Origin of the sequence: Pseudomonas oryzagri (genome assembly GCF_020831405.1) — a bacterium.
GTDB classification, from domain to species: domain Bacteria; phylum Pseudomonadota; class Gammaproteobacteria; order Pseudomonadales; family Pseudomonadaceae; genus Geopseudomonas; species Geopseudomonas oryzagri.
Genome location: NZ_JAJHPU010000019.1, coordinates 1 through 113,718 on the forward strand (window position 1 = coordinate 1; position 113,718 = coordinate 113,718).

The window sequence follows — 113,718 nt, forward strand, 5'->3', positions numbered from 1 at the left end:
CTCTTCTGTCGCCCAGCTCATTACTACCTCTCGAGTTCACGCGACTTATGTATAACGCCGAGCGCGGAGCGTGGGAGCCATCAAAAGCGTGGAGCTAGCGCCCCATCAACATGAGCGGAATTCATGCCCATCCCCTCCCCGCTCCAGAACCATGCAGCTTTGTTATCATTCCCGTCTTTACGATCCAGCCTTCCCAGGTAGTCCCCATGACCGACCGCGCCGCCCGCCTCCAGGCCCTCCAGCAAGCCCTCAAGGAACGCATCCTGATCCTCGACGGCGGCATGGGCACCATGATCCAGAGCTACAAGCTGGAGGAGTCCGACTACCGCGGCGAGCGCTTCGCCGACTGGCCGCAGGACGTCAAGGGCAACAATGACCTGCTGCTGCTGACCCAGCCGCAGGTCATCGCCGAGATCGAGCGCGCCTACCTGGACGCCGGCGCCGACATCCTGGAGACCAACACCTTCAACGCCACGCGCATCTCGATGGCCGACTACGGCATGGAGAAGCTGGTCTACGAGATCAACGTGGCCGGCGCGCGCCTGGCCCGCCAGGTGGCCGACGCCAAGACCGCCGAGAACCCGGCCAAGCCGCGCTTCGTCGCCGGCGTGGTCGGCCCGACCAGCCGCACCTGCTCGATCTCCCCGGACGTCAACAACCCCGGCTACCGCAACGTCACCTTCGACGAACTGGTGGAGAACTACACCGAAGCCACCCGCGGCCTGATCGAGGGCGGCGCGGACCTGATCCTGATCGAGACCATCTTCGACACCCTGAACGCCAAGGCGGCGATCTTCGCCGTGCAGCAGGTGTTCGAGGAGGACGGCGTAACGCTTCCGATCATGATCTCCGGCACCATCACCGACGCCTCCGGCCGCACCCTGTCGGGGCAGACCACCGAGGCGTTCTGGAACTCGGTGCGCCACGCCAACCCCATTTCCGTGGGCCTCAACTGCGCCCTCGGCGCCAAGGACTTGCGCCCGTACCTGGAAGAGCTGGCCAACAAGGCCGACACCCATGTGTCCGCCCACCCCAACGCCGGCCTGCCCAACGCCTTCGGCGAATACGACGAAACCCCGGCGCAGATGGCCGCGGTGGTCGAGGAGTTCGCCGCGTCGGGCTTCCTGAACATCATCGGCGGCTGCTGCGGCACCACCCCGCCGCACATCCAGGCCATCGCCGAGGCGGTGGCCAAGTACCCGCCGCGCGTCATCCCGGACATCCCCAAGGCCTGCCGCCTGTCCGGCCTCGAACCGTTCACCATCGACCGCAACTCGCTGTTCGTGAACGTCGGCGAGCGCACCAACATCACCGGCAGCGCCAAGTTCGCCCGCCTGATCCGCGAGGAGAACTACACCGAGGCCCTCGAAGTCGCCCTGCAGCAGGTGGAAGCCGGCGCCCAGGTGATCGACATCAACATGGACGAGGGCATGCTGGATTCGAAGGCGGCCATGGTCACCTTCCTCAATCTGATCGCCGGCGAGCCGGACATCTCGCGCGTGCCGATCATGATCGACTCATCCAAGTGGGACGTGATCGAGGCCGGCCTCAAGTGCATCCAGGGCAAGGGCATCGTCAACTCGATCTCCATGAAGGAAGGCGTCGAGGCCTTCAAGCACCACGCCCGCCTGTGCAAGCGCTACGGCGCCGCCGTGGTGGTGATGGCCTTCGACGAAGCCGGCCAGGCCGACACCGCCGCGCGCAAGAAGGAAATCTGCCAGCGCAGCTACGACATCCTGGTCAACGAAGTGGGCTTCCCGCCGGAAGACATCATCTTCGACCCGAACATCTTCGCCGTGGCCACCGGCATCGAGGAGCACAACAACTACGCGGTCGACTTCATCGAGGCCTGCGCCTATATCCGCGACCAGCTGCCCTACGCGCTGTCGAGCGGCGGCGTGTCCAACGTGTCCTTCTCGTTCCGCGGCAACAACCCGGTGCGCGAGGCGATCCACTCGGTATTCCTCTACCACGCCATCCAGAACGGCCTGACCATGGGCATCGTCAACGCCGGCCAGCTGGAGATCTACGACGAGATCCCCAAGGAGCTGCGCGAGAAGGTCGAGGACGTGGTGCTCAACCGCCACGAAGGCAGCACCGAGGCGCTGCTGGCCATCGCCGATCAGTACAAGGGCGACGGCAGCGTCAAGGAAGCCGAAACCGAGGAATGGCGCAGCCTGCCAGTCGCCAAGCGCCTCGAGCACGCGCTGGTCAAGGGCATCACCGCCTTCATCGTCGAGGACACCGAGGAGTGCCGCCAGCAGTGCGCGCGGCCCATCGAGGTCATCGAAGGCCCGCTGATGGCCGGCATGAACGTGGTCGGCGACCTGTTCGGCGCCGGCAAGATGTTCCTGCCCCAGGTGGTGAAATCCGCCCGCGTGATGAAGCAGGCGGTGGCCCACCTGATCCCCTTCATCGAGGCGGAAAAGGGCGACAAGCCGGAAGCCAAGGGCAAGATCCTCATGGCCACAGTCAAGGGCGACGTCCACGACATCGGCAAGAACATCGTCGGCGTGGTGCTCGGCTGCAACGGCTACGACATCGTCGATCTCGGCGTGATGGTGCCGGCGGAGAAGATCCTCCAGGTCGCCCGCGAGGAGAAGTGCGACATCATCGGCCTGTCCGGGCTGATCACCCCGTCGCTGGACGAGATGGTCCACGTCGCCAAGGAAATGCAGCGCCAGGGCTTCTCGCTGCCGCTGCTGATCGGCGGCGCCACCACCTCCAAGGCGCACACCGCGGTGAAGATCGAACCGCAGTACAGCAACGACGCGGTGGTCTACGTCACCGATGCCTCGCGCGCCGTCGGCGTGGCCACCACCCTGCTGTCGAAGGAGCTCAAGCCCGACTACGTGGCCAAGCTGAAGACCGAGTACGCTGAAGTGCGCGAGCGCACCGCCGCGCGCAGCTCGCGTACCGAACGCCTGAGCTACGAGCAGGCGCTGGCCAACAAGCCGCAATTCGACTGGGCCGGCTACCAGGCCCCGGTGCCCTCCTTCACCGGCGTCAAGGAGCTGGACGACATCGACCTGGCCACCCTGGCCGAGTACATCGACTGGACGCCGTTCTTCATCTCCTGGGACCTGGCCGGCAAGTTCCCGCGCATCCTCAGCGACGAGGTGGTCGGCGAAGCGGCCACCAGCCTGTACAACGACGCCCAGGCGATGCTGAAGAAACTGATCGACGAGAAGCTGATCAAGGCCAAGGCCGTGTTCGGCTTCTGGCCGGCCAACCAGGTGCAGGACGACGATCTGGAAGTCTACGGCGCGAACGGCGAGACGCTGGCCACCCTGCACCACCTCCGTCAGCAGACCGTCAAGCCGGACGGCAAGCCCAACCTGTCGCTGGCCGACTTCGTCGCGCCGAAGGACTCGGGCGTGACCGACTACGTGGGCGGCTTTATCGTCACCGCCGGCATCGGCGCCGAGGAGCTGGCCAAGGCCTACGAGGCCAAGGGCGACGACTACAACTCAATCATGGTCAAGGCGCTGGCCGACCGCCTCGCCGAGGCCTGCGCCGAGTGGCTGCACGAGCGCGTGCGTAAGGACTATTGGGGCTACGCCAAGGACGAGCAGCTTTCCAACGAGGAACTGATCAAGGAGCAGTACAAGGGCATCCGCCCGGCGCCCGGCTACCCGGCCTGCCCGGACCACACCGAGAAGGGCACCCTGTTCGCCCTGCTCGACCCCGAGTCCCAGAGCGGCAAGCCGGGCCGCAGCGGCGTGTTTCTCACCGAGCACTACGCCATGTTCCCCGCCGCCGCCGTCAGCGGCTGGTACTTCGCCCACCCGCAGGCGCAGTACTTCGCCGTCGGCAAGGTCGACAAGGATCAGGTGGAAAGCTACAACCAGCGCAAGAATCAGGAGCTGGCCGTGACCGAACGCTGGCTGGCGCCGAACCTGGGTTACGACGCCTGATCGGCAACCGATGAGTGAAAGGTGGGCAAGAGCGATCTTGCCCACTGCGCATTGGGAGACATGGATGTCCCTTCCTCCCTCTGAACGATTCATCGAAGCGCTCCTGCGCTTGGCGTGACTTCGCGCCTGATCGGCTACCAAACTGGATAGCGACCATTTCGACGAAGAGGCCGGCTGGCTCGACCAGCCAGCCGAGAGAGGAAAACATGTCCCCCATCGTCTACCTCATTCGCTATCCCTCGGCCGGACTGTTGCTGGTCCAGTTGTTGGGGCTGTTGCTGTATCCGTGGATGGAGGACACCCAGACCGGCCGGGCGCTGTTCGGCGCCTTCGGCTTGCTGGTGCTGGTGCTGGCGTTGCACGTGGTCAAGCGCAGTCCGGCGCACACCTGGATTGCCGGGTTGCTGGCCTTCCTGGTGCTGGTGCTCACGTTGGTCGATGCGCTGCTGCCCGGCACGCTGCTGAAATGGCTGACCGCCACGCTGGAGGCCGCCTTCTACCTGTACGCAGCGGCCAGTCTCATCAGCTACATGAACGCCGACGAGCGCGCCACCACCGACGAGATCTATGCGGTCGGCGCGACCTTCACCCTGCTGGCCTGGGCCTTCGCCTACCTGTACACGGTCTGCCAGCTGCTGATTCCCGGCAGCTTCGGCGCGCAGATCGAACCGCAGGCTGCGCGGACCTGGATGGAGTTGCTGTTCCTGAGCTTCACCATCCTCTCCGGGGTGGGACTGGGCGACATCGTGCCGTTGACGCCGATGGCCCGCGCGTTGGTGATGCTCGAGGAGTTCGCCGGGGTGATGTACCTCGCCCTGGTGGTATCGCGCCTGATCGCCATGACGGTGGGCAGGCGCTGAACGCCGCACGCTGCCAGCCCCCTCGGCCGCGCGGCAGCGAACCCGGGCGGCGGACGATCTTGATCGAAGCGTTGTGGAGCTTACCGTGCTGATCCGCCTCTACCGTCCCGGCGAAGAACTGCAACTGCGCGCCCTGTTCCATGATTCGGTGCATCGGCTGGCCAATGCCCATTACACGGCGAACCAGCTGGAGGCCTGGGCCCCGGCGGACTTCGACCCGCAGGCCTGGTGCGCGCGCATCCGTGGCAATCGGCCTTTCGTCGCCGAGGATGAGGCAGGCGTCCTGCTCGGCTACGCCGACCTGCAGCCCGATGGTCATATCGACCAGTTCTTCGTTGCCAGCCACGCTGCCCGGCGCGGCGTCGGCCGGGCCATGCTGGCCTACCTGGAGCGGCGCGCACGCCGCCTCGGCATCGCCCGACTGAGCGCCGACGTCAGCCTGTGCGCGGAGACCTTCTTCCTGCACCACGGCTTTCGGGTGCTACAGCGGCAACTGCCGATGGTGCGCGGGGTCGTGCTGGCCAATGCGCGGATGGGCAAGGATCTCGACCTGGTAGAAGCGCCCTCTTCGCCATCCCGGTAATCTGCGCGGACCTGGCGGCTTGTCCGCCCACAGCGGCCGCGACGCCTTGCGGCCACCACAATGGCTGCCACAACCGCCGCAAATACGGAATTCCTGCCCGCAACGCCTTCCTCACGCATTGCCCCGAAACGCGCGCAAAAAAAAGACCATTACCAGCCTAAGGGCGGCCCGGTAATGGTCTGTAAGTCTCTCAGCAGGCCTCGCTGGCCTTGATGGATAAGTTACCGGCGGGACGGCCTGCGAAAAATGCCGATTACGGAGATGGTTTGTTACGCGATGGGTAACAATGGGCACCCCCAAGGCCTGCCGTCTCCGTTGCGCGCAAACAAAAAGCCCCGCACTCGGCGGGGCAAAGGGGGGAAACTCTCAGTTCGTGCAGGTTACGCGGCAGCACGTGAAGATTTCGTGAGGCGGTCCGCCAACGCATCGCCCCGCGATCCAGCACGACGCGCGGCGGGCTGAGCCGGCGCTACCCTTGTCATCCGCAGGCGACTGCTGCAACGCTATGCAGCCCCCGCCAACCTGACCGAGCCACTGCGCCACGCGAGTCTGCCGCTCATGCCCGTGCCGTTTTCGACGCCCATGGTGCTTCTGACCACCGCCATCCTCGCGGGCCTGCTCGCGGCGCTGGCCGTGCTGCTCTGCCGCCGGCGCGCGGAACGGGCCCGTCTCGAACTGCACCTGCGGCTGTTGGAGACGCTGAGCGACGCCGTCTTCGTGGCCGACGCCGGGGGCACCATCGTCCAGCACAACGCCGCCGCCACGCGGCTGTGCGGCGGCGATGCGGTCGGCTCCCCGCTCGCCGACTGGCTGCCGCAGGCGCAGCATCGCGAACGGCAATTCACCGTACTGCGCCGCCGTGACGGCAGCGAGCACGCCGTCGAGGTGACCCACCTGGCGTCCCGCACCGGCGGCGAGAGCCTGCTCCTTATCCGCGCCAGCCTCGCGGCGCAGAGCGACGACGCCGAACGTTTCATGCGCAGCCAGTACTTCGCCAGGATCGGCACCTGGGACTGGCACATCGACACCGAGGAGCTGTACTGGTCGGACGCCATCTACGGCATGTTCGGCTATCAGGTCGGCGAGGTGACGCCCAGCTACCAGCGCTTCTGCGAGCACGTGCATCCGGACGACCAGGCGCGGGTGCGCGCCGGCGAGCTGCGCTGCATCGCCACCGGGCAGAATCACGACGAGGAGTACCGGGTGGTGTGGGCCGACGGCACCGTGCGCTGGCTGCGCGAGACCGGCAACGTGGTCACCGACGCGCAGGGCGCACCGCTGCGCATGATGGGCATCGTCCGCGACATCACCGAGGAAAAGGCCTGGGCCAGCGAGCTGAGCCAGCGCGCCCACCACGACCCGCTGACCGGGCTGCCCAACCGCCTGCTGTTCGAGGACCGCCTGGCGGCGGCCATCGAACGCGCACGCCGCCACGACCAGCGCCTGATGCTGGCATTCATCGACCTCGACGGCTTCAAGGCGATCAACGACCAGCACGGCCATGCCGCCGGCGACAGCCTGCTGGTCACCGTCGGCTCGCGTTTGCAGGATGCCCTGCGCCTCACCGACACCGTGGCGCGCATCGGTGGCGACGAATTCGTGGTGATACTCGAAGAACTGTCGCCACGCGCCAACCTCGCCGACGAGGCCCAGCGCCTCGCCGACAAGCTGCTCGCCGCGCTGGCGCCGCCCATGGTGATCGACGGCATGGCGCATTCGATCGGCGCCAGCCTGGGCATCGCCATCTACCCGGACCACGCACAGAGCATGGACAGGCTCATCCACATCGCCGACCTGGCCATGTACGCGGCCAAGCGCGGCGGCAGCAACCGCCACTGCCTGGGCGACAGCCTGGTCCAGCTCAGCCCGGGCTGATCGCCCCTCGGCGTTTCCCCCGCCAGCATCTCGCGCGTTAAGCTGCGCACCGCGGCGATGCCGCGCAGCCCATCCCAAGACACAAGGAGAGCGTCATGCTCAAAGGCAGTTGCCTGTGCAATGCGGTTCAGTACGAAATCCACGGCGAACTCGGCCCCATCGTCATGTGCCACTGCTCGCGCTGCCGCAAGGCCAACGGCTCGGCGTTCGCCACCAACGCCTCGGTGAACACCAGCGAATTCCACCTCGTCACGGGCCAGGAGGCGCTCGCCGAGCACGAGTCCTCGCCGAACGTGTTCCGGGTGTTCTGCGGCAAGTGCGGCTCGCCGTTGTACAGTCGCCGTCCGGCCATGCCGGAGCTGCTGCGCCTGCGCATCGGCACGCTGGACACGCCGATCGAGGGCAAGCCGACCGCGCACATCTTCGTCGGCTCCAAGGCCGAGTGGTGCGAAATCCACGACGACCTGCCGCAGTACGCCGAACGCCCGTGATTCGCCCATAACCCCGCTGCAGAGCGGCCCGGGTGACCGCCCGGGCCCGCCCCGCTACACTCGACGGCCTGCCCCGGCTCGCGGAGACGCCATGAAGCTCTATCTGTACGATCACTGTCCGTTCTGCGTGCGCGCCGAGATGGTCGCCCACTACAAGCGGGTGCCGGTCGAGCAGGTCTACCTGCTCAACGACGACGAGGCGAGCTGCTTCGCGCTGATCGGTGCCAAGCAGGTGCCGATCCTGCAGTTCGACGACGGTCGCGCGATGGGCGAAAGCCTGGACATCGCCCGCAAGCTGGACGAGCTGGGCGACGCGGCGCGGCCGATCCGCCCACACGGCGACTACCTGCCGATCCAGGAGCACATCAACCAGGTGCGCCTGGCGATCTGGTGCCTGCTGTTCCCCCGCGACATCGCCCTCGATCTGCCCGAGTTCGCCACCCAGGCGGCGCGCGACTACTTCCAGGTAAAGAAGGAACAGATCATCCAGCGCCCGTTCGCCCAGGCCCTGGCGGAAACCGCCGAACACAAGGCGACGGTCGAGGCGATGCTGGCCAGCCTGCCGCCGCTCGACCCGCCGAGCGCCCACGGCGACACCCTGGGCTGGGACGACGTGCTGCTCTATCCAGGTCTACGCAACCTGAGCATGGTCAAGGACCTGGCCTTCCCGCCGGCCGTGCGCGCCTATATCGAGGCAGTCTCCCGCCTGACCGCGACCGCCACCTACTTCGACCGGGCGATCTGAGCATGCGCATCTTCCTCGCCCGCGCCAAACTGGCCGCCGCCATCCTGATCCCCGCCTGGGCGCTGATCACCCTGCTCCTGCACCTCTGGCATCCGGTCATCACCGGCCGGCCGGAATGGCAGGTGGCGGCGATCATCGTGCCGCAGATGATCGTCGGCATGGTGTTCGTCATCATCCCGATCACCCAGGGCCTGCTCGTTCGCCTCGCCGCGCGCCGGCAGGGCCTCAAGGCGGGCGATGCCGACTGATCCGCCCCGTCCGAAGACCTTCTGATCCATGCATACCCTCGAACAACTGCGCCGCGGCGAGCTGGCCGGCGTCAGCCGCCTCGACCTGAGCGCCGGCCTGACGGAATTCCCGCGCGAGATCTTCGCCCTCGCCGATAGCCTGGAAGTGCTCAACCTCACCGGCAATCGCCTGAAGGCGCTGCCGGCGGACCTGTCGCGGCTGCACAAGCTGCGCATCCTGTTCTGCTCGGACAACGACTTCACAGTCCTGCCGGAAATGCTCGGCGAATGTCCGCAGCTGGAGATGATCGGCTTCAAGTCCTGCCGGATCCGCCAGCTGCCGGCCAGCGCCCTGCCGCCACGGCTGCGCTGGCTGATCCTCACCGGCAACCAGCTGGATAGCCTGCCCGACGAGCTGGGCGGCTGTGCCGGCCTGCAGAAGCTGGCGCTGGCCGGCAACCAGCTGCGCGCGCTGCCGGCGAGCATGGCCGACCTTGGCCGGCTGGAGCTGTTGCGCATCGCCGCCAACCGGCTGGACGCCCTGCCCGGCTGGCTGCTGGAACTGCCGCGCCTGGCCTGGCTGGCCTTCGCCGGCAATCCGTGCAGCGACGCCGGCGAGGCGCAGGCGCTGCGCCACAATCCGCTGCCGCCGATTCCCCGCGAGCAGATTCAACTCGGCACAGTCCTGGGCCAGGGCGCCTCCGGCGTCATCCACCGTGCCGACTGGCAGCGGGCCGGGCAACCCGCCCAGGCGATGGCCGCCAAGCTGTTCAAGGGCGAGGTGACCAGCGACGGCCTGCCGCGCAGCGAGATGGCCGCCTGCATCGCCGCCGGCGACCATCCCAACCTGATCCGCGTCGCCGGCCAGTTGGCCGAACGGGCCGACGGCGCGCCCGGCCTGCTGATGGAGCTGATCGATCCGAGCTTTCGCCCGCTGGCCGGCCCGCCGTCGCTGGCCAGCTGCACCCGCGACTGCTACGCGCCGGAGCACCGTTTCGCCTTCGATGAGGCACTGCGCATGTCCCGCGGCGTGGCTTCGGCGGTGGCGCACCTGCACGGGCGCGGCATCCTGCATGGCGATCTGTACGCCCACAACCTGCTGGCGAACGGCCACGGCGACTGCCTGCTCGGCGACTTCGGCGCCGCCTCCTTCCTGCCGCGGGAAGCCGGAGCCCTGCAGCGCATCGAGGCACGCGCCTTCGGCTACCTGCTGGAGGAGCTGCTGGAGCGCTGTGCGGCGGACGACCAGCCGCAGCGCCAGCAACGCCTGGCCCAGTGGCGCGACCGGTGCCTGGGCGACAACGTGCTGGAACGACCCGACTTCGCCAGCCTGGAAGCCGGCTTGGCCAATATCTGAAAACGGCGCCGAGCGGCGCCCAAACGCAGGGGAAGGATTCCCATGTTCGACCGCCATCCCGACCAGGCCGCCGCCCGCAAGGGCTACACGCTGGTCGGCAGCCTGTTCGCCATTTTCGGCCTGGCCATGGCCTGGTTCGGATCGGTCATCGGCGCCATCGTCGGCCTGGCGTTCGCCGCGCTGCTGGTCGTGCCATCGCTGTGCTGCGGACACGCCGCCTTCGCCCGCTACGAGAAATGGCTGTCCCGGCTGGCGCCGTTCGGCAACCTGTAGTCGACTGCCGGAGCACGCCGCTCGCTCAGGACTCGCCGAACAACCGCTCCACGTCCTCGCGGCGGCACAGCTCGGTGCCCGGGCGCATGATGGTCGCGCAACCGGCGGCGATGCCATAGCGCACCGCGCTGCGCAGGTCGCGGCCATTGGCCAGGGCGAGCACGATGGCGCCGACCATGCTGTCGCCGGCGCCCACCGCGCTGCGCACCGGCACCTCGCAGGCGCCGAAGCGCTCCACATCGTCCTGGCTGGCGAGCAACGCGCCTCGGCCTCCCAGGGACAGCACGACGATCTCGGCCGCCCCCCGGCCAACCAGCTCCCGCACCGCCGCCTCCTGCTCCGCCTCGCTGTCGAGGGCGTGCCCGGCGATACTGGCCAGCTCGCTGAGGCTCGGCTTGAGCAGGTGGATGCCGCCCCCGGCCACCGCATAGCGCAAAGCCTCGCCCGAGCAGTCCAGCACCAGGCGGGCGTCGATGCGCCGCGCCAGCGCGACCACCTCGTCGTAGAAGCCCAGCTCCACTCCGGGCGGAAAGCTGCCGCTCAGCACCAGATAGCCAGGCAGTGGCTGCAGGCTGGCGATGGCCTCCAGACAGGCGCGCTGCTCGGCTGCCGACAGGGTCGGACCGGGGAGCACGAAGCGGTACTGCAAACCGCTGTCGCCCTCGTCGACGGTAAAGCTCTCGCGGGTCTCGCCCGCGATCGGCACCCGCCGCTGCGGCAGATCCAGCTCATCCAGCATGCGCTCCAGCATGTCGCCGAACGGCCCGCCGGCCGGGTACACCGCGACCGCCTGGCCGCCGAGGCTGGCGACCACCCGCGCCACGTTGATGCCGCCGCCACCGGGATCGTAGCGCGGCAGGTCGCAGCGCAGCTTGCTGGTCGGCGCGACCCGCGCGGTGCTGGTCGAGAGGTCCATGGCCGGATTCAGGGTCAGGGTGGCGATCAGGGGCATGGGTATTCCAGGCTGGGGAGCGGCAGGGCCGCGAGGAGATATGTGCCAAGTTTGGTCCGCAGGGCACGAGCGGGGCAATCGCAGCGACACTGGCCCCGTGCGTGCCCCCGACAGGGCCGGCTCAATCAGGCGGCAAGCCACCCATCCGCGTCCGGACGGACTCAACGGCTGGCGCAGCAGAAATTGGACAGTTCGCGCAAAGCGACCAAACTCATAAGCAGTTATCTGCTTGTTTCCAACCGGCATTGTACGAACGCGCGGCTCCCATCGGGTTGTGGTCGAGGGGGCCGCATGTGCCGTGCGAGGAACGCCTTGGATAACCAGACTGCAACGCCGCAGAGCCTAGAGTGCGGATAAAAGGACCAGCATCCCGGCGGAGGACAGATGAGGAACAGGGCTCTCGGCTGCGCAGCTCTCGCCTTACTCGTGCTGCTGGGCATCGCGATAGTCGTCGCCGGCGGCTGGGGAGGGCTGGTCCTCCTCTATCGGGGACCACAGGACGCGACGCTGCGCAATGCCTTGGCCATCGGCTTTGTCCTCGCCTCGCTGATCACCCTGATCGCCCTCGCCCTGCCGGCTTGGCGCTGGCGGGTGCTGGGCGGCTACCTCGCCCTGTTCGTCGTCATGCTGGTCTGGTGGAGTGGCATCACGCCGTCCAACGACCGCGTCTGGCAAGAGGATGTGGCGGTGCTGCCCTACGCGACCATCGAAGGCGACATGGTCACGCTGCACAACATCCGCAACTTCGAGTACCGCAGCGAAACCGACTACACCCCGGCTTGGTACGACAAGACCTTCGACCTGCGCAAGCTGCAGGGCGTCGACCTGATCGCCGTGTACTGGATGGGCCCGGCCATCGCCCACATCTTCCTGAGCTTCGACTTCGGTGGCGGCGACCACCTGGCCGTGTCCATCGAGACGCGCAAGGAAAAGGGCGAGGCCTACTCCACCCTCAAGGGCTTCTTCCGCGAGTACGAGCTCTACTACGTGGTGGCCGACGAGCGCGACGTGATCCGCCTGCGCACCAACTATCGCCGCGACCCGCCGGAGGACGTCTATGTCTACCGCCTCCAGGGGGATATCGAGAACGGCCGGCGCCTGTTCCTCGAGTACCTGCACAACATCAACGCGCTGCGCGAGCGCGCCGAGTTCTACAACACCCTGACCACCAACTGCACCACCACCATCTGGATGAATGCCCAGGTCAACCCCAACCACCTGCCCTTCAACTGGAAGATCCTGGCCAGTGGTTTCCTGCCGGAGTACCTCTACGAGCAGGAGCGCCTGGCCGATCATGGCCTGCCATTCGCCGAGTTGCAGCAGCGCGTGCACGTCAACGCCCGTGCCCAGGCAGCGGACCAGGCAGCGGACTTTTCCAGGCGGATTCGGGAGCAGCCGCTCCCATGGCCGGTGGAAACCTCCGCCGATGGCCAGGACAGTGCGCCCTGAGGGGCAGGCCTGCGGAGCCCGACGCATCGAAAGGGAGAAATACGGATGCCATTGCGTGAGCGGATCACCCTTCTCGCCCTGAGCCTGGCAATGGCCGTGGCTCCCCCTGCCCTGGCCGCAGCGACCAAGCCCGGCGATCTTGCCCAGCCGGGCGGGGTCAAGCGTCCGCGGATCTGCCTGGTTCTCTCCGGCGGCGGCGCACGCGGTGCGGCCCACGTCGGCGTGATCAAGGTACTCGAGGAGTACCGCGTGCCGATCGACTGCATCGCCGGCACCAGCATGGGCGCCCTGGTGGGCGCCGCCTACGCCACCGGCACCTCCACGCCGGAAATGGACACCATCCTGAAGACCATCACCACGGAACTGCTGTTCAAGGAGGAGCCGCCGCGCCAGGAACGCGCCATGCGCCGCAAGCAGGACGACTACACCAATCTGGTCACCCCGGAGGTCGGCCTGGAGGACGGCCAGGTCAAGTTCGGCAAGGGCATCGTCACCGGCGTGCAGCTGGAAACCGTGCTGCGCCAGCTGAGCAAGGCCAAGGGCCACTATCGCTTCGACGAACTGCCGATCCCCTACCGCGCGGTAGCCACCGATCTGGTGACCGGCAAGGCCGTCGTGTTCCACGAGGGCGAACTGGCCAATGTCATGCGCGCCAGCATGTCGGTGCCCGGCGCGGTGGCGCCGGCCGAGTTCGACAACATGATCCTGGTCGACGGCATGCTCACCAGCAACCTGCCGATCCAGACCGCTCGGGATGAGATGGGTGCGGACATCGTCATCGCCGTGAACGTCGGGACACCCCTGCTCACCCGCGAGCAACTCGGCGGGATCTTCGGCGTGTCCGGGCAGATGCTCAGCATCCTCACCGAGCAGAATGTGCAGGCTTCGCTGGCCACTATGCGACCGACCGACATCCTCATCTCGCCGGAGCTGGGCAACTTCTCGACCGGCGATTTCGACCACCTGCAGCAGATCGCCCCCCTCGGCGAAGTGGCGGCACGCAAGGTCGCCGACCGGCTCGCCCAGCTATCCCTGCCGCCGGCCGAATACGCCGCGCTGCGCAAGCGCCAGACCATCGAAGTGGTGGCGGACCTGCGGCCGGTCGACGAGATTCGCTTCGAGAACCTCAAACGCGTCAATCCGAAAACCGCGCGACTGGCGATGGACACCCAAGTCGGCGAGCCCATCGACCAGCCCACCCTCGACAAGGACATGCGGCGCATCTACGGCACCGGCGACTTCGAGCACGTCAACTACCGCTATCTCGAGGAGCCGGGCAAGCGCATTCTCGCCGTGGAAGCCGTGGAGAAATCCTGGGGGCCGAACTACCTGCGCTTCGGCCTGGGGCTGTCCAGCGACTTCAGCGGCGATGCGTTCTTCAACATCCTCGGCAGCTACCGCAAGACCTGGCTCAACTCGCGCGGCGCGGAATGGCGCACCGACGTGCAGTTCGGCCGTACCAGCGGCCTGTATACCGAGTTCTACCAGCCCTTCAGCGCCACCAGCCGCTTCTTCGTCGCCCCCCATGCGTTCCTCGAACGGAGCACCTCCGACCTCTACCGCGACGACGACCGCGTGGCCAGCTACGAGATGACCTCCATGCTGGGCGGCGTCGACCTGGGCAGCCAGTTCAGCCGCTACGGCGAATTGCGCCTCGGCATGCTGGGGGGCCGGCTCAAGCCGCGACTCGATACCGGTCCGGAGTTCCTGTCGCCGGGCGAATCGCGCGTCCAGCAAGGCGCCTACCGCGCCATCCTCAAGCTCGACCAACTGGACAGCGTGCACTTCCCGCGCTCGGGCTGGCGCTTCGGCGCGAACGTGTTCGACTCGACCAGCGCGCTCGGCGCCGACGACGAGTACACCAAGTGGGACGCCGACGCCCATGCGGTGTACTCGTTCGGCAATCACACCCTGAATTTCGCGGTGAAGTCCGGCGAAAGCCTCGGCAACGATCCGTTGCCGCGCTACGACCAGTTCCAGTGGGGGGGCTTCCTGACCGGTTCGGGCTACTCCAGTGGGCAGCTGGCTGGCGAGGAACTGCAATTCGGCCGGGCGATGTATTACCACCGGATACTCGAAGGCAGCATCTTCGAGGGCGCCTACAGTGGCTTCTCCCTGGAGTTCACCCGCATCGGCGATCCGCTGGTGCCTGGCAATTCGGAAGACTGGCTGAAGTCCGCTGCCGTGTTCATCGCCGCCGACAGCCCGCTCGGCCCAGTCTATCTGGGCTACGGGCATGCCGAGGATGGCAACAAGAGCTTCTATTTCTATCTGGGTCGACCGTTCTAGGGCCATTGCCCCGCAAGCAGCGCCCTCGCCGCCATCCAAGGGGAAAAGCATGACAACCGTAGCGAAGAAGAGCGCCAAGGCGAAGAAGGAGCCCAGCATGCCGGCAGCGCCAATTGCGGTATTTCGCTCCCGGGACGAGCGTATCGCCGCCGGTCGGGCACTGCGCGAGAAGCTGCCGCGCAGCGAGCATGCCGCCTGGACGCCACCGGCCAAGGGTCGCGACCCCATCGCCATCCTCGAGAAATCCAACGAGGATCGCCTCCAGGACCTGGTGCCGATCCGCTACGGTCGCATGCTGCGCAGTCCCTTCACCTTCCTGCGCGGCTCCGCGGCGTTGATGGCCCACGACCTCGCGACCATACCCAGCACTGGCATTCGCGTGCAGGCCTGTGGCGATTGCCACCTGCTGAATTTCGGCCTGTTCGCCACTCCGGAGCGCAATCTGGTCTTCGACCTCAACGACTTCGACGAAACCCTGCCCGCCCCCTGGGAGTGGGACATCAAGCGGCTGGCCACCAGTTTCACGGTCGCCGGGCGCGACAACCGACTGGCCAACGGCGACTCGCGAGACAGCGCGGTCGCCTGCGTACGTGCCTATCGGGAAGGCCTGCGCGAATACTCGAGGATGAACCCTCTGGAGGTCTGGTATTCGTGCCTGGACCAGGAAGCCCTGCTCGAGACGGCTCCAGATGAAAAGGTGCGCAGGCTGCGCCAGCAGATCACCGACAAGGCCCGCGAACGAGTGGTAGAGAACGTGTTCCCCAAGCTTGCCGAGCAGGTCGCCGGCAGCCCCCGCCTGGTCGACCAGCCACCGATCATCTATCACGTTGGCGATCCCGATTTCCTCGACAGGGTACGTGAGGGACTGGCGGACTACCGGGCGACGCTCTCCGACGAGCGCCGCGTACTGCTGGATCGTTATCGCCTGGTGGACGCTGCGATGAAGGTGGTGGGCATCGGCAGCGTCGGTACCCGTTGCTTCATCGCCCTGATGTTCTCCGAGGAGAATCACCCGCTGATTCTCCAGTTCAAGGAAGCCTGTCGCTCGGTCCTCGAGCCCTATGCGGGGAAAAGCCGGTACGAGAACCAGGGCCAGCGGGTCGTCATGGGCCAGCGACTGATGCAGTCCTCCAGCGACATATTCCTCGGCTGGATGCGCGGCCGGGCCGGGCGCGACTTCTTCGTGCGCCAGTTGCGCGACATGAAGATGTCCGTGCCGCTCGAGGGCGTCTCAGGCACACAGCTCAAGCGCTACGCCGGGCTGTGCGGCCAGGTCCTCGCCCGCGCCCATGCCAAGTCGGGTGATGCCGCGAGCATCAGCGGCTATCTGGGCAAGAACGATGCCTTCGACGAGGCGCTGGGCGACTTTGCGGTCGCCTACGCGGACCAGACCGAGCAGGACCACGCGGCCCTGGTGGAAGCCGTCAACGCCGGACGGCTGCAGGTACTCGTCGAGGAGGAGTAGAGGCCGAACGGCCGGCATGCAGCGCCGGCCGCGTCACTCTGCCCCAGCGCTCCATATGCATCGCGACAACGACGAGTGAGCGCCGGGCCCGCGCCCCGGCGTCCACCATCGCATGCCGGTCGGCGCCGCTCAGCGCTGATCGTCGACCGGCGACCAGCCTCCACCCAGCGCGCGGTACAGGCTCACGGCCGCGCTCAACTGCTGCTGGCGGGTCTGCGACTCCAGCAGCTCGGCCTGGAACAGGCTGCGCTCGGAATCCAGCACTTCCAGGTAGCTGACCAGACCGCCGTCGTAGCGCGCCCGTGACAGGCGCGCTGCGGTGCGCGCCGCGGCGAGCTGGCGTTGGCGGGCGAGGTGCTCGTTGCCCGAGGTACGCAGGCCGGTCAGCGAGTCGTCCACGTCGCGCAGGCCATTGATCACCGCCTGTTCATAGTTCAACCGTGCCTGCTCGGCCCGCTGGCGCTGGGCCTCCTCGATCGACTTGAGCTGCCCGGCGTTGAAAATGGGCGCGAAGAGATTGCCGAGGACACTCCAGCTTTCGCTGTCGCCCTCGATCAGATCGCTGAGATCGCGGCTGGCGTAGCCGAAGCTGGCGGTCAGCGACAGCGAGGGCAGGCGCTGGGCGCGCGCGACGCCGATGCGCGCGGTCTCGGCAGCCAGTTGCTGCTCGGCGGCGAGGATGTCCGGACGACGCTCCAAGAGATTCAGCGGCAACCCGGCCGGCACCTCGACCGGCAAGCGCTGCCGCGTGAGTTCGTTGCCACGCTCGATGGCCCGTGGCCGCGAGCCGACCAACACGCTCAGCGCATTCTCGGTCTGCCGCACGGCGCGGTCGAAGGCCGCCACCGAGGCTTGCGCATCGGCGGCTTCGATCTCGGCCTGGTTGACGTCCAGCTCCGGTACGGTGCCCTTGGCGAAGCGCTCCTTGATGATGCCCAGGGCGTCCTCGCGCGACTTTTGCGTGCGAATGGAAATGCGCAGGCGGTCGTCGAGGTCGAGCAATTGGAAGTAGGTGGTGGCCACCGCGGAAATCAGCGAAATGGTCACGTTGCGCGCGCTGTTCTCGCTGGTCAGCAGGTCGGCGCGTGCCGCCTCGGTGGCGCGGCGCAGCTTGCCCCACAGGTCGATCTCGAAGGAGGCCGCGCCATTGAAGAAGTAGCTGCTCTCGGTTTCGGCCGTCGGCAGGACGTTGCGACTCGGCGAGGAGCGTCCGGCACCGGCCTCGGCGTCGAGGAACGGGTACTGGTTGGCCCTCTCGATGCGCAGCAGCGCCGCCGCCTCCTCGATGCGCGCCACTGCCACGCCGAGATCGCGGTTGTTGGCCAGCGCCTCCCGGATCAGCGCATCGAGCCGGTCGTCGGCGAACAATTCCCACCAGTCGAGGTTGGCGAAGGACGCATCGGTGGTGGCGGCCTCCTGGTAGGCGGCCGGCATGTCGAGCGAGGGGCGCTTGTAGTCGGGGCCGACCATGCAGCCGCCGGTAAGCAACATCCCGGAGAGCAGGGTGGCGGTCAGCAGCGGTGGCCGCCGGGTGAATCCCTTCATGGCTTGGCCTCCTCGCTCGCGTGCTCGGCTTGCGGCGGTTTTTTCTTCTTGCCGGTCATATAGCGCTCGACGATCACGAACAACCCCGGCACCAGCACGACGCCGACCACGGTGGCGGTCAGCATGCCGGCGAAGGAGGTCATGCCCATGATCTTGCGCGCCTCGGCGCCGGCGCCGCTGGCGAGAATCAGCGGGATCACTCCGAGGATGAAGGCGAAGGAGGTCATCAGGATCGGCCGGAAGCGCAGTCGCGCGGCCGCCAGCGCCGCCTCCACCGGTCCCTTGCCTTTCTCGATTTCGGTACGGGCGAACTCGACGATCAAGATCGCGTTCTTCGCCGCCAGGCCGATGAGCATCACCAGGCCGATCTGCGCGAACACGTTGTTCTCGTAGCTGGGGCTGAAGAAGCGCGCCAGCCACAGGCCGAACATGGCGCCGCAGATGGCGATGGGCGTGCCGAACAACACGCCGAACGGCAGCGACCAGCTCTCGTACTGTGCGGCGAGGATCAGGAATACGAACACCAGCGCCATGACGAACACCATGCTGCCGGAGCCCTCCGCGGCCTTCTCCTGGTAGGACATGGCGTTCCAGGCGTAGGACATGTCGCTGGGCAATACCTCGGCCGCCACCTCCTCCAGCGCCTTCAACGCCTGCGCCGAGCTGTAGCCCGGCGCCGGGCGGCCGGTGACCTCGGCGGCGCGGAACATGTTGAAGCGGTAGGTGAACTCGGGGCCGTTGGTGGATTCGTCGGTCAGCAGGGTGTTCATCGGCACCATCGCGCCGGCGCTGTTGCGCACGTAGAACAGCGATGCGTCGGCGAGGTCCTTGCGGTATTCGGTCTCCGCCTGCACGTACACCTTGTACAGCCGACCGAAGCGGTTGAAGTCGTTGACGTAGGCGCCGCCGAGGAAGGAACCCAGGGTCTGGTTGACGTCCGCCGGGGCGACGCCGAGCTTCATGGTCTTCTGGGTGTCCACGTCCAGGTAGATCTGCGGCACCGTGGCGCGGTAGGTGGTGTAGAGGCCGGCGATTTCCGGACGCTTGCCGGCCGCCTCCATGAACGCCTGGGTTTGCTCGGCCAGGTAGTCGGGGCTGTTGCCGACGCGGTCCTGCAGCATGATCGAGAAGCCGGAGCCGGTCCCCAGGCCCGGAATGGCCGGCGGACCGAAGGCGATGGCGATACCCTCGTTGATCGCCGCCAGCTTGCCGTTGAGGCGCTGGGCAACGCGGGTGGCCACGTCCTCGGCCCCCGGGCGCTCCCCCCACTCCTTGAGCTGGATGAAGAAGAAGGCGTTGTTGGTGGACGAGGCGCCGGACAGGAAGCTGTAGCCGGTCACCGTGGTGTAGGACTCGATGGCCGAATCGGCGGCGAGGATCGCCTCGACCTTGGCGGCGGCGGCATGGGTGCGCTCCAGCGAGGAGGCATCCGGCAGCTGCAGGTTGGCCATCAGGTAAGCCTGGTCCTCCTCGGGCACGAAGCCGCCGGGGACAGTGCGGAACAGCAGCACCAGCGCCACCACCAGCACACCGAGTACCGCCAGGGCGCGCAGCGGGCGGTGGGTGAAGCGGCTGGTCAGGCCGATGTACTTGTCCGTCACCCGGTCCAGGACGCGGTTGAAACCGGCGAAGAACCGCCCCAGCCGGCCCTGCTTGCCATGGCCGTGCGGCTGCAGCAGGGTGCTCGACAACGCCGGACTCAGCGACAGGGCGACAATCGCCGAGATGCACACCGAGATGGCGATGGTGATGGCGAACTGCTGGTAGAGCCGGCCAGTGATCCCCGACATGGCGGCCACTGGTACGAACACCGCGGTCAACGACAACGCCGTGGCGATCACCGGACCGCTGACCTCCTTCATCGTCTCGATGGTCGCCTCGCGGCGCGGCATACCGTGCTCCATCTTCTCCGACACGCCCTCCACCACCACGATGGCGTCGTCCACCACGATACCGATGGCCAGCACGAGGCCGAGCAGCGAGAACGTATTGATGGAGAAGCCGAGCAGCGGAAACACTGCGAAGGTACCGACCAGCGCCACCGGCACCGCCAGGGTCGGGATCAGGGTGGCGCGGAAGTTCTGCAGGAAGATGAACACCACGATGGTGACGATGACCGTCGCCTCGATCAGGGTATGGACGATCTCCTCGATGCCCGCCGACACCGGCTTGGTGGTGTCCAGGGAAATCACGTACTCGATGTCCTGCGGGAAGCGCTGTTTCATCTGCTCCATCGCCGCGCGGATCTTCTCGGCCACCTCCAGGCCGTTGGCGTCGGGCAACTGGTAAACCGCCAGCACGGCGGCCGGCTTGGAGCCGAAGGCGCCGATCTGGTTGTAGGTTTCGGCGCCCAGTTCGATGCGCGCGACGTCGCGCAGCAGCACCTGCGAGCCGTCCGGGTTGGAGCGCACCACCACCTGGCCGAACTGCTCCGGCGTTTCCAGGCGCCCGCGGGTCTGCACCGCGTAGGCGAACTCGGTGCCGGGCGCGGCCGGCGGGCCGCCGAGCTTGCCGGCCGGAGTCAGCACGTTCTGCTGCTGCACGGCGTTGACGATGTCCGGGACGGTGAGCGCCAGGCGGCTGAGCTGATCCGGCTTGATCCAGATGCGCATGGCGTAGTCGGAGCCCCCGAAGATGGTGACCTGGCCGACCCCCTGGATGCGGGCGATCTCGTCGAGGACGTTAATCGACATGTAGTTGGTGAGGAAGTCGGCGTCGTAGCTCTCCTTGGGCGAGCGCAGGGTCACCAGCATCAGCGGGAAGGCCAGCGCCTTCTTGACCTTCACGCCCTTGCGCTTGACGTCCTCGGGCAGCTGCGCGGAACCCTCGGACACGCGGTTCTGCACCAGCACGTTGGAGATGTCGAGATCCGAACCGACCTCGAAGGCCACCGACAGGGTCATCTGCCCGTTACCGGCGTTGGTCGACTTCATGTACAGCATGTTCTCGACGCCGTTGACCTTCTGCTCCAGCGGCGTGGCCACCGACTGTTCGACGTTCACCGCGTTGGCGCCGTCGTAGGTGGCCTCCACCTTGATCTCGGGCGGCGTGATGTCGGGGTACTGGGCGATCGGCAGGCTGCCCATCGCCACCAGGCCGACAATGACGATGATGATCGAGATCACCATCGCGAAGATGGGGCGGCGAACGAAGAACTCACCCATTTTTGCCCTCCCCGGCCACCGGCGGCAGCTCGCTGGCGTCGGCATCTCGCGGCTTCACCTTCATGCCCGGACGCAAGCGCAACAGACTGGCCACCGCGACCCGCTCGCCCGGCTGCAGGCCGGACTCGATCACCCAGTCGCTGCCCAGCCGCTGGCCCACCTGCACCTGGCGCACCTCCACGGTGTCGTCGGGCTTGATGACGAATACCCGGTGCACAGACTGCAGTTCGCTGACCGCGCGCTGCGGCAGCAGGATGGCGCCCTTGATCTGATCGGCGTCGAAGCGGATGCGCGCGAACATGCCCGGGCGCAACAGGCCTTGCGGGTTGGGGAACTCCGCCTCGATGGTCAGCGCGCCGGTGGTGGGATCGATATTGCGGTCGACCTTGGTCGGCACGCCGCGCTGATCGTAGAGTGTGCCGTCGGCAAGGATCAGTGACAGCGGCCGCTGGTTTGCGCTGGCGAGGCTGCCATTGGCGGACTTGCCCTGCTGCTGGTCGGCCAGCCGCCGCGCCGCATTCAGATAACCGCGCTCGGTAATGGAGACCCGCACGGCGATGGGATCGGTGCGCGAGATCACGTTGAGCAGTCCGCCGTTGGTACGCTGGCTGACGAAATCGCCCACCTCGGCCTCGGACAGACCGATCAGGCCGCGCTCGGGGGCGTGGATCTTGGTGTAGCCCAGTTCGATCTGCGCCAGCTCGACCTGCGCCTTGGCCGCCTCGACGTAGCTTTGCGCCGCTTCGTGGTTGGCTACCGCCGCGTCCAGGTCCAGCTTGCTGACCGCATTGATCGCGGCCAGAGGACGGATGCGATCGAGGTCCGACTTGGTCTTCACCAGGCTGGTGCGCGCCTGCGCCAGCCCCGCCTGGGCCTGGGCGACCTTGGCCTGGAACGGCTGCGGATCGATGGTGTAGAGCAGCGCGCCCTTGTCGACGAAGGTGCCTTCCTTGAAGTGGATGCCGTCGAGGAAGCCGTCGACCCGCGCGCGGATGGTCACGTCGGTGGAGCCAATAGTCTCGCCTATCAGGTCCAGGGGAACACTCACATCCTTGGCGACGGCGGTGACGATCGGCACCTCCATCAGCGTGGCCGCCGGCGGCGCCTTGCTGTCACAGCCACCGAGCAGCGTCTGCGCCAGGGCGAGAATGATGCCGAGAAACGCGAGGGGGTGTTTTGTCTGTGCCATGGTGTCTTCCGTTAACGATCGGCGCCGACACACATCGCGAGGCCTGGCCAGCCACGCAATGAGTGCAAGTCGGGTTCAAGACAACTCCATCAACCTTTCTCCGCCCCGCCAGGCCTCGCCTGGGCTGGCGCGACACTCCCGCCGACATGCAAGCGCAGTCGGAGGGGGTATCGGCGCCCACGCCACGTCCCGGACCTGAAAGAATCCCCCGAGCGAAGAAAACTGCGCACTACCGGCATCCACTGGTCGGCCTTACCGGCCCTTACGTGCTACAGCCGAAATTCCCTTGGCCGTTTCCAGAATCAGTATGGCCAAGCTCCGCCAGTTGGCCATTCGGCGTTCCGGCAGCTGACCGCTCTTCGAGCCTTGACACGCCATGCCCGAGTCGTCCCGCTGCGCCGGCCGTAGCCTATCGACGGCATCATGGCGGTATGGCCAGAGCACTGCAGGCCAGACAGCCGGGAGTTCACTGGAACTTCTCGATATCGCGCACGATGCCGTCGATCACACCCTTGAGGGTATTCAGGGTGATCTTCTCCTCCCTGTTCTCCAGCTCCTTGCCGTAGCCCTTGCGCACCACCTGCATTACCGGCCTGCCGGTGCTGGCATCGACCAGTTCGGCCTCGATGAACAGCTCGGTGGTGCGGTCGCGGGTGCCACTGGCGGTGGAGGCGGCAGCGGCGATCAGGGCGAGCGGGATGACTTCGTAGGGTTTGAGCCCTTCGGCCTTGGAATCCACACCGGTGATGGCCGAGCGCAGGATCAGGGTCTGTTCAGGCGGCAGGGAGGACAGCTCGGCCGGCTCATGGAGCTGGAAGCGCTTGCCCAGCGCACCGCGAACCTGCTGGACGGTATAGGCCCGCAGTTGCTGGAGCGCCGTGTCGCCGATCTGTTCGGACGGTTGCGGCGTCGGGTAGAAGTCGATCGACTGCACCACCAGGTGCGGGTAGTTTTCCAACTTGAAGCCCGGCGCCATCCAGCGCAGCACCGGCTGGCCGGTGGCCGACTTGGTCTCCTGCAACTGCGAATAGCTGGAGAGGAACCCGGAGTATTGCTCCGGCTCGGCGACCTTCGACGCGCAGCCGCCGAGCGCCAGAGCGGCCGTCAGCAACCCGGTGACAGCGAGACTCGAACGTTTCATCTTCTTGCTCCTGTTGGCGAATCAATTTCGCCAGGTGATGGAACTGCTCAGCACGTGGACGGCGCCTTGGGCGAGACGCACCCATCCACTCCATTGCTCTGCGCGACGCGCACGTCGCCCATCCAGACGAAGGTATAGCCGAGGTTCGACTCGACGTTTTCATCCCCGGCGCCGGTGGTGCTGGCGGCCGGTCGCCAGGTTTTCGCCAGCGGCGCATCGAAGGTGCATTCATGATCGGAAGCGAGCGAGCTGTCGCAGGCCAGCGACGCCGGCTTGGCGACACTGGTAGATGGCCGCCCGGCAGGCGCTGCAGCGCCGGCAGCGCCGGCAGCGCCGGCAGCGGCCAGGTTGGCGCTATCGGCGGCGTGCTCGCATGGCAGGATGCAACCGGCGCATGCAGTCGCCGGTCCGACGAGGCCCGAAGCGTCAGAGAGTGCGCGAAGAAAGGAGCCCGCAATGCGCATATCGACTTCCCTGGACGAGACAGCAGTGCGACACACAGCCTCGAACGAGCGGGAAACAGGCCGCTTCACAGCCCCTTGCACGGGGTACGAACAGCCATCGCCCATCTCGATGAATTGGCATATCCAGAAAGTTGTTTAGTTCGGACTTGCCGACCTGTCAATTTTCCGGCCGCCAATAGGAAAGGCTCGGCGCCATTCCCGCCAACCTCGATCGACAGCGGATCAACTCACTTGACGCCCCGGGCTTTGCGCCCATTACTGATAGCCAGGATCTGCAGATCTGCCCGGCGTCCTCGTCATCAAGGAGCTTCAAGATGAAAGAACTCAAGATGAAAGAACTGCTGCTCGCCATACTCAGCGCCCTCGCCTTGACCGGCTGCGCCAGCGAATACCTGATCGTCACCAACGACGGCAGCGTGATCGCCACCGAGGAAAAGCCGAAGTTCGACGAGGAAAGCGGGATGATGCAGTTCGAAGATGAGGAAGGACGCGAGCAAAGCATCCCCCGGGATAGCGTCAAGTCGATCATCGAACGGTGACCGCCGGCTGCGACGCGCGAAAAAACAAAAGCCCGCACGCGGCGGGCTTTCGTCGACGGGACGGACTAGAGGTCGTCATCCCAGTTGTCGAGGCCGTCCTGCCACTCCTCCGGCTCCTCGGGGTCCAGCTCTTCCCGGGCCTCGACTGAGCCCGGCTCGGTGTCGAAATCGTCCTCTTCCCCGGCAAACAGGCGGGAAAGGTCGTCGCCGTTATCCAGATACTGATCATGCTCGGGCTCGTAGCCGTCTGCGTCATGCTCGTCCAGCATGCCTACTCCTGCGCATCACGTTGCAATCCGGGGGCGGGACTGTAACCCAGCTATCCGCGGTGACGCCAATCGGCCCCCTGCCCCACGCCGCGCAAGCGGAGCTGAAACGGTAATCCGTACGGTGCGGTAGGGACGACTCGATTCGTCAGCTCGGCCGACTCGATAACGCGCGGTGTTCTTCCGCTGAGTCATCGCCATGGCCGCCGGCGTCCCCTGCCGGGAGCGACGACGCTTCGGCGAAACGGTCTAGCGTGCGCAATTGCTTGAAGCCCCACATCCAGGCACCGACTACCGCCAGGGTACACAGACTGCCGCCGACAGCCGCAGCGACCACCCCGAACCAGGCGGCGAAGCTGCCGGCGCGGAACTCGCCGAGTTCGTTGGACGAGCTGATGAACAGCATGTTCACCGCGTTGACCCGCCCGCGCATGGCGTCGGGCGTCGAGAACTGCACCAGCGTCGAGCGAATGTACACGCTGACCATGTCGGCACCGCCTGCCACCATGAGGGCCGCGAACGACAGCCAGTACAGACTGGAGAGGGAGAACACCAGGTTGGCGACGCCGAACACCCCGACGGCGATGAACATGGTCAGGCCCACCCGCCGATCGAACGGCCGAACGCTGAGATAGAGGCCGACCCCCACCTCACCGATGGCGATGGCGCTGCGCAGGGCACCGAGGCCCTCCGGGCCGACCTGCAGGACATCGCTGGCATAGACCGGCAGCAGGGCGACCACGCCGCCCAGCAGTACGGCGAACAGGTCGAGGGATATGGTGCCGAGGATGACGGGCCGGAAGCGAATGAAGGCGATGCCGGCCACGAAGCGCTTCCACGACGTGGTTTCCAGGCTGGTGGACTTGTCGGCGTAGAGCACCGCTACCTGCGACAGCATCGCCAAGCCGACCAGCAAACAGGCCAGGCACACGCCGTAGGTCGCGCCGGCGCCGCCCCAGGCATACAGGCCGCCGCCCACCAGCGGTCCGACGATGGTGGCGCCGCGCATGATCATGCTGTTGGCGGCAATCGCGGCGGCCAGTTGCTCGCGTGGCACGATCTGCGGCAACAGGCTCTGCAGCGCCGGCCCCGAGAAGGCCCGCGCGCAACCGAACAGCGCCAGCACGGCGTAGATGGCGTGCGCGCTCTGCGAGCCGCTCAGCGCCAGCCAGGCCAGCAGCCCGCTGCACAGCGCCTCCACCGCCCAGCTCAGGGCGAGGATCAGCTTGCGATCGTATCGATCGATCAGATCGCCTGCCGGGATCAGCAGCAACAGCATGGGAACGAACTGGGCGAGGCCGACATACGCCAGCGACAGCGGATCGCGGGTCATCTCGTAGACCTGCCAGGCCACCACGACGGCCTGGATCTGAATCGCACCTACCGCCGCCAAGCGGCCGATCAGGAAAGGCAGGAGCCCGGGCTGGCGGTAGATGCTCTGCCGTGGCGCGGATGCTAACGGGTCGGACAATTTAAAACTCGCAGGTATCGACTGGGAAAAATGGCTCGCAAGCCGGAACAGCTCTCGAGCCAGCCTATACGGTTATCGCTCGGCCTTTCCAGCCGCCGGCCCCGCGCCGCTGTCGGCAGAACGGGTTCCTGGCCGTGCGCGCTCCGTCATGCGCAGGCGCTTTGCGAATTCCGCGCCAGCATCCTTGCCGACCGCTCGCGGGGCTACTGTCCGGACAGCGCCTGGGCCGTGCTGAGGCGTGCCAGGCCATCGCCGACCTGTCCCAGGTAGAACGCAGCGCCTCCGGAAACCCATTTCTGGTCATGCTGCAACAGCCGCGGACGGATGAATTCGTACTTGCCCTTGAGCTTGCCCAGTTCAGCCCCCTGCACGGGTTTGAGCCGCTCGCTCTCGGCGAAGCCCTGGAGGATCTGCTGGTCAAGATCGGCAAAGGTGCTGCTATCCACCGGCATCAGGTACACCGAGAGCGTACCGAACACGCGAGTCTGATAGAGCAGCTGCAGGCGCTGGACGTTCAGATTGAGCCGATGCAGTTCGAGGCGGACGGGATCGGCAGGCTGCACGGCCGCATAGCGGCTGGCGAGCTGCTGATCCAGGCGCGCCTGCTCCTCCAGCAAGGGGTTGATCCAGGTCGGAAAGAGTTGCGCATTGCTGGCCGGCTGGCGCTGCAGCTCGGCGATGCGCTGTTCCATATTGCGCACCGCTGTGCTCAAGGCGCCATCTTGTTCGAGGGCGACCAACTCCTTCAGTTGGCGCAGGTCCTGCTGGTAGCGCTCGAGGTAACGCGGATCGCCGCCATCCTGCTTGGGGCTGTAGTAGACCAGCAGGTTGCTCGCGGCGCTGAAGGCCAGATGGCGGATCTCCTGCACCCGCTCCGCGGAGGGGCTCGCCAGGGCGAACGAGGAAAGCCAAGCCGTCAGCAAAAAGATTTGCAGGCGTAGAAACATAGCGTCGATCCCTTGCTTTTTGTTATTCGAAGTCGTGGCACACCAGACAGCATGTCGGCGGCGCCGTGCGATGACGGGAAGCAGCCCGCCAGCGGGCGAGCGGGCTCATCCGGCGGTCGCCCCGCCGTCGACTTTCAGATCGCTGCCGGTCACCCAGCTCGACTCGTCGGAGGCCAGGTAGATGGCCGCCCAGCCGATGTCCTCCGGCGCGCCGATGCGCTGGCGCAGCATCTGCTTGTCCAGGGCGGCCTTGCGGAAGGCCGGATCGCGCGCCAGATGCTCGCGGGTGGCGCCGGTTTCGATCAGCCCCGGGGAAATGCTGTTGGCGCGGATGCGGTGCGGCCCGCCTTCCAGCGCCAGCTGGCGGGTCATCGCCAGCACGCCGCCCTTGCCCGCGCAGTGCGCCAGGGCCGGCGAGCCCTCCAAGGCCATCCAGGCATTGGCCGAGGCGAAGTTGATGATCGAACCGCCGCGCTGCTTGAGGTGCGGCCAGGCCGCCTGGCAGAGCAGGAAGACCAGATCCAGCTCGCCGGTCAGCGTCCTGCGCCACTGGCTCTGGTAGTCCATCTCCTCGATCCAGGCGAAGGCGCCGAACGCCGCGGCATTGACCAGGATATCCAGGCCGTCGTAACGCGCCACGGCGAACTCCACCAGGCGCTGGGCTTCGCCGGGGACCGTCAGGTCGCAGGGATGCAGGCTGTCCACGGCCAGGCCGTCGGCCCAGGCCATCTCGACGGTGCGCCGAGCAGCGGCGGCATCGATGTCGCAGCCGATCACCCGGGCGCCCTCGCGGGCGAACATCAGGGCGCAGCCCTGGCCGATGCCGCTGCCGATCCCGGTGACGATGGCGACCTTGCCGGCCAGACGATGTCCATGGTGCATTCAGGCATCCTCCAGGTTCGCCGCCACCACGCGCACGGTGCACGGCTTGCGCGGGCGGCGCCACAGGCTGGCGAACAGCGCCGCCAGCGCGATGGGCAGCAGGCACCAGCCCAGCCAGCCGATGGTCAGGGGCAGGCTGCCGCTGACCTTGCTCGCGGCCACCACCAGGATGGGGCTCAAGAACATGCCCAGGCAGTAGCTGCCGTACCACATGCCGGTGCCCATGCCGCGGCGGAACCAGGGCAGTTCGCGCATGTTCCAGATCGCCAAAGTCGGCAGCAGCAGGCCACAGCCCAGACCGTTGACCAGCGCGACGGCGAGCATGGTCTGGCTGTCGCGCGCCCCGGGGATCAGCAGGAAGCTGAGGGCGATCAGGCCGAAGGCGAAGGTCAGGCAATGCGGGGTGCGCAGCCCCAGGCGCGTCAGCAGATGCACGGCCAGGGTGCCCAGCACGATCATCACGCTGCAGGCGGAGGCGATCATCCCGGCGGTCCTCGGCGAGCTTTCGCCGATGCCGCCCAGCAGGTAGGCCATCTGGATCTGCAGGACCATGAAGGCCACGGCGCCGACGAAGGTGATCAGGCAGATGCCCAGCAACAGCCAGGGGCGGAACACCTGCGCGCCCTCGCCGCCCTCCTCCTGGTCGCGCGCCAGCTCGGCAGCACGCGGCTCCCAGAGCAGCGCCTGGCTGAACACCGCCAGCAGCAGCGGCACGGCGTACACCACGTAGGGCACCCGCCAGCCCATCTCGCCCAGCGCGCCGCCGATCATGAAGAACAGGATCGCCGAGGCGGACGCGAAGGTGGTCTGCAGGGCCAGGTACTTCTGCCGCTGGGCGCCGCTGTAATAGTCGCCGATCAGCATGGTGCTGATGGTGACGATCACCGCCTCGACGCAGCCCAGCGCGACGCGGCTGGCGATGAGGGTGTACAGCGACTCGAGGATCAGCGGCAGCGTGCCGAGCACGCCGTAGCCGACGATGGCCCAGACCAGCAGGCGCTTGCGCCCGAAGCGGTCGGCGAGCATCCCCACCAGCGGGCTGAGCAACGCCACCAGCAGACCGGGAATGGTCAGCGCGATGGGCACCAGGAACTCGACGTTGGGCACCGCGGCGAAGTGCGACTGCATCTGCGGCAGGCTGGGCGCGACGACGATCGCCGCCATGGGCGACAGGCAATTGATCAGCAACAACAGGTAGGTGGCGACCGTCGCGTTGGGCGAACGGGCAAGGCTGGGTGAGTTCATCGGACTCTCCGGATTATTGTTATGTCGGGTTGCGTCGCCTCAGGCCGGCGACCTTCGCCACGTGCGTGCGTGGCGAAGGACTGGCGCTGCCTAGTGCGGCATGCCCATGGCACGGGTGACGCCATCGGTGGTCCGGCTGAAGCCGTAGTAGGCGACCTTGATGTCGGTGAACTTGCCCGCCTCGTTCAGCTTGTAGACGACCGCACCGCGGTAATCGAAGCGCTCGCCCTGGCGGATCGGCCCGAAGGGCGTGTCCTGGGCGTCACGGGGCACGTTGAAGATCGCGTGGAGCTGGACGGCGAGTGTCTTGCCGTCGAACAGGAATTCTTCGACGATCACCTTTTCGTCCATCGCGCCCCAGATCTTGCGGTAGTGCTCCTTGACCGCCGGAATCCCCTCGAAGACCAGCCCGCCGTTGCTCATGCGCACCTCGGGGGCATAGTAGGTCTCGAAGGCGGCGGGATCCTTACGGTTGAACATGCCCAGGTAGCGCTCGAAGCTCGCGCGGTCGACGACGCGGCCGGCGTCCGCCGCCTGCACCACCGGGGTAGCGGCCAGGGCCTGGGGCGCCAGGGTCAGCGCCGGTCCCACCATCGAAGCCAGCAGCGCCAGGGCGCAACAGTGTTTGATCAATTTCATTTTTCGCTCTCTTTGTTGTTATTCGACGAACAGAAATATCGGTGCGACGGCCCGGCCAGCCGAGGCTGGCGCAGGCCCGGACAGGTCACCCACCCGCTAGTCGCGCCCGCCCAAGGCATGGCGGATCAACGCTGCAATGCTGCCGTCGTGCCGGAAGCCGAGGGCCTCGGCGGCGCCGGCGTCCAGCGGCGGCAAGCGGCCGAAGGCGGCCTCCAGTCCTTCGTCGGCCTGGTAACGTACCAGCGCCCGACGGTCCTCGCCGAAGCGCTGCACCAGCCCTTCCACCAACTCCGCCATCGACAGGCGCAGCACCGGCAGGGTGTAGTCGCGGCGCTCCCGCACCTGCTCGGCCGACAGGCGCGCGGCATGCAGCAGGTTGTCGGCGCAGCAACCGACCGACATCCACCAGGCCACCGCGTCGGCCGACACCGGACAGGTGAAGGGCTCGCCGGCGGCCAGCTTCCAGAACACGTCGCTCATGAAGGCCGACAGCAGGCCCGAGGGCTGCGGCGGCCGGGCGACGATGCCGGGCAGGCGCAGGGTGCGCCCGTCCAGCCAGCCGCGCCGGCTGTAGTCCTCGAGCAGGATCTCGCCGACCAGCTTGTGCGCGCCGTAGGACAGCCCCGGCTTCATCGGCGAGGCATCGTCGACCAACGCCGGCAGCGGCGAGCCGTACACCGCGATGGTGCTGGTGAACACCACCCGCGGGCAAAGGCCCTGGGCGCGCAGGCGCTCGAACAGCTCGAGGGTGGCGAGCAGGTTGACCTGCAGCCCCAGCGCGTAATTGCGCTCGGCCGCCCCGCCGGGAATGCTCGCCAGGTGGAACACCAGCTGCGGCGGCGCAACCAGTGCCTCGCCCAGCACCGCCGGCTCGGCGATGCTGCCGCACACCACGTGCAGCCGCGGGTCGGCGGGCAGCCCCTCGCCGCTCATGTCGACCACCGTCAGCCGGGTCAGCGGCCCCTGCCCCGGCAGGACCTCTCCGGCGGCCAGCAACCGCCTGACCAGTTCGCGGCCGACGAAGCCGTTGCCGCCCGTCACCAGCACGTTCATGACCGGCCCTCCGCGCTCACCAGGCGATGCTCGATGGCGCCGAACAGCGACTGGCCGTCGCTGCCGTGCATCTCGAAGCGCAGCACCTCGCCGAAGCGCATGAACGGCGTGCTCGACTCGCCGTGGTCGATCATCTCGACCGCCCGGCGCTCGGCCAGGCAGGCGGAGCCGACCTCACGGTAGTCCGGACTGGAGAAGGTGCCCGAAGCCAGCACGGTGCCGGCGCGCAGGCTGCGGTTGTAGGCCAGGTGGCTGATCAGCTCGCCGAAGCTGAAGTCCATCGCGCCGCCGTTGGGGTTGCCGAACCACTCGCCGTTGCGGCTGACGCGCATGTCCAGATGCACCCGGCCGTCGCGCCAGGCCGCGCCGAGTTCGTCCGGAGTCACCGCCACCGGACCAAACACCGTGGCCGGCTTGGCGTTGATCAGGCCGAAGCCCATCGACAGCTCACGGAACAGGTGGGCGCGCATCGACACGTCGTTGAGCAGCAGGAACAGCTTGATGTGCCCCTCGGCGGCCTGCGCGTCCACGCCCATCGGCACGTCGTCGAGCACCACGGCGACCTCGCCTTCGAAGTCGCAGTTGTCGGCCTCGGTCGGGAACGGGTAGTCGTCGCAGGGGCCGCGGAAATCGTCGCCCTGGCGCTGCACCAGGATCGGGATGCCGGCCTGCTTCTTCACGTTGAGGTTGTAGGCCTGCTCCATGATCTTGCCGTGGTTGAGGAACGCCGAGGCATCGACGAACTGGTAGGCGCGCGGCAGCGGCGCGCCGACCCCGGCCGGGTCGAAGGCGAAGGCGCCCGCCGCCTCGCCGGCATTCAGGGCCGCATACTCGGCCTGCAGCGCGGGCTCGACCTCGGCCCAGCGCTCGATGGCGGCCTGCAGGGTCGGCGCACCGCGCGCCGGCACCGCGCGGGCCAGGTCGCGGGAAACCACCAGCAGCCGGCCGTCGCGGCTGCCGTCCTTGAGGGTTGCCAGTTTCATGTGCGGTTCTCCTTCGAAGCGCTGGCGGGTTGATTCCACAACTCGGGGAACTGGATCAGCTCGATCAGGTTGCCGGCGTTGTCGCGGATGAAGGCCATCGGCGTGCCCTGCACCACCTTCTCGAACACGATGTCGGCGCCCTTCTCACGCAGCCCCTGTACCGCGGCCGAGACGTCCTGCACGGCCAGGCACAGGTGCTTGTTGCCGTGGGTGCGCACGTCCAGGTTGGGCTCGCGCCGCTCGGCCGGCAGCGGCGCGGCGCCGGCCACCTGGAACAGCTCGATGCGAAAGTCGCCGCGGCGGATGAACGCCACCTCGGCCGGGATGATCTCGATGAAGGTGCGCATCTCCACGGCGAAGCCGAGCATGCGGCCATACCAGTCGATGGCGGCGTCCATGTCCGGCACGCTGACGCCGACGTGGTGCGGTTTGAATTCGGGGCAGTTCTGGGTCATCGACTTGCTTCCTTACGGATCAGCTGAGCGGGCGGCCGCCATCCACGGGGATGACCGCGCCGGTGGTGAAGGTCAGGTGACTGGCCAGCGCCACCACCGCATCGGCCACTTCATGGGGCTCGGCCAGGCGCTGGAGCGGCGTGCGCCCGGCCTGCTCGTCGCGCCATGAGCGGTCCATCTTCTTGACGAAGTCGGTATCGGCCAGGCCCGGCGATACCGACACCACCCGGATGGCCGGCGCCAGAGCACGAGCCAGCGATTTGGTCATGTTGTCCAGCGCCGCCTTGGAGGCGCAGTAGGCGACGTTGCTGCCCATGGCGCTGACCGCGGCGATCGAGGAGATGTTGACCACCAGGCCGGCGCCGCTTCTTTCCAGCAGCTGTCGCAGCGCACGCAGGGTGGCGAAGGGACCGCGCACGTTGGTGGCGAGAATCTGCTCGAAAAGTCCGTCGTCCAGGCCGTCGAGATCCTCGTGGGGCACGAAACGGGTGGTGCCGGCGCAGTTGACCAGGATGTCGCAGCGACCGTAGCGGCCCTCGATCTCCTCGGCCAGCGCGGCCAGCGCCGCGCTGTCGGTGACCGGGGCCGCCAACGCGGCGTGCGGCCTGCCCGCCAGGGGCAGGCCCGCCGCCAGTCTCTCTGCGGGCTCACGGGAACTGTGGTAGCCGACCACGACCGTCACGCCGGCGGCGGCCAACCCCTGGCAGATGGCGGCGCCGATGCCGCCGGCGCCTCCGGTGACCAGGGCTACGCGGTTCTGCAGAGAAACGGCCATGGCTCAGGCCGTCTTCTTCAGGCGGCGCACGCGGATGTCCGCCTGCTCCTTGTGCCCGGCGAAGTGCTCGAGGGCGCACAGCCGCGAGCAGTACTCACCGATCAGCACCGCGGCCTCGTCGGTCAGCACGCGCTGGTAGGTGTGGGTCTTGATGAACTTGCCGACCCACAGCCCGCCGGTGTAGCGCCCCGCGCCCATGGTCGGCAGGGTGTGGTTGGTGCCGATCACCTTGTCGCCGTAGGAGACGTTGGTGCGGTGGCCGAGGAACAGGCCGCCGTAGTTGGTCATGCGTTCGAGGAACCAGTCCGGGTCGCGGGTCATCACCTGCACGTGTTCGGAGCAGATGCGTTCGGACTCCTGGAGCATCTCCTCGTCGCTGTCGCAGAGGATGATCTCGCCGTAGTCGCGCCAGGCGACGCTGGCCACCGCCGCGGTATCCAGGCGTGCCAGCACCTTGTCGATGGCCGCCGGCAGTTCCTCGGCGATCTTGCGGCTGGTGGTGACGCAGAAGGCCGGCGAGGTCGGGCCGTGCTCGGCCTGGCCGAGCAGGTCGACCGCCACCAGTTCGGCGTCGACGCTGTCGTCGCAGATCACCATGGTCTCGGTCGGCCCGGCGAACAGGTCGATGCCGACCCGCCCGTACAGCTGGCGCTTGGCCTCGGCCACAAAGGCGTTGCCCGGACCGACGATCATGTCCACCGGGGCGATGTTCTCGGTGCCCAGGGCCATCGCCGCGACGCCCTGCACCCCGCCCATCACGTAGATCTCGTCGGCGCCGGCCAGCGCCATGGCGGCGATGATCTCGGCCGACGGCTTGCCGTCGAAGGGCGGCGCGCAGGCGATCACGCGCTTGACCCCGGCGACCTTGGCGGTCAGCACGCTCATGTGCGCGGAGGCCAGCAGCGGGTACTTGCCGCCGGGGATGTAGCAGCCCACCGAGTTGACCGGGATGTTCTTGTGGCCAAGCACCACGCCGGGCAGGGTCTCCACCTCGACATCGCGCAGCGACAGCAACTGCACCTGGGCGAAGCGACGGATCTGCGCCTGGGCGAACTTGATGTCCTCGATGGCCTGCGGGCTCAGCGAGTCGATGCAGGCCTGGATCTCCTCCTCGCTCAGGCGCAGCGACGGCGGGTTCCAGCGGTCGAACTTCTCCGAATACTCGCGCACCGCCGCTTCGCCGCGCTGCTCGATGTCGCGGATGATCTGCTCGACGGTGTTGCGGACCTGGCTGTTGAGTTCGGCCTTCACTTCGGCCGGCTTGCCTTTCTTCAGGTACTGGATCATTGCTTGCTCCTCTTGTTATTGATTGCCCCGCGCCGCTGGTGCGGGGCCGCTCGCTTGGTCAAACCGTGCCGGCCGCGCGCTCCACCTCGACGCCGAGAGCGACGACGAAGCGCGCGACCATGTTGTAGGTGGCGACGACCCCGACCAGCTCGACCAGCCGGGTGTCGCCCAGTTCGCCGCGCAACTCGTCCAGCAGTGCGGCGGACACCCGGACCTGGCGGGTCATCTCCAGCGCCAGGCGCAGCACGGCGCGCTCCAGCGGGGTGAACAACTGCTGGTTGCCGACGGCGCTCTTCAGATCGCGCAGGGCGTTGAACTGCGCCGGGGTGCCGCCGGCCTTGAGAAACAGCGGGCCGTGGTGGTGCATTTCGTATTCGGCGCCGCACAGCGCGGCCACCGCGCACAGCGCCAGCTCGCGCAGCTTGGCCGGCAGCTCCAGCTCGTTGCGCACCTTGCCCAGCAGCGCGCCCCAGCCCTGGGTGAACGGCACGCTGTGCAGCAGCATGCGGTCGAGGTTGAGCAGCGTGCCGCCGCGGCGCTCGCGGATCGGCGCCACCAGCTCTTCGGGGCCGGCCGCCTCCAGCGGCTTGTAGGGAATCGCGGGCATGCTCAGGTTCCTGTGTTCGACACGGCCGGGCGGCGCGGGCAATCGATATGTGCGTCCATCTCAGGCCGCCCTCGATTCGAGGTCGCTCGACTCGGCGCGCCGCTCGAGCTGCCGCCCCTGGGGCAGGAGGAAGTGCGCCAGCGCCGGCAGCAGGACCAGGGCGCCGACCATGTTCCACAGGAACATGAAGGCCAGCAGGATGCCCATGTCGGCCTGGAACTTGATCGCCGAGAGGGTCCAGGTGGCGACGCCGACGGCCAGGGTCAGGCCGGTCAGCAGCACCACCTTGCCGGTGAAGGTCAGCGCCGCGTAGTAGGCGTCGGAGAGGCTGTCTCCGGCACGCATGCGCGCCAGGGTCACCGACAGGATGTACAGCGCGTAGTCCACGCCGATGCCCACGCCGAGGGCGATCACCGGCAGGGTGGCGACCTTCACGCCCATGCCCAGGGCCACCATCAGCGCCTCGGCGAGCAGCGAGGTCAGCATCAGCGGCAGGATCGCCACCACCACCGCGCGCCAGGAACGGAAGGTGACGAAGCACAGCAGGGTCACCGCGCCGTAGACCAGGAACAGCATCTGCCGCCAGGCCTGCTTGACCACGATGTTGGTGGCCGCGTCGATGCCGGCGCTGCCGGCGGCCAGCCGGAAGTGGATGGCGTCGGTGTCGTTGGCGGCGGCGAAGGCTTCGACGTGCTCGACCACGCGGGTCAGGGTGTCGGCCTTGTGGTCCTTGAGGTAGACGTAGAGGGTCAGCAGGTCGCAGGCGTCGTTGTACAGGCCGCGCGGCGCCCCGGCGGTGATGAAGTTGAGCATCGACTGGTTCTTGATCAGCTCGAACCACTTCGGATTGCCCTCGTTGAGGCCGGTGAGCACCTGGCGGTTGAGCAGCGCCAGCGAGCTGGTCGACTCCACCCCCGGCAGCTGGCGCAGCTGCCACTCCAGCGCATCGACCCGCTTGAGCACCTCGTAGCTGGCGCAGCCGCCGTTGCCGGGGGTCTCGACCATCACCGCGAACACGTCGCTGCTGGCGCCGAAGCGGCCGTTCATCACCGCCACGTCGCGGTTGTAGCGCGAGTCGGCGCGCAGTTCCGGCGCACCCGGATCGAGGTCGCCGATCTTCAGCTGGTGGCTGCCGAGCAGCCCGGCGCCGGTCAGCAGCAGCGCGCCGAGCAGCGCCACCACGGCGCCCGGACGACGGGTGAAGCGGTCGAGCAAGGCCCACAAGGGATGGCGCACGTCGACCTGCTCGGCCTTCAGGCTGCGCGCAGCGGCGGCGGGGCTGACGCCGCTGTAGGACAGCATGATCGGCAGCAGAATTAAGTTGGTGAAGATCAGCACCGCCACGCCCAGGCTGGCGGCGATCGCCAGTTCCTGGATCACCCGGATGTCGATCACCAGCAGCACCGCGAAGCCCACCGCGTCGGCCAAGAGCGCGGTCAGCCCGGCGAGGAACAGGCGGCGGAAGGTGAAGCGCGCGGCGACGTACTTGTGGGTGCCGCGGCCGATGTCCTGCATGATGCCGTTCATCTTCTGCGCGCCGTGGCTCATGCCGATGGCGAACACCAGGAACGGCACCAGCATCGAGTAGGGATCGAGCTGGTAACCCAGCGCGGCGATCAGCCCCAGCTGCCAGATCACCGCCACCAGCGAGCTGGCCACCACCAGCGCGGTGCTGCGCACGCAGCGGGTGTACCAGAACACCATGGCGGTGACGATGCCGACCGCCAGGGCGAAGAAGGTCAGCACCTCGCGCAGGCCGTCGATCAGATCGCCGACGATCTTGGCGAAGCCGGTGATGTGCAGCTGGATGTCGCCCTGCTGGTAGCGGCCGCGCAGGTCTTCCAGGCGGGCGGACAGCTGCGCGTAGTCGATGGCACTACCGTCCGGCAGCTGGCTGAGCAGCGGCACGTAGAGCACGCTGGCGCTGCCGTCGAGGGCCACCAGCTGGCCGATCTCGCCGGAGCGGTCGATGTTAGCGCGCAGCTGCTGCAGGCTGGCGGCCGAGCCATCGTAGCCGTCCGGGATCACCGGGCCGCCTTCCATGCCTTCCTCGGTCACGCCGATCCAACGGGTGTTTGGCGTCCACAGCGACTTCATGCCGGCGCGGTCCACGCCCGGGATCAGGAACACTTCGTCGTTGAGCTTGCGCAGCGTTTCAACGTACTCGGCGTTGTAGATGTTCCCGGAGCGGCTCACCACGCCGATGCGCACGGCGTTGCCGAGACCGCGCAGGTCGTCCTTGTGGCTGAGGTAGCTGGCGATATAGGGATGCCCGGCCGGGATGGTTTTCTCGAAGCTGGCGTTGAGCTGCAGACCCAGCGCCTGCCAGCCGAGCAGCAGGGTGGTCAGCAGGCACAGCACGACCACCGCCAGGCGGTTGTTGAACAGCAGGCGCTCGACGACGTTGCCGGACTGGCGATCGAAGGCCGACAGGTTGGGGATGACGGAAAAACTATTCGAATCCGGCGTATGCATGGCTTATCTCGACTCTCTCAATGCTGGGCCGGACGGACGGCCGGGCGGACCAGGCCTTGCAGGCTGCTGACCAGCAGCTCGCCCGAGGCCTGCAGGGCCAGGCCGGTGGGCGGCGGCAGCGGCGCCGCGGCGAGCGGCTGCAGGCGCGCGTCCTGGTCGCGGCTTTCCAGCAACTGCCCGGCCTGGTTGGCGAGGATCAGCCGACCGTCGCGGCCCAACAGGCTGGCGACCACCGACACCGGCGCCGGCGACTGCAGCTGGCTCCAGGTCTGGCCACGGTCGCTGGAGCGGAAGGCGTTGCCGCGCAGGCCGGCCACCACCACGCTGGCGGCGTCGGCGGCGACGGTGAAGTAGCTGCCTTGGTAGGGGGTAGCCAGGCGGGTGAAGCTCGCGCCGAGGTCGTCCGAGCGGAACACCCGGCCCTCCTCGCCGGCGATGTAGAGGCTGCTGCCGCCGCCGGCGATGGCGTACAGGTGGCGGGCGCCGGGGTTGTCCAGGCGGGCGGACAGCGACTGCCAGGTCTGGCCGCCGTCGCGGGTAGCGAGGATCAGGTTGTAGGCGCCGACCACGATGCCGTGCTGTTCGTCGGCGAAGTACAGGTCGAGCAGGGGCTTGTCCGGGCCGTCGTCCACCATGCGTTGGGCGCTGGCGACCGCGGCGGACTGCTCCACGTCGTCCCTGGCGCGCAGCCGCGCATCGGCCAGCATCAGCTCGGCGGCCTGGCCGCCGCGCAGCTGCACCTGCCAGCTCTCGCCGCCATCGGCGCTGTGCAGCACGGTGCCGAAGTGGCCCACCGCCCAGCCCTGGCTGGGGGTCGGGAACCGAACGGCGGTGAGGCCGACGCTGACCGGCACCCTGGCCTGGCGCCAGCTCGCCCCGTCGTCGTCGGAAAGCAGGATCAGGCCGCGTTCGCCCACCGCCACCAGACGCTTGCCGGTGTTGTGCACGGCCTGGATCACCGAGTGCTGGAAGGCCGCCACGGCCAGCGCCGGACGCGCATCGGCTTCGGCCAGCGGCGCCGCACGCAGCGGGGGGACACCCAGCGCGCCGGCCAGCAGCGCCAGCGCGACGACGGGGGCACACCACGGACGGCACGCGGCCTGGCGGCCGGGGCCGCCGAACAAGGCAATCTTCATAGCGCTGTCTCTTGTAATTGTTATGACGGGTGAAGCGGGTGGCGCGGGGTCAGAACACCGTGCCGCCATCGGCGTTGAGGACCTGCCCGGTGATGAAGGCGGCGTCCTCGGAGGTGACGAAGGCCAGCAGGCCGCAGAGATCCTCCGGCACGCCGTTGCGCTTGATCAGTTGCTGCTGGCACACCGCCTCGAACAGCGCGGCGGGGAGGTTCTTTTCGGAGGCGGCGGTGCGGGTCAGGCCCGGGGAGATGGCGTTGACGGTGATGCCCTGCGGGCCGAGTTCCGCCGCCAGGGCGCGAACCAGGCCGATGCCGGCCATCTTGGTGGTGATGTAGGCGGTGAAGTTGGGCATCGGATTGCCCACGGTGCTGGAGGCGATCTGCACGATGCGCCCGTAGCCGCGGCTGGCCATGTCTGGCGCGAAGCTCTGCGCCAGCAGCAGGGACGCCTCGACGTTGACCGCCTCGAAGCGGCGGAAGGTTTCCAGGGTCAGCTCGGCGAAGGGCACCAGCGGCATGTAGGCGGCGTTGTTGACCAGGATGTCGCAGCGGCCGAAGTGCTTCAGCACGTTGGCGGCGAACCCGCGCACCGCCTGGGCATCGGCGAGGTCGAAGGCCTCGGCGTACACCTCGCGGCCCAGGGCACGCACGGCGGCGATGGTCTCCTCGGGCATAGCCAGATCGGCCAGCGCCAGATGGCAACCCGCCTCGGCCAGGCGCACGGCGAAGTGCTGGCCCAGGGCGCCGGCAGCGCCGGTGATGACTGCGACACGGTCCTGATGACTGTTGCGCACGGCAAATCTCCTGCTTGTTCTTGTTATACCCGCCGCCTTGGCGGGCGAGGCTGGAGCGGTCGCCGCGGCGATCCGTCCGATGGGGAAGACCTTAGCGCCCGGCCAACCATTCGAGAAATCGTTTGTTGGTATCCGAGGTATCCATGCAACGAATTGGTCGAAAGGCCGGATTGCGGGAACACAAACGCAACCGCCCGCCATTCCCGGGGCGGCGGGAATGGCGGGCGGTTGCGTGGTTAGGAGGGATGTGGGAGACGCGCCTGAAGGCGTGCTGTGGGGGCGAATTCACTCGCCTTTTACCGGACATTTGGGCGAATAGATTCGCCCCTACAGGGATTTGCCCGGGGACACCGGCACCATGACCGGTGCCGGGTTACCACGGTGTGGCGCGGATTGGCCGTCGGCCTTCAGAGTGGCGCGCGCAGGGCCTCCTGGGCGTCGACCATCACCCGGGTATGTTCCTCCAGCGAGCCGCCGGCCTGCTCGATCTGCCCCATGCGCCCCGAGGCGCTGACCACCAGGCGCGCGCGGTCGTAGTGGCGGCCGGCGTAGGCGATCAGCGCGCCTTCCAGCGAATAGCGGCGTTTGAGCTCCTCGGCCAGCACGATGGCCCCCTCGACGGCGATGCCGGCGCCGGAGGCCAGGTGCGGCGTGGTGGCGTGCACGGTGTCGCCGAGCAGGACGATGCGTCCCTTGTGCCACGGCGCCTTGATCATGTGGCCGGCCAGCGGGCGGTAGAGCAGGCGGTGGTCGCCCAGCGAGCCGTCGAGCAGGCCGCGGCGGATGTCGCCGACCTGGCCGCCGAACTCCTCGAGCAGTTCGGCGAGCTTCTGCGGCCACTGCTCCGCCGGGATGAAGTCCATGCCCGCGCGCTTGTCGAGCACGAACAGATAGCACTCGCTGGCGCTGATCGGGTTCATGCCGGCCTTGGTGGTCTTGCCCATGTACACCGTGGAGTTCTCCCGCAGGCGCGGCACCACCGCGCGCCACGAGCCCTGGCCGCTGAACTGCGGGCCGGGGAAGTCGGGCAGCACCAGCTTGCGCACCGCCGAGTTGACCCCGTCGGCGCCGACCACCAGGTCGTAGCGCCCGCGGCTGCCGTCGGTGAAGACGACGTCCACGCCCTCCTCGTCCTGCTCCATGCTCTGGAAGCTGACGCCCAGGCGTACCTTGGCGCCGGCGTTCTGGGTGGCTTTGGCGAGGATGTCGGCCAGCACCGGGCGCAGGATGCCCGCGGCGCTCGGCAGGTCTTCGGCGCCGGTGGCCGGGGCCACCGGCACGGTGCGGGTCAGCTTGCCGTTGGCGTCGCAGACGTCGATGGCGCGCCACGAGCCGCCCTCGCGAAGCACCTCGTCGACCACGCCGATCTTGCGCAGGCCGCGCAGCGTCGGGCCGCTGATGGTGATGCCGGCGCCGTCGGGCGCCCAGTGCGGATTGATTTCCACCAGGTCGACGGCGATGCCCTGCTTGGCCAACTGGATGGCGGCGCACATGCCGCCGATGCCACCGCCGACGATGAGCACGTTGTGGATCAGTGCCATGGTCCTTCTCCTTGTTATTAGCGTGATGAGGCCGCTCAGACGGTGCTGCCGCCGAGCTTCTCGGCCAGCCAGTCGGCGATCAGGTTTCCGGCGTTGCTGGGGTTGTCCAACGAGCTGTGCTCGACGCCGCCCTCGCGGGCGGTAAACACGATCAGTTCCTTGTCCGGGCTGTTGACCAGTTGCTCGAAGGTCTGGTGGGCGTACTTGAGGGGGATCTGCCGGTCGTTGTCACCGTGGGTGACCAGGAACGGCACGCGGATACGCTCCAGCACGCCGTTGAGGTGCATGTGCTCGGCCTTGGCGAGGAAGTCGTTCATGTCCTTGGCGCCGAACACCCACTGCACGTGCTTCCAGTAGTGCGGCACCGGGTTCTCGCCCTCGCGCTTGAGGCGCGCCTGCTGCACCTCGCGCCAGTCGTGGTTGGCGCCCCACACCGCGCCGCAGGCGAAGCGCGGCTCGAAGGCCACCGCACGCGGGCAGTAGTAGCCGCCCAGTGAGACGCCCAGCGCGCCGATGCGCTGCCCATCGACCTCGGGGTGCTGCTCCAGCCAGTCGACAATCTTCGCCGCCCACACCTCGGTGTCGTGCACCGCCGGCATGCCGTGCAGGCGCAACGCCTCGCCGGTGCCCGGCTGGTCGACGAACAGCGTCGACAGGCCGCGGCGGGCGAACATCGTGCCCATCACGCTCTTCTGCAGCATTTCCTTGGTGCTATCCAGGCCGTTCATCACCACCACGATGGGCGCCCGCGCCCCGGCGGCCAGCCCTTCGGCGCGCACGTACAGGCCGCTCAGGTGCGCCTGGCCGTAGGGGATCTCGACGCGCTGGCAGTTCTCGCGGCCCAGCGTGCGGCTGCGCTCGAACAGCTCCAGCGAGCGCCGGTACATTGCCAGGCGGTGCTCGAAGCCGTGCGCCTGCATGCGCTCGGCGATGCCGTAGTACAGCGCCGCGCGGCCGAGCTTCTCGCCGGCGGAGAGCTGGCGGCCACGCGCCAGATCCTCGTCGGCCAGCGCGACCAGCTTGTCGCCGCCGCCCTTCCAGGCTTCGTAGAACGCCAGGGTGCCCGGATCGTCGCCGGCGCGGGCCGCCTCGAGGAGCGGGGCGCACATCGCATCCACCTCGCCGATGTTGCCGCCGTGGGTCAGGGCGATCATCGTCGAGAGGCTCCAGACGTAGTTGGTTGGGAAGTACTGGAACATGATTTCGACCTTTAGCTTGGAATTCAGGAATGGCGCGACTCGCTGCGCCCCGCCGCCCGGAACGGCGCGGGCGCGGCAGGCAGTGGCACGGCGATCCACACGCTGCCGTCGGCGCCCAGCCGCGCCGGCACCCGGGTCAGGTACTGGCCGGCGCAGGGCCCGGCGAAGCAGTGGCCGTCGGCGATGGCGAAGTGCGCCGAATGGGCGTAACAGACGATGTGCCGACCGTCGCCGGACAAGAACTGGTCCTGCCGATAGTCCAGCGGCCGGTGGTTGTGCGGGCAGTCGTTGAGCCAGACGGACACCTGCGCGCCCTGGCGCACGGCGAACACCCGGTCGTCGCGGCCCTGGCGCAGCAGGCCGCGCGCGCCGCCATCGGGAATCTCGTCGAGGTGGCACAGCAGCTGTTCATCGGCCATGGCGTCGCTCCTCACTCACCCGGCGCCCATTTGTCGATGGCGTCGAACAGGAAGATCTGCGAATTGTCGGAGCCGGGGTCCATCGAGCGGGCCACCCACTGGTCGTCGTGCAGGTCCATGTCGGCGTCGATTTCCATCACCGCGCCGAACGGGCTGTTGAAGTACCAGAAGAAGTTGCTGCCCATGATGTGGCGGCCGGGGCCCCAGAAGCTGCGATAGCCCTTCTTCACGAAGTTCCAGCCGTGCTGCAGCACCTCGTTGGCCGAGCCCAGGTGGAAGGTGAAGTGGTTGCAGCCGACCATGTGCTCGTTCTGGCTCTCGATCATGAACAGCGTGTGGTGATCGAGGGTGCCGGCCGGGCGCATGAACGGACCGAGGTGATTGAAGCGGTCGGTGACCACGAAGCCCAGGCGCGCGTAGAAGGCTTCGGCCTTGGCCACGTCGGGCACGAAGTAGACCACGTGCGACAGCGAGCGCGGCTTGATCGCCTCGTCCGGATTGGCCGCGCAGTCGTTGGGCGCGCGGCCCGGCGCCTGGCCCGGCACGTTGAAGCCCAGGTAGCGGGCCTCGATCCGGCGCCGGCGGGTGACCATGAAGGCGATGCCGAAGCCGCCGTCGTCGATGCAGTGCAGCGTGCCCTCGGTATCGACCGTCACCTCGCGCTCGCCCTCCAGGCGGTCGCGGATGGCGGCGAGGGTTTCCGCGTCGGCCACCCCGTAGACGGTTTCGCGCAGGCAGGGCGAGGCGGCGCCCGGCGGCAGCGGCGGCAGGCCGGCGGCATCGCTGCGCCGCACGATCAGGCCGGTGCCGTCGAGGGCGACATAGGTGCCGCCGTTGGCCGGGTCGTGGTCCTGCACGTCCAGGCCGTAGTCGAGCAGGTACTGGTGGGCGCCCGACAGGTCTTCGACGCCGAAGACCAGGTATTCAAGGCCGACGATGTTCATGGGTTATCTCCTTGTGAAATGCGGCACTCATGACTGCTTGCTCTTGCGGAACGGCAGGGTGGCGAGGAAGGCCATGTCCTTGAGGGTCAGCATCTTCAGGCCGGCGCGGGTCGCGGCGCCGTCCAGGCGCGCTTCCATCGGCATGGTGCCGAAGCTCTTGCCCTTGATGACCAGCTCGTCGCCGACCCGCTTGATCGAGGCGACGTGCATCAGCTCCTCGTCCGCCGGGCCGCGCAGCACCATGCCGTCGCGGGACGGACTGGCGCTGGCGACCGGCGGCGGCAGGTCGTTGCGCACGCCTTTGGAGACCGCGCCGAAGTCCATGCCCAGTTGTTCGAACATCTTGATCGCGGTAGCGCGGCCGGCGCCGTAGACGCCGCCGCCCGGGTGCTGGGACGGTCCGGCCAGGAACAGGCGCTCGACGCCCGGCACGGTGTACTGGCCGAGGTCAGGGGTCGGCCGGTGGCCGGCGCTCTGGTAGAAGTACGGCGCCACGCCGTGCAGGTCGCCGCGCATCATGCTGTTGGGGCTGGAGCGTTCCAGGTCCACCGGGCTGACGATGCTGCGGGCGATGATGTTGTCGGCGGTCAGGTTGGAGACGAACTTGCGGTAGTGGGCCAGCGACAGATCGCCGATCTCCTCCTTGAACTCGTCCCAGTGGCGATCCTTCCAGCGCGGGTCGGTGACCTTGTAGGGGGCGAAGGTGATGCCGTGGAACATCCCTCTGCCGGCCGGCACGCGGGTCTTGTCGCCGATGCTCTCGTCGCCGCCGGCGCACAGGCGCCGCTCGCTGATCCGCCCGCGCTTGAGCTCGTCGAAGTCCGCCAGCATCTCGTCGAGCGAGTCGGTGGCCATGAACTCCAGCATGGTGGCGTAGCCGACGTCCTCGCCGGCGTAGTACTTGGCGTTTTCCTTGAGGTCGTAGTGGCTGACCATGATCGAGAACGGCGCCAGACTGGCGCGTTCGGCGCGCTGCAGGACCGGCTCGGGCACGCCGTCGACGAACTTGCGCACCACGTGCGGGTGGATCGCGCCGATCACCGCATCCCTGGCGAAAATGGTTTCGCCATCGCTCATCCGCACGCCGGTGGCGCGCCCGCCCGAGGTGAGGATCTGCGCGACCTCGGCATTGCAGCGCACTTCGCCGCCATGGGACTCGATGCAGCGCACCAGCGCCTCGGTCAGCTTGCCGCTGCCGCCGATCGGCTGCGACACGCCGTAGGTGTGGATGATGCCCGGCATCAGCAGCACGCCCATGCCGGTGCCCAGCTCGTTGGGCGCCTGCAGGTTCTCGCTGACCAGGCGCAGCAGGTGGATCTTGATCTTGTCGCTCTCGTAGAGCTGGTTGACCAGGTCCAGGCAGTCGCGGTTCATGTAGTCCAGCATCAGCCGGCCTTCGTCGCTGCGATCGAGCATCGCCACCAGCTCGCCCAGCGGCGGCGGCGGCGAATACAGCCCCGGCATGAACATCTGCAGGACCTGCTGGCTCATCTTGACGAACTTGCGGTAGGTCTCGGCGTCCTTGGGCGACACCTTGGCGAAGCACTCGCAGGTCTTGTCGATGTCCTTGTAGGTGTAGAGCACCGACTGGTCGGGGAAGATGGTGGCGTGCGGCACCGGCGAGTAGTGGTACTTCAGCCCGTGCTGGCTGAGCAGGCCCAGTTCGTCCTGGCGCAGCATCGGGTTGCCCTGGATCATGATGTGCACGCTGGAGTGCTCGTCATGCCAGTAGCCGGGGGTGTTGAGCTGGCGGGTGGTCACGCCGCCGCCGGGATAGCCCTTGCGCTCCAGCACCAGCACCTTCTTGCCGGCCTTGGCCAGGTAGGCCGCCGCGACCAGGCCGTTGTGGCCGGCGCCCATGGCGACGATGTCGTAGGGGGTGTTGCTCATGTTCGACTCCTTGCAAACTCGATGAAGACCGGCTGCCGGCCGGATGGCGGCCGTGGGCGCTGTGGCGACCCGGCTGGCGCGCGGTCTTGTGAAACAGGGTGCGGCAGGGCCGCGAGCCGTCAGCGGATGCCCTCGCCCGCCATGGCCTCCGGCGTGAAGGTGGTGTCGGCGTAGGGCGGCATGATCTTGTACTGCTCCTTGGAGTCGTTGAGCATGCCGTCGAAGTACCAGGCGCCGGATAGCAGGTCGTAGAAACCGAAGCTCTGCGGCGAAGCGGTGGCCGGGATGTCGGGCATCACGATCGGGTTGGCGAAGCCCATCTGCCACAGCTGGCCATTGGCGTCCCAGTGGTCGGCGAGCACGGCGATCCAGGTGTCCTCATCCACGTAGTAGCGGCGCTTGGACGCCAGGTGGCGCTGGCCGGCGGCCACCGTGGCCTCGACCACCCAAACCCGGTGGCGCTCGAAGCGCATGTCCTGCGGGTTGATGTGGTGGTCCAGCAGCACGTCCTTGGATGGCCGCTGGAACAGGCGGTTGGTGTTGTAGGGGATGTACATCTCCTTCTTGCCGACGATCTTCCAGTCGAAGCGGTCCAGGCGGCCGTTGAACACGTCGGTCTGGTCGAACATCGAGATGCCCGCGCTGGCCGGGGTCGGCGTGTCGCAGCAGGCGTTGGGCAACTTGCGCACGCGGCGCTGGCCGGTGAAGTACACCCAGGTCTGGGTATTGTCCGGGTCGAGGTTTTCATGCCCGGTGATCGCCTCGCCGGCGCGGATCGGCGGTCCGTAGTTGAGCATGCGGATCAGCCAGAAATTGTCGTGGTGCTTGCTCTTCAGCTCCTCCCGCGAACCGTCCTTCAGGTAGTAGGGCATCTGGAAATCGACCGAGGACAGCACGGTCGGCACGTGGGCGCCGGTGGCCGTGGTCTGCACGCCGCGCACGTCCACGTGCCAGGACGCACCGCGCCAGCGCAGCAGGTGGTTCCACATGATCTCGGCGCCGCTCTGCGGAATCGGGAAGGGAATGCCGCCATAGGCGCCTTCGAGCTTGATGCCGTCGATCTTCGCGGTGGTCGCGTTCTTGAAGGTGTTGTCGTACACCCACTGCGGCGCGGCCGCGGTGCGGTGGGTCGGATAGACGTTGACCTTGAAGGTATCCGGGTACTTCTTGAGCATCGCCTTCAGCCCTTCGGAGAGCTGGTCGGCGTGCTGCTCCATATTGGCGGCGGTGATGCTCAGCAGCGGCTGCTCGTTGGCGAAGGGATCGGCGCGCCGGCCGCCGTTCTCGAAGCCGGGAATCGGCTGGGTGTAGCCGCCGTTCCAGGCCGGGATGCTGCCATCGGCGTTGCCCGCCTTCTCGGCGCCGAAGGGGGTGAGTTCGCTCTTCAGGCGGGCGGCCTGGTCGGGGCTCACGGCGGCCACGGCCAGCGAACCGAAGGTCAGCAGCGCGCCGAGGATGGCGCTGCGCAGCGGCAGGTGTTTGGCTTTCATATCAGCACTCCAAGGCAGTTCAGAAGGTGCGGCGCAGGGTTACCGCAACGAAATCGCGGTCGGCGAGGTTTTGCTTGTAGGAGCCATGCCCCTCCGAGTCGATGGCGTTGTCGACCGGCCCGAAGTAGTGGGTGTAGGAGACGCCGAAGCGCCAGACATCGAGGTAGGTGCCGTTGAGGCCGATGTTGAAGTCGCCGACGTGTTCGCCGAGGAAGGCGCCGACCACCGAGGAGTTGCCGTCCAGGCCGTAGCCGACCCCGACGGGCACCGAGAGGTCGAGGCCCGGATAGACCTGGCGGTATTTCGGCTCGTAGACCATGCGGATGTTGCTGGCATCGCGCGAGGCGTTGGGGTTGAGCGCACTCTCGTTCTGGGTGACGCTGGTGCGGCGGTTCCAGGCGATCTCGCCGAGGAAGTCGGCCTCCCGGGCGATGAAGCTCGGGCCGAGGCTGGCCAGCCAGTTGATCTGCGCGTGCACCGAGTTGCCCACGGCGTAGAGGGCGTTGTCGTCGCCATCGCCGCTGCCGGTGGCATCCACCTGGGCGTCGCTGTTGAGCGGCGTGTCGCGGCGGATCGACACCTCGCCGGCCAGGTTGACCATGCCGAAGGTGCGCGAGGCGCTGAAGCCGAAGGCGCGGATGTTTTCCGGATAGACCCAGCGGTAGTAGCCGGCGCGCACGCCGCTGGCGGTAGGCCCGGCGTCCACGCCCGGCAGCAGGTAGATCTGCGGCGTCTTGTCGTGATAGCGCACGGCGTAGAGACCGTAGTCCACCTCGCCGACCCGGAAGCGCAACTGCACGCCGCCCTGCCCCGAGTCGTCGGCCGCGAGGTCGCCGGCACGCTGGAAGTACACGCTGCCGTCGCTGGCCAGCAGCATGCGCTCGCCCCCCTCGCTGAGGAAGTCGACCCCCGAGAAGTAGCTGCCGGCCCCCGGCAGCAGGGTATTTTCCCACTCGAGCTGGTAGTAGGCGCCGAGCGCCACGTCGGGGGTGAGCTGCAGCTGGCCGGACACCTGGTTGACCGGGCGCATCAGCTCCTTGAACTGGGTGTTGGGCACCGACTGCGCCTTGACCACGTCGATCGGCGCCTGGGCGTTGGCGATGCCGTTGGCGCCGTAGAACAGGCTTTCGCCCCACAGCATGGTGTGCTTGCCGAGCCGCGCGGTCAGCGGCATGGAGCCCAGATCGAAGCGGCCGAAGACGAAGGCGTCGAGCACTTCGGCGTCGCCGCCGTGCAGCTCGCGGGTATCCTGGGGAAATTCGTTGTAGTCCACCGACAGCGGGTTGGCGGTGGCCGGCGAGTCGTTGTCGTTGCTGCCGTGGTACTCGCTGTCGTACCAGGCCGCCGCGCTCACCCGGAAGCCGTAGCGCTGGCGGTAGGAAAAATCGAGCTCGGTGAGCACGTCCAGGCGGTTGGAGATCAGCCCCTTGTCGAAGTTGCGGTCGCCGTCGTCGGTGTTCGGCCAGTTCGCCTGCGGCTCGCGGGTCAGCCGCGCGGACTGGTCCTCGACGCGGAACGCGGACGAGTACTTGGCCGTGGTGTCCCAGAGGACCTTCACATCCGGGTTGTCGGTTTCGATCATGAAGGCCTGGCAGGCCGGGCTGCCGATGGCGGCCGCCACCGCTATCGCCAGTGCCCGTTGGCGCACGCCCGGGTGACGTTGAACCTTCCTTATTGCGCTTATCGTCGATTGCATCGTCTTATCCTTATTATTGTTTTTGACATCGCTCGCGGTCGGGCTCGGCTAGCGCCAGTGGATCAGCGCCTGACCGGCCACCGGGGCGCGGAACCAGGGAATGCGGGTGCCCTGCAGGCTGCCCAGGTACACCGTCTTGAGGTCGGGGCCGCCGAAGGTCAGGCTGGCCATCCAGGGCGCCAGGCTGCCGCGGGCGGCGGCCATGATCTCGGGGGTCAGGGTCCTGGCGGCGTAGTGCTGGTTGAGACGGGCGGTGGCTGCGGGGTTGCCGTCGTCGAGCAGGGTCAGCACCTCGCCGTCGGGAGCGATGGCGATCAGCTTGTCGCTCATCACCAGGGTCACCCAGAGGTTGCCGAAACTGTCGAAGGCGAAGCCGTCGGGAAAACCTTCCAGCTCGCTCGGCCCATAGGTCTCGCGCTCGCCGAGCGAGCCGTCGGGACGCAGGCGCAGGCGCGAAATCCGCCGCACGTTGCTTTCCACCACGTAGAGCCACTCCTCGTTGTCGTCGAAGCGGATCTCGTTGGTGCCGCCGAAACCCTCGGCGACGATGCGGATGCCCTTCTCGTCGATCACGCCGATGTAGCCGTCGAGCACGCCGGAGTTGATCGAGTCGGTCCACGGCTGCATGGTCGTGGTCACGGTGAACCAGATGCGCCCTTTCGAGTCGCGCAGCGGGAAGTTGGTCTTGCCCAGCGGATGGCCGTCCAGATTGTCGTGCAGCACCTGCAGGCGGCCCTGGCGATCCAGACGCTCGATGCGATCCAGCCCCCAGTTGCAGATGATGAAGTCGCCTTCGGCGCTCAGCGCCAGGCCGTTGGGCAACGAGGCGCCCTGCGACTGCACGTAGCGCTGCTCGAAAGAAACCTCGCCACGGCTCTCCTGCTGCGGGGCCAGCAACTGCTGGCTGCCGTCCGGCGCGATACGCATCACGCCGCCGCGGGCATCGGCCGCCCACAGCGTGCCGTCGGGCTGGGCGATGATGCATTCCGGCCGTTGCAGGTCGTGACCGACGAACTGGATCGTCGCCGGATCCACTTGCCAGCCCTTGAGGGGATTGCGCTTGTCCGTCATGCCTCTCCTCCGGTGTCGTTCTGCCTGTTTGTTTGCAGGCGATGGTTTTTTGGGCAGCAGCGGGCCCGGACGGCTTCCGCGGGGCGACTGGAAACAGCCCTTCGGTAACCGGCACCTTTGTTCACGCTATCGAGTGCGTACCCCTGCCGTTTTGTGCCTCAGCCCCGGGGGCCGGGCGTGCGGGCCCTACTGGTCGGCAGGACCGCTGGAAACGCGGGGAACAGGATTCATGCCCGGGCTAGCGGCGAGCGCGGTGGCCAGGGGCGGGATCGACAGGCCGGCGGCGTTGGCTGCGCGGACGCGGGCCATGCCGGGGCGGCATCGCCGGGAGAGCGACAGGCGGCAACGGGTGCCGTCCTGCATGGACATACCAGGGGCTTCGCAGCGCATGGTGTTCTCCGATTCATTGTTCTTGTTCTGTTCCCCTCGCCCCGGGGGACGATGGGTGTTGCCGCGCCGGCATGACTGCAAACGGGCAGCGGCAAGGCAGAGTCGACAGTACGCAACCCCGAGCTATTCGGGAAATTTTTAATTGACATACAACCCATAAATGCGGTGGATTGTAAAAAGACTGCACGCTTGCCAAGCCCGGACGTGCCCCACAACAAGAAGGCTTCGAGCAGCGCCGCCCGGCACTGCCGCAAAGGCCAACGAGCGGGAAATCCCATGCGTTTCTACGGTCTTGACCTCAACCTGCTGGTCGTCCTCGACGTTCTCCTTAGCGAACAGAACATCACCCGTGCCGGTGAGCGCCTGCACCTCAGCCAGCCGGCGACCAGCGCCGCCCTCGCCCGCCTGCGTGACTATTTCGAGGACGACCTGCTGGTGCAGATCGGCCGCAAGATGGTGCGCACCCCGGTGGGTGACGGCCTCAGCCAGCCGATCCGCGACCTCCTGATCCAGATGCGCGCCACCCTGGAAAACCGCGCGCTGTTCAAACCGGCGGAATCCAGCCGCAAATTCACGTTCATCGTCTCCGACTATGTCGGCACCGTGCTGATGCCCGAGGTCAGCCGGCGGATCAATCAGGAAGCGCCGCAGTGCTCGATCGAAATGTTCCCGCCGCACAACACCCCGGCCGAGCAGATCGAACGCGGCGAGATCGACCTGCTGCTGCTGCCGGACATGCAGATCCGCCCCGACCACCCCACCCAGGCGCTGTTCGACGATGAGTTCGTCTGCGTCATGTGGCAGGACCATCCGCTCGACGCGCAGAGCCTGACCTTCGAGCAGTACAAGCTGATGCCGCATGTGGTGGTGCGCTGGGGCGAGCGGCGGGTACCCACCGTGGACGAATGGTTCCTGCACAAGTTCGACGTCGAGCGCCGCTTCGACGTGGTCACCAATACTTTCAACAGCGTGCCGTCCTTCCTCATCGGCACCCAGCGGCTGGCCACCATGCACCGCCGCTTGGCGGAGCGCTGGACCAGCTATCTGCCGCTGAAGATCCTGCCGCTGCCCTGGGGTGCGCCGCGCCTCACCATCGCCATGCAGTGGAACAAATACCAGCAGCACGACCCGGGGCTGACCTGGCTTCGCCGACTCATCGTGGAGGCCGCTACGGCAATGGGCGGGCGTGATCTATAGCAGGCGGGGGATGTTTGGGAGTGCGGGCGGCGAGAGGAAGTGCTCTCCCAGAAAGTCGCATTGAAAAATCTGCGACCTATCCAATTGAGCGAAGAACTGGCGATCTATTTCTTATCGAACCAATACACCCGAAATATCCCCCACCCAGCGGGCGATCAACGCAAGGCGGGCGAACCCGGATACAAAAAAACCGGCGCAATGGCCGGTTTCTCTGGGGGTTCCGTCTGATTCGGGTGAACCCGGATCAAGGCGGAAGTATGTCAATGGTGCCCGAAGCCGGACTCGAACCGGCATGACCTTACGGCCGAGAGATTTTAAGTCTCCTGCGTCTACCGATTTCGCCATTCGGGCGGTAGCGCTGTGACGTGCCGTTTTCGGCACGGGCGGACTATATACAGTCGATCGCCAATCCTGCAAGTTTGCAGAAATTCTTATTGCAAATAAAAAGCCCTGTAGATCAAGGATCTACAGGGCTTTTTATATAGTGGAGGCCGAGGTCGGAATCGAACCGGCGTACACGGATTTGCAATCCGCTGCATGACCACTCTGCCACCCGGCCTCAAATGAACATCAAACTTCGACATTCATCAGAAAAATTGGAGCGGGAAACGAGACTCGAACTCGCGACCCCGACCTTGGCAAGGTCGTGCTCTACCAACTGAGCTATTCCCGCGTCTTGGTGACGGGCGCCATTCTATATGAACCCGAACCGCTGTCAACCCTTTGATTCAAAAAAGTTATTTCTCGTGGGCACCGCTGCTGAGATGCGGCCAGGCGGCGCGCAGATATTGCACCATGGACCACAGGGTAAGTACCGCGGCAATGATCAACAGACCATATCCGAGGCCCACCCAGAAATCCATGCGCGGCGGATTGCCGAGCAGAATGATCAGGGACGCCATCTGTGCCGTGGTTTTCCACTTGCCCAGATTGGATACCGCGACCTGAGCGCGGGCGCCCAGTTCGGCCATCCACTCGCGCAGGGCGGAAACCACGATCTCGCGGCCGATGATGATGGCCGCCGGCAGGGTCAGCCACAGGTTGGCATGTTCCTCCACCAGCAATACCAGCGCGACGGCCACCATCAACTTGTCGGCCACCGGGTCGAGGAAGGCGCCGAAGGGGGTGCTTTGCCCGAGACGCCGCGCCAGATAGCCGTCCAGCCAGTCGGTCAGACTGGCGAGGGCGAACACGCCGCTGGCGGCCCAGTAGCTCCAGCTGAACGGCAGGTAGAACAGCGCGATGAATACCGGGATAAGCAGCACGCGCAGGATGGTCAGCAAATTCGGGATATTCATCAGGACCCTTGAGATTCAAAGAGTTGCGCCATTCTACTCACTGTGCAGTACGGCATAAATCGACTCGGCGAGCTTTTTGCTGATTCCCGGTGCCTTGGCGATTTCCTCGGCGCTGGCGCGGCCCAGCTCCTGCAGGCCGCCAAAGTGCTTGAGCAGTTCGCGCCGGCGCTTGGGTCCGACGCCGGGCACCTCCTCGAGGCTCGAGGTGGTGCGTGCCTTGCCGCGCCGCGCGCGGTGCCCGGTGATGGCAAAGCGATGCGCCTCGTCGCGGATCTGCTGGATGAGGTGCAGCGCCGGCGAGTTACCGGGCAAGGTGAACTCGTGCTCGGCATCATTGAGATAGAGGGTCTCCAAGCCCGGCTTGCGGGTCACGCCCTTGGCCACGCCGAGCAGGATCAGATCGACCACCGCCAGCTCCTGCAGCACTTCGCGGGCCATGTTGAGCTGGCCCTTGCCGCCGTCGACCAGGAGGATGTCGGGCATCTTGCCCTCCCCGTCCTTGAGCCGACGAAAACGCCGGGTGAGCGCCTGGTGCATGGCGGCGTAGTCGTCGCCGGGGCTCACACCCTCGATATTGAAGCGCCGGTAGTCGGACTTGAGCGGCCCCTCGGGACCGAACACCACGCAGGAGGCAACGGTCGCTTCGCCACTGGAATGGCTGATGTCGAAACACTCCAGGCGCTGCGGCGCCTCGTCCATGCCCAGTGCCTCGCCAAGCGCCTCCAGACGGGCGGCGACGTGCTGACGGTTGGCCAGCCGCGCGGCCAACGCCTGCTCGGCGTTGGTCAGCGCGAGCTGCTGCCAGCGCGCGCGGGTACCGCGCACGCGGTGGCTGATCGCCGGCGCGCGACCGCGTACCGCGGCGATGGCCTCCGCCAGGGCGGGGAAATCGTCGTGCACGCAGTTGACGATCAGCTCGGCGGGCAGGTCGCGCTCGCCGGTGCCCAGGTAATACTGGGCGAGGAACGCGGCCAGCACGTCGGCCGCCTCCTCCTCGATGGCCACCTGGGGGAAGAAGCTCTTGCTGCCCAGCACCCGCCCGCCGCGCACGCTGATCAGGTTGACGCAGGCGCCGCCGGGGCTGACCACCGCGGCCACCACGTCCACGTCGCCGTTGCCGCCCTCCATGCTCTGCTGGTCCTGCACCCGGCGCAGCAGGGCGATCTGGTCGCGCAGCTCGGCGGCGCGCTCGAAGTCCAGGTCGCCGGCGGCCTTCTCCATGGCCGCGGTCAGCTCGATGGCGAGCTGGTTGCTGCGTCCCTCGAGAAACATGGCGGAGTGGCGCACGTCCTCGGCGTACTCCTCGGGACTGACCAGGCCGACGCAGGGCCCCTTGCAGCGCTTGATCTGGTACTGCAGGCAAGGCCGCGTACGGTTCTTGAAGTAGCTGTCCTCGCACTGGCGGACCAGGAAGGTCTTCTGCAGCAGGTTGAGGCTCTCGCGGATCGCCAAGGCGCTGGGATAGGGGCCGAAATAGCGGCCCTTCTGCTTCTTCGCGCCCCGGTGGATGCCCAGGCGCGGATACTCGTCTTCGCTGGAGAGGAACACGTAGGGATAGGATTTGTCGTCGCGCAGCAGGATGTTGTACGGCGGCCGCCATTCCTTGATCAGCGTCTGCTCCAGCAGCAGCGCCTCGGTTTCGTTGGCGGTGATGGTGGTCTCGATCTGCGCGATGCGCGCCACCAGCGCGGCGGTCTTCGGCGCCAGCCCCGACTTGCGGAAGTAGCTGGAGAGGCGCTTCTTGAGGTTGTTGGCCTTGCCGACATAGAGCAGCCGGCCGTCGCCATCGGACATCCGATAGACGCCGGGATGGCTGCTGCAGCCGGCCAGGAAGCCGCTGCTGTCGAACTCCACGGCCATCTCAGCTGTCGACGTCAACCATGCCGTGGCGCACCGCCAGCATGGCCAGCTCGACATCGCTGGTGATATCGAGCTTCTCGAAGATGCGGTAGCGGTAGGTGTTCACCGTCTTCGGCGACAGGCACAGCTTGTCGGAAATGGCCTGTACCTTCTGGCATTCGGCGATCATCAGGGCGATCTGCATCTCGCGCTCGGACAGCTGCTCGAAGGGCGAGACCTCGCCCTGCGGCTGGAACGGTTTGAGCGCCAGTTGCTGGGCGATGTCGGCGCTGATGTAGCGATGGCCGCCGAACACCTGGCGAATCGCCTTGATCATCTCCTCGAGCGCCGCGCCCTTGGTGAGGTAGCCGGATGCACCCGCCTGCAGCAGACGGGAAGGAAACGGCTCCTCGTCACAGGCGGTGACGGCGATCACCTTGATATTCGGATGGCTGCGGTTGATCTTCCGCGTGGCCTCCAGACCGCCGATGCCCGGCATCTTCACGTCCATCAGCACCAGATCGGGCTTCAGCTCGCGCACGCGCAGCAGGGCTTCCTCGCCCGAGCCCGCTTCACCCACAACACTCAGCCCGGGAACATCGGCCAGCATGCGGCGAATGCCGGTGCGCACCAGATCATGATCATCCACCACGAGCACGTTGATCACGCAATACCTCGATAACGCCAGATCGGCCCACTGAAACGGCCCACAATATTGGGTGCGACCTTAACAAATGCGCCTGTCAAAGGACAGTCGCAGTCCTGTCGCAACCCGTGCTCACGGCGTCCGCGGGCACGAATCCCGCCAGGGCGCGGACACATGAATTCAGCCCAGTTCAAACACCATCGAAGGCCAAGGCGAAGCGGGCAGAATTCCTCGATTTTGCGATGCACAACACACAATACACCCAAAATACTGGCGCCAGAAATCTAAAATCAGCCTTCCGGCACGTCACTTGATCGACCCCGGCGAGAGTCGGCCAAGGCGCGGCATGCCGCTGGCGCCCAGCCTTGGCCAGATAGGCCGCTGGGCAGGCCGGAGAAGGAACGCCAGAAGGATGGGCAGCCAGCATCGAGAGCGCCCGACGACTGGTGCAGTGCATCATGCCTGCGCGCTGCTATATTTTCGATCAATCGCAATTATGCCGGCGCACAAGACTTGGGCACACGACTTGCTTTCCAAGGATCTGAATCAAGCACGGCAGGGAGATAGCCGCATGGACGCACCACAGCTGACCGACATCGACTTCGACGCCGCGATGAACCTCGAGCAGCTCCAGGCGCTCGACTACAACGAGCGCTTCAATTTCAGCCGCCGGGTGATGCTGCTGGTGCTGGGCAAGAGCAAGGAAGAGCTGGCCGCCACGATCGAGGCGATCGGCGCCGAACCGTTTTCCGCCTGGCTCGACCATATCGAGACGCTGCAGCGCGAACTCAAGTACCTGCAAGAATTGTCCGAAACGGCCCGGAGTCGTCTCATCGTCGCCGCTCAGAAGGTGGCGGAACGCAATGAACCACGCTGAGATCCCGCCCCTCCCGCCGCGCCAGTTTCTCCTGCCCTGGTAAGGCGGGGCTCTTCATCTATATACATGCCGGCCGTAAGCGCGCGAAGTTCGCCATGAAGAGGGCGAACTCCAGAAACGACAAAGCCCCGGAAACCGGGGCTTTGCGTTGAATAGATGGCGGAAGCGCAGAGATTCGAACTCTGGGACAGTTGCCCGTCGGCGGTTTTCAAGACCGCTGCCTTAAACCACTCGGCCACACTTCCACAACGGGCGGCAATACTACCGGATAGAAACAGACTGTCAAACTCTAGTTGCCTGGCCGTCATCGCCGCTTTGCTATGCTGGCGCCTGTCCGCCAAGCACACGATTTTCCAGGAGGAATCCGCACATGCGCGAACAACCCTATGCCCTGCAGAGCACGCAGGTCGCCCAGCTCGAGACCAGCAAGGTCCTGCGCAACACCTACGCCCTGCTGGCGATGACCCTTGGCTTCAGCGGCCTGGTGGCCTTCGCCGCGCAGCAGGCGCACGTGCCGCACCCGGGCATGCTGATCACCCTGGTCGGTTTCTACGGCCTGTTCTTCCTCACCGTCAAACTGCGCAACTCCGGCTGGGGCCTGGTCAGCACCTTCGCCCTGACCGGCTTCATGGGTTACACCCTCGGCCCGATCCTCGACCGCTACCTGGGCATGGCCAACGGTGCCGACGTGATCGTCAGCGCCTTCACCATGACCGCCATCGTCTTCGGCGGTCTGTCCGCCTACGTGCTGACCACCCGCAAGGACATGAGCTTCCTGTCCGGCTTCCTCACCGTCGGCTTCTTCGTCCTGCTCGGCGCCGTACTGGCCGCCTGGCTGTTCGAAATCAGCGGCCTGCAACTGGCGATCAGCGCCGGTTTCGTGCTGTTCTCCTCGGCGGCGATCCTCTACCAGACCAGCGAGATCATCCACGGCGGCGAGAACAACTACATCATGGCGACCATCAGCCTGTACGTGTCGATCTACAACCTGTTCATCAGCCTGCTGCAGATCTTCGGCATCATGGGCAGCGACGACTGATCCCGACCGCCGCGCAGTCCCCGGAGCCCGCCAACTTTGGCGGGCTCTTTCGTTTGCGTTTATCATGGGCGGCATTGTTGCCAGGCCGCTCCAGATGAAATTCGCCCTCGCCCTGTTCGCCCCGCCCCATGCCCCCTCCAGTCGCCGCGCGCTGCGTTTCGCCGAGGCGGCGCTGGCCGGCGGCCATGAGATCGTCCGTGTGTTTTTCTATCAGGACAGCGTGCAGCTGGCTTCCTCGCTGACGGTCAGCGCACAGGACGAGCTGGACCTGCCGGCCGCCTGGCGCACCTTCGTGCAGGAACATCGGCTGGATGGCGTGGTGTGCATCGCCGCCGCCCTGCGCCGTGGGGTGCTGAACGGCGAGGAAGCGCAGCGCTACGGCCGCGCCGGGCATAACCTCGACGCGCCCTGGGAGCTGTCCGGCCTCGGCCAGTTGCACGAGGCGGCCCAGGAAGCCGACCGCCTGATCTGCTTCGGAGGCGACTGAGATGGCCAAATCGCTGCTGCTGATCTGCCGCCGTTCGCCGTGGAGCGGCCCGGGAGCCCGCGAGGCGTTGGACGTCGCCCTGGCCGGCGGCGCCTTCGATCTGCCGATCAGCCTGCTGTTTCTCGATGACGGCGTGTTCCAGCTCAAGCCCGCCCAGCAGCCGGCCGCCGTGCAGCAGAAGGACCTGACCGCCAACCTGCAGGCGCTGCCGCTGTTCGGCGTCGAGGCGCTGTACGTCGCCCGCGCCGACCTGGACAGCCGCGGCCTGAGCGCCGAACACCTCAGCCTGCCGGCGACCCCGGTGGAGGATGCCCACCTCGCCGCCCTGCTCGATCAACACGACCTGGTGATCACCCTCTGATGGCCACCCTGCACCTGCTTTCCCGCTCGCCGTTCGTCGACCTCAGCGGCGCCAGCTGCCTGCGCCTGCTCGGCGCGGGCGACGGCCTGCTGCTGACCGGCGACGCCGTCTACGCCCTGCAAGCCGATTCGCGCCCCTTCGCGGTGTTGAGCGCGCTGCCGGCCGACCGCCCGCTGTTCGCTCTCGCCGAGGACCTCGAGGCGCGCGGCATCGCCGCCCCGGACTTCGTGCAGGCCATCGACTACGCGGAGTTCGTCGAATTGACCTTGCGCTTCGAGCGGGTGAACAGCTGGCTATGAGCACCCTCAACGTGATGGGCAAGGAGATCGCCCTCGACAAGGACGGCTACCTGCTCGAACTGGACGACTGGAGCCCGGCGGTCGCCGAGGCGCTGGCCGCCCGCGAACAGATCGCGCTGGGCGAGGCGCACTGGGAGATCCTCGAACTGCTGCGGCGCTTCTACGCCGAGTTCCAGCTGTCGCCGGCCACCCGCCCGCTGATCCGCTACACCGCGCAGCAGCTCGGCCCCGAGAAGGGCAACAGCCTGCACCTCAACCAACTGTTCCACGGCACCCCTGCCAAACTGGCCGCCAAGCTGGCCGGATTGCCCAAACCGACCAATTGCATATGACGACCCCGACCCTGGTGACTCCCGCAGAACACCCCTTCGCCCAGTTCGTGCGCATCCTCGGCAAGGGCAAGCGCGGCGCGCGCAGCCTGACCCGCGAGGAGGCCCGCGAGGCCATGGGCATGCTGCTCGACGGCAAGGTCGAGGAGGTCCAGCTCGGCGCCTTCCTGATGCTGCTGCGCCATAAGGAGGAAAGCGCCGAGGAGCTGGCCGGCTTCACCGAAGCGGTGCGCGAGCGTCTCAACGCACCGCCCACCGTGGTCGACCTCGACTGGCCGACCTACGCCGGCAAGAAGCGCCACCTGCCCTGGTACCTGCTGGCCGCCAAGGCGCTGGCCGCCAGCGGCGTGCGCATCGTGCTGCATGGCGGCGGCGCGCACACCGCCGGGCGCCTGTACGCCGAACAGTTGCTGGAGAAGCTGGAGATTCCCTGCTGCGCCAGCTGGAACGAAGTGGTCAAGGCGCTGGACGACCGCCACATCGCCTTCATTCCGCTGGGCGCCTGGATGCCGCGCCTGCAGCACATGATCGACCTGCGCAACACCCTCGGCCTGCGCTCGCCGATCCACTCGCTGGCGCGCATCCTCAACCCGCTGGGCGCACGCTGCGTGCTGCAGAGCATCTTCCACCCCGGCTACCAGGCGATCCACCGCGACGCCAGCGTGCTGCTCGGCGACCACGCCATCGTCATCAAGGGCGATGGCGGCGAAATCGAGGTCAATCCCGACGTCGATACCCAGCTGTTCGGCGCCACCGCCGGCCAGGCATGGGACGAGGAATGGCCCGCGCTGTCCGCGCAGCGCCACGTCAAGCCGGCCAGCCTCGATCCGGCCCAATTGCAGGCCTTCTGGCACGGCGAAAGCGAGGATGCGTATGGCCGCCTGGCGGTGCTCGCTACCATGGCCTTGGCCCTGCGCGGCCTCGGTCTCGACCGCGAGGCCGCCTTCGCCCGCGCCGCCCAACTCTGGGAGCGCCGACTGGGATAAGCGGCCGGCGGACTGCCACGCCCGCCCCGCCTCCGCTGCGATCGACCTGCATGACCCTGTCCATCCATACGTTGCACGTCCAGGACTGGCGCCAGGCCATCGGCCCTGGCGACTACAGCCGCGGCCGCGACTACTTCATCGACAACCGCGCCCAGATCGAGAGCCTCGACGAGCAGGTGCTGCTCGCCGAGTGCCGCGGTTCCGGCCGCCAGCGCTATCGGCAGCGTATCCGCCTGATCGACCGCGGCAGCCACTGGGACATCGATGGCCGTTGCAGCTGCCCGGTCGGCTACAACTGCAAGCATGTGGTCGCCGCCCTGCTCACCCTCGAACGTCAGCAGGCTCAGGGCGTGAACGTGCCCGGCAGCAGCCCGCTGCCGCCGCCGCAGGTCATCGACCTACCCGTCCAGGCGCCGCAGCCCCGGCTGATCCTCGGCAGCCACATGCGCGTGCACTACGACGCGCGCAAGGGCCGGATGATCGAGCAGACCCAGCACCGCGCCGCGCTGTCCTTCGACTACCGCGGCCACGTCACCTTCGGCCGCGTGCCGGCCAAGGAGTGGCTGGTGCGCCTCGACGACCAGCACCTGCTGCGCATCGCCCGCCATCACGAGGCCGAGGCAGCGCTGCGCCAGCGCCTGGCCGAACTCGGCTTCGTCATCGCCCTGCGCCGCAGCGAGGCGCTGTCGGAAAGCGCCGGCGAACTCTTCGAGCTGACCGACGACGCCGCCTGGCTGCATTTCGTCCGCGAACAACTACCGAAGCTGCGCGAACAGGGTTGGCAGATCCGCATGCAGCCGGACTTCCAGTTCAACCTAGCGAGCCTCGGCGAGTGGCACGTCGGCATCAGCGAGTCCGAGGAAGGCGACTGGTTCGACCTGGAGATGGGCATCGAAGTGGATGGCGAGCGGGTCAGCCTGCTGCCGATCCTCCTGCATGCCATCCGCCACTCGCCCTGGCTGCTGACCGGGGCCGCGCTGGCCCAGCGCGGCGACGACGAGGAACTGCTGGTGCCGCTGCCGCGCAGCCACGGCGGCCGCCGCGTCGCGCTGCCGTTCGGCCGCCTCAAGCCGCTGCTGGCCAGCCTCGGCGAGCTGTACTTTCGCGAGGACGAGAGCGAGTTGGCCGGCGCCGGCGAGCGCCTGCGCCTGGGCCGCGCCGATGCCGCGCGGCTGGTCGCCCTGGACGCCCTGCCCGCCCTGCACTGGCTGGGCGGCGAGCGCCTGCGCGAGTTCGCCCGTCGCCTGCAGGAACTGCCGCAGCAGCCGGTGGCCGCCCCGGCCGGTCTGCGCGCCGAACTGCGCGACTATCAGCAGCAGAGCCTGGCCTGGCTGCAGGCGCTGCGCGAGCTGCAGGTCGGCGGCATCCTCGCCGACGACATGGGCCTGGGCAAGACGCTGCAGACCCTGGCGCACATCCTCGCCGAGAAGCAGGCCGGGCGCCTGACTCGCCCGGCGCTGATCGTCATGCCCACCAGCCTGATTCCCAACTGGCAGGACGAGGCGGCGCGCTTCGCCCCCGACCTGCGCGTGCTGGCCCTGCACGGCGCCAAGCGCAAGGGGCTGTTCGAGCAGATCGACGCCCACGACCTGGTGCTGACCACCTACGCCCTGCTGCCGCGCGACCTCAAGCAGTTCCACGGCCGCCACTGGCACCTGGTGATCCTCGACGAGGCGCAGAACATCAAGAACCCGCGCAGCCGCGCCGCCCAGGCCGCCGGCCAGCTCGACGCCGGGCAGCGCCTGTGCCTGACCGGCACGCCGCTGGAAAACCACCTGGGCGAGCTGTGGTCGCTGTTCGACTTCCTGATGCCCGGCTGGCTGGGCGACAGCAAGACGTTCACCCGCGTCTACCGCACCCCGATCGAGAAGCACGGCGATGCCCAGCGACTCGCCCACCTGGTGGCGCGGGTCAAGCCATTCCTGCTGCGCCGCACCAAGGAACAGGTGGCCCGCGAGCTGCCGCCGAAGACCGAGATCACCCAGCGCATCGAACTGAGCGATACCCAGCGCGACCGCTACGAGACGTTGCGCCTGGCCATGGACAAGAAGGTGCGCGCCGAGATCCAGCGTCTGGGGATGGGCCGCAGCCAGCTGGTGATCCTCGAGGCGTTGCTGCGCCTGCGCCAGGCCTGCTGCGACCTGCGCCTGCTCGGTGAAGAAGGCGCCGACCTGACCAGCGCCGACTCCGGCAAGCTCAGCGCGTTGCTGGAGATGCTCGAGGAGCTGATCAGCGAAGGCCGTCGCGTGCTGCTGTTCTCCCAGTTCACCAGCATGCTCGGCCTGATCGAGGCCGAGCTGAAGGCGCGCAAGATCGCCTACGCCAAGCTCACCGGCGCCACTCAGGACCGCCGTGCGCCGGTCGAGGCTTTCCAGGGCGGCAAGGTGCCGGTGTTCCTGATCAGCCTCAAGGCCGGCGGCGCCGGCCTCAACCTGACCGCCGCCGACACCGTGATCCACTTCGACCCCTGGTGGAACCCGGCCGCCGAGGCCCAGGCCAGCGACCGCGCCTATCGCATCGGCCAGGACAAGCCGGTGTTCGTCTACCGCCTGATCGCCCGCGGCAGCGTCGAGGAGAAGATCCAGCAGCTGCAGGAAAGCAAGGCGAATCTGGCGCGCAGCGTGCTGGAGGGCGGCGGCCAGGGCGACTGGACGTTGAGCGAGGCGGATCTCGACGCCCTGCTGGCGCCGCTGGCCTGAGGCCCGCCATGCCCTTCCCGGAGTCGCATAGCGTTCCCTGCGAATGGCGCGACTACCCGGAATGGCATCGCGGCCGCCTGCGCTACGCGGTGTGGGCCCTGACGGTGGACTGCCCGCGCATCCAAGCGCGCCTCGAGCGCGCCCGGACGCACCTCGGCGCCTGGCTGCACGACGACTACCGGCGCCAGGCGCACATCACCCTGTTCGTCTGCGGTTTCCCCGGCGAATCGCGGCGCTTCGACGACGACTTCCCCGCGCAACGCCTCGCTGCCCAGTGCACCACCCTGCGCGCCCTCGCAGGGGGCCCCTTCGAGCTGCAGATCGGCGGGCTGGCCAGCTTTGCCAGCGCGCCCTTCCTCGAAGTCGGCGATCCCCATGGCCGCTTGCCCGCGCTGCGCCAGGCGCTGGCTGCGCATGGCGCGGAAGTGCGCCAGGCGCCCTACCACGCCCATCTCACCGTCGGCCTGTACGCCCGCGCGGTAGCGCGCGCCGAGCTGCAGCGGCGCCTGATCGAATTCGGCGAGGACGAACCCTTGCCACTGCGCGTGAACGAACTGCACTACGTCACCTACGCCGCAACCGAGCTGTGCGGGCCACTGCGCAGCGAGCGGCGACTGATCCTGCGCGGCTAGCTCCAGCCGCCGCAAAGCGCCTCGCTACACCTTGATCACGTAGCCGTAGGCGCGCTTGCTGCCGTCGTCCTCGCGCCGCAGGTAGACACCCTGGATTTCCGGCTCGAAGCCGGGCAGCTGGTTGATCCCCTCCTCCAGGGCCAGGAAGTACTTGAGCGCCGCGCCGCCCCATACCTCGCCGGGCACCACGCAGAGTACGCCCGGCGGATAGGGCAAGGCGCCCTCGGCGGCGACGCGCCCGTCGATCTCGGCCAGCGGCACCAGCTCCACGTTGTTGCGCACCAGATGCTGGTTGGCCTCCCAGGGCGTCATGGCCTGCACCGGGAAGTGCTCCTTGCGGAACATCTGCTTCTGCAGCCGGTTCATGCCGTGGTGCTTGTAGAAGTCGTGCATCTCCTGGCACAGCCGCCGCAGCGTGTAGCCGGCGTACTTGTCGTGGGCGGCATGGATCGCCGGCAGCACCTCGGCCAGCGGACTGTCGTGGTCCAGGTGGCGCTCGAACTGGGCGAGATGGGAAACCAGGTGCTGCAGCTTGGCGAAATGATCCGAAGGGGTGAGCAGGAACAGGATCGAGTTCAGGTCGGCCTTCTCCGGCACGATGCCGTTGCTGCGCAGGTAGTGGGCGAGTACCGCGGCCGGCACGCCGAAGCTGGCGTAGTCGCCGTTGTCCGGGTTGATGCCGGGGGTGGTCAGCAGCATCTTGCACGGGTCGATGTAGTACTGGTCCCTGGCGTAGTCGGCGAAGTGGTGCCAGCTGTCCTCCGGCCTGAATTTGAAGAAGCGCAGGTCGTCGATGATCATCTCGGTCTCGTGCTCGGCCCACGCGTGGCCGTCGACCATCGCCGGAATGAACGGCCTGATGTACTTGCAGGTGCGCAGCATCAGCTTGCGCGCCTCCACGCCGTTCTTGATGCACTCGCGCCACAGGTTGCGCCCCGGCAATCCATCGTGCATCTGCGCGTTGACATCCAGCGCGGCGAACAGCGGATAGAACGGGCTGGTGGAGGCATGCATCATGTAGGCGTTGTTGAACCGCTTATGGGTGCAATAGCGCTGCTGGCCCTTGATATGGCGGTCCTTCTTGTGGATCTGCGAGGTCTGCGAGAAGCCCGCCTGCTGCTTGTGCACCGACTGGGTGACGAACAGCCCCGGATCGTTCGGCCCCAGCTCGAGCAGCAGCGGCGAGCTGTCGTGCATCATCGGGATGAACTGCTCGTAGCCGACCCAGGCCGAGTCGAACAGGATGTAGTCGCACAGGTGGCCGATGCGATCCACCACCTGGCGGGCGTCGTAGATGGTGCCGTCGTAGGTGCCGAGCTGGATCACCGCGAGACGGAACGGCCGCTCCAGCTGCGCCCGGGCCGGATCGACCTCGGCGATCGCCGCGCGGATGTACGGCTCGTCGAAGCAGTGCGAGTCGATGCCCCCGATGAAGCCGTAGGCGTTGCGCGCCGTCTCCAGGTACACCGGCCGGGCGCCGCCGAGGACCAAGGCGCCGAGGTGGATGGACTTGTGGTTGTTGCGATCGAACAGCACCAGGTCGTCCTTGGCCAGCAGCGCGCTGGTCACCACCTTGTTCGAGGTGGAGGTGCCGTTGAGCACGAAGTAGGTCTTGTCGGCGTTGTAGATGCGCGCGGCGTTCATCTGCGCATCCCGCGCCGGTCCCTCGTGGATCAAGAGGTCGCCGAGCTTGACGTCGGCATTGCACAGGTCGGCGCGGAACACGTTCTCGCCGAAGAACTCGAAGAATGCCCGTCCCAGCGGATGGCTGCGGAAGAATTGCCCGCCCTGGTGACCGGGGCAATCGAAGGCCACGTTACCGACCTTGACGTACTCCTTGAGCGCACGGAAGAACGGCGGATAGAGCTTCTGCGCGTAGTTCTCACCCGCCCGGGCGATGCGCTGGCCGTTGAAGTGGCGCTCGCCCTTGCCCACCTGCAGCGTGCCGGCGATGCGGGAAAGAATATCCTCCGGCACCGCCTCGCCCGGCCGCAGGGCGACGAACAGCGGGATCGGAAAGCCGGTGTGGCCGATGCGCACCAGCACGTCGCGCGCTTCGTCCGCCATCGCCACCACGGCCCCCACGTTGGTGAAGTCGGTAGTGGCCAGATCGATCATCTCGTAGTCGAGGATGAAGCTGTCGAACAGCGACGGCGGGCAAGCAAGCTTGAATACGGCCATGAGGATCTCCTCCGTGGGTACGCCATCAGGCAACTCTCCAGAATCTAGTTCGTAACCTGCGGTTCGCCAGCGACACCCTGTCTGCCGGGGGAGCACCAGCGTCTGTCGCCCCTTCCCCTTGATTACCGGCGCGTACGCGGAAGTCGGGGCGACTGATACTCTCAAATTGATTATGTTAATTTACGAAACAAAAATTTATCGCTCGATAAGCGGGGACCTCACCTCCTGGTGATTCGCCCCCTGCCGCGGCTCGGCCGTATAATCCGCCCGTCTATCTCGCAGCCCGGACGGAGGGAATCCCCGGAGCCATGCCGATCAAGTACGCCCGTCGCCTCACCGACCGTCGCCGCTCCCGGCAGAGCAACCGCCAGCTCGGCCTGTGCCTGGCGTTCATCGCCGGTGCGGCGAACGCCGGCGGTTTTCTCGCCGTGCAGCAGTACACCTCGCACATGACCGGCATCCTCTCCTCGGTGGCCGACCATCTGGTGCTGGGCCAGAGCGAACTGGCCCTCGGCGGCATCGGCGGGCTGCTGTCCTTCGTCTCCGGCGCCATCACCTCCACCCTGCTGATCAACTTCTCGCGCCGGCGCCGCCTGCATGGCCAGTTCGCCCTGCCGCTGCTGCTGGAGGCCGGCCTGCTGCTCTGTTTCGGCGTGCTGGGCGCGCGGCTGATGGAGATTCCCGGCTTCTTCGTGCCGCTCACCGTGATGCTGCTGTGCTTCATCATGGGTTTGCAGAACGCCATCATCACCAAGCTCTCCAACGCGGAGATCCGCACCACCCATGTCACCGGGATGATCACCGACATCGGCATCGAGCTGGGCAAGGCGCTCTACGTCAACCGCCACGAGCGCGCGGATCAGCTGCCGGTGCGCGCCAATCGCGAGCGCCTGCGTATCAACGCCCTGCTGGTCGGCTGCTTCTTCGCCGGCGGGGTTAGCGGCGCCTTCGGCTTCCAGCACTTCGGCTTTTTCTCCACCGTGCCGCTGGCGGCGCTGCTGATGACCCTGGCGCTGGTGCCGGTGTACGACGACCTGCGCCTGGGCTGGCAACTGTGGCGGCGCCGGCACTGATAGGGCCGCCGCCAACGACGCGACAGCCACGCCGAGACGCGGCGGATAGTCTGCTTGAGCGATGGGCAAGCCACGGCGGCTCTGGTAGATAGAAGGCGGCGCCCTCGCAAACGGAAGCACGAGATGAAGCAACGCAAATGGATCGGCCGCGGCCTCCTCCTCGCCGCACTCGCAGCAGGCGGCTGGCTGGTCTGGCAGGGACTGCAGCCCAAGGGCCTGGGCGAGGGCTTCGTCAGCGGCAACGGGCGCATCGAGGCCACCGAGATCGACGTGGCGACCAAGCTGGCCGGACGCATCGCCGCCATCGAGGTCGACGAGGGCGCCTTCGTGCAGCCCGGCCAGGTGCTGGCGCGCATGGACACCGCGGTGCTGCAGGCTCAGCTCAGCCAGGCCGAGGCGCAGGTGCGCCAGGCGCAGAACGCCATCCACACCGCCCACGCCCTGGTCGCCCAGCGCGAGAGCGAGAAGGCCACGGCCGAGGCGGTGGTGCTGCAGCGCCAGGCCGAGCTGACCGCCGCGCAGAAGCGTCACCAGCGCACCGAGGCGCTGGTCAAGCGCAGCGCCATGGCCCTCCAGCAACTCGACGACGACCTCGCCGCGCTGCAGAGCGCCCAGGCCGCGCTGGCCGCGGCGCGTGCCCAGGTGCTCTCCGACCAGGCCGCCATCGAGGCGGCGCGCTCGCAGGTGATCGAGGCCGAATCCGCCGTCGAGGCGGCCAAGGCCACGGTGACGCGCCTGCAGGCCGACATCGACGACAGCGCGCTGAAGACCGACCGCGTGGCCCGCGTGCAGTACCGCGTGGCGCAGCCCGGCGAGGTGCTGGGCGCCGGCGGCAAGGTGCTCAACCTGGTCGATCTGGCCGACGTCTACATGACCTTCTTCCTCCCCGAACGCCAGGCCGGTGTGGTCGCCCTCGGCAGCGAGGTGCGCGTGGTGCTGGATGCGGCGCCAGATTTCGTGATCCCGGCCAAGGTCAGCTACGTCGCCAGCGTCGCCCAGTTCACCCCCAAGACGGTGGAGACCGCCAGCGAGCGGGAGAAGATGATGTTCCGCGTCAAGGCGCGCATCGACCCCGAACTGCTGCGCAAGTACCAGGACCAGGTGAAGACCGGCCTGCCCGGCATGGCCTACCTCAAGCTCGCCCCTGACGCCTCGTGGCCCGCCCATCTACAGCTGAACGCGAACGCCGGCCAATGACCGAGGCAAGCGTCGCCCGGCTCGACAACGTCAGCCTCGTCTACGGCAAGACCCATGCCCTCGATGGCGTCGGCCTGGAAGTTCCCGCCCGGCGCATGGTCGGCCTGATCGGTCCGGACGGCGTCGGCAAGTCCAGCCTGCTGGCGCTGGTCGCCGGCGCCCGGCAGATCCAGCAGGGCAGCGTGCAGGTGCTCGGCGGCGACATGGCCGACCAGCACCACCGCCGCGCGGTCTGCCCGCGTATCGCCTACATGCCGCAGGGCCTGGGCAGGAACCTCTACCCCACCCTTACGGTTCTGGAGAACCTCGAGTTCTTCGCCCGCCTGTTCGGCCAGGCGCGCGCCGAGCGGCGCTGGCGGATCGACGAGCTGACCCGCAGCACCGGCCTGCATCCCTTCCTCGACCGCCCGGCCGGCAAGCTCTCCGGCGGCATGAAGCAGAAGCTCGGCCTGTGCTGCGCGCTGATCCACGACCCCGACCTCTTGATCCTCGACGAGCCGACCACCGGCGTCGACCCGCTGTCGCGCAACCAGTTCTGGGAGCTGATCGAGCGCATCCGCGCGGACCGCCCGCAGATGAGCGTGCTGGTGGCCACCGCCTACATGGACGAGGCGCAGCGCTTCGACCATCTGGTGGCGATGGATGCCGGGCACATATTGGCCACCGGCACGCCGGACGAGCTGCTGGCGCGCACCGCAAGCAGCAATCTGGAAGAGGCCTTTATCCGTCTGCTGCCGGAGGCCAAGCGCAGCCACCACAAGGCCCTGGAGATCCCGCCGCGCCGCGCCAGCGAGGAGGTCGCCATCGAGGCGCACGGCCTGACCATGCGATTCGGCGACTTCGTGGCGGTCGACCGGGTGAACTTTCGCATCGAACGCGGGGAGATCTTCGGCTTCCTCGGCTCCAACGGCTGCGGCAAGACCACCACCATGAAGATGCTCACCGGCCTCCTGCCGGCCAGCGCGGGCGAGGCGCTGCTGTTCGGTAAGCCGGTGGATCCGCACGACCTGCTGACCCGCCAGCGGGTCGGCTACATGTCGCAGGCCTTCTCGCTGTACAGCGAGCTGAGCGTGCTGCAGAACCTCGAGATGCACGCCCGGCTGTTCCACCTGCCCGCGCAGCGGCGCGAGATGCGCATCCGCGAGATGCTCGAGCGTTTCGAACTCGAGGACGAGGTGGACAGCCTGCCCGACCGCCTGCCCCTGGGCGTGCGCCAGCGCCTGTCGCTGGCGGTGGCGGTGATCCACCAGCCGGAAATCCTCATCCTCGACGAACCCACCTCGGGGGTCGATCCCATCGCCCGCGACGGCTTCTGGGAGCTGCTGGTGCAGCTGTCGCGCGAGGAAGGGGTGACCATCTTCATCTCCACCCACTTCATGAACGAGGCGCTGCGCTGCGACCGCATCTCGCTGATGCACGCAGGCAAGGTGCTGGACAGCGACACCCCGCAGGCGCTGATGGACAAGCGCGGCCTGCCGACCCTGGAAGCGACCTTCATCGCCTATCTGGAGGATGCCCTGGCCGAGGCCGGAGAGGAGCAGCCGGGCGCGACGGCCGCGACGCCGCCGGCCCGGGTCGCCGCCAGCCGAGAGCAACACGCCCGCTTCAGCCTGCGCCGTCTGCTCAGCTACAGCCGCCGCGAATCCATGGAGCTGCGCCGCGACCCGGTGCGCGCGCTGCTGGCGATGCTCGGCACCGTGCTGCTGATGTTCATCATGGGCTACGGGGTCAGCTTCGACGTGGAGAACCTGAGCTACGCCGTGCTCGACCGCGACCAGACCACCACCAGTCAGAGCTACCTGCTGAACATCGCCGGCTCGCGCTATTTCACCGAGAAGGCGCCGCTGACCAGCCATGCCGAGCTGGACCGGCGCCTGCGCAGCGGCGAGATCAGCCTGGCCATCGAGATTCCGCCCGGCTTCGGCCGCGACCTCAAGCGTGGCGACCACCCGCAGATCGCCTTCTGGATCGACGGCGCCATGCCGGTGCGCGCCGACACCATCCAGGGCTACGTGCAGGGCCTGCACGCCAGCTACCTGCAGGAGCTGGCCCGCGAGGCGGGGGTCGACAGCGCGCAGCCGGCCGAGGTGGCCATCCGCTACCGCTACAACCCGGACGTGCAGAGCCTGCCGGCGATGGTGCCGGCGATGATCCCGATCCTGCTGATGATGATCCCGGCGATGCTCACCGCCCTGGGCGTGGTGCGCGAGAAGGAGCTGGGCTCGATCACCAACTTCTACGTCACGCCGACCACCCGCCTGGAGTTCCTGCTCGGCAAGCAGCTGCCCTACATCGCCCTGGCCATGGTCAACTTCTTCACCATGGTGTTGCTCGCGGTGTTCCTGATGGGCATTCCGCTCAGCGGCAGCCTGCTCACCCTGAGCCTCGGCGCCCTGCTCTACGTCACCTGCTCCACCGGCCTGGGCCTGCTGATGTCGTCGATCCTGAGCAGCCAAATCGCGGCAATCTTCGGCACCGCCATCGCCACCCTGCTGCCGGCCATCCAGTTCTCCGGGCTGACCCACCCGGTGTCGGCGCTGGAGGGCGCCAGCGCCTTCATCGGCGGGCTGTACCCGACCAGCCACTTCCTGACCATCAGCCGCGGGGTGTTTTCCAAGGCGCTCGGCGCGGGCGATCTGCTGCCCTCCTTCGTGCCCCTGCTGGTGGCCATCCCCCTGCTGACCCTGGCCAGCGTCGCCGGCCTGCGCAAGCAGGAGAAATGACATGCGCGCCCTCGGCAACATCCTCCAGCTCGGCCTCAAGGAACTGCGCAGCCTGTACCGCGATCCGGCGCTGGTGGTGCTGATCGTCTACTCCTTCACCTTGGCGATCTACTCCAGCGCCACCGCCATCCCCGAGGCGCCGCACCGCGCCACCATCGCCGTGGTCGACGAGGACCGCTCGCCGGTCTCGCAGCGCCTGCTCAACGCCTTCCAGCTGCCCTACTTCGTGCCGCCGGTGTACATCGACCACGCGCAGATGGACAGCGGCATGGACGACGGCCGCTACACCTTCACCCTGAACATCCCGCCGGGCTTCCAGGAAGACCTGCTCGCCGGGCGCCGTCCGGCCATCCAGCTCAACGTCGACGCCACCCAGGTCAGCCAGGCGTTCACCGGCGCCGGTCACATCCAGCAGATCATCGCCAGCGAGGTCGCCGAGTTCGCCCAGCGCTACCGCAGCGTCGCGGCCCTGCCGGTGGAGACGGTGGTGCGCACGGCCTTCAACCCCAACCTGACCCGCGCCTGGTTCGGCGCGGTCAACGAGGTGGTCAACCAGATCACCATGCTGGCGATGATCCTCACCGGCGCGGCGCTGATCCGCGAGCGCGAGCACGGCACCATCGAGCACCTGCTGGTGATGCCGGTCACCCCCATCGAGATCATGCTCGGCAAGGTCTGGGCGATGGGCCTGGTGGTGCTGGCCGCGGCATCCTTCTCGCTGGCCGTGGTGGTGCGCGGCTGGCTGGACATCCCGCTGCAGGGCTCGCTGGCGCTGTTCATCGGCGCTTGCGCCCTGCACCTGTTCGCCACCACCTCGATGGGCATCTTCTTCGGCACGGTGGCGCGCTCGATGCCGCAGCTGGGCCTGCTGACCATCCTGGTGATGATCCCGCTGCACATCCTCTCCGGCGGCGTCACCCCGCGCGAGAGCATGCCCGAGCTGGTCCAGCAGGTGATGCTGGTCGCGCCCACCACCCATTTCGTCCAGTTGTCCCAGGCCATCCTGTTCCGCAGCGCCGGCCTGGATATCGTCTGGCCGCAGTTTCTGGCCGTGGCGGCGATCGGCGCGGCCTTCTTCGCCGCCGCCCTCGGCCGCCTGCGCAAGTCGCTGCAGTAATGGATAATCCGCAAATCAGGAACAAAAGGAAGCATTATCTTGAAAAGGACCCCCGGCCTCGCGCGCCTGCTGGCGCTGGCCATCGCCCTGGGCGGCAGCCACGGTTTCCTGCACGCCGAGGAGCCGGCGCCATCGACCCGCGTCGACCTGTTCGGCGTGTACCTGGAGGCCATGCGCAACAATGCCGACCTGGCCGCCGCGCGCGCCGACTATCTGGCGCGCAAGGAGGTGGTGCCGCAGGCGCGCTCCGGTTTGCTGCCGCAGCTCAATGGCGGCGCCAGCCTGCGCGACATCCGCACCGAGCTGGACCAGCCGTCGACCAGCTTCTCGCGCAGCGGCCCGCTGTATCAGGCCAGCCTGAGCCAGGCGCTGGTGCGCGCCGACCGCTGGTTCCAGCTCAAGGCGGCCAAGGCGACCAGCGAGCAGGCGGCGCTGGAGCTGTCGGCGGTCGAGCAGGACCTGATCCTGCAGAGCGCCGACGCCTACTTCGGCGTGCTGCGCGCCCAGGACACCCTGGCGGCCACCAAGGCCGAGGAAGCGGCCTTCCAGCGCCAGTTCGAGCAGGCCAGCGCGCGCTTCGAGGTCGGCCTGTCGGACCGCACCGAGGTGCTCGAGACCCAGGCCGGCCGCGACACCGCGCGCGCCAACCGGCTGATCGCCGAGCGCCGCGTTGAGGACGCCTTCCAGGCGCTGACCACCCTCACCGACCACCAGTACCGCTTCGTCGAGGGCATCCGCCACGAGCTGCCGGTCAACCCGCCGGCGCCCAACGAGCCGGATTCCTGGGTCGACACCGCCATGCAGCGCAACATCCTCCTGCAGGCCAGCCAGTACGCGGTGACCGGCGCCGAGCAGACCCTGCGCCAGCGCAAGGCCGGCCACGCGCCAACCCTCGACCTGGTGGCGCAGTACCAGGAGGGCGACAACGACCGCCTGGGCTACAGCAATACCGCGCTGTCCGGGCGCATCGGCCCCACCATCAGCGGCATCGAGCAGCAGAGCATCGGCCTGGAACTGAACATCCCCCTCTACAGCGGCGGGCTGACCAGTTCGCAGGTGCGCGAGGCCTACCAGCGCCTCGGCCAGAGCGAGCAGCAGCGCGAGAGCCTGCGCCGCCAGGTGGTGCAGAACACCCGCGACTCGCACCGCGCGGTGAACAGCGCGGTCTCCCAGGTGGAGGCGCGCAAGCAGGCGATCGTCTCCAGCAACAGTGCGCTGGAAGCGACCCAGCTCGGCTACGAGGTGGGCACGCGCAACATCGTCGACGTGCTGGACGCCCAGCGCCAGCTGTACAGCGCGGTGCGCCTGTACAACGAGGCGCGCTACGGCTACATCCTCGAGCAGCTGCGCCTCAAGCAGGCGGCCGGCATCCTCAGTCCGGACGACCTGCAGGAACTGTCGCCCTGGCTCAAACCCGACTACGACCCGGACCGCGACTTCCTGCCGCCGATGGAGCCCGCGGCGGGCGACGGACAGCCCGGGAGCGCACCGCACGGCTGACTATACTGCTCGAATAACGGAGCAGGCCGCGAGGAGACCCCCATGAGCACTCTCTCCCATGCCCATTGCGAAGCCTGCCGCGCCGACGCGCCGCAGGTCTCGGAGACCGAACTGGCCGAGTTGATCCACGAGATCCCGGCCTGGAGCGTCGAGGTGCGCGACGGCGTGATGCAACTGGAGAAGGTGTTCACCTTCCCCGACTTCCAGCGCGCCCTGAACTTCACCAATGCGGTGGCCGCCATCGCCGAGATGGAGGGCCACCACCCGGCGCTGCTCACCGAATGGGGCAAGGTGACGGTGACCTGGTGGACCCACAAGATCCGCGGCCTGCACCGCAACGACTTCATCATGGCCGCGCGCACCGACCAGATCGCCCGCCACGAGTGACCGGACGGGCCACCCCCGCCCCGCCCTTCCTACCGCCGCCTATTCATCGCCAGCCGCCACGGGCAGGCCGGAGGCCAGCTCGTCCAGGTAATCGGGATGCGCCGCCAGAGTCGCGGCCTGCCAGAGCACGGCGTAGCCGCGGCGAAAAGGCTCGACGACCAGCGCCGCGGCCCGCTGCTCCTCGCTCAACCTCTTGTGCCGCGCCACCAGCACCGCCCGCGGATTGGCCCGGGCCCAGGCCTGCAGCCGGTCATCGGCCACCAGTTCGAGCGGACGGCTCATGTGCCGGGCGAACGGATACTGATCCTCGAACTGCGTGGTCACCGCCACCCGATGCCCCTGCGCCTGCTGCGCCCACATCGCGTCGCTCACCTGCTCCAGCTGATAGAAAGGCACGATGACGCGGAACACCCCCACATAGAGCAGCGCCGAAAATGCCGCCGGCAATACGGCGAGCCAGCGCCCCGCATCGCCGCGGCGCAGCAGCAGGCCCCAGGCCAGCGCCAGGGCGATCAGCGCGAGCCCGGCCAGCGGCGACAGCGCGCCGATCCACTGCGGCCAGCTGCTCCGCGGCGGCCACAAGGCGGCGACCAGCACCACGCCGCCGAGCAGGACGAAGGGGCTGAGCACCAGGGCGACGGCGAGCCGGTCGGCCGGCCCGGCCGCCGGCCGCAGCGTCAGCAGCCGGGCCACCAGCAGGGTCAGCGCTGGCAGCAGCGGCAGCAGGTAGTGCACCTGCTTGCCGCTGATCAGCGAAAAGGCCAGCAGGCCGGCCAGGAACCAGCTCAGGCAGAAGCGGCCCGGCGCACCGAACTCGTCGCGCAGCGCCGGCACGGCACGCCACGCCGGCAGCCACAGGCTCCACGGCAACAGGATCAGCGGCACGACCGGCAGATACCACCACAGCGGATGCGCATGGGCGAACGACTTGACCACGCGACCGGCGGTCTGCCCCCAAAGGATCATCCCTCGATACTCGGCGCCGCCATGGATCGCGGCGGGAATCGCCCAGCACAGGGCGAGGCCGAAGCCGCCCAGCAGGGCCAGGCCGACCTGCCGGTACCAGCGCCTCCAGCCGCCGCGATAGCGCTCACCCATCCACCAGGGCGCGAGCAGCGCCGCCGGCAGCAGGTAGATCAGGATCGCCGGGCCCTTGCCGAGCAGGCCAAGCCCGATGCCCAGGCCGTACAGCAGCCAGTTGCCCACGCCGTCGCGACGCCAGGCGCCGAGCAGGCCGAACAGGCCGAGCAGCACGGTGAAGGTCATCAGCAGGTCGAACATCAGGGTCGTGCCGAACAGCACGACCGACATGCAGCCATAGAACGCCCAGGGGGCCCACTGCGCCGTGCGCGGCTCGTCCGGCCACAGGCGGCGCGCCAGCGCGCCGACCAGCACAGCGTCGGCGAGGGTCACCAGGGCCGTCACCAGCCGCGGCACCCAGTCGTGCACGCCGAACAGCCCCCAGCCGAGGTTGATCAGCCAGAACAGCAGCGGTGGCTTGTGGCTGTAGGGCGCGCCATTGATGAAGGGCACCAGCCAGTCGCCGCGCAGCCACATTTCCCAGGCCACCCCGGCATAGCGGGTCTCGTCGATGGGCGTCAGCGGCCGCGCCCACAGGGCCACCAGGGTGAGCGAGGCCCAGATCAGCGCCAGGCCGGCACGGGACAGCAGGACGTTCATCCGGCGCATCCTTCTGGAAAAACCATGGGCGGCGACGCCCCTCACCGCGAAGGCTCTGCCCTCGCGCTCACCCCGGCGCCATGGCGCGCCGGGGCGATGCGATCCGCCGTCTGCCCGATATCCCGTTTGCCAGGTGCCCGCTATCAGCGTGCTCCGACCGGCAAGGCTTCCCGTTCCGGCCGTGCTTCAGGCAAGACTCGGCGTACGGCCCAGCGCCAGCTTGCAGCGGTAGCACAGGCCGATCAGCACCAGCCATACCGGGATCGCGTACACCGACAGGCGAATGCCCTCGATCTGCCACATCACCACCAGGATCAGGCCCATGAAGGCCACGCACAGGTAGTTGCCCAGCGGGTGCCACAGCGCCCGGAACGCCGGCTGCACGCCCTCGCGCCGCTTGGCGGCGCGGAACCGCAGATGGGTCAGGCTGATCATCGCCCAGTTGATCACCAGCGCCGCCACCGTCAGCGACATCAACAGCTCCAGCGCCCCGGTCGGCAGCAGGTAGTTGACCAGCACGCACAGCAGGGTGATCAGCGCCGACAGGCCGATGGCCAGCACCGGCACGCCGCGGCGATTCAGGCGCATGAACAGACGCGGCGCATCGCCCTGCTCGGCCAGGCCGTAGAGCATCCGGCTGTTGCAGTAGACGCCGCTGTTGTAGACCGACAGCGCGGCGGTCAGGACCACGAAGTTGAGCACGTGCGCCGCGGCGTCGCTGCCGATCAGCGCGAAGATCTTCACGAACGGGCTGCCGCTGTAGGGATCGCCGGCGCTGTTGATGCTCTCCAGCAGCGCGTCCCAGGGGTACAGGCTGAGCAGCACGGCCAGCGCGCCGACGTAGAAGATCAGGATGCGGTAGACCACCTGGTTGATCGCCTTGGGAATCACCTTCTTCGGCTCGGCCGCCTCGGCGGCGGTGATGCCGACCAGCTCCAGGCCGCCGAAGGCGAACATGATGAAGGCCAGCGACATCACCAGCCCCTCGAAGCCGTTGGGGAAGAAACCGCCGTGGGCCCACAGGTTGCTCACCGCCGCCTGCTCGCCGCCGCTGTCGGTGGCCAGCAGGTAGATGCCGATGACGATCATGCCGACGATGGCCAGCACCTTGACGATGGCGAACCAGAACTCGGCTTCGCCGAACATCTTCACGTTGGTCAGGTTGATGGCGTTGATCAGCACGAAGAACACCGCCGCCGAGGCCCAGGTGGGTATCTCCGGCCACCAGAACTGGATGTACTTGCCCACCGCGGTCAGCTCGGACATGCCGACCAGGATGTACAGCACCCAGTAGTTCCAGCCGGACAGGAAGCCGGCGAAGCTGCTCCAGTAGTTGTGGGCGAAATGGCTGAACGAGCCGGCCACCGGCTCCTCGACGATCATCTCGCCGAGCTGGCGCATGATCAGGAAGGCGATGAAGCCGGCGATGGCGTAGCCGAGGATCATCGACGGCCCGGCCTTCTGCAGCACCCCGGCCGAGCCCAGGAACAGGCCGGTGCCAATGGCGCCGCCGAGGGCGATCAGCTGGATATGGCGGTTTTTCAGACTGCGGTGCAGCTCGCCCTGCGGCGGTATTTCGTGGCTCATCGATCACCTTCTGACCGGAGTGGCACCGCGCGTTCGTGGCGCAGCGGTGTGGGGGGAGGCAGCCGGACCGGTCGGGCCCGGCGAGGGCCGCGGATTGTACAACGGTAGTGCCGCTTCGGCCTGACTGCCCGGTTTTCTGCGTTACACTGCCGGCGTCCTCGTTCCGGATCGACTCGTTCATGCCTGATCGCCAGCGCCTGTCTCAGGTCCTCTTCCTCGGCCTGCCGATCATTGGCGGCATGCTCAGCCAGAGCCTGATCAACCTGGTCGATGCGGCCATGGTCGGCCACCTGGGAGAAAAGGCGCTGGCCGGCGTGGGCCTCGGCAGCTACGCCAACTTCGTCGCGGTATCGCTGATCATGGGCCTCGGGTCGGCGGTGCAGGCGCTGGTGGCGCGGCGCCGCGGCGAGGGCCGCCCGGGCCAGGAAGCCACGCCGCTCAATGCCGGCCTGGCGCTGGCGCTGCTGGTCGGCCTGCCACTGGGCCTCCTCTGCTGGCTGGCCGCAACGCCGATCATCGGCCTGCTCACCCAAGACCCGGAGGTGGCCGGCATCGCCCGCGATTATTTCCAGTGGCGGGTGCTGGCGGTCGCCGCGGTCGGCCTGAACTTCTCGTTCCGCGGTTTCTGGAACGGCAGCCACCGCTCCGGCATGTACCTGCGCATCCTGCTCGGCATGCACCTTTTCAACGCCGCACTGAGCTACTGCCTGATCCACGGCCTGCTCGGCCTCCCGCGCATGGGCGCGGAAGGCTCTGGCCTGGGCACCTGCATCGCCCTGTACCTCGGCTCGCTGGTCTACCTGGCGCAGACCTGGCGGGTGGCGCGTCACGGCGGCTTCCTGCGCGGCCGGCCGCGGGCCATCGAGTTCCGCGTGCTGCTGCGCCTGGCGCTGCCCAACTCGCTGCAGCAGTTCCTGTTCGCCACCGGCATCACCCTGCTGTTCTGGATCATCGCCCAGCTCGGCAGTGCCGAACTGGCGGTGGCCCACGTGCTGATCAACCTGACTCTGCTGTTGATCCTGCCGGCCATCGGTCTGGGCATGGCGGCCACCACCCTGGTCAGCCACAGCCTCGGCAAGGGCGATGTCGACGCCGCGCACCGCTGGGGCTGGGAAGTGGTGCGCATCGCCGCCGTCGGCCTGGCGCTGCTGGGCATCCCGTTCTGGCTGTTCCCGCAGGCGATCCTCGGTTTGTTCGTCAACGATCCGGCGCTGATCGAGCTGGGCACCTGGCCCCTGCGCCTCACCGGCCTGGGCATGGTGCTGGACGCCGCCTCGCTGGTGCTGACCCAGGCGCTGCTCGGCGCCGGCGCCGCCCGCACGGTGATGGCGGTGAGTCTGGGCAACCAGTGGCTGCTGTTCCTGCCGCTGGCCTATCTGCTCGGCCCGGTGCTGGGCTGCGGCCTGCTGGCGATCTGGGCGCTGTACATGCTGCAGCGCGGCTTCGCCTCGCTGCTGTTCGCGCTGATGTGGCAGCGTCGCGACTGGGCGCGCATCGAGTTGTGACTTGCGCCGGAGCCGGAGGCCGACAAAGCTTGGCGAAGGAACCGCAGCGGAGCCGGCCATGAACGACGAGCGCAAACCCAGCGAAGAGCCGGGCGACCAGCCCCTGACCCTGCGCGAGATGCTGCAGAGCGTGCTGGCTGCCGCCTTCGGCGTGCAGAGCAACAAGAACCGAACCCGCGACTTCAGCCGCGGCAAGCCCAGTCACTTCATCATCCTCGGCCTTCTATTCACCGGCCTGTTCGTGCTGGTGTTGATCGCCGTGGTGCGCCTGGTGCTGAGCCTGAGCGGCGTCGGTTGAGCCTACTTCCTATCGGTGGCTCACCCAGATGAGTGTCGTCGTCACCACTATGGCGATCAGACAAAGCGCGGCACAGGCATCCGCCCGCCTGTCCGCGGCGTTACCGCGTGTCTTTTCATCGTGCTCCATAACCCTCCCTCCGGTTGTACCTACCTTCAGTCAAGTCCATGGCTCCGGCAAAGTCCAAATCCGAGTGTGACGCTCGGCTGCTGTCGGCAGCGATTAAGGTGTTAAGCTTCCGCCCCCGTTTCGCATGAACCGACCGGCGGTACTCCTCCACATGCGTTCGTTACCCGTGCTCAAGATCGACCTGCGGCGCCTCATCCTCCTGGTGACCCTGGCCGCGGCCCTGCTCACCCTGGGCAACACCTTCCACGCCAGCTACCGGGTGCAGCGCGACCTGCTGATCGGCCAGACCCTGGAGGCCAACCGGGTCTACGCCACCAAGCTGGCCGACAGCACCGAGGTGCTGCTGGCCGCCGCCCGTCAGCAGCTGGCCTACAGCGCCGGCCAACTGACCACGACCTTCGACCAGACCTCGCGGCTGGCGGAGGAAACCCAGCGCCTGCGGCTGCAGAGCGACATCTTCAATTCGGTGTACATCCTCAGCGCCGATCGCAAGCTCCTCGCCATCTCGCCGCCCAACCTGGCCGTCACCGGCACCATCGTCGACTCCGACGGCGCCCGCGAGGCTCTGGAGAAGCGCAAGCCCTTGGTCAGCCGGCCGTACATCTCCTCGACCGGCCGCCTGGTGGTGATGCTGTCCCAGCCGATCTTCGCCGCCGACGGCCAGTACCTGGGCTATATCGGCGGCAGCATCTTCCTGCGCGAAAAGAGCATCCTCAACAGCCTGCTCGGCGAGCACTACTACCGCGACGGCTCCTACATCTATGTCGTCGACCGCGAGGGGCAGATCATCTACCACCGCGATGCCGAGCGGGTCGGCGAGGTGGTGCGTGGCCGGCCGGTGATCGAGGCACTGATCGCCGGACAGGGCGGCAGCCAGCGGACCACCAATTCGCGCGGCATCGACATGCTCGCCGGCTACGCGCCGGTCGCCAGCACCGGCTGGGGGCTGGTAGCCCAGAGCCCCACGGCCAACACCCTGGACAAGCTCGATGTGCTGATGATGGCCATCCTGCGCTACGCGCTGCCGCTGTCGATGATCACCCTGCTGGCCATCTGGTGGCTGTCGCGGTTGATTTCCCAGCCGCTCTGGCAGATGGCCAGCACGGCGCGCGCTATGGACTCGCAGGCGGCTTCTCCGCAGATCCGCGAGGTGCGCGCCTGGTACTTCGAAGCCGCCGAACTGAAGCGCGCCCTGCTCGCCGGCCTGGCGCTGTTCGACCGCAAGATCGGCAAGCTCAACCTCGATCGTCTCACCGACCCGCTCACCGGCCTGTACAACCGGCGCGGCCTGCAGTTGACCCTCGAGCAGTGGCAGAACGCCGAGCGGCCATTCACCGCCATCGCGCTGGACATCGATCACTTCAAGCGGGTCAACGACCAGCACGGCCACGCCATCGGCGACCAGGCCCTGCAGCACCTGGCGCGGCTGATGCGCGACAACTCGCGCGACCTCGACGTTTTGTGCCGCCTCGGCGGCGAGGAATTCGTCATGCTGCTGCCCGACACCAGCCTCGATGCCGGCATCCAGGTGGCCGAGCGTCTGCGCCAGTGCATGGCCGCTTGCACGGCGCTGATCGGTCAGCCGATCACCCTGTCCCTCGGCGTGGCCCACTGGCCGAGCAGCAGCACAGATATCGACCAGGTGCTGACGATGGCCGACCGCGCCCTCTACGACGCCAAGCATGGCGGCCGCAACCGGGTGGTGACCGCCAGGCTGGAGAGCACTTGATTCGTCTGCGCCCGGCGCTTCCCGCCTCGCGCCGGCCGAGAAGTATCTATTTCAGTTATGTACTTATAGTTATTCTTCACTTTCTTGCATAAATGCGAGCTGCTATCGTTCCCGCCACTCCCCCGGAGGGCGCAGCCGTGCGCCGCAGATGCACCCCGCGGACCGCCCCGGGGTTCGCGACAGCCTGAGAGCAGAAAACTACATGTACGTATACGACGAGTACGATCAACGGATCATCGAGGAGCGCGTCGCGCAGTTCCGCGATCAGACCGCCCGCTTCCTGGCCGGCGAACTGGCGGAAGACGAATTCCGCCCGCTGCGCCTGCAGAACGGCCTCTACGTCCAGCGCTACGCGCCCATGCTGCGCGTCTGCGTGCCCTACGGCCTGCTGTCCGCGCCGCAGCTGCGCATGCTGGCCAAGCTGGCCCGCGACTACGACAAGGGCTACGCGCACATCAGCACCCGCCAGAACGTCCAGTACAACTGGCCGAAGCTGGAAGACGTGCCGGACATGCTCGCCGAACTGGCCAGCGTGCAGATGCACGCGATCCAGACCAGCGGCAACTGCATCCGCAACGTCACCACCGACCAGTTCGCCGGCGTCGCTCCCGACGAGGTGATCGACCCGCGTCCGTGGTGCGAGATCATCCGCCAGTGGGCCACCTTCCATCCGGAATTCGCCCACCTGCCGCGCAAGTTCAAGATCGCGGTCAACGGCTCGGCCGCCGACCGCGCCGCCATCGAAGTGCACGACATCGGCCTCGAGCCGGTGCGCAACGAGGCCGGCGAGCTGGGCTTCCGCGTGCTGGTCGGCGGCGGCCTGGGCCGCACCCCGATCGTCGGCAGCTTCATCAACGAATTCCTGCCCTGGCAGCACCTGCTGAGCTACCTGGAAGCCATCCTGCGCGTGTACAACCGTTACGGTCGCCGTGACAACAAGTACAAGGCGCGGATCAAGATCCTGGTCAAGGCACTGACCCCGGAAGTGTTCGCCGAGCGCGTCGCCGCCGAGTGGGCCCACCTCAAGGACGGCCCGGCCACTCTCACCGAGGCCGAGCTCGAGCGCGTCGCCAAGCACTTCGTCGATCCGGCCTACAAGGCCCTGGACGACCAGAGCGCCGCCCTCGCCGCGCTGGACGCCGAGCACCCGGGCTTCGCCCGCTGGCGCTCGCGCAACGTGGCCGGCCACAAGAAGCCGGGCTACGCCGCCGTCACCCTGTCGCTCAAGCCCACCGGCATCGCCCCGGGCGACGTCACCGACAAGCAGTTCGACGCCATCGCCGACCTGGCCGAACGCTACAGCTTCGGCGAGGCGCGCAGCAGCCACGAGCAGAACATCATCCTCGCCGACGTCGAGCAGTCCCAACTGTTCGAGCTGTGGGGCGAGCTGCGCGAGCTGGGCCTGGCCACGCCGAACATCGGCCTCTTGACCGACATCATCTGCTGCCCGGGCGGCGACTTCTGCGCCCTGGCCAACGCCAAGTCGATCCCGATCGCCGAGGCCATCCAGCGCCGCTTCGACGACCTCGACTACGTGTTCGACCTCGGCGAGATCGACCTGAACATCTCCGGCTGCATGAACGCCTGCGGTCACCACCACATCGGCAACATCGGCATCCTCGGCGTCGACAAGAAGGGCGAGGAGTTCTACCAGGTATCCCTCGGCGGCGAAGCCGGTCGCAACGCCAGCCTCGGCCAGATCCTCGGCCCGTCCTTCGCCCAGGACGACATGGCCGACGTGATCGCCAAGGTCATTGAGGTGTACGTCGAGCAGCGCAGCGAAGAAGAGCGCTTCCTCGATACCTTCCGCCGTATCGGCATCGATCCCTTCAAGGAACGCGTCTATGCAAAGAATCATTAAGAACGGCGAAGTCATCGACGAGCGCTGGCACCTGCTGCCGGTCGACGCCACCCTCGACGGCATCTCCAACAGCGACGACCTGATCGTGCCGCTGGGCCTGTGGCTGCAATCCAGCCATGCCCTCAAGGTGCGCGACGGCGGCCTGGGCGTGTGGCTGCAGAGCCACGAGCAGATCGAGGACATCGTCGACGACCTCAAATACTTCAAGGTCGTCGCCCTCGACTTCCCGGCGTTCACCGACGGCCGTCACTTCTCCAGCGCGCGCCTGCTGCGCGAGCGCTACGGCTATCAGGGCGAGATCCGCGCGATCGGCGACGTGCTGCGCGACCAGATCTTCTTCATGCACCGCTGCGGCTTCGACGCCTTCGCCGTGCGCCCGGATCGCGACCCGTACGACGCCCTCAAGGGCCTGCAGGACTTCTCGGTGACCTACCAGACCGGCGTCGACCAGCCGCTGCCGCTGTTCCGTCGCCGCTGAGTCCAGCGCGCTGCAAATGAAAAGCCCCGCCATGGCGGGGCTTTTTCATTGGGGGCAACCTGTAAGGCGGAGGGCTACCTCGTGGGCGCTTTCCCTCCACCTCGGTAGGGGGCGGTGGAAAGACACGCTCCCCCTCCCCTCAATCGACACGCACCAGCATGCGGCCCACCATGCGTCCGGCCAGCATCCGCCCGATCGCCTCGGGCACGTCGTCCAGGCCGATCTCGTGGGCCATCCGCTCCAGGCCGTCGAGCTTCCACGGCCCGGCGAGCTTTTCCCACATCGCCGCCTTCATCGCCAGCGGCAACTCCACCGAGTCGACGCCGAGCAGGTTGACCCCGCGCAGGATGAACGGCAGCACCGAGGCGCGGCTCATCGCGGCGCTGGCGGTCAGCCCGCAGCAGGTCACGCTGGCGCCGTACTGCAGGGACTTGACCACATTGAACAGGATGTCGCCGCCCACGGTATCCACCGCGCCGGCCCAGCGCATCTTGAGCAGCGACTTTTCCGTGCCGTCGCGCAGCAGGGTGCGGTCGATGATCTGCTGGGCGCCCAGTTGCTGGAGGAACTCGGCCTGCTCCAGCTTGCCGGTGGAGGCCGCCACCTTGTAGCCCAGCTTGGTCAGCAGCATCACCGCGATGCTGCCCACCCCGCCGCTGGCCCCGGTGACCAGCACCGGTCCGGCCTCGGCATCCAGGCCGACGTGCTGCAGCTTCTCGATGCACAGCCCGGCGGTGAGGCCCGCGGTGCCGAGCAGCATCGCCTCGCGCAGGGAGAGCCCTGCCGGGCAGCGCACCACCCAGGCGGCCGGCACGCGGATGTACTGGCCGAAACCGCCCGGCGTGCTGGCGCCCAGGTCGTAGCCGGTGACGATCACCGCATCGCCCGGGCGGAAGTCGGCCACCGCCGACTCCACCACCTCGCCGGCCGCATCGATGCCGGGCGTGTGGGGATACTGCAGGTTCAGCACCGGGTTGCCGCTGGCGGACAGCGCATCCCGGTAGTTGAGCGAGGAATAGCGCACGCGGATCAGCACCTCGCCCGCCGGCAGGTCGGCCAGCTCGCGCTGCACCACCGCCTGGTCGAAGATGCCGGGGCGGCTCTCGGTGACCCACAGGGCCTTGAAACTTGTCATCCTGCTCTCCTTGGCAGTCCTTTGAATGAGCGGCTGCCGCCGTGGCGGCGAGGACCGGTCATTGCCAGAAACGGGGTTGCGACAGGCGGCTCCACCAGCGCAGCAGCACGCCGTCGAGCACCTGGGCGGTGGCCAGGCCCACGCGCTCCTGCAGGCTCTTCTTCTCGTGGTAGCGCAGCTGGAACAGCTCGGCGTGCTGGGCACGCTCGGCCAGGTATTCGTCGCTGGTCTTCAGCTCGTCGACCAGCTGCTTGCCCAGCGCCGCCTGGCCGAGCCAGACCTCGCCGGTGGCGATCTCGTCGATGGCCAGCTGCGGGCGATAGCGGGCGACGAAGTTCTTGAACAGCTCGTGGGTGATTTCCAGGTCCTCCTGGAACTTCTCGCGCCCCTTCTCGGTGTTCTCGCCGAACACGGTGAGGGTGCGCTTGAACTCGCCGGCGGTGAGCACCTCGAAGTCGATGGAGTGCTTCTTGAGCAGGCGATGGAAGTTGGGCAGCTGCGCCACCACGCCGATGGAGCCGAGGATGGCGAAGGGCGCGGCGAGAATCTTCTCGCCGATGCAGGCCATCATGTAGCCGCCACTGGCCGCCACCTTGTCCACGCACACGGTCAGCGGCACCCCGGCCTGGCGGACGCGCGCCAGCTGCGAGGAAGCCAGACCGTAGCTGTGCACCATGCCGCCGCCGCTTTCCAGGCGTACCACCACCTCGTCCTGCGGGGTGGCCAGGCTGAGCAGCGCGGTGACCTCGTGGCGCAGGTGCTCGCCGGCCGAGGCCTTGATGTCGCCGTCGAAGTCCAGCACGTAGACGCGCGGCTTGTGCACACCGGCCTTCCTCTCGGCCTTCTCGGCCTTGGCCTCCTCCTTGTGCAGCGCCTTGAGCTGGTCCTTGTCCAGCACGCTGCTCTGCAGGCGCTCGCGCAGGGCCTTGTAGAAGTCGTTGAGCTTGTGCACCTCGAGGTGCCCGCCGGCGCGGCGCTCGCGTGAGCGCAGCTGCGCGAAGACGACCAACACGACGAGGATGGCCACCAGCACGGTCGCCGTCCTGGCAAGGAAGCCGGCGTAGTCGGCAAGAAATTCCACATTCACTCCTTAGAGACAGGGTCGCTCTGTGGCGAGGACAATGCCAAAGCATACCGGCGCCGCCCCGTGGCGACCACCCGCCGCCGGCCTGGCGATGAGTCGAGGGTCGAATCCACCGCTGCTCCGGGCGCCGATGCAGCGCCGTTGACAGGGCGCACCTGCGGCCCCTACCCTCGACGAGGGCCGGTCCGTTGCCAGACCGCGCCGTTCCGATAAGAAAAGGATCCGTACATGAGCACCGTCGCCCAAGTCATCGAAACCATGCAGAGCCGCTTCAATGCCAGCGCCGCCGCCGGCCTGGACCTGGTGTTCCAGTTCCGGGTCGAGGACGCCGAGAACTACTACCTGGCGATCAAGAACGGTACCTGCGAGCTGCACGCGGGCGATGCGGCCGAACCCAACGTGACCCTGATCATGAACAGCGCCACCCTCAAGGGCATCCTCAAGGGCGAGATCAGCGGCATGGAGGCCTTCCTCGGCGGCAAGCTGCGCACCGAGGGCGACATGATGCTGGCCCTCAAGCTGGGCGAACTGTTCCCCTCCTGATTCCCGCCCGCACAGAAAAAGGCCGGAGCCTCAGCTCCGGCTTTTTCGTTTCGGGCCCGGCCCACGGCCAGCCGGGCCAACGCCAGCCGCGCCCTCCTGCGGCAAGACCCTCACCGCCCTCTCCACACATGGTCACCCGGATGGACGGGGCGTTCGCCGCCTGGCGCATCCCGGGTCCACACTAGGAAGCAAGGCGCGGCGCGCGCCACACTTATACTAAAATATTCTATGTATAGAACAAAAATCACATTAGGCTAGCGCCTCCAGATACTCCCACGGGTAAATGAGCAGCCCCGGAGGAAGCCCATGAACGCCAGCGTCGAAGCCTTCTTCGATCCCGTCACCTTCACCTACAGCTACGTGGTGAGCGACCCGCAGAGCCGCCAGTGCGCGCTGATCGATCCCGTGCTGGACTACGACCCCGCCGCCGGACGCACCTCGCACCGCAACGCCGACCGCCTGATCGCCTACGTGCGCGAGCAGGGCGTCGATGTGCAGTGGATCCTCGAGACCCACGTGCACGCCGATCACCTGAGCGCCGGCCATTACCTCAAGCAGCAGCTCGGCGGGCGACTGGGCATCGGCGAGCGCATCACGGCGATCCAGGCCACCTTCGGCAAGCTGTTCAACGCCGGCCCCGACTTCGCCACTGACGGCCGCCAGTTCGACCACCGCTTCCACGACGGCGAGGAGTTCCAGGTCGGCGCCGTCCAGGCGCGCGCCATTCACACGCCCGGCCACACCCCGGCGTGCATGACCTATCTGGTCGGCGACGCCGCCTTCGTCGGCGACACCCTGTTCATGCCCGACTACGGCACCGCCCGCTGCGACTTCCCCGGCGGCGACGCGCGGGCCCTGTACCGCTCGATCCACACCAAGCTGTTCAGCCTGCCGGACGCGACCCGTGTGTTCATGTGCCACGACTACAAGGCGGCGGGCCGCGAGCAGTACCAGTGCGAGACGAGCATCGGCGCCGAACGCGCGCACAACGTGCATATCCACGAGGGCATCGGCGAGGAGGACTTCGTCGCCATGCGCCAGGCCCGCGACGCCACCCTCGGCATGCCGGCGCTGATCCTGCCCGCCGTGCAGGTCAACATGCGTGCCGGCGCATTGCCGCCGGCCGAAGCCAACGGCACGCGCTACCTGAAGATTCCGCTCGACCAGCTGTGAAGCGATTCAGGCGCAAACAGGATGGCACCCTTCGCACCCTCCCCCGCTCATCGCCGTGGCCGGCCAGCACGAAGCGGCGGACAAGGGCCGGCTCGCCGCCAGCGGCCGCCGCACGACCGACCACCAGCCGGACAACCCGGCCCGAATCGCCAGCTGCCGGTGACTTCCGCCAGGAGAACCAACGATGATCGAGCGGCTCGCCCGCTTCCTGCCGTGCCTGGAATGGGCCCGGCACTACGACCGCGAGACGGCGGCCAGCGACGCCCTGGCCGCGCTGCTGGTGACCCTGATGCTGATCCCGCAGAGCCTGGCCTACGCCATGCTCGCCGGTCTGCCGCCGGTCACCGGCCTGTACGCCAGTATCCTGCCGCTGGTGGCCTACACCCTGTTCGGCACCAGCCGCAGCCTGGCGGTCGGCCCGGCGGCGGTGCTGTCGCTGGTCACCGCCAGCGTGCTCGGCCCGCTGTTCACCGCCGGCAGCGGCGAATACTTCGGCGCTGCCCTGTTGCTCGCCCTGCTCTCCGGCCTGGTGCTGCTGGCCATGGCGGTGCTGCGCCTGGGCTTTCTCGCCAATTTCCTCAGCCACCCGGTGATCTCCGGCTTCATGAGCGCCTCGGCCATCCTCATCACCCTGGGCCAGCTCAAGCACATCCTCGGCATCAAGGCCGACGGCGACAACGCCCTTGAGCTGCTCGGCGCCCTGGCCCGCGGCCTGCCGCAAACCCACCTGCCGACCCTGGCCATCGGCGTGGCCAGTCTGGTGTTCCTGCAGCTGGCGCGCACCCGCCTCGCGGGGTGGCTGCGGGCCCTCGGCTGCACCGCGCAGGTCGCCGCCACCCTGGCCAGGACCGGCCCGGTGGTGGCCCTGCTGCTCGCGGTGCTGGTGGTCTGGTTGTTGGACTTGAGCGAGGCCGGGGTGCGCGTGGTCGGCCCGATTCCCCAGGGCCTGCCCGCGTTCAGCCTGCCGACCCTGGATCCGGCGCTGGCGGTGAAATTGCTGCCGGCAGCGCTGCTGCTCGGTCTGATCGGCTTCGTCGAGTCGGTGTCGGTGGCGCAGACCCTGGCCGCCAGGCGACGCCAGCGCATCGAACCGAACCAGGAGCTGGTCGGCCTCGGCGCCGCCAACCTGGCCGCCGCGCTGAGCGGCGGCTTGCCGGTCACCGGCGGCCTGTCGCGCTCGGTAGTCAACTTCGATGCCGGCGCGCAGACGCCGATGGCGGGCAGCCTGACCGCGCTGGGGATCGCCGTCACCCTGCTGTTCTTCACCCCGCTGTTCCACAATCTGCCGCACGCCGTGCTGGCCGCCACCATCATCGTCGCCGTACTCACCCTGGTCGATCTCGGCGCGCTGCGGCGCACCTGGCGCTACTCCCGGCAGGACGCCGCGGCGATGCTGGCGACCATGGCCGGCGTGCTGGCGATCGGCGTGGAAGCCGGCATCCTGCTCGGCGTCGGCCTGTCGCTGCTGCTGTTCCTGTGGCGCACCAGCCAGCCGCACATCGCCGTGGTCGGTCAGCTGCCGGGCACCGAGCACTTTCGCAACGTCGAACGCTTCGCCGTGGTGGAAAGCCCGCGGGTGCTGTCGGTGCGCGTCGACGAGAGCCTGTACTTCCCCAACGCCCGCTACCTGGAGGACCGCATCGCCGAGCTGGTCGGCCAGCACCCGGATGTCGAGCACCTGGTGCTGATGTGCCCGGGGGTCAACCTGATCGACGCCAGCGCCCTGGAAAGCCTCGAGGCGATCGGCGCGCGCCTGCGCACCGCCGGCATCCAGCTGCATCTCTCCGAGGTCAAGGGTCCGGTGATGGACCGCCTCCGCCAATCCGACTTCCTCGCGCACTTCGGCGGCCGGGTGTTCATCAGCCAGTTCGAGGCACTGGCCGAGCTCGATCCGCAGACCACCCGGCGCGCCCGCGACCTGCGCCGTAGCGGAAGCTGCCCGCCGCACGACCACCCTCGGGACGGCGAAAAGCTCCCCTGACCCAGCGCTTCGGCCGGCCAGCCTGCGGGGGCCAGGAGGGCGAGGCAGCGGTCGCCGACAGCGCATGGTGTCCGGCGGCGCGCGGTCCCGGCAGCGCGATCGCCACCGCCAGGGTGCGCCGGGCAAGGATGGGCTATGGTTGCACTGGAACACAGGCGACAGATCCCTCGAGGAGCCCTGCCATGAAAGAGCTATTGGTGGAACTGGTCACCCTGATCAGCTCCGGGTCCATGCGCGAGGAGGACATCCAGCGCATCGCCGACGAGGCGGCCAAGGCCTATGCCAATCCGCAAGCCTTCCTCGCCGCCAATCCAGGCATCGACTACGAGGACGGCTGCCCCATCCCGCTCGGCGAGTGGGTGCTGGTCGGCAGCCTGCCCGATAGCGTGCTGTTCCAGGCCAAGCAGGCCGACGAGCTGCTCCAGCAGATCACCGCCTCGTTCGGCGAGCAGTCGCCGCTCACGCTCGACGCCAGCGAGCTGGCCGGTGCCGATCAGTTGAGCGCCCTGCGGCGCATCCAGATGGCGCTGAGCGAGCTCTATCCGGAGGCCGAGGGCTACGAGCTGATCGATTTCAGCGAACCGCTGGAGTGTGCGCTGCAGATGGTGCTGATCTACACCCGCGACCAACCCCGGGTGCTGGGCCTGGCGATGGAGCTCGGCATCTACGCGGCGCCCGCCTACGAGAGCCGCCTGACCGCCTTCGGCGACGGCGAGGACGGCTGAAGCGCTGCACTATCCGTCCGGCCTGCCGGCATGCCGCCAGCCGCGTCCACGGCGGGCGGCAACGCTGGGTGCTCAGTAGAGGTAGTCGTTCTCGGTGGTGCGCTCGCGGAACTCGCCGTAGTGCACCGCATCGCTGAACAGCAGTTCGCCGCTCACCTCGCCGGGCACCTCGTCCACCGGGCAGAAGCCGTCGTTGCAGGCGGCGTCCACCACCCAGCAGCCGCGGACGAAGATCACCTGGTAGCCGTCGCGCTGCAACGCGGCCTCGGCCCGCGCCAGCGCCTCGCGCAGATCGTTGGCGCCGACATAGACGTTGACATGGGCTTCGAGGAACTCCCCGGAGGGCGACGGCCCGACCTCGGTACCGACGCAGAACAGATGGTTCTTCATGCGGACTCTCCTTCTGGCTCTCGGGATGACGTTACCTGTCGCCGGCCAGGGCGTTGCACCGCTGGCCGCAAAGAACTCCCAGCAAGCATGGCACAGTGGCGGGCCGTCGGCGCCTCTCGCCCGTCCGGGAGGCGCCGCGAGCCGGGCGTTGACGCCGGTCGTCATCACGGTCCGCATCTGTGCTAAAACCCGAGGCACGAGTCTTTCGGCAGCGCCGCCAGACTGCGGGCAGCAGGCCGGATCGCCTCGCGCAGACGAATTCCCACCAGGAGAGCAACGCCATGGCAACCAGCAAGACCAAGACCCCTACTCCCGCCATCGATATCGGCATCGACGCCGGCGACCGCGAGAAGATCGCCAAGGGGCTGTCCGCCCTGCTGGCCGACAGCTACACCCTGTACCTGATGACCCACAACTTCCACTGGAACGTCACCGGCCCGCAGTTCAACACCCTGCACCAGATGTTCATGGTCCAGTACACCGAACAGTGGAACGCGCTGGACCTGATCGCCGAACGCATCCGCGCCCTCGGTCATCCGGCGCCGGGCACCTGCAAGGAATTCGGCAAGCTGGCGTCGGTCAAGGAAGTGGCCGGGGTGCCGAAGGCGAGCGAGATGATCCGCCACCTGCTCGCGGCCCAGGAGACCACCGCACGCACCGCGCGCACGCTGTTCCCGCTGGTCGACGCGGCCAACGACCAGCCGACCGCCGACCTGCTCACCCAGCGCCTGGAAGTACACGAGAAGACCGCCTGGATGCTGCGCAGCCTGCTCGAGGAATAAGGCCCGCAGAGCCGGCGCGCTGGCACTGCGCGCCAGCACGCCGGCTTCTGGAGATGCGAACGACTCAGCCCTGCGGGCGCAGCGCGCGGGCGTAGTAGAACAGGAAGAGGGTCTGCAGCAGCTCCTTGAGCACCGAAGGCTCGCTGCTGCTGAGGCTGGCGAGGTCGAAGTCGCCCTGCTCCTGCAGCTCGGCGAGCGCGTCGCGGTCGAGTTGGGCGCAGACCCGGCCGCTGTCGCGGTCGAGGATGCGCAGGTAGGGTTGCGGGCGATCCAGCCAGGCATCGATCAGAAAGGTCATGGCAGCACTCCTGCTAGGAAATCTTATTTGAGATTAATTCCTATTTGAGCGATAGCCAATACCCTTGCCCGGCTCTTTTTCACAAAAAAAACGCCCGTCGCGGCCAGGCCGGACGGGCGTTCGTTTTTGCGAGGCGATCAGCCCTGGCGGATCAGGTGGTCGAAGGCGCTCAGCGACGCCTTGGCCCCCTCGCCGACGGCGATGACGATCTGCTTGTACGGCACGGTGGTCACGTCGCCCGCGGCGAACACCCCCGGCACGCTGGTCTGGCCCCTGGCGTCGACCACGATCTCGCCGAAGCGGGTCAGCTCCACGGTGCCCTTGAGCCAGTCGCTGTTGGGCAGCAGGCCGATCTGCACGAAGATCCCCTCCAGCTCGATGCGGTGCACCTCGTCGTTGTGGCGGTCCTGGTAGACCAGGCCGGTGACCTTCTGGCCGTCGCCGGTCACCTCGGTGGTCTGCGCCAGGGTGATGATGGTCACGTTGGCCAGGCTGCGCAGCTTGTTCTGCAGCACCGCGTCGGCACGCAGCTGCTCGCCGAACTCCAGCAGGGTGACGTGCTCGACGATGCCGGCCAGGTCGATGGCCGCCTCGACCCCGGAGTTGCCGCCGCCGATCACCGCCACGCGCTTGCCCTTGAACAGCGGGCCGTCGCAGTGCGGGCAGTAGGCCACGCCGCGGCCGCGGTACTCCTGCTCGCCCGGCACGTTCATCTCGCGCCAGCGCGCGCCGGTGGCGAGGATCACCGTCCTGGCCTTGAGCTCGCCGCCGTTGGCGAACTGCACGGTGTGCAGGCCGTCGCCGGTCTCGGCCGGGATCAGCGCGCTGGCGCGCTGCAGGTTGAGGATGTCGACCTCGTACTGGCGCACGTGCTCTTCCAGGGCGCGGGCCAGCTTCGGCCCTTCGGTCTCCTGCACCGAGATGAAGTTCTCGATCGCCAGGGTGTCGAGCACCTGGCCGCCGAAGCGCTCGGCGGCGACGCCGGTGCGGATGCCCTTGCGCGCGGCGTAGATGGCCGCCGCGGCGCCGGCCGGGCCGCCGCCGACCACCAGCACGTCGAAGGCGGTCTTGCCGTTGAGCTTCTCGGCCTCGCGCGCGCCGCTGCTGGTGTCCAGCTTGGCGAGGATCTCCTCGACGCCCATGCGGCCGCTACCGAACGGCTCGCCGTTGAGGTAGATGCTCGGCACCGCCATGATCTGCCGGGCCTCGACCTCGGCCTGGAACAGCGCGCCGTCGATGGCCACATGCTGGATATTGGGGTTGAGCACCGCCATCAGGTTCAGTGCCTGCACCACGTCCGGGCAGTTCTGGCAGGACAGCGAAAAGTAGGTTTCGAAGCGGAACTCGCCGGGCAGCGCCTGGATCTGGGCGATCACCTCGTCGGAGACCTTGGGCGGGTAGCCGCCGACCTGCAGCAGGGCGAGCACCAGCGAGGTGAACTCGTGGCCCATCGGCAGGCCGGCGAAGCGGATGCCCAGTTCCCGGCCGTCGCGACGGAAGCTGAACGAGGGCTTGCGGCGGTCGCTGCCGTCGGTGGCCAGGGCGATCTTGTCGCTCAGGCCGACGATGTCCTGGAGCAGGGCGAGCATCTCGGCGGCCTTGGCGCTGTCGTCCAGGGAGGCGACGATCTCGAACGGCTGGGTGACTTTCTCGAGGTAGGCCTGCAACTGGGTTTTCAGGTTGGCGTCCAGCATGGTGACGATTCCTCTGCAAATCTCGGATAGCGAACTTGGTACAAGTTTCAGCTTATGCATCGACCGGCACGGAGCACTTGTCCGGCGTCAGTCGGCTGACTGCTTGAGAGAAATCCTACGCCCGATAGACAACCGATCCCATTTGATTGATTCAAGCCTCGCGATTGAATTTGCCTATTGAAGCAGGGCCTGCGCGAGGATCAGGTAGCCCAGCCCCATCAGCAGCCAGCCGCCTAACTGCGATCTCTCAGTAGGTTGTTCATCCGGGGCATTCCCCCTTGAGATAGCCGCCCAGTAACGCCTCCGACATCACCACCCGCTTGGCGCCGGCCTCCGCTATGGCTGCTTCGTAGGACAGCGTCTGCTCCAGTTTTTCGGTCTTGCCGCCCGGCAGGGATCCGAGCTGCAACGCCGCGACAATGGATTTTGGCGTGACGGTGTATCTCCTTCGAGGTGCGAAGGAGTAACAGTCCTTACCCGGCGACGACATATTTAATGCCGTCACGCGTCCCCATTTCGGCCATCATCAATCGCTCCATACGCACGCACGGACTGTCGATTCCGATTGCCGTTGCTCCCAGCAGCTGTCCCGTTATGAGGACATTCCTGCGGCATTCATCAACAGGCGTATCGCAAACGCGACCACCCCCAGCACGGCCACGCTGACCAGCCATATTCCGATCATCCACAGCAGTCGCCTGGCCCAACCATAGCGAGGAGTAACAGGCTTGCCCATGATCAGTGGTACCCCTCGCCCGCCTTGACCTTGCCGCGAAACACGTAGTACGACCAAGCGGTGTAAACGAGGATCATGGGGATGATCAGCAACGCGCCGACCAGGGCGAAGCCCAAGCTCTGCGGCGGCGCGGCGGCCTCCCAGATGGAAATGTCGGGCGGCAAGATATTCGGCCAGATGCTGATCACCAGACCCGAATAGCCCAGGAATACCAGAATCAGCGACCAAATGAACGGACCGGCATGCGGCTCCGCACGCAGGGATCGCAGAGTCGCCCAGGTCGAGAGCAGCACCAGGATGGGGACCGGCACGAAGAACAGGAAGTTTGGCAAGGAGAACCAGCGCTGAGCGATGGCCGGGTGGTTCAGCGGCGTCCACACGCTCACGATCAGGAGCGAGGCCAATGTAGCCAACAGGATGGGTGTCGTCGCGCGGATCACCAGGCGCTGAAGCTGCCCTTCGGTCTTGAGGATCAGCCACGTCGCCCCCAGCAAGGCGTAGCCCACGACGACCCCGAGCCCGGTGAAGACATTGAACGGCGTCAGCCAGGCCAGCACTCCCCCCGTGGCAACCCCATCGACGACATGATGGCCGTTGATGAAGGCGCCGAGCATGACTCCCTGGAAAAAGGCTGCCACGAAGGAGCCCGTCATGAAGGCTCCGTCCCAGAACGGCTTGTGGGCGTCGTTTGCCTTGAAGCGGAACTCGAAGGACACGCCGCGCCAGATGAGGCCCATCAGCAGGCCCAGCGCCGGGATATAAAGCGCACTCAGCAATACCGCGTAGGCCTTGGGAAAAGCCGCCATCAGGCCCGCACCGCCCAGCACCAGCCACGTCTCGTTGCCGTCCCAAACGGGGGCCACGGTGTTGACCATGGTGTCGCGGTCCTCGCGCGAGCGGATGAAGGGAAACAGGATGCCGATTCCCAGGTCGAAGCCATCCATGATCACGTACATCATGACGCCGAAGCCGATGATCAGAAACCAGATCAGAGGGAGGTCAATTCCCATGGCACACCTCCGTTACGATTCTGTGGATTTTGGGGTCAGGGGTTCGTCGACCGCCGACAACGGGCGCGCGGGTCTCTGGTTGATGGACGGAGCTTCTTCTAGTACGTCCTCCCCATGTGCCAAGGGGCCGTGCTTGACCAACCGGAGCAGGTAGGCGATTCCGATACCGAAGACCGCGAAATACATGGCGACAAGAATCACCAAGCCGAGCGACAAGGTCATGGCCGAGTGAGTGGATACGGCATCCTTGGTCCTCATCAGGCCGTAGACCACCCAAGGCTGGCGTCCGATCTCGGTGACATACCAGCCGGCCAGGAGAGCGATCACCCCGCTGGGGCCCATCCACAGCGCGAAGCGGGTCAGCACGGGGGAGTCGAAAAGCCGCCGGCGCCACCGGGCCCAGGCCCCGTAAAGGCCCAGTAGCACCATCAGCGAGCCCAGCCCCACCATGACGCGGAAGGCCCAGAAAAGGATGGTCGAGTTCGGCCGGTCTTCCGGTGCAAACTCCTTGAGACCGGGAATCTGTCCGTCCCAACTGTGCGTCAGAATGAAGCTGGCCAGACGGGGAATCTCCACTTTGTAGCGGGTCGTCTCGGCGTCCATATCCGGGATGCCGAACAGAATCAGCGGAACGCCTTCGCCAGGCGTATTGCTCCAATGGCCCTCGACGGCGGCAATCTTGGCCGGCTGGTGCTTGAGCGTGTTCAGCCCGTGCATGTCGCCGATCACGACTTGCAGCGGCGCGGTGAACAGCACCATCCACAGCGCCATCGAGAACATGCGCTTGACCGCGGGTCGGCTATTGCCGCGCAGCAGGTGCCATGCGCCAGAGGCGCCCACGAACAGCGCAGTAGACAACATGGCGGCCGTCACCATGTGGGCCAGACGGTAGGGGAAGGACGGATTGAGGATGATCGCCAACCAATCGACCGGAACCACCACGCCGTTGATGACCTCGTGCCCCTGTGGCGTCTGCATCCAACTATTCGAGGCCAGGATCCAGGTGGCCGAGATCATCGTGCCCAAGGCGACCATCACCGTTGCGAAAAAGTGCAAGCCTCGGCCAACTTTGCTCCAGCCGAAGAGCATGACCCCGAGGAAACCAGCTTCGAGGAAGAACGCCGTGAGAACTTCATAGGCGAGCAGCGGGCCGGTGATGCTGCCGGCAAACTGGGAATAGAAGCTCCAGTTGGTGCCGAATTGGTAGGCCATGACCAGACCTGACACCACGCCCATGGCGAAGTTGACGGCAAATATCTTGGACCAGAAGTGGTAGAGATCCAGGTAGGTATCGTCCCTCTTCCACAGCCACAGCCCCTCCAGGACGGCAAGGTACGCTGCCAGGCCGATCGTGATGGCAGGAAATATGATGTGAAACGACATCGTGAATCCGAACTGGACGCGGGCGAGCTCAAGAGCAGTGAAACCGATCATGGTTAGACCTACCTATCTTGGGAAGGACGGTCCACAAGCGCCCGAGGTCTGCTTCTCATTTGCGCCAGTAGTGGCGCGGCTTCCAGCGGGTAAGGAGCAGGTCGCAGACGACCGTTCAGCCGAGTCGCCGCACTGAAACTGGCTTCGCAGCAAGGGACCTGCGGCACTGAAAGCGTAGTGCTCTCGGCGCAAAAGGTCGTCGCTGGGCGTGCCTGCCCTGTCAACCAGCGTCGTGGAGCGCCTCCAGGCTCAAGTTCACAGGAGCAATGGCAATAAAGCTGCGGTAGCTGCTCCAGCAAGGCTCATCCCCAAGGGTATTTGGCTAAGGCAGGCAGCCAGCAGATGGCGATGGAGGTGGTCCTGGCAGGCCAACATGAGGCCAAAAATTTAGGAGTTGCCGTGAACAGCGCCCCTAAAATATGCCCAAGAGAACATCCTTATAAATCGATGTGCCTCACTCACTCGCTATCCAGGATATTTGGGGGATCACTAAGGAGGACCTGCTTGCCGGTCATCACATAGACCGACTCAATCACTCACTCTAGCTCCATTTCACCGCGCCGTGGATTGGCAGACGGGCCGCAAGGCCATCGCCTGACGCCCAGGGCATGGTGCAGGGGCGAATTCATTCGCCTGACCGGAGCGGCGTGGGCGAATGAATTCGCCCCTACAGCGGCTTGCGGCGCGCCGCTATCCGCGCCGCGGCAGGCGCAGGCGCGCGCACAGCCCGCCGAGTTCGGCGCTGTCCTCCAGGCTCAGCGAACCGCCGCAGGCCTGGGCGATGTCGCGGACGATGGCCAGGCCCAGACCGTGGCCGGCCACCTGCTCATCAAGGCGGTTGCCGCGGGCGATGACCGCCTCGCGCTGCTCCGCGGCGATGCCCGGACCGTCATCCTCGACGCACAGCCAGTAGCCTTCGCCATCCTCGCCGGCGCTGACCTGCACGGCGCTGTCCGCCCACTTGCAGGCGTTGTCCAGCAGGTTGCCGAGCGCCTCGAGCAGGTCCTCGCGGTCCCACCGCAGGCGCAGGCCGGACGGTGCCCGCCAGTCGATGTCGACGTGCGGGTGGATCTGCCTGAGGGTCGCGCACAGTGCCGGCAGCTCGGCGGCGCAGTCGAAGTGCGCGCCGGGCAGCGCCTCGCCGGCCAACCGCGCCCGGCCCAGCTCACGGGCCAGGCGCTGCTGGATCTGCTCCAGCTGCTCGCGCAGGATGGCGCGCAGTTCCGGCTGGCCACGCAGCTCCTCGCGGCCGGCCAGGCTGACCAGCACCGCCAGCGGCGTCTTCAGCGCATGGCCGAGGTTGCCGAGGGCGTGGCGCGAGCGCTTGAGGGTTTCCTCGGTGTGGCGCAGCAGGTGGTTGATCTGTCCGACCAGGGGCTCCAGCTCGGCCGGCACCCGGTTGTCCAGCGCGCCGAGGCGGCCGGCCTGCAATTCGGCGATCTGCGCGCGCACCCGCTCCAGCGGCGCCAGCGCGCGACGCATGGTCAGCCACTGCAGCAGCAGCGCCAGCAGCAGGCCGCCGGCGCCCAGGCCCAGGCCCAGCCAGCGGATGCGCGAAAGGCTCGCCAATACCGGCGTGTAGTCCTGCGCCACGCTGATGCTGAAGTTCTGCCCGAAACGGCGGTAGTCGCCGCGGTAGACCAGCAGACGCTGCCCCTCGATGCCGTCTTCCAGACCGGGGGCCAGGCCCTCGTCGGTCGGGCGCGGCAACTCGCTGTCCCACAGCGAACGCGAGCGCCAGACATCCTCGGCGAAGTCGATGCGGAAGTAGCGCCCCGAGAAGGTGCGCTGGTAGGCCGGATGCAGGCGCCGCTCGTCCAGCTGCACGCCATCCTCGCCGCGCACCAGGGCGATCAGCAGGGTTTCCGCCTCGTCCTGCAGGTTGCTCTCGTGGTAGCGGCGTAGGCCGCTGTCGAGCAGCCACAGGCTGCCCTGCAGCAGGGCCAGCATGACGATCACCAGCGTCGCCGCCAGACCGAGGCCGAGGCGGCTCTGGATCGACCTCACCCGCCCTGCTCCGCGTCGCCGGCGTAGCGGTAGCCCTGGCCGCGGCGGGTCTCGATCACCGCGCGGCCGAGCTTGCGGCGCAAGTGGTTGACGTGCACCTCGATGACGTTCGACTCGCGCTCGCTCTCGCCGTCGTAGAGGTGCTCGGTGAGCTGGGTCTTGGAGAGGATCTGCCCCGGATGCAGCATGAAGTAGCGCAGCAGGCGGAACTCGGCGCCACTGAGGCCGATCTCCTCGTCGCCGCGGCGCACGCACTGGCGCGCCTCGTCGAGGGCGAGGCCGGCAGCCTTCAGCTCGCTCTGGTTGGCCACGCCGTGGGCGCGGCGCAGCAGCGCCTGGATGCGCAGGGCCAGCTCCTCGGGATGGAAGGGCTTGCTCAGGTAGTCGTCGGCGCCGGCCTTGAGGCCGTCGATGCGCTCGGCCCAGCTGTCGCGCGCGGTGAGGATCAGCACCGGCGTGGCCAGGCCGTCGGCGCGCCAGCGGCGCAACACGTCGAGCCCCGGCATGCCGGGCAGGCCGAGGTCGAGGACGACCAGGTCGTAGGGTTCGGTGGCGCCCTGCACCAGGGCGTCGCGGCCGTCGGCCAGCCAGTCCACGGCGTAGCCCTGGCGGTCCAGGTCGGCTAGCAGCTCGTCGGCGAGGGCGACGTTGTCCTCTACCAGCAAAAGGCGCATCAGTCGTCCTCCTCGTCCTTGAGGATGCGGCCGCTGACCGCATCCAGCTCCAGTTCGCGCACCTGCCCGCCATCGGTGAGCAGCTCCACCTCGTACACATAGTGGTCGCTCTCCTCCTCCAGCTCGGCCTCCAGCAGGCGCGCGCCGGGGTAGCGCGTCAGCGCCTGCTGCAGCAACTGCTGCAGCGGCTGGATCACGCCCTCCTGGCGCAGGCGCAGGGCCTCGTCCTGGTCCAGATCGCGGGCCTGCGCCGAGGCGATTAGCAGCAAGGCCAGCGCGGCGAGGAAGGGCGTGGTCTTGGTCATCAGTCGTCCTGGTGGTCCTTGAGGATCTGGCCATTGCTGGCATCCAGCTCCAGATCCCACTGCACGCCCTGGGTGTCGCGCAGCTCGATCTGGTAGACGTAGCGGCCGTATTCCTCCTCCAGCTCGGTTTCCTCGACGGTGGAACCCGGGTGCTTGGCGATGGCCGCGGCGTTGAGCTTCTCGAAGGATTGAATGGTACCCGCATCGCGCAGTTTCAGCGCCTCGTCCGGGCCGAGATCGCGGGCCTGGGCGACACCGGCGGTGGCGGCGATCAGGGCGGTGGCAAGCAGGGCAGTCAGTTTTTTCATTTTAAGTCTCCTGGGGAGTGAGTGGCTTTCGATGGGGTCACTCTAGCCAGCCCCACTTAAACGAAACTGAATAATCGCTGGCAGCAGAGGCAGCACGATCCGCGGGGACGAATTCATGCGCCCGCTCGGCCTCGTCAGGCGAATGAATTCGCCCCTACAGGTCCGCGCTTAACCGCAGCCCGTCGTCAGGTCCGGGAACATTGTAGGGGGGCTTTAGCCCACGGTGACGGCCGTGGGTAGGCTGAATGGGCACCGATATCGGGCCGATCACGATCTGTAGGGGCGAATTCATTCGCCAGCGCGGCCCCGTCAGGCGAATGAATTCGCCCCTACAGCGCTGGAGATCCGCGCCCCATCATCAGCTCCTGCTGCTGGGCCGCCATCTCGCGCAGGAAGTCCCAGCACACGCGCATGCGCGCCAGGTCCTTGTTCTCCGCCGGCATCAGCATCCAGAACGTGCGCACGAACTCGATCTCCCCGGCCAGCACCTCGACCAGCTTCGGCTCGCGGCGCGCGGTGAAGCTCGGCAGGATGGCCAGCCCGGCGTCGGCCAGCACGGCGTTCTGCTGGGCGAGGATGCTGGTGCTGCGCAAAGCGACCTGGCCGGGGCGACCGATCTCGTCCAGGTAGTACAGCTCCTTGCTGTACAGCAGATCCTCGATGTAGCTGACGAAGCGGTGCTTGCGCAGGTCCTCACGGCGGCGGATCGGCGCATGCCGCGCCAGGTAGTCGCGCGAGCCGTACAGGCGCAGCACGTAGTCGGTCAGCCGGGTGATGATGTACGGACCGCGCTCCGGGCGCTCCAGGGTGACGACGATGTCCGCCTCGTGGCGCGCCAGGTGCACGGTGCGGGGCACCGCCAGGAGGTCGATGCCCAAGTGCGGATAGCGCTCGCCGAGATCCGCCAGTTGCCCGGCCAGCAGGGCGACGCCGTAACCCTCGGTGGCGCCGATGCGCACCGAGCCGGACAGGGTATCCGGGCCGCCCTCCCCCGGCTGCTCGATGGCGAGGAACGCGCTCTCCATCGCCTCGGCCTGCGCCAGCAGGCGGCGCCCGGCCTCGGCCAGCGTATAGCCGGCGCCGCCGCGGATGAACAGCGGCTGGCCGAGCTGCTTCTCCAGCGCCTGCACGCGCCGCGCCACCGTGGTGTGATCGACGCCTAGGCGCCGCGCCGCCGCGGTCAGCGTGCCGGCGCGCGACAGTTCGAGGAAATAGCGCAGGTTGTCCCAGTCCATCGTCGGCTCCCGGTCTTGGTGATCGTCGCCCTTCCCGCGTAGCAACCGGCTTGTTGGCGAGCGTTTGGCTGCACCGAAAATCGCCAGCAAACCGCTCCTGACGTTTACGGCAAGGGCACTCCGCCTCATTGTGCAGATTTGCAGATCGGCTGTGCAAATCGCCCGGCTATTCCCGGCAATTTTCCACTGCTAGCTTAGATTCCAGAACCGGCTCCACCGGCCAGAACAACTACAAGGAAAGCCCCCGAGGCGAGGTGAACATGACCGCTACCCGCTCCATCCCCACCGTCAAGCTGCTGATCGACGGCCAGTTCGTCGAATCGAAGACCACCGAGTGGCGCGACGTCGTCAACCCGGCCACCCAGGAAGTGCTGGCCCGCGTGCCCTTCGCCACCGCTGAGGAAATGAACGCCGCCGTGGCCAGCGCCAAGGTCGCCTTCAAGACCTGGCGCAAGACCCCGATCGGCGCCCGCGCGCGCATCTTCCTCAAGTTCCAGCAGCTGATCCGCGAGAACATGAAGGAGCTGGCGGCGATCCTCACCGCCGAGCAGGGCAAGACCCTGCCCGACGCCGAGGGCGACGTGTTCCGCGGCCTGGAGGTGGTCGAGCACGCCGCCAACATCGGCAGCCTGCAGCTCGGCGAGCTGGCCAACAACGTCGCCGGCGGCGTCGACACCTACACCCTCAACCAGCCGCTGGGCGTGTGCGCCGGCATCACCCCGTTCAACTTCCCGGCGATGATCCCGCTGTGGATGTTCCCGATGGCCATCGCCACCGGCAACACCTTCGTCCTCAAGCCCTCCGAGCAGGACCCGATGGTCACCATGCGCCTGGCCGAGTTGGCGCTGCAGGCCGGCATCCCGGCGGGCGTGCTCAACGTCATCCACGGCGGCGCCGACGCGGTGAACCTGCTGTGCGACCACCCGGACATCAAGGCGGTGTCCTTCGTCGGTTCCACCAAGGTGGGCACCCACGTCTACAACCGCGCATCCCTGAACGGCAAGCGCGCCCAGTGCATGATGGGCGCCAAGAACCACGCCATCGTCCTGCCCGACGCCCACAAGCAGCAGACCCTGGCCAACCTGGTCGGCTCCTGCTTCGGCGCCGCCGGCCAGCGCTGCATGGCGCTGTCGGTGGTGATCCTGGTGGGCGAGGCGCAGAAATGGCTGCCCGAGCTAGTCGAGAAGGCCCGCACCCTCAAGGTCAACGCCGGCCATGAGGTGGGCACCGACGTCGGCCCGCTGGTTTCGCGCGCGGCGCTGGAGCGGGTCAACGGCCTGATCGCGCGCGGCGTCGCGGAAGGCGCCGAGCTGCTGCTCGACGGCCGCAACCCGCAGGTGCCGGGCTACGCCGACGGCAACTTCGTCGCCCCGACCGTGTTCTCCGGCGTGCGCGCCGACATGACCATCTACAAGGAAGAGATCTTCGGCCCGGTGCTCTGCGTGATGCAGGCGGCGACCATGGACGAGGCCATCGCCATCATCAACGCCAACCCCAACGGCAACGGCACCGCCATCTTCACCCGCTCCGGCGCGGCGGCCCGCCACTTCCAGGAAGAGATCGACGTCGGCCAGGTCGGCATCAACGTGCCGATTCCGGTGCCGGTGCCGCTGTTCTCCTTCACCGGCTCCCGCGGCTCCAAGCTCGGCGACCTCGGCCCGTACGGCAAGCAGGTGGTGCAGTTCTACACCCAGACCAAGACGGTCACCGCACGCTGGTTCGACGAGGACGAGGTCGGCCACGTCAATACCACCATCACCCTGAAGTGAGCCGGGACGGTCGGCGCCGCGCGCGCCGGCCGCCATGCCAGAGAGAACAAGAAGAGGACTCACCATGCATATCGGCTTTCTCGGACTCGGCCACATGGGCGCGCCCATGGCCCACAACCTGCTCAAGGCCGGCCACCGGCTGACCGTCTTCGACCCGGTGCCGGCGGCGGCCGCATCCCTGGTCGAGGCCGGCGCCCAGGCTGCCGACTCGGCGGGCGGCGTGGCCCGCGCGGACGTCGAACTGATCATCACCATGCTGCCGGCGGCGGCCCACGTGAAGGCGGTCTACCTCGGCAATGACGGCCTGCTCGCCAACGTGCGTCCCGGCGTGCTGCTGATCGACTCCTCGACCATCGACCCGCACAGCGCCCGCGAAGTGGCCGCCGCGGCGGAGAAGCACGGCAACCCGATGCTCGACGCGCCGGTCTCCGGCGGCACCGGCGGCGCCGCGGCCGGCACCCTGACCTTCATGGTCGGAGGCTCAGACGCCGACTTCGACCGCGCCCGGCCGGTGCTCGCCGCCATGGGCAAGAACATCGTCCACTGCGGCGGCCACGGCAACGGCCAGGCCGCCAAGGTGGCCAACAACCTGCTGCTGGGCATCTCGATGATCGGCACCGCCGAGGCGATGAGCCTGGGCGTGGCGCTCGGCGTCGATCCCAAGGTGCTGGCCGGCATCATCAACACCTCCAGCGGCCGCTGCTGGAGCTCGGACACCTACAACCCCTTCCCCGGCGTGATGGACAACGTGCCGTCGTCGCGCGGCTACAGCGGCGGCTTCGGCACCGACCTGATGCTCAAGGACCTCGGCCTGGCCAGCGAGGCGGCCAAGCAGGTGCGCCAGCCGGTGCTGCTCGGCGCCCTCGCCCAGCAGCTCTACCAGACCTTCAGCGCCCAGGGTCACGGCGAGCTGGACTTCTCGGCGATCATCAACCTGTACCGCAAGGATGCCTGAGGCATGAGCGAAGCCCCCGTACTGGCCGCGGTGCGCAACCGCATCGGCCACCTGACCCTCAACCGCCCGGCCGGCCTCAACGCCCTCAACCTGGAGATGGTGCAGCTGCTGCACCGCCAGCTGCAGGCCTGGGCGGAGGATGCCGAGATCCTCGCCGTGGTGCTGCGCGCCAACGGCGAGAAGGCCTTCTGCGCCGGCGGCGATATCCGCGCGCTGTACGACAGCTACCAGCGCGGTTCGACCCTGCACGAGCAGTTCTTCGAGGAGGAATACGCCCTCGACCAGTACATCCACGCCTACCGCAAGCCGATCCTCGCCCTGATGGACGGCTTCGTGCTCGGCGGCGGCATGGGACTGGTGCAGGGCGCCGCCCTGCGCGTGGTCACCGAGCGCGCGAAGATGGGCATGCCGGAAACCGCCATCGGCTACTTCCCCGACGTGGGCGCCAGCTACTTCCTGCCGCGCCTGCCCGGCGAGCTGGGCACCTACCTGGGCCTGACCGGCGTGCAGATCCGCGCCGCCGACGCCCTCTACGCGGGCCTCGCCGACTGGTGCCTGCCCAGCGAGCAGCTCGCCGAGCTGGACCGCTGCCTCGACAACCTGAGCTGGACGGTGCACCCGCAGGAAGCCCTGCGCACCCTGCTCGCCACCCTCGCCTCGCGCAAGCTGCCGGGCGCCGAACTCAAGGCCCTGCACCCGGCCATCGAGCAGCACTTCGCCCTGGACAGCGTCGCGGCGATCCGCGCCTCGCTGCAGAGCGAGACGCGCGCCGAGTTCCAGCACTGGGCCGAGGAAACCGTCAAGCTGCTGGACGGCCGTTCGCCGCTGGCCCTGTGCGTCACCCGCGAACTGCTGCGCCGCGGCCGCGAGCTGAATCTCGCCGAGTGCTTCGCCCTCGAGCTGCACCTGGATCGCCAGTGGTTCGCGCGCGGCGACATCATGGAAGGCGTGCGCGCGCTGATCGTCGACAAGGACAAGAACCCACACTGGAACCCGCCCAGTCTCGACGCCGTGGACACCGAGCGGGTAGCCAGCTTCTTCCCGGGCAGTCAGACTGCCGGAACGACCCGCCACGCGGGTTGAGCGCTCAGCCACCTGAGCCTGCTCACGCTCGCGGGCCAACGCCAGGCAAGGCGCAATCGATTGCGAGGCGCCGGGCCGCCGTGCAGCAGAGCGCGAGCAGGCACCGACAAGAACAAGAGAGTATGGCGATGAACGACCTGGAACTGACCGAAGAACAACGCATGATCCGCGACATGGCCCGCGAGTTCGCCCAGCGCGAAATCGCCCCGCGTGCCGCCGCCTGGGAGAAGGCCGGCTGGATCGACGACGCGCTGGTCGCGCAGATGGGCGAACTGGGCCTGCTCGGCATGGTGGTGCCCGAGGAATGGGGCGGCAGCTACGTCGACTACGTGGCCTACGCCCTGGCCGTCGAGGAAATCTCCGCCGGCGACGGCGCCCTCGGCGCGCTGATGAGCGTGCACAACTCGGTGGGCTGCGCCCCGCTGCTCAACTACGGCAACCAGGAGCAGAAGGAAGCCTGGCTGTCCCACCTGGCCAGCGGCCAGGCCATCGGCTGCTTCTGCCTGACCGAACCGCAGGCCGGCTCCGAAGCCAACAACCTGCGCACCCGCGCCGAGCTGCGCGACGGCGAGTGGGTGCTCAACGGCGCCAAGCAGTTCGTCACCAACGGCCGGCGCGCCAAGCTGGCCATCGTCTTCGCCGTCACCGACCCGGAGCTGGGCAAGAAGGGCCTTTCGGCCTTCCTGGTGCCGACCGCCTCCCCCGGCTTCGTGGTCGAGCGCGCCGAGCACAAGATGGGCCTGCGCGGCTCCGACACCTGCGCCATCGCCCTCGACGACTGCCGCATCCCGCAGGCAAATCTGCTCGGCGAGCGCGGCAAGGGCCTGGCCATCGCCCTCTCCAACCTGGAAGGCGGGCGCATCGGCATCGCCGCGCAGTCCATCGGCATCGCCCGCGCCGCCTTCGAAGCCGCCCTGCGCTACGCCCGCGACCGCGTACAGTTCGGCAAGCCGATCGTCGAGCACCAGAGCATCGCCAACCTGCTGGCCGACATGCACACCCGCATCAACGCCGCCCGCCTGCTCACCCTGCACGCCGCCCGCCTGCGCAGCGCCGGCCTGCCCTGCCTGACCGAAGCCTCCCAGGCCAAACTGTTCGCCTCGGAAATGGCCGAACAGGTCTGCTCCAACGCCATCCAGATCCACGGCGGCTACGGCTACCTGGAGGACTATCCGGTGGAGCGCTACTACCGCGATGCAAGGATCACGCAGATTTATGAGGGGACCAGCGAGATTCAGCGGATGTTGATTGCGAGGGAGTTGGGGAATTACTTGCTGTAGGTAATGGCTGAAGTTTGTTTGGATGACCGGGGATGGCAGTGCCATCCCCGGTTGTTTTTTGTCTGGGTGGCGCGTTAATCTCGGGTACGCAAAAGCCGAACGCAGAGGGACTTGCCGGCATGGTACATCACCGCCTTTCAACCCCATCTCCAGCGCGAAAGCCGCAGGCCAGAGCGGCGGCAATCGAGCAGCCCGGGATCTTATGCGCCAGTCCCGCCCGGAGAGTTATACATCAATTGGCGTCTATTTATAGTTAAGTGCCAAGGCGGCTAAGAATGTGGAAATTTACCCTGTTTCTATCTGCACTGTTTTTCCTTCCAGCTCACGCAACCATCTACACGAACGAGCTTGACCCTGAGTATCAAAAAATTACTAGAGCCATTGTGTGCATGAACCACTTCTACAATAGAAGCTCAAGCTTTCTTGGTCACCAAGCTGGCATGGCAGCACAAAAGTCCTTAGAGCTCCTGCTAGCCTCCCTTGAAAATAAAGAAAAAATCGCTGATGCCATCAGAATGGCAACAATGGCTATAAACAAACGCCAAAATGGCTCAGAGGTTCCATTTACCTGTTACGACTACATCCCAAAAGAACATGGGCTAACTAAAGACGAAATTGAGCACTTCATGCTCCACAGCACAGACAAATAGTAGCAGACATAACTAGTGCCTAACCCCCGTTCGCCTCGCTCACCGGACCCGCAAAAGCTAGGCTTTGCTCGCCGGCCACCACAATCATTAGGCATCTGAGTCATGACTGAAATCGTTTTCGTGAGTTCAACCTTTGTCGACCTTGAAAATCATCGGACCCTGGTTCGAGAGGCTCTGGCTCGCCTTCAACACGGAGCCAAAGCAATGGAATACTTTGGAGCACTTCCCGAATCCCCCAAAGAAGAATGCCTAAGATTGGTTCGTGAGTCAGATATATATGTAGGTATCTTTGGAATGCGGTACGGCTCAATTGACCATGAAACCGGGAAGTCGCTTACGCACCTCGAGTATGAAGAAGCAACCGCACTCAAGCTGCCCTGCCTCATCTACTTAATGGACGAAGATAACCACCCTGTATATCCACGACATGTTGAAGTTGGCGAATCCGCGGTAAAACTTTCAGCCCTTAAGGGCTTGCTACGCTCCCGGCATGTCGTCAACTACTTCTCATCCCACCAGGAGCTAGCTGCAAAGGTTGCTCAGGATCTCATTAGCCTTACCGGTGCCCGTGAGTCAGCCGCCTCAGCAGCGGTCTTTGCTCAAATTGCAAAAAACTCAACAGCTCGGCATCCGCTTACAGAACCGAGGTACCGGTACCTACGTGGTCGAGTAGAGGGGTTCTTCAAAACTCTCCCGCCAGATGCCATTTTACGAGAGGCGTTGGAACTGGCTTTAGCTGGTGACCGCCTAGCAGCAGCCTTCGTCGTGAGTCGCGGCGCTGGTATGCCCCTTGATGAAGCCATTGATGGATTAATGGATTTTGACAAGGTAATGCAAGAAATCGTCGCCGCACACAAGGGCGGCGCTGCAGATTCTTAACAACTCGTTCAAATTCAGCTCAACTCGTTCACTGGGCAGTCAAAATCTACGCTTTTGCCTGCCCGTTAGCTTAATCGTCAGACCACAGGAGAGGAAATGGCGCGCCCCTTCGAACTTCTCTTAGTTTTCGCATGGGCCATCGCATTCGCCGCAGCTGCGGCCTGGTCCCGATTGTCGACCGCGCCCTTCCCCTTGCCTGGCTTTCGACAACTTGCAGAATCCGAAGGACTCACCGTTATATATCAAGTTTCCGCTGTGGTCATCGCCGCCGGATGGCTCGCCTTTCGCCCCTGGCATACCCGAGAGCACCTTATCGTGTTTCAAGGTATCGCTCTAGCGCTCTTTGCTCAAGGATTCCTTTACATTGGTGTTCCATTTGGTCTGGCGTTCGGTTTTTTTGCTGGTATCGCGAGAAGTCGCACCATCAAAGCAATAACCAGCGAGCTGCAACGTGATTGAACCGCAGGGGCTATTACCCCATCTAATTGCAAATTTGAAGATATAGGATGACAACGGCGCAGCCTTGTCTACCGATGCCCACGGTGGGTAATCGCTACGCGAGTTACCCACCCTACATCTGAGCGCCCATCTGCAGCCGCTAGAAACCCCTGCTGGTTCTTTCCCATGCTCCCGCGTGGGAACGCCTTTTGCCATCTCTTACCCCGCCTCAAACTGTACTCTTTAATTTTTTCATTATTTGCACCTGTACCCGTCTTCCCCACCGTGCCTAGGATGTCGCCATCCCCCTCCCCAACCGAGAACCCGCCATGCCCAACGCCTCCTTCAAGCAAGTTGACGTTTTCACCAAGGTCCCGTTCAAGGGCAATCCGGTTGCCGTGGTGCTGCAGGCCGAGGGCCTCTCCACCGAGCAGATGCAGCAGATCGCCCACTGGACGAATCTGTCCGAAACCACCTTCGTGCTGCCGGCGAGCAGCGCAGAGGCGGATTACCGGGTGCGGATCTTCACGCCCGCGTCCGAATTGCCGTTCGCCGGCCACCCGACCATCGGTACCGCCCACGCGCTGCTGGAGGCCGGGGTGATCAAGCCGCACGACGGGTTGCTGGTGCAGGAATGCGCGGCCGGGCTGGTGCAGTTGGAGGTGAGTGAGGCGGGCGATGGCGAGCGGTGGATCACCTTCGATCTGCCGCAACCGGCGATCACCCCGCTGAGCGATGCCGAGATCGACGAGCTGGAGGCCATCCTCGGCTGCGCCGTGTCCCGCGAGGCTCCGCCGCGGCTGATCGACGTCGGTGCGCGCTGGATAGTCGCCCAGCTGGACAGCGCCGCGGCGGTGCTGGCCTGCAAGCCGGACATGGCACGCATGAAGCTGATCGAGCAGGAGCCGCAGGAAACCGGGGTGACCATCTTCGGCGCCTACCCCGCCGGCCAGCCGGCGGGCATCGAGGTGCGCTCCTTTGCCCCGGCCTGTGGCATCGACGAGGACCCGGCGTGCGGCAGCGGTAACGGCTGCGTCGCCGTCTTCATCCGTGACAGCGGGCAGACCGCGCACTTCGGCAGCCATTACCTTGCCTCGCAGGGCGCCGCCCTCGGCCGCGCCGGGCGGGTGCGCGTCGCCATCGAGGACGAACGCATCCAGGTTGGCGGTATGGCGGTGACCTGCATCGACGGGCAGCTCGCCTACTAATCCCTTGCTACAGCGGCGCGGCGGGAGTTACCCGGCCTGATCACCGCAGATGCCGCGCCAGGCTGGCCCATAGCGTCGCGGCGACGATCAGCAGCCCGCCGGCCCAGGCCGCGAAGCTCAGCGCCTCGCCCAGCCAGAACACGGCGAACAGCGCGCCGAACAGCGGTTCGCTGCCCATCAGCAGGCTGACGCGGGTCGGACTGCTGCTACCGAGGGCGCGGTTCTGCACGAAGAAGGCGAACAGGGTGGCGAACAGCACCAGGTAGAGGGTTCCGGCCCAGAAAGCCGGCGCGGTCGGCAGCGCGGGCAGGCCGCCGGGGAGCAGCAGGCCGAGCAGCAGGCAGCCGAAGCCGACCACCCCGGTTTGCACGGCGGTCAGCGCCAGCACGGGGACCTCGCGGCCGATGCTGAGCCTTCGGGTCAGGCAGGCCTGCACGGCGCGCAGCAGCGCCGCCGCCAGTAGCAGGCCGTCGCCCAGGTTGAAGTTCGCTTCGACGCCGCCACTGAGCAGCCAGGTACCGAGCAGCGACAGGGCCACCGCCGGCCACAGGCGGGCATCCGGGCGCTGGCCGAGCAGCAGCCACTCGACGCAGGGCGTCAGTACCACGCACAGGCTGATCAGGAAGGCCGCGTTGCTGGCACTGGTGTGCGCCACACCATAGGTTTCGCAGAGGAAGATGGCCAGCAGCACCAGCCCCAGCGGCAGGCCGGGCCCCAGGGCGGCACGGCCGGCGCCGCGCAGCTGCGGGGCCAGCAGCAGGAAGGTGATGCAGAAGCGCGCGGCGAGAAAGCCCAGCACCGGGTAGAAGACCAGCGCCTGCTTGGCGATGCCGTAGCTGGTGCCCCAGACCATGGCCACCAGCAGCAGGAGCAGGTCGCTGCTGTGCAGCAGGCGTACGGGCAAGGGGCGACTGAGGGTATGCATGGTGGACTCCGGCTTTCTGGGGGTGGTGCCTGCTCGGTGGATTCGCGTGGTCGATTGCGGCGCCCGAGGTCCCCGTAGCGGGTTGCCGCTCCTCGCCATCGCCCGGCCATGCCGCGTCGCGGAACCTGGCTCGAAATCTCAATGACGCGCCTCGGAATCCATCGACCGACCGCACAGGCCATGTGAGCGCATTGTTCATTGCCGCGCCTGCCGCGATAATCCGGCGCAAACACACAACACTTGTTCGCCATGAACACGAATCAGAACAACCAGCTGCTGCCGCTGATGGCCAGCTTCGTCCGCGTGGTGGAAAGCGGCAGCTTCTCCGCGGCGGCCCGCCTGCAGGGCGGCAGCCCGTCGGCGCTGAGCCGGCAGATCGCCCAGCTGGAGCAGGCGCTCGGTCTGCGCCTGCTGGAGCGCACCACTCGCCGCCTGCGCCTGAGCGCGGCCGGGGCCGAGGTGTTCGAGCGCTGCCGGGAGATGCTGGTCGCCGCCGAGGCCGCGGTGGCGGTCGGCGAGCGGCTGATGAGCCATCCGCGCGGCCAGGTGCGCCTGTCGGTGCCCAAGGCTTTCGGCAAGTATCTGGTGGCGCCGCTGCTGGCCGATTTTCTTGCCCGCCATCCGGAGGTGGACGTCAGCCTCAACCTCAGCGACCGCACACCGGACCTGATCGCCGAGGGCTTCGACCTGATCGTCTGCATCACCGACCAGCCGCCGCAGAACCTCGCCGGGCGACCGCTGTGTCAGGTGCGCCAGCTGCTCTGCGCCAGCCCGCAGTACCTGGCCGAACATGGCGTACCGCAGCATCCGGACGAGCTGGTGCGCCACCAGTGCCTGTACCTGGACGAACGCCCGGAAGACCATCGCTGGCATTTCGCCCGCGACGGCGAACAGTGCGTGGTTGCGGTGCGCGGCCGGCTGGCCAGCAACCACAGCGAAGTGCGCCTCAACGGCGCGCTCAACCACCTCGGCATCGCCTGCCTGCCGCAGTTCACCGCCGCCCAGGCGCTGGCCGACGGGCGCCTGCAGCAGGTGCTGGCGGACTGGCGCTACACCGGCTCCTACCAGGGCACCGCCTGGGTGCTCTACCCGCCCAACCGCCACCTGCCGCCCAAGCTGCGGGTGCTGATCGACTTTCTCGCCGAGCGGCTGGCGGGTTAGTCCCGCGTGGCGCATGCGGCTCGGAGGCCGCCCGCCGAGTACGGACTACGCTGAATAGCGCACGCAGCGAAGGCTGCCGACCGGGCGCACGACTGCCGGCGCGCCTTTCGGCTCCCCCCGGCCCTCGAGCCCACCAGCAGTCGCGCTGGGCACGGCACCCGGTAAGCGACGGCCCAGCCGCTCGCTGATCGCATATCGCGCCGCAACGAGGAGGATCGGACCATGCTGAAGACCTACACCGGCAGCTGCCATTGCGGCGCGGTGCGCTTCGAGGCGGACCTCGACCTCGCCCAGACCACCTATCGCTGCAACTGCTCGATCTGCCGGCGGACGCATTTCTGGCCCGCGGTGGCCAGCGAGGATGGCTTTCGCCTGCTTGCCGGCGAAGACCAGCTGACCCGCTACACCTTCAATACCCATCTGAACCATCACTACTTTTGCAAGCACTGCGGGGTCAGGCCGTTCGGGGTGGGCAACGACACGCCCATGGGCAAGATGTATGGCGTCAATCTCGGCTGCCTCGACGCCCTCACCGAGCAGCAGCTGTCCCAACTGCACATCACCTACGTCGACGGCCTGCACGACCGGTTCGCACCCCCCGCCTACGTTTCTCACCTGTAGGCGCGGCGGCATGTTCCCAGCCATCGGCGGAGGCGGCTCGACAGGCAAGACGACGCCGGGCGCAGCCCCTACCCTGCTGTTCGGCGCCTTCGACCGGCACAACTTCGGCGATCTGTTGTTCCCGCATATCGCCGCCGCGCTGCTGCCGGGGCGGGAACTGCGTTTCGCCGGACTGGCCGAGCGCGACCTGCGCCCGTGGGGCGGCCACCGGGTCGAGGCGCTTTCCGAGCTGGCCAGGGAGTTCGCCGGCCAGCCGGTCGACATACTCCACGTCGGCGGCGAGCTGCTGACCTGCGATGCCTGGGAAGCGGCGGTGATGCTGCTGCCGGCGGACGAGGTGCAAACCACTGTGGCGCAGCTCGACCGCCAGCCGCAGGGGTGGCTGGCCTGGGCGCAGGGCGTACTCGGCATTCCCGACCGGGCGCCCTACGTGGTCGGCCGCGAGCTATTCCCGCAGGCGCGGCTGCTGTTCACCGCGGTGGGCGGCATGGACCTGGACGAACGCGATGCGGCCTTGCGCGCCGAGGTGGTGGGCAAGCTTCGCCTGGCGAGCAAGCTGAGCGTGCGCGACCGCCAAACCCAGGCGCTGCTGCAGGCCGCCGGCATCGGCGCGCGGCTGGTGCCCGACCCGGCGGTGCTGGTCAAGGAGCTGTTCGGCGCGCGGATCGGCCGTCGCGCCGCGCAGGGCGAGATCGCCGAGGTGCGCCGCGCCTTCCCGCACGGCTATCTGGCCGTGCAGTTCAGCACCGACTTCGCCGACGACGCCACGCTGGCGGAGATCGCCGCCCAACTCGACCGGGTCGCGCAGGCCCACGGGCTGGGCGTGGCCCTGTTCCGCGCCGGCGCCGCGCCCTGGCACGACGAGCTGGACAGCTACCGGCGCACGGCCGCGCGGCTGCACGCGCCGACGCGCGTCGTCGAATCGCTGAACCTCTGGGATATCTGCGCGCTGGTCGCCGCCAGCCAAGGCTTTCTCGGCAGCAGCCTGCACGGGCGGATCGTCGCCATGGCCTACGCCCTGCCGCGTCTAAGCCTGCAGCGCAGCGGTCCCGGCAAGGCGGCCGCCTACGCCGCCTCCTGGGAGGCCGCCGGCCTGCCCGGCAGCGTCACGGTCGGCGAGATCTCTACCGGCCTAGATGCCGCCTTCGCCGCCCGCCCCACTCAGCTGCGCGCGCTCGCCGAAGAATTGGCCGGGCGTTATCGCGCGGGCTTCGCGCCGCTGCGTGCCCTGCTGGCGCCAGGCGGATAACCGTCGCACGCCACAAAAGGCGAGCAGGCCGGCGTGCAACCACCTGCGTCGACGCCCCCGCACCGACCGAGGGGGCAATACCAAGGCAGCAGGCATTCCCCCCTCTCGCCCGATTGCCGGCCACCCGGCCGAGCGCCACGATCGAGCGACAAGCGCAGGCCCCTGGGTCACTCCATCCGTTCGCTGCCCGATGCCCGGGCTTTCCCGTGCGGATGGCCTCTCTGCCGGCCCGTGCTCCGACGGCGGTCGCCTGCGCGGCGACCTCAAGATAACTACAACAGGACCGTCCCATGCCCTGCCCATCCCCAAGCCACGCCGGTGCGCCCCGCGCGCGCCTGCGCCGCTGGCTACCACCGACCGTGCTCGGCGCCCTGCTCTGCCTGCTCATTCCCGAGGCCCTGGCCCACGGCGTGGCCGCCGGCGACAAGGGCTTCATCCAGGAAAGTTCGGGGGTGATGCTGCTGCCCTTCGCCTACCTGGGCGCCAAGCACATGATCACCGGCTACGACCACCTGCTGTTCCTGTTCGGGGTGATCTTCTTCCTCTACCGGCTCAAGGACGTCGGCCTGTACGTCACCCTGTTCGCGGTCGGCCACTCGGTCACCCTGCTGCTCGGCGTGCTGCTGGAGATCAGCGTCAGCAGCTATCTGATCGACGCCATCATCGGCTTCTCGGTGGTCTACAAGGCCCTCGACAACCTGGGCGCCTTCCAGCGCTGGTTCGGCTGCCAGCCGGATACCCGCGTGGCCACCCTGGTGTTCGGCCTGATCCATGGCTTTGGCCTGGCCACCAAGATCCTCGACTACCGGATCGCCGCCGATGGCCTGATTCCCAACCTGATCGCCTTCAATGTCGGCGTCGAGATCGGCCAGCTGCTCGCCCTCGCCGCCATCCTGATCGCCATGGGCTACTGGCGACGCAGCGCCCGCTTCGGGCGCCACGCCTACACCGCCAACGTCGCCATGATGAGCGCCGGTTTCCTGCTGATGGGTTACCAGCTCACCGGCCTGATCGTGTCCCCGTGAGGAATGCCTGCCATGTTCAATAGCCAACGCCCCAGCCTCGACGAATTGCCCAGCAGCGCCCAGCTGCTGCGCTCCACCGTCATCGCCCTGATCACCGCCGGCGTCCTGCTGGTCACCGTGGTGATGCCGGCTGAGTACGCCATCGACCCGACCGGCGCCGGTCGTCTGCTGGAGCTGACGCCGATGGGCGAGCTGAAGGCGGCGCTGGCCGCGGAGGCCGACGCCGAACGGGCGCAGCCCGCGGTGGCCGCCGCTGCCGTAGCCCAGGCGACGCAGGCGCAGACGCCGGCGTCCAGCACGCAGCATCACGAGGTCAATCTCACCCTGAAGCCCAACGAAGCGGCCGAGATCAAGCTGGAGATGAAGAAAGGCGCGCAGGTGAACTACCTGTGGAGCGCCAATGGCGGGGAGCTCTACTACGACGCCCACGGCGATCCCTACAACGCCCCCAAGGACTTCTACCACGGCTACGGCAAGGGCCAGCAGACGCCGGAGCTGCAGGGCGTGCTGGTCGCGGCCTTCGACGGCAAGCACGGCTGGTACTGGCGCAACCGCAGCGAGCAGACCGTTCAGCTCACCCTGCGCACCGTGGGCGACTACATCACCATCGAGCAGATGCTCTGAGGATGCGGGGGCGCGCTCGCGGGG

Annotated in this window: 101 protein-coding genes, 4 tRNA genes and 1 pseudogene; 52 read left to right on the forward strand and 54 right to left on the reverse strand. The window is 67.3% G+C overall.

What is annotated here, in order from left to right:
* The first annotated feature begins 206 nt into the window (after positions 1-206).
* The 9 genes from metH (at position 207) to LMJ29_RS07920 (ending at position 10,328) form a co-directional block, all read left to right on the forward strand.
* Positions 207-3,917 (forward strand): methionine synthase, encoded by a 3,711-nt coding sequence (gene metH, locus LMJ29_RS07880; RefSeq protein WP_229604972.1) that lies wholly within the window; start codon positions 207-209, stop codon positions 3,915-3,917.
* Between the two features lie 206 nt (positions 3,918-4,123).
* The gene (locus LMJ29_RS07885; RefSeq protein ID WP_229604973.1) at positions 4,124-4,777 is read left to right on the forward strand and encodes an ion channel; all 654 of its coding nucleotides are present in this window, start codon (positions 4,124-4,126) and stop codon (positions 4,775-4,777) included.
* A gap of 85 nt (positions 4,778-4,862) precedes the next feature.
* Complete coding sequence (locus LMJ29_RS07890; protein ID WP_229604974.1) at positions 4,863-5,360, forward strand: GNAT family N-acetyltransferase; 498 nt, start codon at positions 4,863-4,865, stop codon at positions 5,358-5,360.
* Between the two features lie 558 nt (positions 5,361-5,918).
* Positions 5,919-7,235, forward strand: coding sequence for a diguanylate cyclase domain-containing protein (locus tag LMJ29_RS07895; protein WP_229604975.1), 1,317 nt, complete (start codon positions 5,919-5,921; stop codon positions 7,233-7,235).
* A 95-nt stretch (positions 7,236-7,330) separates the two neighbouring features.
* Positions 7,331-7,726, forward strand: a complete 396-nt coding sequence (locus LMJ29_RS07900; protein WP_229604976.1) for a GFA family protein — start codon at positions 7,331-7,333, stop codon at positions 7,724-7,726.
* 91 nt (positions 7,727-7,817) lie between these two features.
* A complete protein-coding gene (grxB, locus tag LMJ29_RS07905) occupies positions 7,818-8,471 on the forward strand; it encodes a glutaredoxin 2 (protein ID WP_229604977.1) in 654 nt (217 codons plus the stop codon).
* Positions 8,472-8,473: 2 nt separating this feature from the next.
* Positions 8,474-8,719, forward strand: a complete 246-nt coding sequence (locus tag LMJ29_RS07910; protein ID WP_229604978.1) for a hypothetical protein — start codon at positions 8,474-8,476, stop codon at positions 8,717-8,719.
* Positions 8,720-8,747: 28 nt separating this feature from the next.
* Complete coding sequence (locus tag LMJ29_RS07915; protein ID WP_229604979.1) at positions 8,748-10,055, forward strand: leucine-rich repeat-containing protein kinase family protein; 1,308 nt, start codon at positions 8,748-8,750, stop codon at positions 10,053-10,055.
* Between the two features lie 42 nt (positions 10,056-10,097).
* Positions 10,098-10,328: a hypothetical protein gene (locus LMJ29_RS07920; protein ID WP_229604980.1), complete on the forward strand. Its 231-nt coding sequence runs from the start codon at positions 10,098-10,100 to the stop codon at positions 10,326-10,328.
* 25 nt (positions 10,329-10,353) lie between these two features.
* Here the strand turns inward: LMJ29_RS07920 and LMJ29_RS07925 are convergent, their stop codons facing one another.
* Positions 10,354-11,280 carry a 1-phosphofructokinase family hexose kinase gene (locus LMJ29_RS07925; RefSeq protein ID WP_229604981.1) on the reverse strand — a complete coding sequence of 309 codons (927 nt, stop codon included), beginning with the start codon at positions 11,278-11,280 and terminating at the stop codon, positions 10,354-10,356.
* 384 nt (positions 11,281-11,664) lie between these two features.
* Between LMJ29_RS07925 and LMJ29_RS07930 the strand changes: the two genes are divergently transcribed.
* Genes LMJ29_RS07930 through LMJ29_RS07940 form a run of 3 tightly spaced genes read left to right on the forward strand, consistent with a single transcriptional unit; the run spans position 11,665 to position 16,483 of the window.
* Positions 11,665-12,729 carry an Lnb N-terminal periplasmic domain-containing protein gene (locus tag LMJ29_RS07930; RefSeq protein WP_229604982.1) on the forward strand — a complete coding sequence of 355 codons (1,065 nt, stop codon included), beginning with the start codon at positions 11,665-11,667 and terminating at the stop codon, positions 12,727-12,729.
* A gap of 45 nt (positions 12,730-12,774) precedes the next feature.
* The gene (locus tag LMJ29_RS07935; protein WP_229604983.1) at positions 12,775-15,018 is read left to right on the forward strand and encodes a patatin-like phospholipase family protein; all 2,244 of its coding nucleotides are present in this window, start codon (positions 12,775-12,777) and stop codon (positions 15,016-15,018) included.
* Positions 15,019-15,067: 49 nt separating this feature from the next.
* On the forward strand, positions 15,068-16,483 hold the full coding sequence (locus LMJ29_RS07940) for a DUF2252 domain-containing protein (protein WP_229604984.1): 1,416 nt from the start codon (positions 15,068-15,070) through the stop codon (positions 16,481-16,483).
* A 129-nt stretch (positions 16,484-16,612) separates the two neighbouring features.
* On the opposite strand, the gene LMJ29_RS07945 is transcribed toward LMJ29_RS07940, so the two are convergent.
* From LMJ29_RS07945 to LMJ29_RS07965, 5 genes are all read right to left on the reverse strand, one after another.
* Entirely contained in the window at positions 16,613-18,028 is a 1,416-nt protein-coding gene (locus LMJ29_RS07945) for an efflux transporter outer membrane subunit (protein ID WP_229604985.1), read from the reverse strand.
* The gene (locus LMJ29_RS07950; RefSeq protein ID WP_229604986.1) at positions 18,025-21,192 is read right to left on the reverse strand and encodes an efflux RND transporter permease subunit; all 3,168 of its coding nucleotides are present in this window, start codon (positions 21,190-21,192) and stop codon (positions 18,025-18,027) included. Before LMJ29_RS07950 ends, LMJ29_RS07945 begins: the two co-directional genes overlap by 4 nt.
* Complete coding sequence (locus tag LMJ29_RS07955) at positions 21,185-22,381, reverse strand: efflux RND transporter periplasmic adaptor subunit (RefSeq protein WP_229604987.1); 1,197 nt, start codon at positions 22,379-22,381, stop codon at positions 21,185-21,187. Before LMJ29_RS07955 ends, LMJ29_RS07950 begins: the two co-directional genes overlap by 8 nt.
* A 466-nt stretch (positions 22,382-22,847) precedes the next feature.
* Positions 22,848-23,522, reverse strand: a complete 675-nt coding sequence (locus LMJ29_RS07960; protein ID WP_229604988.1) for a DUF3313 domain-containing protein — start codon at positions 23,520-23,522, stop codon at positions 22,848-22,850.
* Positions 23,523-23,569: 47 nt separating this feature from the next.
* Positions 23,570-23,986: a hypothetical protein gene (locus LMJ29_RS07965; protein ID WP_229604989.1), complete on the reverse strand. Its 417-nt coding sequence runs from the start codon at positions 23,984-23,986 to the stop codon at positions 23,570-23,572.
* A gap of 314 nt (positions 23,987-24,300) precedes the next feature.
* Between LMJ29_RS07965 and LMJ29_RS07970 the strand changes: the two genes are divergently transcribed.
* Complete coding sequence (locus LMJ29_RS07970; protein WP_229604990.1) at positions 24,301-24,525, forward strand: YgdI/YgdR family lipoprotein; 225 nt, start codon at positions 24,301-24,303, stop codon at positions 24,523-24,525.
* A 65-nt stretch (positions 24,526-24,590) separates the two neighbouring features.
* Here LMJ29_RS07970 and LMJ29_RS07975 read toward each other — a convergent pair whose 3' ends face one another.
* The 23 genes from LMJ29_RS07975 to LMJ29_RS08085 all read right to left on the reverse strand — a co-directional run bounded on the left by LMJ29_RS07975 (position 24,591) and on the right by LMJ29_RS08085 (position 49,789).
* Positions 24,591-24,794, reverse strand: a complete 204-nt coding sequence (locus tag LMJ29_RS07975) for a hypothetical protein (RefSeq protein WP_229604991.1) — start codon at positions 24,792-24,794, stop codon at positions 24,591-24,593.
* A gap of 145 nt (positions 24,795-24,939) precedes the next feature.
* A complete protein-coding gene (locus LMJ29_RS07980; protein WP_229604992.1) occupies positions 24,940-26,262 on the reverse strand; it encodes an MFS transporter in 1,323 nt (440 codons plus the stop codon).
* A gap of 203 nt (positions 26,263-26,465) precedes the next feature.
* A complete protein-coding gene (locus tag LMJ29_RS07985) occupies positions 26,466-27,209 on the reverse strand; it encodes a hypothetical protein (RefSeq protein ID WP_229604993.1) in 744 nt (247 codons plus the stop codon).
* A 105-nt stretch (positions 27,210-27,314) separates the two neighbouring features.
* Positions 27,315-28,091: an SDR family NAD(P)-dependent oxidoreductase gene (locus LMJ29_RS07990; RefSeq protein WP_229604994.1), complete on the reverse strand. Its 777-nt coding sequence runs from the start codon at positions 28,089-28,091 to the stop codon at positions 27,315-27,317.
* A complete protein-coding gene (locus LMJ29_RS07995) occupies positions 28,092-29,336 on the reverse strand; it encodes an MFS transporter (RefSeq protein ID WP_229604995.1) in 1,245 nt (414 codons plus the stop codon).
* 90 nt (positions 29,337-29,426) lie between these two features.
* Positions 29,427-29,975, reverse strand: a complete 549-nt coding sequence (locus LMJ29_RS08000; RefSeq protein WP_229604996.1) for a nuclear transport factor 2 family protein — start codon at positions 29,973-29,975, stop codon at positions 29,427-29,429.
* 96 nt (positions 29,976-30,071) lie between these two features.
* A complete protein-coding gene (locus LMJ29_RS08005; protein ID WP_229604997.1) occupies positions 30,072-31,028 on the reverse strand; it encodes an NAD-dependent epimerase/dehydratase family protein in 957 nt (318 codons plus the stop codon).
* The gene (locus LMJ29_RS08010; RefSeq protein ID WP_229604998.1) at positions 31,025-32,011 is read right to left on the reverse strand and encodes a fumarylacetoacetate hydrolase family protein; all 987 of its coding nucleotides are present in this window, start codon (positions 32,009-32,011) and stop codon (positions 31,025-31,027) included. Before LMJ29_RS08010 ends, LMJ29_RS08005 begins: the two co-directional genes overlap by 4 nt.
* A complete protein-coding gene (locus tag LMJ29_RS08015) occupies positions 32,008-32,466 on the reverse strand; it encodes a VOC family protein (protein ID WP_229604999.1) in 459 nt (152 codons plus the stop codon). Before LMJ29_RS08015 ends, LMJ29_RS08010 begins: the two co-directional genes overlap by 4 nt.
* 19 nt (positions 32,467-32,485) lie before the next feature.
* Complete coding sequence (locus tag LMJ29_RS08020) at positions 32,486-33,241, reverse strand: SDR family NAD(P)-dependent oxidoreductase (protein WP_229605000.1); 756 nt, start codon at positions 33,239-33,241, stop codon at positions 32,486-32,488.
* Between the two features lie 3 nt (positions 33,242-33,244).
* The gene (hisD, locus tag LMJ29_RS08025) at positions 33,245-34,528 is read right to left on the reverse strand and encodes a histidinol dehydrogenase (RefSeq protein WP_229605001.1); all 1,284 of its coding nucleotides are present in this window, start codon (positions 34,526-34,528) and stop codon (positions 33,245-33,247) included.
* A gap of 58 nt (positions 34,529-34,586) precedes the next feature.
* Positions 34,587-35,135, reverse strand: coding sequence for a carboxymuconolactone decarboxylase family protein (locus LMJ29_RS08030; RefSeq protein ID WP_229605002.1), 549 nt, complete (start codon positions 35,133-35,135; stop codon positions 34,587-34,589).
* A 60-nt stretch (positions 35,136-35,195) separates the two neighbouring features.
* Positions 35,196-37,610, reverse strand: a complete 2,415-nt coding sequence (locus tag LMJ29_RS08035) for an efflux RND transporter permease subunit (RefSeq protein WP_229605003.1) — start codon at positions 37,608-37,610, stop codon at positions 35,196-35,198.
* A 17-nt stretch (positions 37,611-37,627) separates the two neighbouring features.
* A complete protein-coding gene (locus LMJ29_RS08040) occupies positions 37,628-38,746 on the reverse strand; it encodes a WD40/YVTN/BNR-like repeat-containing protein (protein ID WP_229605004.1) in 1,119 nt (372 codons plus the stop codon).
* A 49-nt stretch (positions 38,747-38,795) separates the two neighbouring features.
* Entirely contained in the window at positions 38,796-39,539 is a 744-nt protein-coding gene (locus LMJ29_RS08045; RefSeq protein WP_229605005.1) for an SDR family NAD(P)-dependent oxidoreductase, read from the reverse strand.
* A 407-nt stretch (positions 39,540-39,946) separates the two neighbouring features.
* Complete coding sequence (locus LMJ29_RS08050) at positions 39,947-41,080, reverse strand: FAD-dependent oxidoreductase (RefSeq protein WP_229605006.1); 1,134 nt, start codon at positions 41,078-41,080, stop codon at positions 39,947-39,949.
* A gap of 35 nt (positions 41,081-41,115) precedes the next feature.
* Positions 41,116-42,279 (reverse strand): alpha/beta hydrolase family protein, encoded by a 1,164-nt coding sequence (locus tag LMJ29_RS08055; RefSeq protein ID WP_229605007.1) that lies wholly within the window; start codon positions 42,277-42,279, stop codon positions 41,116-41,118.
* A gap of 23 nt (positions 42,280-42,302) precedes the next feature.
* A complete protein-coding gene (locus LMJ29_RS08060; RefSeq protein WP_229605008.1) occupies positions 42,303-42,698 on the reverse strand; it encodes a Rieske (2Fe-2S) protein in 396 nt (131 codons plus the stop codon).
* Positions 42,699-42,709: 11 nt separating this feature from the next.
* Entirely contained in the window at positions 42,710-43,642 is a 933-nt protein-coding gene (locus LMJ29_RS08065) for a VOC family protein (RefSeq protein WP_229605009.1), read from the reverse strand.
* Between the two features lie 27 nt (positions 43,643-43,669).
* Positions 43,670-45,532 carry a phytoene desaturase family protein gene (locus LMJ29_RS08070; protein ID WP_229605010.1) on the reverse strand — a complete coding sequence of 621 codons (1,863 nt, stop codon included), beginning with the start codon at positions 45,530-45,532 and terminating at the stop codon, positions 43,670-43,672.
* A 119-nt stretch (positions 45,533-45,651) separates the two neighbouring features.
* Positions 45,652-47,022 carry a DUF1329 domain-containing protein gene (locus LMJ29_RS08075; RefSeq protein WP_229605011.1) on the reverse strand — a complete coding sequence of 457 codons (1,371 nt, stop codon included), beginning with the start codon at positions 47,020-47,022 and terminating at the stop codon, positions 45,652-45,654.
* A 19-nt stretch (positions 47,023-47,041) separates the two neighbouring features.
* Entirely contained in the window at positions 47,042-48,718 is a 1,677-nt protein-coding gene (locus tag LMJ29_RS08080) for a DUF1302 domain-containing protein (RefSeq protein WP_229605012.1), read from the reverse strand.
* 48 nt (positions 48,719-48,766) lie between these two features.
* Positions 48,767-49,789: an SMP-30/gluconolactonase/LRE family protein gene (locus tag LMJ29_RS08085; protein WP_229605013.1), complete on the reverse strand. Its 1,023-nt coding sequence runs from the start codon at positions 49,787-49,789 to the stop codon at positions 48,767-48,769.
* A gap of 666 nt (positions 49,790-50,455) precedes the next feature.
* Here LMJ29_RS08085 and LMJ29_RS08090 point away from each other — a divergent pair.
* Positions 50,456-51,376: a LysR family transcriptional regulator gene (locus LMJ29_RS08090; RefSeq protein WP_229605014.1), complete on the forward strand. Its 921-nt coding sequence runs from the start codon at positions 50,456-50,458 to the stop codon at positions 51,374-51,376.
* 264 nt (positions 51,377-51,640) lie between these two features.
* Here the strand turns inward: LMJ29_RS08090 and LMJ29_RS08095 are convergent.
* The 6 genes from LMJ29_RS08095 to gacA all read right to left on the reverse strand — a co-directional run bounded on the left by LMJ29_RS08095 (position 51,641) and on the right by gacA (position 55,180).
* Positions 51,641-51,727: transfer RNA gene (locus LMJ29_RS08095), tRNA-Leu, on the reverse strand.
* A 134-nt stretch (positions 51,728-51,861) separates the two neighbouring features.
* Positions 51,862-51,935: transfer RNA gene (locus LMJ29_RS08100), tRNA-Cys, on the reverse strand.
* A 38-nt stretch (positions 51,936-51,973) separates the two neighbouring features.
* Positions 51,974-52,049: transfer RNA gene (locus LMJ29_RS08105), tRNA-Gly, on the reverse strand.
* Positions 52,050-52,113: 64 nt separating this feature from the next.
* The gene (gene pgsA, locus LMJ29_RS08110) at positions 52,114-52,674 is read right to left on the reverse strand and encodes a CDP-diacylglycerol--glycerol-3-phosphate 3-phosphatidyltransferase (RefSeq protein WP_229605015.1); all 561 of its coding nucleotides are present in this window, start codon (positions 52,672-52,674) and stop codon (positions 52,114-52,116) included.
* Positions 52,675-52,707: 33 nt separating this feature from the next.
* Positions 52,708-54,534 (reverse strand): excinuclease ABC subunit UvrC, encoded by a 1,827-nt coding sequence (gene uvrC / locus LMJ29_RS08115; protein WP_229605016.1) that lies wholly within the window; start codon positions 54,532-54,534, stop codon positions 52,708-52,710.
* Position 54,535: 1 nt separating this feature from the next.
* On the reverse strand, positions 54,536-55,180 hold the full coding sequence (gacA, locus tag LMJ29_RS08120; RefSeq protein WP_229605017.1) for a response regulator transcription factor GacA: 645 nt from the start codon (positions 55,178-55,180) through the stop codon (positions 54,536-54,538).
* Between the two features lie 550 nt (positions 55,181-55,730).
* Between gacA and LMJ29_RS08125 the strand changes: the two genes are divergently transcribed.
* Positions 55,731-56,036, forward strand: a complete 306-nt coding sequence (locus LMJ29_RS08125) for a hypothetical protein (protein ID WP_229605018.1) — start codon at positions 55,731-55,733, stop codon at positions 56,034-56,036.
* Between the two features lie 157 nt (positions 56,037-56,193).
* On the opposite strand, the gene LMJ29_RS08130 is transcribed toward LMJ29_RS08125, so the two are convergent.
* Positions 56,194-56,281 (reverse strand) — tRNA-Ser (locus LMJ29_RS08130).
* 125 nt (positions 56,282-56,406) lie between these two features.
* Between LMJ29_RS08130 and LMJ29_RS08135 the strand changes: the two genes are divergently transcribed.
* The 8 genes from LMJ29_RS08135 (at position 56,407) to LMJ29_RS08170 (ending at position 62,868) form a co-directional block, all read left to right on the forward strand.
* Complete coding sequence (locus tag LMJ29_RS08135; RefSeq protein ID WP_229605019.1) at positions 56,407-57,075, forward strand: Bax inhibitor-1/YccA family protein; 669 nt, start codon at positions 56,407-56,409, stop codon at positions 57,073-57,075.
* 94 nt (positions 57,076-57,169) lie between these two features.
* Positions 57,170-57,562: a sulfurtransferase complex subunit TusD gene (tusD, locus tag LMJ29_RS08140; RefSeq protein WP_229605020.1), complete on the forward strand. Its 393-nt coding sequence runs from the start codon at positions 57,170-57,172 to the stop codon at positions 57,560-57,562.
* Position 57,563: 1 nt separating this feature from the next.
* Entirely contained in the window at positions 57,564-57,923 is a 360-nt protein-coding gene (gene tusC / locus LMJ29_RS08145; RefSeq protein WP_229605021.1) for a sulfurtransferase complex subunit TusC, read from the forward strand.
* On the forward strand, positions 57,923-58,222 hold the full coding sequence (gene tusB, locus LMJ29_RS08150; RefSeq protein ID WP_229605022.1) for a sulfurtransferase complex subunit TusB: 300 nt from the start codon (positions 57,923-57,925) through the stop codon (positions 58,220-58,222). Before tusC ends, tusB begins: the two co-directional genes overlap by 1 nt.
* Positions 58,219-58,554, forward strand: a complete 336-nt coding sequence (locus LMJ29_RS08155; protein WP_229605023.1) for a TusE/DsrC/DsvC family sulfur relay protein — start codon at positions 58,219-58,221, stop codon at positions 58,552-58,554. The genes tusB and LMJ29_RS08155 overlap by 4 nt, the downstream gene beginning before the upstream one ends.
* Positions 58,551-59,537 carry a glycosyl transferase family protein gene (locus LMJ29_RS08160; protein WP_229605024.1) on the forward strand — a complete coding sequence of 329 codons (987 nt, stop codon included), beginning with the start codon at positions 58,551-58,553 and terminating at the stop codon, positions 59,535-59,537. Before LMJ29_RS08155 ends, LMJ29_RS08160 begins: the two co-directional genes overlap by 4 nt.
* Positions 59,538-59,587: 50 nt before the next feature.
* Positions 59,588-62,236 (forward strand): DEAD/DEAH box helicase, encoded by a 2,649-nt coding sequence (locus tag LMJ29_RS08165; protein ID WP_229605025.1) that lies wholly within the window; start codon positions 59,588-59,590, stop codon positions 62,234-62,236.
* 8 nt (positions 62,237-62,244) lie between these two features.
* Positions 62,245-62,868: a 2'-5' RNA ligase family protein gene (locus LMJ29_RS08170; protein ID WP_229605026.1), complete on the forward strand. Its 624-nt coding sequence runs from the start codon at positions 62,245-62,247 to the stop codon at positions 62,866-62,868.
* A 24-nt stretch (positions 62,869-62,892) separates the two neighbouring features.
* Here LMJ29_RS08170 and speC read toward each other — a convergent pair whose 3' ends face one another.
* Complete coding sequence (speC, locus tag LMJ29_RS08175) at positions 62,893-65,049, reverse strand: ornithine decarboxylase (RefSeq protein WP_229605027.1); 2,157 nt, start codon at positions 65,047-65,049, stop codon at positions 62,893-62,895.
* A gap of 308 nt (positions 65,050-65,357) precedes the next feature.
* Here speC and LMJ29_RS08180 point away from each other — a divergent pair, with 308 nt between their 5' ends.
* The 6 genes from LMJ29_RS08180 to LMJ29_RS08205 all read left to right on the forward strand — a co-directional run bounded on the left by LMJ29_RS08180 (position 65,358) and on the right by LMJ29_RS08205 (position 73,046).
* The gene (locus LMJ29_RS08180; RefSeq protein WP_229605028.1) at positions 65,358-66,122 is read left to right on the forward strand and encodes a YoaK family protein; all 765 of its coding nucleotides are present in this window, start codon (positions 65,358-65,360) and stop codon (positions 66,120-66,122) included.
* Positions 66,123-66,245: 123 nt separating this feature from the next.
* Complete coding sequence (locus tag LMJ29_RS08185; protein WP_229605029.1) at positions 66,246-67,319, forward strand: HlyD family secretion protein; 1,074 nt, start codon at positions 66,246-66,248, stop codon at positions 67,317-67,319.
* Entirely contained in the window at positions 67,316-70,042 is a 2,727-nt protein-coding gene (rbbA, locus tag LMJ29_RS08190) for a ribosome-associated ATPase/putative transporter RbbA (RefSeq protein WP_229605030.1), read from the forward strand. The genes LMJ29_RS08185 and rbbA overlap by 4 nt, the downstream gene beginning before the upstream one ends.
* Before the next feature lies 1 nt (position 70,043).
* A complete protein-coding gene (locus LMJ29_RS08195) occupies positions 70,044-71,159 on the forward strand; it encodes an ABC transporter permease (RefSeq protein ID WP_229605031.1) in 1,116 nt (371 codons plus the stop codon).
* A 39-nt stretch (positions 71,160-71,198) separates the two neighbouring features.
* The gene (locus LMJ29_RS08200; protein ID WP_229605032.1) at positions 71,199-72,659 is read left to right on the forward strand and encodes a TolC family outer membrane protein; all 1,461 of its coding nucleotides are present in this window, start codon (positions 71,199-71,201) and stop codon (positions 72,657-72,659) included.
* A 42-nt stretch (positions 72,660-72,701) separates the two neighbouring features.
* Positions 72,702-73,046, forward strand: coding sequence for a 4a-hydroxytetrahydrobiopterin dehydratase (locus LMJ29_RS08205; RefSeq protein WP_229605033.1), 345 nt, complete (start codon positions 72,702-72,704; stop codon positions 73,044-73,046).
* Between the two features lie 39 nt (positions 73,047-73,085).
* Here the strand turns inward: LMJ29_RS08205 and LMJ29_RS08210 are convergent, their stop codons facing one another.
* Positions 73,086-74,726, reverse strand: coding sequence for an ArnT family glycosyltransferase (locus tag LMJ29_RS08210; protein WP_229605034.1), 1,641 nt, complete (start codon positions 74,724-74,726; stop codon positions 73,086-73,088).
* A gap of 186 nt (positions 74,727-74,912) precedes the next feature.
* A complete protein-coding gene (locus LMJ29_RS08215) occupies positions 74,913-76,313 on the reverse strand; it encodes an amino acid permease (protein ID WP_229605035.1) in 1,401 nt (466 codons plus the stop codon).
* A 179-nt stretch (positions 76,314-76,492) separates the two neighbouring features.
* Here LMJ29_RS08215 and LMJ29_RS08220 point away from each other — a divergent pair, with 179 nt between their 5' ends.
* The 5 genes from LMJ29_RS08220 (at position 76,493) to LMJ29_RS08240 (ending at position 82,313) form a co-directional block, all read left to right on the forward strand.
* Positions 76,493-77,818, forward strand: coding sequence for an MATE family efflux transporter (locus LMJ29_RS08220; RefSeq protein WP_229605036.1), 1,326 nt, complete (start codon positions 76,493-76,495; stop codon positions 77,816-77,818).
* Positions 77,819-77,876: 58 nt separating this feature from the next.
* On the forward strand, positions 77,877-78,116 hold the full coding sequence (locus LMJ29_RS08225) for a DUF2970 domain-containing protein (RefSeq protein ID WP_229605037.1): 240 nt from the start codon (positions 77,877-77,879) through the stop codon (positions 78,114-78,116).
* A 280-nt stretch (positions 78,117-78,396) separates the two neighbouring features.
* Positions 78,397-79,974, forward strand: coding sequence for a sensor domain-containing diguanylate cyclase (locus LMJ29_RS08230; RefSeq protein ID WP_229605038.1), 1,578 nt, complete (start codon positions 78,397-78,399; stop codon positions 79,972-79,974).
* Positions 79,975-80,176: 202 nt separating this feature from the next.
* On the forward strand, positions 80,177-81,835 hold the full coding sequence (locus LMJ29_RS08235; protein WP_229605039.1) for a nitrite/sulfite reductase: 1,659 nt from the start codon (positions 80,177-80,179) through the stop codon (positions 81,833-81,835).
* On the forward strand, positions 81,819-82,313 hold the full coding sequence (locus LMJ29_RS08240) for a DUF934 domain-containing protein (RefSeq protein ID WP_229605040.1): 495 nt from the start codon (positions 81,819-81,821) through the stop codon (positions 82,311-82,313). The genes LMJ29_RS08235 and LMJ29_RS08240 overlap by 17 nt, the downstream gene beginning before the upstream one ends.
* A gap of 139 nt (positions 82,314-82,452) precedes the next feature.
* Here the strand turns inward: LMJ29_RS08240 and LMJ29_RS08245 are convergent, their stop codons facing one another.
* Positions 82,453-83,448, reverse strand: a complete 996-nt coding sequence (locus LMJ29_RS08245) for a YhdH/YhfP family quinone oxidoreductase (RefSeq protein WP_229605041.1) — start codon at positions 83,446-83,448, stop codon at positions 82,453-82,455.
* 58 nt (positions 83,449-83,506) lie between these two features.
* Positions 83,507-84,529 carry a protease SohB gene (sohB, locus tag LMJ29_RS08250; protein ID WP_229605042.1) on the reverse strand — a complete coding sequence of 341 codons (1,023 nt, stop codon included), beginning with the start codon at positions 84,527-84,529 and terminating at the stop codon, positions 83,507-83,509.
* Positions 84,530-84,760: 231 nt separating this feature from the next.
* Between sohB and LMJ29_RS08255 the strand changes: the two genes are divergently transcribed.
* The 4 genes from LMJ29_RS08255 to LMJ29_RS08270 all read left to right on the forward strand — a co-directional run bounded on the left by LMJ29_RS08255 (position 84,761) and on the right by LMJ29_RS08270 (position 88,954).
* Positions 84,761-85,075 carry an SCP2 sterol-binding domain-containing protein gene (locus LMJ29_RS08255; RefSeq protein WP_229605043.1) on the forward strand — a complete coding sequence of 105 codons (315 nt, stop codon included), beginning with the start codon at positions 84,761-84,763 and terminating at the stop codon, positions 85,073-85,075.
* Between the two features lie 306 nt (positions 85,076-85,381).
* The gene (locus LMJ29_RS08260) at positions 85,382-86,248 is read left to right on the forward strand and encodes an MBL fold metallo-hydrolase (protein WP_229605044.1); all 867 of its coding nucleotides are present in this window, start codon (positions 85,382-85,384) and stop codon (positions 86,246-86,248) included.
* A gap of 184 nt (positions 86,249-86,432) precedes the next feature.
* Complete coding sequence (locus LMJ29_RS08265; RefSeq protein ID WP_229605045.1) at positions 86,433-88,229, forward strand: SulP family inorganic anion transporter; 1,797 nt, start codon at positions 86,433-86,435, stop codon at positions 88,227-88,229.
* 182 nt (positions 88,230-88,411) lie between these two features.
* Positions 88,412-88,954 (forward strand): hypothetical protein, encoded by a 543-nt coding sequence (locus LMJ29_RS08270; RefSeq protein ID WP_229605046.1) that lies wholly within the window; start codon positions 88,412-88,414, stop codon positions 88,952-88,954.
* 72 nt (positions 88,955-89,026) lie between these two features.
* Here the strand turns inward: LMJ29_RS08270 and LMJ29_RS08275 are convergent, their stop codons facing one another.
* On the reverse strand, positions 89,027-89,344 hold the full coding sequence (locus LMJ29_RS08275; protein ID WP_229605047.1) for a hypothetical protein: 318 nt from the start codon (positions 89,342-89,344) through the stop codon (positions 89,027-89,029).
* 281 nt (positions 89,345-89,625) lie between these two features.
* On the opposite strand from LMJ29_RS08275, the gene LMJ29_RS08280 reads away from it, so the two are divergent.
* Positions 89,626-90,126 carry a Dps family protein gene (locus LMJ29_RS08280; protein WP_229605048.1) on the forward strand — a complete coding sequence of 167 codons (501 nt, stop codon included), beginning with the start codon at positions 89,626-89,628 and terminating at the stop codon, positions 90,124-90,126.
* Positions 90,127-90,190: 64 nt separating this feature from the next.
* Here LMJ29_RS08280 and LMJ29_RS08285 read toward each other — a convergent pair whose 3' ends face one another.
* The 11 genes and pseudogenes from LMJ29_RS08285 to LMJ29_RS08335 all read right to left on the reverse strand — a co-directional run bounded on the left by LMJ29_RS08285 (position 90,191) and on the right by LMJ29_RS08335 (position 99,827).
* Positions 90,191-90,424 (reverse strand): hypothetical protein, encoded by a 234-nt coding sequence (locus tag LMJ29_RS08285; protein WP_229605049.1) that lies wholly within the window; start codon positions 90,422-90,424, stop codon positions 90,191-90,193.
* Between the two features lie 137 nt (positions 90,425-90,561).
* Complete coding sequence (gene ahpF, locus LMJ29_RS08290) at positions 90,562-92,118, reverse strand: alkyl hydroperoxide reductase subunit F (RefSeq protein ID WP_229605050.1); 1,557 nt, start codon at positions 92,116-92,118, stop codon at positions 90,562-90,564.
* A gap of 271 nt (positions 92,119-92,389) precedes the next feature.
* Positions 92,390-92,608 (reverse strand): annotated as a pseudogene (locus tag LMJ29_RS08295) (hypothetical protein); the annotation flags it as partial.
* A gap of 102 nt (positions 92,609-92,710) precedes the next feature.
* A complete protein-coding gene (locus LMJ29_RS08300; RefSeq protein ID WP_229605051.1) occupies positions 92,711-92,854 on the reverse strand; it encodes a DUF2474 domain-containing protein in 144 nt (47 codons plus the stop codon).
* Between the two features lie 2 nt (positions 92,855-92,856).
* Positions 92,857-93,864, reverse strand: coding sequence for a cytochrome d ubiquinol oxidase subunit II (cydB, locus tag LMJ29_RS08305; protein WP_229605052.1), 1,008 nt, complete (start codon positions 93,862-93,864; stop codon positions 92,857-92,859).
* 12 nt (positions 93,865-93,876) lie between these two features.
* Positions 93,877-95,298 (reverse strand): cytochrome ubiquinol oxidase subunit I, encoded by a 1,422-nt coding sequence (locus LMJ29_RS08310; protein WP_229605053.1) that lies wholly within the window; start codon positions 95,296-95,298, stop codon positions 93,877-93,879.
* 690 nt (positions 95,299-95,988) lie between these two features.
* The gene (locus tag LMJ29_RS08315) at positions 95,989-97,305 is read right to left on the reverse strand and encodes an ATP-binding protein (RefSeq protein ID WP_229605054.1); all 1,317 of its coding nucleotides are present in this window, start codon (positions 97,303-97,305) and stop codon (positions 95,989-95,991) included.
* On the reverse strand, positions 97,302-97,979 hold the full coding sequence (locus tag LMJ29_RS08320) for a response regulator transcription factor (RefSeq protein WP_229605055.1): 678 nt from the start codon (positions 97,977-97,979) through the stop codon (positions 97,302-97,304). The genes LMJ29_RS08315 and LMJ29_RS08320 overlap by 4 nt, the downstream gene beginning before the upstream one ends.
* Positions 97,979-98,284, reverse strand: a complete 306-nt coding sequence (locus LMJ29_RS08325; RefSeq protein ID WP_229605056.1) for a PepSY domain-containing protein — start codon at positions 98,282-98,284, stop codon at positions 97,979-97,981. The genes LMJ29_RS08320 and LMJ29_RS08325 overlap by 1 nt, the downstream gene beginning before the upstream one ends.
* Complete coding sequence (locus tag LMJ29_RS08330) at positions 98,284-98,592, reverse strand: PepSY domain-containing protein (RefSeq protein ID WP_229605057.1); 309 nt, start codon at positions 98,590-98,592, stop codon at positions 98,284-98,286. Before LMJ29_RS08330 ends, LMJ29_RS08325 begins: the two co-directional genes overlap by 1 nt.
* Positions 98,593-98,921: 329 nt before the next feature.
* The gene (locus tag LMJ29_RS08335) at positions 98,922-99,827 is read right to left on the reverse strand and encodes a LysR family transcriptional regulator (protein WP_229605058.1); all 906 of its coding nucleotides are present in this window, start codon (positions 99,825-99,827) and stop codon (positions 98,922-98,924) included.
* Between the two features lie 260 nt (positions 99,828-100,087).
* Here LMJ29_RS08335 and LMJ29_RS08340 point away from each other — a divergent pair, with 260 nt between their 5' ends.
* The 8 genes from LMJ29_RS08340 to LMJ29_RS08375 all read left to right on the forward strand — a co-directional run bounded on the left by LMJ29_RS08340 (position 100,088) and on the right by LMJ29_RS08375 (position 108,089).
* Positions 100,088-101,596, forward strand: a complete 1,509-nt coding sequence (locus LMJ29_RS08340) for a CoA-acylating methylmalonate-semialdehyde dehydrogenase (protein ID WP_229605059.1) — start codon at positions 100,088-100,090, stop codon at positions 101,594-101,596.
* 64 nt (positions 101,597-101,660) lie between these two features.
* A complete protein-coding gene (mmsB, locus tag LMJ29_RS08345; protein WP_229605060.1) occupies positions 101,661-102,551 on the forward strand; it encodes a 3-hydroxyisobutyrate dehydrogenase in 891 nt (296 codons plus the stop codon).
* Between the two features lie 3 nt (positions 102,552-102,554).
* Positions 102,555-103,634 carry an enoyl-CoA hydratase/isomerase family protein gene (locus LMJ29_RS08350; protein WP_229605061.1) on the forward strand — a complete coding sequence of 360 codons (1,080 nt, stop codon included), beginning with the start codon at positions 102,555-102,557 and terminating at the stop codon, positions 103,632-103,634.
* 128 nt (positions 103,635-103,762) lie between these two features.
* Positions 103,763-104,914 (forward strand): acyl-CoA dehydrogenase family protein, encoded by a 1,152-nt coding sequence (locus LMJ29_RS08355; protein WP_229605062.1) that lies wholly within the window; start codon positions 103,763-103,765, stop codon positions 104,912-104,914.
* Positions 104,915-105,189: 275 nt separating this feature from the next.
* Positions 105,190-105,564, forward strand: a complete 375-nt coding sequence (locus tag LMJ29_RS08360; protein ID WP_229605063.1) for a hypothetical protein — start codon at positions 105,190-105,192, stop codon at positions 105,562-105,564.
* A 102-nt stretch (positions 105,565-105,666) separates the two neighbouring features.
* Complete coding sequence (locus LMJ29_RS08365) at positions 105,667-106,443, forward strand: DUF4062 domain-containing protein (protein WP_229605064.1); 777 nt, start codon at positions 105,667-105,669, stop codon at positions 106,441-106,443.
* A gap of 96 nt (positions 106,444-106,539) precedes the next feature.
* Positions 106,540-106,902, forward strand: a complete 363-nt coding sequence (locus LMJ29_RS08370) for a hypothetical protein (protein WP_229605065.1) — start codon at positions 106,540-106,542, stop codon at positions 106,900-106,902.
* A gap of 308 nt (positions 106,903-107,210) precedes the next feature.
* A complete protein-coding gene (locus LMJ29_RS08375) occupies positions 107,211-108,089 on the forward strand; it encodes a PhzF family phenazine biosynthesis protein (RefSeq protein ID WP_229605066.1) in 879 nt (292 codons plus the stop codon).
* Positions 108,090-108,129: 40 nt separating this feature from the next.
* Here the strand turns inward: LMJ29_RS08375 and LMJ29_RS08380 are convergent, their stop codons facing one another.
* A complete protein-coding gene (locus tag LMJ29_RS08380) occupies positions 108,130-109,014 on the reverse strand; it encodes a DMT family transporter (RefSeq protein WP_229605067.1) in 885 nt (294 codons plus the stop codon).
* Positions 109,015-109,263: 249 nt separating this feature from the next.
* Here LMJ29_RS08380 and LMJ29_RS08385 point away from each other — a divergent pair, with 249 nt between their 5' ends.
* From LMJ29_RS08385 to LMJ29_RS08405, 5 genes are all read left to right on the forward strand, one after another.
* Positions 109,264-110,175, forward strand: a complete 912-nt coding sequence (locus LMJ29_RS08385) for a LysR family transcriptional regulator (RefSeq protein ID WP_229605068.1) — start codon at positions 109,264-109,266, stop codon at positions 110,173-110,175.
* 222 nt (positions 110,176-110,397) lie between these two features.
* Positions 110,398-110,796, forward strand: a complete 399-nt coding sequence (locus LMJ29_RS08390) for a GFA family protein (protein WP_229605069.1) — start codon at positions 110,398-110,400, stop codon at positions 110,794-110,796.
* A 10-nt stretch (positions 110,797-110,806) separates the two neighbouring features.
* The gene (locus tag LMJ29_RS08395) at positions 110,807-112,045 is read left to right on the forward strand and encodes a polysaccharide pyruvyl transferase family protein (protein ID WP_229605070.1); all 1,239 of its coding nucleotides are present in this window, start codon (positions 110,807-110,809) and stop codon (positions 112,043-112,045) included.
* Between the two features lie 290 nt (positions 112,046-112,335).
* A complete protein-coding gene (locus LMJ29_RS08400) occupies positions 112,336-113,070 on the forward strand; it encodes a HupE/UreJ family protein (RefSeq protein WP_229605071.1) in 735 nt (244 codons plus the stop codon).
* A gap of 12 nt (positions 113,071-113,082) precedes the next feature.
* Positions 113,083-113,694 (forward strand): transmembrane anchor protein, encoded by a 612-nt coding sequence (locus LMJ29_RS08405; RefSeq protein ID WP_229605072.1) that lies wholly within the window; start codon positions 113,083-113,085, stop codon positions 113,692-113,694.
* Positions 113,695-113,718 lie beyond the last annotated feature (24 nt).

Bases quoted from the DNA above. Each gene is read 5' to 3' on its own strand.
- LMJ29_RS08320 (WP_229605055.1), bottom strand. From the start codon at position 97,979: ATGCGCCTTTTGCTGGTAGAGGACAACGTCGCCCTCGCCGACGAGCTG.
- LMJ29_RS07930 (WP_229604982.1), top strand. From the start codon at position 11,665: ATGAGGAACAGGGCTCTCGGCTGCGCAGCTCTCGCCTTACTCGTGCTG.
- LMJ29_RS07950 (WP_229604986.1), bottom strand. From the start codon at position 21,192: ATGGGTGAGTTCTTCGTTCGCCGCCCCATCTTCGCGATGGTGATCTCG.
- LMJ29_RS07965 (WP_229604989.1), bottom strand. From the start codon at position 23,986: ATGCGCATTGCGGGCTCCTTTCTTCGCGCACTCTCTGACGCTTCGGGC.
- LMJ29_RS07935 (WP_229604983.1), top strand. From the start codon at position 12,775: ATGCCATTGCGTGAGCGGATCACCCTTCTCGCCCTGAGCCTGGCAATG.
- LMJ29_RS08275 (WP_229605047.1), bottom strand. From the start codon at position 89,344: ATGAAGAACCATCTGTTCTGCGTCGGTACCGAGGTCGGGCCGTCGCCC.
- LMJ29_RS08225 (WP_229605037.1), top strand. From the start codon at position 77,877: ATGAACGACGAGCGCAAACCCAGCGAAGAGCCGGGCGACCAGCCCCTG.
- grxB (WP_229604977.1), top strand. From the start codon at position 7,818: ATGAAGCTCTATCTGTACGATCACTGTCCGTTCTGCGTGCGCGCCGAG.
- LMJ29_RS08010 (WP_229604998.1), bottom strand. From the start codon at position 32,011: ATGAAACTGGCAACCCTCAAGGACGGCAGCCGCGACGGCCGGCTGCTG.
- pgsA (WP_229605015.1), bottom strand. From the start codon at position 52,674: ATGAATATCCCGAATTTGCTGACCATCCTGCGCGTGCTGCTTATCCCG.
- tusD (WP_229605020.1), top strand. From the start codon at position 57,170: ATGAAATTCGCCCTCGCCCTGTTCGCCCCGCCCCATGCCCCCTCCAGT.
- rbbA (WP_229605030.1), top strand. From the start codon at position 67,316: ATGACCGAGGCAAGCGTCGCCCGGCTCGACAACGTCAGCCTCGTCTAC.
- LMJ29_RS08125 (WP_229605018.1), top strand. From the start codon at position 55,731: ATGGACGCACCACAGCTGACCGACATCGACTTCGACGCCGCGATGAAC.
- LMJ29_RS07955 (WP_229604987.1), bottom strand. From the start codon at position 22,381: ATGGCACAGACAAAACACCCCCTCGCGTTTCTCGGCATCATTCTCGCC.
- LMJ29_RS08370 (WP_229605065.1), top strand. From the start codon at position 106,540: ATGGCGCGCCCCTTCGAACTTCTCTTAGTTTTCGCATGGGCCATCGCA.
- LMJ29_RS08400 (WP_229605071.1), top strand. From the start codon at position 112,336: ATGCCCTGCCCATCCCCAAGCCACGCCGGTGCGCCCCGCGCGCGCCTG.
- LMJ29_RS08405 (WP_229605072.1), top strand. From the start codon at position 113,083: ATGTTCAATAGCCAACGCCCCAGCCTCGACGAATTGCCCAGCAGCGCC.
- LMJ29_RS08080 (WP_229605012.1), bottom strand. From the start codon at position 48,718: ATGCAATCGACGATAAGCGCAATAAGGAAGGTTCAACGTCACCCGGGC.
- LMJ29_RS08000 (WP_229604996.1), bottom strand. From the start codon at position 29,975: ATGAAATTGATCAAACACTGTTGCGCCCTGGCGCTGCTGGCTTCGATG.
- LMJ29_RS08395 (WP_229605070.1), top strand. From the start codon at position 110,807: ATGTTCCCAGCCATCGGCGGAGGCGGCTCGACAGGCAAGACGACGCCG.
- LMJ29_RS08365 (WP_229605064.1), top strand. From the start codon at position 105,667: ATGACTGAAATCGTTTTCGTGAGTTCAACCTTTGTCGACCTTGAAAAT.
- LMJ29_RS08155 (WP_229605023.1), top strand. From the start codon at position 58,219: ATGAGCACCCTCAACGTGATGGGCAAGGAGATCGCCCTCGACAAGGAC.
- LMJ29_RS08380 (WP_229605067.1), bottom strand. From the start codon at position 109,014: ATGCATACCCTCAGTCGCCCCTTGCCCGTACGCCTGCTGCACAGCAGC.
- LMJ29_RS07910 (WP_229604978.1), top strand. From the start codon at position 8,474: ATGCGCATCTTCCTCGCCCGCGCCAAACTGGCCGCCGCCATCCTGATC.
- hisD (WP_229605001.1), bottom strand. From the start codon at position 34,528: ATGATCCAGTACCTGAAGAAAGGCAAGCCGGCCGAAGTGAAGGCCGAA.
- LMJ29_RS08020 (WP_229605000.1), bottom strand. From the start codon at position 33,241: ATGGCCGTTTCTCTGCAGAACCGCGTAGCCCTGGTCACCGGAGGCGCC.
- LMJ29_RS08235 (WP_229605039.1), top strand. From the start codon at position 80,177: ATGTACGTATACGACGAGTACGATCAACGGATCATCGAGGAGCGCGTC.
- LMJ29_RS08050 (WP_229605006.1), bottom strand. From the start codon at position 41,080: ATGGCACTGATCCACAACGTGCTCATCGTCGGCGGTGGCATCGGCGGC.
- LMJ29_RS08065 (WP_229605009.1), bottom strand. From the start codon at position 43,642: ATGAACATCGTCGGCCTTGAATACCTGGTCTTCGGCGTCGAAGACCTG.
- LMJ29_RS08385 (WP_229605068.1), top strand. From the start codon at position 109,264: ATGAACACGAATCAGAACAACCAGCTGCTGCCGCTGATGGCCAGCTTC.
- LMJ29_RS08310 (WP_229605053.1), bottom strand. From the start codon at position 95,298: ATGATCGGTTTCACTGCTCTTGAGCTCGCCCGCGTCCAGTTCGGATTC.
- LMJ29_RS07940 (WP_229604984.1), top strand. From the start codon at position 15,068: ATGACAACCGTAGCGAAGAAGAGCGCCAAGGCGAAGAAGGAGCCCAGC.
- LMJ29_RS08180 (WP_229605028.1), top strand. From the start codon at position 65,358: ATGCCGATCAAGTACGCCCGTCGCCTCACCGACCGTCGCCGCTCCCGG.
- LMJ29_RS08055 (WP_229605007.1), bottom strand. From the start codon at position 42,279: ATGTTCCAGTACTTCCCAACCAACTACGTCTGGAGCCTCTCGACGATG.
- LMJ29_RS07925 (WP_229604981.1), bottom strand. From the start codon at position 11,280: ATGCCCCTGATCGCCACCCTGACCCTGAATCCGGCCATGGACCTCTCG.
- LMJ29_RS08335 (WP_229605058.1), bottom strand. From the start codon at position 99,827: ATGGACTGGGACAACCTGCGCTATTTCCTCGAACTGTCGCGCGCCGGC.
- cydB (WP_229605052.1), bottom strand. From the start codon at position 93,864: ATGGGAATTGACCTCCCTCTGATCTGGTTTCTGATCATCGGCTTCGGC.
- LMJ29_RS08165 (WP_229605025.1), top strand. From the start codon at position 59,588: ATGACCCTGTCCATCCATACGTTGCACGTCCAGGACTGGCGCCAGGCC.
- LMJ29_RS07895 (WP_229604975.1), top strand. From the start codon at position 5,919: ATGCCCGTGCCGTTTTCGACGCCCATGGTGCTTCTGACCACCGCCATC.
- LMJ29_RS08355 (WP_229605062.1), top strand. From the start codon at position 103,763: ATGAACGACCTGGAACTGACCGAAGAACAACGCATGATCCGCGACATG.
- LMJ29_RS08070 (WP_229605010.1), bottom strand. From the start codon at position 45,532: ATGAGCAACACCCCCTACGACATCGTCGCCATGGGCGCCGGCCACAAC.
- LMJ29_RS07990 (WP_229604994.1), bottom strand. From the start codon at position 28,091: ATGCACCATGGACATCGTCTGGCCGGCAAGGTCGCCATCGTCACCGGG.
- LMJ29_RS08035 (WP_229605003.1), bottom strand. From the start codon at position 37,610: ATGCATACGCCGGATTCGAATAGTTTTTCCGTCATCCCCAACCTGTCG.
- mmsB (WP_229605060.1), top strand. From the start codon at position 101,661: ATGCATATCGGCTTTCTCGGACTCGGCCACATGGGCGCGCCCATGGCC.
- LMJ29_RS07960 (WP_229604988.1), bottom strand. From the start codon at position 23,522: ATGAAACGTTCGAGTCTCGCTGTCACCGGGTTGCTGACGGCCGCTCTG.
- LMJ29_RS08075 (WP_229605011.1), bottom strand. From the start codon at position 47,022: ATGAAAGCCAAACACCTGCCGCTGCGCAGCGCCATCCTCGGCGCGCTG.
- LMJ29_RS08230 (WP_229605038.1), top strand. From the start codon at position 78,397: ATGCGTTCGTTACCCGTGCTCAAGATCGACCTGCGGCGCCTCATCCTC.
- LMJ29_RS07995 (WP_229604995.1), bottom strand. From the start codon at position 29,336: ATGAACTCACCCAGCCTTGCCCGTTCGCCCAACGCGACGGTCGCCACC.
- LMJ29_RS08135 (WP_229605019.1), top strand. From the start codon at position 56,407: ATGCGCGAACAACCCTATGCCCTGCAGAGCACGCAGGTCGCCCAGCTC.
- LMJ29_RS08390 (WP_229605069.1), top strand. From the start codon at position 110,398: ATGCTGAAGACCTACACCGGCAGCTGCCATTGCGGCGCGGTGCGCTTC.
- LMJ29_RS08325 (WP_229605056.1), bottom strand. From the start codon at position 98,284: ATGACCAAGACCACGCCCTTCCTCGCCGCGCTGGCCTTGCTGCTAATC.
- LMJ29_RS08270 (WP_229605046.1), top strand. From the start codon at position 88,412: ATGAAAGAGCTATTGGTGGAACTGGTCACCCTGATCAGCTCCGGGTCC.
- LMJ29_RS08170 (WP_229605026.1), top strand. From the start codon at position 62,245: ATGCCCTTCCCGGAGTCGCATAGCGTTCCCTGCGAATGGCGCGACTAC.
- speC (WP_229605027.1), bottom strand. From the start codon at position 65,049: ATGGCCGTATTCAAGCTTGCTTGCCCGCCGTCGCTGTTCGACAGCTTC.
- LMJ29_RS07915 (WP_229604979.1), top strand. From the start codon at position 8,748: ATGCATACCCTCGAACAACTGCGCCGCGGCGAGCTGGCCGGCGTCAGC.
- LMJ29_RS08220 (WP_229605036.1), top strand. From the start codon at position 76,493: ATGCCTGATCGCCAGCGCCTGTCTCAGGTCCTCTTCCTCGGCCTGCCG.
- LMJ29_RS07945 (WP_229604985.1), bottom strand. From the start codon at position 18,028: ATGAAGGGATTCACCCGGCGGCCACCGCTGCTGACCGCCACCCTGCTC.
- LMJ29_RS08160 (WP_229605024.1), top strand. From the start codon at position 58,551: ATGACGACCCCGACCCTGGTGACTCCCGCAGAACACCCCTTCGCCCAG.
- uvrC (WP_229605016.1), bottom strand. From the start codon at position 54,534: ATGGCCGTGGAGTTCGACAGCAGCGGCTTCCTGGCCGGCTGCAGCAGC.
- LMJ29_RS08195 (WP_229605031.1), top strand. From the start codon at position 70,044: ATGCGCGCCCTCGGCAACATCCTCCAGCTCGGCCTCAAGGAACTGCGC.
- LMJ29_RS08350 (WP_229605061.1), top strand. From the start codon at position 102,555: ATGAGCGAAGCCCCCGTACTGGCCGCGGTGCGCAACCGCATCGGCCAC.
- tusC (WP_229605021.1), top strand. From the start codon at position 57,564: ATGGCCAAATCGCTGCTGCTGATCTGCCGCCGTTCGCCGTGGAGCGGC.
- LMJ29_RS08360 (WP_229605063.1), top strand. From the start codon at position 105,190: ATGTGGAAATTTACCCTGTTTCTATCTGCACTGTTTTTCCTTCCAGCT.
- LMJ29_RS08210 (WP_229605034.1), bottom strand. From the start codon at position 74,726: ATGAACGTCCTGCTGTCCCGTGCCGGCCTGGCGCTGATCTGGGCCTCG.
- LMJ29_RS08215 (WP_229605035.1), bottom strand. From the start codon at position 76,313: ATGAGCCACGAAATACCGCCGCAGGGCGAGCTGCACCGCAGTCTGAAA.
- LMJ29_RS08260 (WP_229605044.1), top strand. From the start codon at position 85,382: ATGAACGCCAGCGTCGAAGCCTTCTTCGATCCCGTCACCTTCACCTAC.
- LMJ29_RS07900 (WP_229604976.1), top strand. From the start codon at position 7,331: ATGCTCAAAGGCAGTTGCCTGTGCAATGCGGTTCAGTACGAAATCCAC.
- LMJ29_RS08300 (WP_229605051.1), bottom strand. From the start codon at position 92,854: ATGGGCAAGCCTGTTACTCCTCGCTATGGTTGGGCCAGGCGACTGCTG.
- LMJ29_RS07985 (WP_229604993.1), bottom strand. From the start codon at position 27,209: ATGTTTCTACGCCTGCAAATCTTTTTGCTGACGGCTTGGCTTTCCTCG.
- LMJ29_RS07970 (WP_229604990.1), top strand. From the start codon at position 24,301: ATGAAAGAACTCAAGATGAAAGAACTGCTGCTCGCCATACTCAGCGCC.
- LMJ29_RS08040 (WP_229605004.1), bottom strand. From the start codon at position 38,746: ATGAAGATTGCCTTGTTCGGCGGCCCCGGCCGCCAGGCCGCGTGCCGT.
- LMJ29_RS08285 (WP_229605049.1), bottom strand. From the start codon at position 90,424: ATGACCTTTCTGATCGATGCCTGGCTGGATCGCCCGCAACCCTACCTG.
- LMJ29_RS08255 (WP_229605043.1), top strand. From the start codon at position 84,761: ATGAGCACCGTCGCCCAAGTCATCGAAACCATGCAGAGCCGCTTCAAT.
- LMJ29_RS08185 (WP_229605029.1), top strand. From the start codon at position 66,246: ATGAAGCAACGCAAATGGATCGGCCGCGGCCTCCTCCTCGCCGCACTC.
- LMJ29_RS08005 (WP_229604997.1), bottom strand. From the start codon at position 31,028: ATGAACGTGCTGGTGACGGGCGGCAACGGCTTCGTCGGCCGCGAACTG.
- LMJ29_RS08280 (WP_229605048.1), top strand. From the start codon at position 89,626: ATGGCAACCAGCAAGACCAAGACCCCTACTCCCGCCATCGATATCGGC.
- LMJ29_RS08085 (WP_229605013.1), bottom strand. From the start codon at position 49,789: ATGACGGACAAGCGCAATCCCCTCAAGGGCTGGCAAGTGGATCCGGCG.
- ahpF (WP_229605050.1), bottom strand. From the start codon at position 92,118: ATGCTGGACGCCAACCTGAAAACCCAGTTGCAGGCCTACCTCGAGAAA.
- LMJ29_RS08205 (WP_229605033.1), top strand. From the start codon at position 72,702: ATGAGCACTCTCTCCCATGCCCATTGCGAAGCCTGCCGCGCCGACGCG.
- LMJ29_RS08090 (WP_229605014.1), top strand. From the start codon at position 50,456: ATGCGTTTCTACGGTCTTGACCTCAACCTGCTGGTCGTCCTCGACGTT.
- LMJ29_RS08240 (WP_229605040.1), top strand. From the start codon at position 81,819: ATGCAAAGAATCATTAAGAACGGCGAAGTCATCGACGAGCGCTGGCAC.
- metH (WP_229604972.1), top strand. From the start codon at position 207: ATGACCGACCGCGCCGCCCGCCTCCAGGCCCTCCAGCAAGCCCTCAAG.
- LMJ29_RS08015 (WP_229604999.1), bottom strand. From the start codon at position 32,466: ATGACCCAGAACTGCCCCGAATTCAAACCGCACCACGTCGGCGTCAGC.
- LMJ29_RS08375 (WP_229605066.1), top strand. From the start codon at position 107,211: ATGCCCAACGCCTCCTTCAAGCAAGTTGACGTTTTCACCAAGGTCCCG.
- LMJ29_RS07920 (WP_229604980.1), top strand. From the start codon at position 10,098: ATGTTCGACCGCCATCCCGACCAGGCCGCCGCCCGCAAGGGCTACACG.
- LMJ29_RS08340 (WP_229605059.1), top strand. From the start codon at position 100,088: ATGACCGCTACCCGCTCCATCCCCACCGTCAAGCTGCTGATCGACGGC.
- LMJ29_RS08030 (WP_229605002.1), bottom strand. From the start codon at position 35,135: ATGCCCGCGATTCCCTACAAGCCGCTGGAGGCGGCCGGCCCCGAAGAG.
- LMJ29_RS08060 (WP_229605008.1), bottom strand. From the start codon at position 42,698: ATGGCCGATGAACAGCTGCTGTGCCACCTCGACGAGATTCCCGATGGC.
- LMJ29_RS07885 (WP_229604973.1), top strand. From the start codon at position 4,124: ATGTCCCCCATCGTCTACCTCATTCGCTATCCCTCGGCCGGACTGTTG.
- LMJ29_RS07975 (WP_229604991.1), bottom strand. From the start codon at position 24,794: ATGCTGGACGAGCATGACGCAGACGGCTACGAGCCCGAGCATGATCAG.
- LMJ29_RS08330 (WP_229605057.1), bottom strand. From the start codon at position 98,592: ATGAAAAAACTGACTGCCCTGCTTGCCACCGCCCTGATCGCCGCCACC.
- LMJ29_RS08245 (WP_229605041.1), bottom strand. From the start codon at position 83,448: ATGACAAGTTTCAAGGCCCTGTGGGTCACCGAGAGCCGCCCCGGCATC.
- tusB (WP_229605022.1), top strand. From the start codon at position 57,923: ATGGCCACCCTGCACCTGCTTTCCCGCTCGCCGTTCGTCGACCTCAGC.
- LMJ29_RS08265 (WP_229605045.1), top strand. From the start codon at position 86,433: ATGATCGAGCGGCTCGCCCGCTTCCTGCCGTGCCTGGAATGGGCCCGG.